General features: G+C 43.7%; 64 protein-coding genes, 4 pseudogenes and 1 riboswitch (1 of these 69 cut by a window edge). Of the genes and pseudogenes, 18 read left to right on the forward strand and 50 right to left on the reverse strand.

Features of this window, described 5'->3' with window-relative positions; translation table 11 throughout:
* From NLX73_RS06115 to NLX73_RS24925, 10 genes are all read right to left on the reverse strand, one after another.
* On the reverse strand, positions 1-2,886 hold the beginning of the coding sequence (locus NLX73_RS06115) for a non-ribosomal peptide synthetase (protein ID WP_254325629.1). The gene continues 6,474 nt to the left of window position 1, outside the view; 2,886 of the gene's 9,360 nt are visible here — the first part of the coding sequence; it begins with the start codon at positions 2,884-2,886; its stop codon lies beyond the left edge, outside the window.
* Positions 2,887-2,910: 24 nt separating this feature from the next.
* Positions 2,911-15,591 (reverse strand): non-ribosomal peptide synthetase/type I polyketide synthase, encoded by a 12,681-nt coding sequence (locus tag NLX73_RS06120; RefSeq protein WP_254325630.1) that lies wholly within the window; start codon positions 15,589-15,591, stop codon positions 2,911-2,913.
* On the reverse strand, positions 15,566-16,789 hold the full coding sequence (fabD, locus tag NLX73_RS06125; RefSeq protein ID WP_254325631.1) for an ACP S-malonyltransferase: 1,224 nt from the start codon (positions 16,787-16,789) through the stop codon (positions 15,566-15,568). Before fabD ends, NLX73_RS06120 begins: the two co-directional genes overlap by 26 nt.
* Before the next feature lie 569 nt (positions 16,790-17,358).
* Positions 17,359-17,481: a hypothetical protein gene (locus NLX73_RS24920; protein ID WP_302055265.1), complete on the reverse strand. Its 123-nt coding sequence runs from the start codon at positions 17,479-17,481 to the stop codon at positions 17,359-17,361.
* A 100-nt stretch (positions 17,482-17,581) separates the two neighbouring features.
* Positions 17,582-17,734, reverse strand: a complete 153-nt coding sequence (locus tag NLX73_RS06130) for a hypothetical protein (protein ID WP_254325632.1) — start codon at positions 17,732-17,734, stop codon at positions 17,582-17,584.
* A gap of 477 nt (positions 17,735-18,211) precedes the next feature.
* A complete protein-coding gene (gene melA, locus NLX73_RS06135) occupies positions 18,212-19,540 on the reverse strand; it encodes an alpha-glucosidase/alpha-galactosidase (RefSeq protein WP_254325633.1) in 1,329 nt (442 codons plus the stop codon).
* A 24-nt stretch (positions 19,541-19,564) separates the two neighbouring features.
* Positions 19,565-20,332, reverse strand: coding sequence for a carbohydrate ABC transporter permease (locus NLX73_RS06140; RefSeq protein WP_254325704.1), 768 nt, complete (start codon positions 20,330-20,332; stop codon positions 19,565-19,567).
* Positions 20,333-20,441: 109 nt separating this feature from the next.
* The gene (locus NLX73_RS06145; RefSeq protein ID WP_254325634.1) at positions 20,442-21,314 is read right to left on the reverse strand and encodes a carbohydrate ABC transporter permease; all 873 of its coding nucleotides are present in this window, start codon (positions 21,312-21,314) and stop codon (positions 20,442-20,444) included.
* Between the two features lie 75 nt (positions 21,315-21,389).
* A complete protein-coding gene (locus tag NLX73_RS06150) occupies positions 21,390-22,721 on the reverse strand; it encodes an ABC transporter substrate-binding protein (protein WP_254325635.1) in 1,332 nt (443 codons plus the stop codon).
* A 342-nt stretch (positions 22,722-23,063) separates the two neighbouring features.
* Positions 23,064-23,552: a tyrosine-type recombinase/integrase gene (locus NLX73_RS24925; RefSeq protein WP_302055319.1), complete on the reverse strand. Its 489-nt coding sequence runs from the start codon at positions 23,550-23,552 to the stop codon at positions 23,064-23,066.
* Here NLX73_RS24925 and NLX73_RS06160 point away from each other — a divergent pair.
* Together NLX73_RS06160 and NLX73_RS06165 are read left to right on the forward strand one after the other, a co-directional pair.
* Positions 23,436-23,765, forward strand: coding sequence for an NAD(P)H-binding protein (locus NLX73_RS06160; protein WP_254325637.1), 330 nt, complete (start codon positions 23,436-23,438; stop codon positions 23,763-23,765). The genes NLX73_RS24925 and NLX73_RS06160 overlap by 117 nt on opposite strands.
* Complete coding sequence (locus NLX73_RS06165) at positions 23,720-23,878, forward strand: hypothetical protein (RefSeq protein ID WP_254325711.1); 159 nt, start codon at positions 23,720-23,722, stop codon at positions 23,876-23,878. The genes NLX73_RS06160 and NLX73_RS06165 overlap by 46 nt, the downstream gene beginning before the upstream one ends.
* Positions 23,879-24,080: 202 nt before the next feature.
* On the opposite strand, the gene NLX73_RS06170 is transcribed toward NLX73_RS06165, so the two are convergent.
* Entirely contained in the window at positions 24,081-25,208 is a 1,128-nt protein-coding gene (locus NLX73_RS06170; protein ID WP_254325638.1) for a LacI family DNA-binding transcriptional regulator, read from the reverse strand.
* Positions 25,209-25,503: 295 nt separating this feature from the next.
* Between NLX73_RS06170 and NLX73_RS06175 the strand changes: the two genes are divergently transcribed.
* From NLX73_RS06175 to NLX73_RS06190, 4 genes are all read left to right on the forward strand, one after another.
* Positions 25,504-26,835, forward strand: a complete 1,332-nt coding sequence (locus NLX73_RS06175) for an ABC transporter substrate-binding protein (RefSeq protein WP_254325639.1) — start codon at positions 25,504-25,506, stop codon at positions 26,833-26,835.
* A gap of 77 nt (positions 26,836-26,912) precedes the next feature.
* Positions 26,913-27,797: a carbohydrate ABC transporter permease gene (locus tag NLX73_RS06180; protein WP_044648987.1), complete on the forward strand. Its 885-nt coding sequence runs from the start codon at positions 26,913-26,915 to the stop codon at positions 27,795-27,797.
* Positions 27,797-28,624: a carbohydrate ABC transporter permease gene (locus tag NLX73_RS06185; RefSeq protein ID WP_152643882.1), complete on the forward strand. Its 828-nt coding sequence runs from the start codon at positions 27,797-27,799 to the stop codon at positions 28,622-28,624. Before NLX73_RS06180 ends, NLX73_RS06185 begins: the two co-directional genes overlap by 1 nt.
* 2 nt (positions 28,625-28,626) lie before the next feature.
* Entirely contained in the window at positions 28,627-30,756 is a 2,130-nt protein-coding gene (locus tag NLX73_RS06190) for a Sip1-related alpha-galactosidase (RefSeq protein ID WP_254325640.1), read from the forward strand.
* Between the two features lie 78 nt (positions 30,757-30,834).
* Here NLX73_RS06190 and NLX73_RS06195 read toward each other — a convergent pair whose 3' ends face one another.
* On the reverse strand, positions 30,835-31,728 hold the full coding sequence (locus NLX73_RS06195; protein WP_044648984.1) for a helix-turn-helix transcriptional regulator: 894 nt from the start codon (positions 31,726-31,728) through the stop codon (positions 30,835-30,837).
* A 147-nt stretch (positions 31,729-31,875) separates the two neighbouring features.
* Between NLX73_RS06195 and NLX73_RS06200 the strand changes: the two genes are divergently transcribed.
* The gene (locus NLX73_RS06200) at positions 31,876-34,071 is read left to right on the forward strand and encodes an alpha-galactosidase (protein ID WP_254325641.1); all 2,196 of its coding nucleotides are present in this window, start codon (positions 31,876-31,878) and stop codon (positions 34,069-34,071) included.
* A gap of 183 nt (positions 34,072-34,254) precedes the next feature.
* Here NLX73_RS06200 and NLX73_RS06205 read toward each other — a convergent pair whose 3' ends face one another.
* The 9 genes and pseudogenes from NLX73_RS06205 to NLX73_RS06245 form a co-directional block, all read right to left on the reverse strand.
* Positions 34,255-34,749, reverse strand: a complete 495-nt coding sequence (locus NLX73_RS06205; protein WP_254325642.1) for a PTS sugar transporter subunit IIA — start codon at positions 34,747-34,749, stop codon at positions 34,255-34,257.
* 8 nt (positions 34,750-34,757) lie between these two features.
* Positions 34,758-36,262, reverse strand: a pseudogene (locus NLX73_RS06210) (sucrose-6-phosphate hydrolase).
* 48 nt (positions 36,263-36,310) lie between these two features.
* A complete protein-coding gene (locus NLX73_RS06215; protein WP_254325643.1) occupies positions 36,311-37,765 on the reverse strand; it encodes a sucrose-specific PTS transporter subunit IIBC in 1,455 nt (484 codons plus the stop codon).
* A 349-nt stretch (positions 37,766-38,114) separates the two neighbouring features.
* On the reverse strand, positions 38,115-38,387 hold the full coding sequence (locus tag NLX73_RS06220; protein ID WP_254325644.1) for a hypothetical protein: 273 nt from the start codon (positions 38,385-38,387) through the stop codon (positions 38,115-38,117).
* 93 nt (positions 38,388-38,480) lie between these two features.
* Entirely contained in the window at positions 38,481-39,122 is a 642-nt protein-coding gene (locus tag NLX73_RS06225) for an AAA family ATPase (RefSeq protein ID WP_254325645.1), read from the reverse strand.
* Between the two features lie 360 nt (positions 39,123-39,482).
* Positions 39,483-40,400, reverse strand: coding sequence for a hypothetical protein (locus tag NLX73_RS06230; RefSeq protein ID WP_254325646.1), 918 nt, complete (start codon positions 40,398-40,400; stop codon positions 39,483-39,485).
* Positions 40,401-40,588: 188 nt separating this feature from the next.
* Complete coding sequence (locus NLX73_RS06235; protein WP_254325647.1) at positions 40,589-41,059, reverse strand: hypothetical protein; 471 nt, start codon at positions 41,057-41,059, stop codon at positions 40,589-40,591.
* A gap of 412 nt (positions 41,060-41,471) precedes the next feature.
* The gene (locus NLX73_RS06240) at positions 41,472-42,293 is read right to left on the reverse strand and encodes a DUF2785 domain-containing protein (protein ID WP_235309809.1); all 822 of its coding nucleotides are present in this window, start codon (positions 42,291-42,293) and stop codon (positions 41,472-41,474) included.
* 121 nt (positions 42,294-42,414) lie between these two features.
* Complete coding sequence (locus NLX73_RS06245) at positions 42,415-42,786, reverse strand: winged helix-turn-helix transcriptional regulator (RefSeq protein ID WP_254325648.1); 372 nt, start codon at positions 42,784-42,786, stop codon at positions 42,415-42,417.
* Positions 42,787-43,021: 235 nt separating this feature from the next.
* On the opposite strand from NLX73_RS06245, the gene NLX73_RS06250 reads away from it, so the two are divergent.
* A complete protein-coding gene (locus NLX73_RS06250) occupies positions 43,022-43,600 on the forward strand; it encodes an NAD(P)H oxidoreductase (protein ID WP_165179886.1) in 579 nt (192 codons plus the stop codon).
* 201 nt (positions 43,601-43,801) lie between these two features.
* Here NLX73_RS06250 and NLX73_RS06255 read toward each other — a convergent pair whose 3' ends face one another.
* The 17 genes and pseudogenes from NLX73_RS06255 to NLX73_RS06335 form a co-directional block, all read right to left on the reverse strand.
* On the reverse strand, positions 43,802-44,218 hold the full coding sequence (locus NLX73_RS06255) for a hypothetical protein (protein ID WP_254325649.1): 417 nt from the start codon (positions 44,216-44,218) through the stop codon (positions 43,802-43,804).
* Positions 44,219-44,437: 219 nt separating this feature from the next.
* On the reverse strand, positions 44,438-47,866 hold the full coding sequence (locus NLX73_RS06260) for a GH32 C-terminal domain-containing protein (protein WP_254325650.1): 3,429 nt from the start codon (positions 47,864-47,866) through the stop codon (positions 44,438-44,440).
* Between the two features lie 107 nt (positions 47,867-47,973).
* The gene (locus NLX73_RS24930; RefSeq protein WP_302055266.1) at positions 47,974-48,294 is read right to left on the reverse strand and encodes a hypothetical protein; all 321 of its coding nucleotides are present in this window, start codon (positions 48,292-48,294) and stop codon (positions 47,974-47,976) included.
* 118 nt (positions 48,295-48,412) lie between these two features.
* A complete protein-coding gene (locus NLX73_RS06275; RefSeq protein ID WP_367997090.1) occupies positions 48,413-48,571 on the reverse strand; it encodes a hypothetical protein in 159 nt (52 codons plus the stop codon).
* Positions 48,564-48,653, reverse strand: a pseudogene (locus tag NLX73_RS06280) (hypothetical protein); the annotation flags it as partial. The pseudogene NLX73_RS06280 and the gene NLX73_RS06275, both read right to left, overlap by 8 nt.
* An 894-nt stretch (positions 48,654-49,547) precedes the next feature.
* Complete coding sequence (locus NLX73_RS06285; RefSeq protein WP_254325651.1) at positions 49,548-51,029, reverse strand: glycoside hydrolase family 32 protein; 1,482 nt, start codon at positions 51,027-51,029, stop codon at positions 49,548-49,550.
* Between the two features lie 11 nt (positions 51,030-51,040).
* Positions 51,041-52,276, reverse strand: a complete 1,236-nt coding sequence (locus NLX73_RS06290) for an MFS transporter (RefSeq protein WP_254325652.1) — start codon at positions 52,274-52,276, stop codon at positions 51,041-51,043.
* Positions 52,277-52,474: 198 nt separating this feature from the next.
* Positions 52,475-53,458, reverse strand: a complete 984-nt coding sequence (locus tag NLX73_RS06295) for a LacI family DNA-binding transcriptional regulator (protein WP_061828412.1) — start codon at positions 53,456-53,458, stop codon at positions 52,475-52,477.
* 312 nt (positions 53,459-53,770) lie between these two features.
* Complete coding sequence (locus NLX73_RS06300; RefSeq protein WP_254325653.1) at positions 53,771-54,430, reverse strand: histidine phosphatase family protein; 660 nt, start codon at positions 54,428-54,430, stop codon at positions 53,771-53,773.
* Positions 54,431-54,594: 164 nt separating this feature from the next.
* Positions 54,595-55,488, reverse strand: coding sequence for a carbohydrate ABC transporter permease (locus NLX73_RS06305; RefSeq protein ID WP_250261334.1), 894 nt, complete (start codon positions 55,486-55,488; stop codon positions 54,595-54,597).
* Between the two features lie 13 nt (positions 55,489-55,501).
* Complete coding sequence (locus NLX73_RS06310; RefSeq protein WP_254325654.1) at positions 55,502-56,416, reverse strand: ABC transporter permease; 915 nt, start codon at positions 56,414-56,416, stop codon at positions 55,502-55,504.
* 62 nt (positions 56,417-56,478) lie between these two features.
* Positions 56,479-58,215 carry a type 2 periplasmic-binding domain-containing protein gene (locus NLX73_RS06315; protein WP_254325707.1) on the reverse strand — a complete coding sequence of 579 codons (1,737 nt, stop codon included), beginning with the start codon at positions 58,213-58,215 and terminating at the stop codon, positions 56,479-56,481.
* 324 nt (positions 58,216-58,539) lie between these two features.
* The gene (locus NLX73_RS06320; RefSeq protein ID WP_254325655.1) at positions 58,540-60,198 is read right to left on the reverse strand and encodes an extracellular solute-binding protein; all 1,659 of its coding nucleotides are present in this window, start codon (positions 60,196-60,198) and stop codon (positions 58,540-58,542) included.
* Between the two features lie 48 nt (positions 60,199-60,246).
* The gene (locus NLX73_RS06325; RefSeq protein WP_254325656.1) at positions 60,247-61,653 is read right to left on the reverse strand and encodes a response regulator transcription factor; all 1,407 of its coding nucleotides are present in this window, start codon (positions 61,651-61,653) and stop codon (positions 60,247-60,249) included.
* A 2-nt stretch (positions 61,654-61,655) separates the two neighbouring features.
* Positions 61,656-63,362 carry a sensor histidine kinase gene (locus tag NLX73_RS06330; RefSeq protein ID WP_254325657.1) on the reverse strand — a complete coding sequence of 569 codons (1,707 nt, stop codon included), beginning with the start codon at positions 63,360-63,362 and terminating at the stop codon, positions 61,656-61,658.
* A gap of 806 nt (positions 63,363-64,168) precedes the next feature.
* Positions 64,169-64,300, reverse strand: coding sequence for a hypothetical protein (locus NLX73_RS24935; protein WP_302055267.1), 132 nt, complete (start codon positions 64,298-64,300; stop codon positions 64,169-64,171).
* A 693-nt stretch (positions 64,301-64,993) separates the two neighbouring features.
* Entirely contained in the window at positions 64,994-65,209 is a 216-nt protein-coding gene (locus NLX73_RS06335; protein ID WP_254325658.1) for a hypothetical protein, read from the reverse strand.
* 670 nt (positions 65,210-65,879) lie between these two features.
* Here NLX73_RS06335 and NLX73_RS06340 point away from each other — a divergent pair.
* Positions 65,880-68,729 (forward strand): alpha-amylase family glycosyl hydrolase, encoded by a 2,850-nt coding sequence (locus NLX73_RS06340; protein ID WP_254325659.1) that lies wholly within the window; start codon positions 65,880-65,882, stop codon positions 68,727-68,729.
* 307 nt (positions 68,730-69,036) lie between these two features.
* Here the strand turns inward: NLX73_RS06340 and NLX73_RS06345 are convergent, their stop codons facing one another.
* Entirely contained in the window at positions 69,037-70,185 is a 1,149-nt protein-coding gene (locus NLX73_RS06345; RefSeq protein ID WP_254325660.1) for an epoxide hydrolase family protein, read from the reverse strand.
* A gap of 137 nt (positions 70,186-70,322) precedes the next feature.
* On the opposite strand from NLX73_RS06345, the gene NLX73_RS06350 reads away from it, so the two are divergent.
* From NLX73_RS06350 to NLX73_RS06365, 3 genes are all read left to right on the forward strand, one after another.
* On the forward strand, positions 70,323-71,228 hold the full coding sequence (locus NLX73_RS06350) for a LysR family transcriptional regulator (RefSeq protein ID WP_254325661.1): 906 nt from the start codon (positions 70,323-70,325) through the stop codon (positions 71,226-71,228).
* Between the two features lie 544 nt (positions 71,229-71,772).
* Complete coding sequence (locus NLX73_RS06360) at positions 71,773-72,321, forward strand: P-loop nucleotide/nucleoside kinase family protein (RefSeq protein WP_254325662.1); 549 nt, start codon at positions 71,773-71,775, stop codon at positions 72,319-72,321.
* A 310-nt stretch (positions 72,322-72,631) separates the two neighbouring features.
* Positions 72,632-73,312, forward strand: a complete 681-nt coding sequence (locus NLX73_RS06365; RefSeq protein ID WP_302055268.1) for a GerAB/ArcD/ProY family transporter — start codon at positions 72,632-72,634, stop codon at positions 73,310-73,312.
* 95 nt (positions 73,313-73,407) lie between these two features.
* Here NLX73_RS06365 and NLX73_RS25075 read toward each other — a convergent pair whose 3' ends face one another.
* The 4 genes from NLX73_RS25075 to NLX73_RS06385 form a co-directional block, all read right to left on the reverse strand.
* Positions 73,408-73,521 (reverse strand): IS3 family transposase, encoded by a 114-nt coding sequence (locus NLX73_RS25075; protein WP_148504410.1) that lies wholly within the window; start codon positions 73,519-73,521, stop codon positions 73,408-73,410.
* Between the two features lie 174 nt (positions 73,522-73,695).
* Positions 73,696-74,163: a PAS domain-containing protein gene (locus NLX73_RS06375; protein ID WP_254325665.1), complete on the reverse strand. Its 468-nt coding sequence runs from the start codon at positions 74,161-74,163 to the stop codon at positions 73,696-73,698.
* A 1-nt stretch (position 74,164) separates the two neighbouring features.
* Complete coding sequence (locus NLX73_RS06380; protein WP_254325666.1) at positions 74,165-75,004, reverse strand: alpha/beta fold hydrolase; 840 nt, start codon at positions 75,002-75,004, stop codon at positions 74,165-74,167.
* Between the two features lie 656 nt (positions 75,005-75,660).
* Positions 75,661-76,755 carry a major royal jelly family protein gene (locus tag NLX73_RS06385; RefSeq protein ID WP_254325708.1) on the reverse strand — a complete coding sequence of 365 codons (1,095 nt, stop codon included), beginning with the start codon at positions 76,753-76,755 and terminating at the stop codon, positions 75,661-75,663.
* A 179-nt stretch (positions 76,756-76,934) separates the two neighbouring features.
* Between NLX73_RS06385 and NLX73_RS06390 the strand changes: the two are divergent.
* The 3 genes and pseudogenes from NLX73_RS06390 to NLX73_RS06400 all read left to right on the forward strand — a co-directional run bounded on the left by NLX73_RS06390 (position 76,935) and on the right by NLX73_RS06400 (position 79,086).
* Positions 76,935-77,815, forward strand: a pseudogene (locus tag NLX73_RS06390) (IS110 family RNA-guided transposase).
* Positions 77,816-77,900: 85 nt separating this feature from the next.
* The gene (locus tag NLX73_RS06395) at positions 77,901-78,224 is read left to right on the forward strand and encodes a hypothetical protein (protein ID WP_254325667.1); all 324 of its coding nucleotides are present in this window, start codon (positions 77,901-77,903) and stop codon (positions 78,222-78,224) included.
* On the forward strand, positions 78,193-79,086 hold the full coding sequence (locus tag NLX73_RS06400) for a PucR family transcriptional regulator (RefSeq protein WP_254325668.1): 894 nt from the start codon (positions 78,193-78,195) through the stop codon (positions 79,084-79,086). Before NLX73_RS06395 ends, NLX73_RS06400 begins: the two co-directional genes overlap by 32 nt.
* Before the next feature lie 101 nt (positions 79,087-79,187).
* Here the strand turns inward: NLX73_RS06400 and NLX73_RS06405 are convergent, their stop codons facing one another.
* The 4 genes from NLX73_RS06405 to NLX73_RS06420 form a co-directional block, all read right to left on the reverse strand.
* Positions 79,188-79,502 (reverse strand): DMT family transporter, encoded by a 315-nt coding sequence (locus tag NLX73_RS06405; protein WP_023988641.1) that lies wholly within the window; start codon positions 79,500-79,502, stop codon positions 79,188-79,190.
* Between the two features lie 3 nt (positions 79,503-79,505).
* Positions 79,506-79,847: a DMT family transporter gene (locus NLX73_RS06410; RefSeq protein WP_053325459.1), complete on the reverse strand. Its 342-nt coding sequence runs from the start codon at positions 79,845-79,847 to the stop codon at positions 79,506-79,508.
* A gap of 93 nt (positions 79,848-79,940) precedes the next feature.
* A riboswitch (guanidine-I (ykkC/yxkD leader) is annotated at positions 79,941-80,039 on the reverse strand.
* Between the two features lie 84 nt (positions 80,040-80,123).
* Complete coding sequence (gene paiA / locus NLX73_RS06415) at positions 80,124-80,642, reverse strand: spermidine/spermine N(1)-acetyltransferase (protein WP_254325669.1); 519 nt, start codon at positions 80,640-80,642, stop codon at positions 80,124-80,126.
* A 25-nt stretch (positions 80,643-80,667) separates the two neighbouring features.
* Entirely contained in the window at positions 80,668-81,120 is a 453-nt protein-coding gene (locus tag NLX73_RS06420) for a MarR family winged helix-turn-helix transcriptional regulator (protein WP_061828430.1), read from the reverse strand.
* A 114-nt stretch (positions 81,121-81,234) separates the two neighbouring features.
* Between NLX73_RS06420 and NLX73_RS06425 the strand changes: the two genes are divergently transcribed.
* Together NLX73_RS06425 and NLX73_RS06430 are read left to right on the forward strand one after the other, a co-directional pair.
* Positions 81,235-81,879, forward strand: a complete 645-nt coding sequence (locus tag NLX73_RS06425) for a YczE/YyaS/YitT family protein (protein WP_254325670.1) — start codon at positions 81,235-81,237, stop codon at positions 81,877-81,879.
* A gap of 218 nt (positions 81,880-82,097) precedes the next feature.
* A pseudogene (locus NLX73_RS06430) lies at positions 82,098-83,010 on the forward strand (dihydrodipicolinate synthase family protein).
* A gap of 350 nt (positions 83,011-83,360) precedes the next feature.
* On the opposite strand, the gene NLX73_RS06435 reads toward NLX73_RS06430, so the two are convergent.
* From NLX73_RS06435 to NLX73_RS06445, 3 genes are all read right to left on the reverse strand, one after another.
* Complete coding sequence (locus NLX73_RS06435) at positions 83,361-85,223, reverse strand: beta-glucoside-specific PTS transporter subunit IIABC (RefSeq protein WP_250268349.1); 1,863 nt, start codon at positions 85,221-85,223, stop codon at positions 83,361-83,363.
* A 105-nt stretch (positions 85,224-85,328) separates the two neighbouring features.
* Positions 85,329-86,774, reverse strand: a complete 1,446-nt coding sequence (locus NLX73_RS06440; RefSeq protein WP_254325671.1) for a glycoside hydrolase family 1 protein — start codon at positions 86,772-86,774, stop codon at positions 85,329-85,331.
* Between the two features lie 21 nt (positions 86,775-86,795).
* Positions 86,796-87,236: a DMT family transporter gene (locus tag NLX73_RS06445; protein WP_023988632.1), complete on the reverse strand. Its 441-nt coding sequence runs from the start codon at positions 87,234-87,236 to the stop codon at positions 86,796-86,798.
* Between the two features lie 346 nt (positions 87,237-87,582).
* Between NLX73_RS06445 and NLX73_RS06450 the strand changes: the two genes are divergently transcribed.
* On the forward strand, positions 87,583-88,476 hold the full coding sequence (locus NLX73_RS06450; protein ID WP_103048528.1) for a LysR family transcriptional regulator: 894 nt from the start codon (positions 87,583-87,585) through the stop codon (positions 88,474-88,476).
* Positions 88,477-89,299: the final 823 nt, after the last annotated feature.

Raw genomic sequence — 89,299 nt, forward strand, 5'->3', positions numbered from 1 at the left:
ATGGGTCAAAGGCAGTTGATCCAGCACGATAATATGTGCGGGCACCATATAGCTCGGCAACTGCTTGGCCAGCTCTGTCCGCAGGAAGGATTTGTTGGCTGCGCCTGCTACGTAGGCGCACAAATACTTTTGTCCGCCCTTATCCGTTCTATCCGTGACCACCGCTTGGCGTACCTCATCCAATTGGAGTAAGGCCGACTCAATTTCCCCAGGTTCGATCCGGTAGCCACGAATTTTCACCTGAAAGTCAACCCGGCCGATGAAATCAATGTTGCCATCCGGCAGCCAGCGTGCCAGATCTCCGGTGCGATACAGACGCTCTCCGTTCACAAAAGGATTCGGTACAAATTTCTCCGCCGTTAAGTCAGGACGGTGCAAATATCCGCGGGCTACTGAGGCACCGCCCAAGCACAGCTCCCCGGCTACGCCGATCGGGAGCGGACGCAAAGCCTCATCCAGGATATATACTTTATGATTGGGCAGTGCCTTTCCAATCGGGACGATACCGGATGAAGGCAGACGTTCAGCAGTTTCTTCATAAAAGCTGGAATCAATTGCCGCTTCGGTTACACCATAGGTATTCATGATGCGCATCGTATCACCGAAGCGATTCAAAAGTGTCCGATAGTTATCAACGCCAAAGCTGTCCGCGCCTGTAGTAAGCAGCTTCATGGCACTGACATCTGTACCGTGTTCATATACATAGTCCATAAGCAGCGTCAACAAGGCTGGCGGAGCTTCAAACGTCGTAATTTCATGCTGCTCGAGGACCTGGGCCAATGCTGGAGGATCGTTGCGAACATCCTGCGGGCAGATGACCATGGTGCCCCCGTTCACAAATGTCTTTGCCAGATCACCTGCAAAGACATCGAACGACATACTGGCAATCTGAAGGAGCTTGACTGGAAACTCTTTTAACTGGTGAGCTTCTCTATAGCCCCACGCCGTATTTACGTAATGGCGATGCTCGATCATCACGCCTTTGGCGTTGCCCGTCGTTCCCGATGTGTAAATGACGTAAGCCAAAGCCTCAGGATCATGGATAGGTGTGTAAGTGGGCCCCTGTTGGTAGGCCTGCTCCGCTTGTAAAACTTGTTGAAGTAATACTGGCAAATCCAGCACTTCACCTGCAAAATCCACATCTGCCAGCAGTTCAGTCAGGGAAGATTGCGTGAGCATAATCGTAGCCCTGCTATCCTGCAGCATGTAAGTAATTCTCTCCTTCGGGTAGGTCGGATCGACAGGTACGTAGGCAGCTCCCGCTTTCATAATGCCTAGCACAGCGATAATCATATCTGCTGAACGCTCAAGCATCACGGCGACGAGATGCTCGCGTTCGACCCCGCGGCTTTGTAGCGCTTGAGCAAGCAGATTGGCCTTCTCATTCAGCTCACGATAGGTCAGTGCGGTATCTTCGTAGATGACAGCGGTCTGTTCCGGGACACGTTCTGCCTGCGCCTCAAATATTCCATGGAACGTTCCAGCAGGATAGGCGGCAACCGGTCCGCTCCATACATTGGTAAGCTCCGCCTTCTCGCTAGCAGTCAGCAGACGAATGTCCTCCAGCGGGAGTTCAGGTGCATGTGCAATCTGAACGAGTACGTGCTCCAAATGTCCGGCTAACCGTGTCATGGCTTCATCGCTGTAGACATAGCTGTTGTAGGACAGCATAAAGCCCAGTGCTTTTCCGTCTTCTACTTCGATATTGAAGTGGTAAGGCGTTTCTTCAGACAGCTGGGCGTCCTCTACGACAAATCCAAGCCGTTCCCGCAAATCAGGCCGACCAACCATATCCTCCAGTGGGTAGTTTTCAAATACAACAAAATGATCCATAAGTTGCTGCTTGAGCGCTGACTGGGCCTGTATTTCAGCGAGTGAACAATAGTCATATGCCCGTGATTGAACCATGTTGCGCTGCACTTCACGAAGCAGACTTGAAAACGGCTGGTCTGCATCCCATTTGATTCGTACCGGTATGGTGTTTATGAAAAGTCCCACCATCTGTTCTACACCTGTAAGCTCCGGCGGCCGACCGGAAACAACGGTGCCGAAAACGACGTCTTCACTTTGGTTGTATCCTCCAAGCACCACTCCCCATGCAGCCAGAAACAGACTGCTAAGGGTTGTTCCGTTGTGTTCTGCCACCGTTCGCAAATGACGGGTTGTTTCATCCGTGAGTGTTATTTTATGCTCATGCAGCAGGTACCCGGTATCTGGCAGAAGTGAATGTGCTACAGGCAGGGTTGGCAGCACGGCTGGCTGATCATAGCCGTTCAGAATGGACTGCCAGTACTCCTTCGCCGCCTCCTTATCCTGCTTATCCAGCCAGCGGGCATAGCCCGTATAAGGCTGCGGTGTCGGCAGTTGTACAGTCTTACCCGCTTTCAGTGCTTCATAAGCCGCGAACAGCTCGTCCATAACGATGCCGAGGCACCAACCGTCCATAATTATATGATGAAAGCTTAAAAGTAGCGTATATACGTGCGTTTGGGTTTGGAGCACCGTCAGACGAATGAGTAAATCCTTGCTCAGATCGTAACGCTGGTTCCGATCTGTGTCTGCATAGCTGCGAATGGCTGCAGCTTGCTCTGCCTCGGGAATATTTATCAAATTCTCGTAACGAAGCACCGCATTTCGCTCCTTAAACACGATAAGCCGCGAACGGGAGGTGCTCTGATGATAAATATTCGAACGAAGCGCCTCATGGCGCTGCACCAGGGCCTGGAAGCTCTTTTGCAGAGCCTCCAGGTTCAGCTCACCCCGGATGGTCATTCGTACTTGCTCATAGTAAGCCTGTGATTCCGGCTCCATCACTGTATGAAAGAGCATCCCCTCCTGCAAAGGCGTTAAATTAGCCACTTTTTCGATTTCAAGGCTTTTACTCATCGGATTTCCCCCTCGGCCCAATATTTATTGGCTTTCATAAAAGTGCTTCATCTCTTCAAACTCTTCCAGGTCTAGATCATCCGCGCCTACGTCTGTTGGTGTCAGTTCCTGACCGGAGTGATCCAGGCAATGACGGATGGCATTTAACAGGTGAGTTTTAAAGCGAGAGAGAAGCTGCTTGATTGTGCACTCTTCGTATGCATTTCGGTCATAGGTTAGTCGGATGTTTAATTTTCCATCTTCCATTCGGCTGCTTATATAAAGAGCATAAAGTGAAGCGCTATTTGCAGCCTGGGAACCTGATGCCACCTCTGCTTCCAGCGGCGATGTTGAAAAATATGCCGTTTCCGGTTCCACGGAGTCTATATAACGGAACCCGATTTCCGGATGACGAGAAATGCTGGAATTCGTTTGATTACTGACTTCGATCAGATATTTTAATACACCGTAGCCCAGCCCCTGGTTGGGAACCTGTCGAATGGTCTCCTTCACACGTTTGAGCAGCATCGAAATATCATCTGCAGATTCAATGTCCAGTACAACTGGATACACGGACGTAAACTGCCCTACCGTTCTGGAGAAATCCAACGAACTCTGTTCCTCCGGCTCTCGGACCTGTTTTTCTACGTAGAGCGCAATCCGTTCTTGTCCTGACCATTCGGATACTGTCTGACCTAGTACGGACAGCAGCACTTCATCTGGCACGGTATTGTAGGCATGATTGACTTGTGTCATCAGTTGCCGGGTTTCGTCTGGTGATAATTGCAGGTGGAGCTGGTGTGTCGGTCTCTCCGATCCAGAATCCTTAATGACTCCATGGTCTTTGGGAAGCGTTCCCCACTCGGAGACCTCTATCTTGTTCCAATAGTCCTGCTCCTTGAGCAGCTCTTTGCTATTCGCATAATGCTCCAGATGCTCTGCCCACGTTTGGTAAGCGTTCGTTTTGTCCGGTAAGACAATCGTTTCCCTGTCCAGCGCTTGCCCGTAGCCTGTTGCCAGATCTTCCAGCAAAATATTCCATGAAATGGCGTCAGCCACTAGGGGGTCTATAGCAAGGAAAAGATGATCTCCGCTACCCATTCGGAAAAGCCCTGCTCGAACTCGTGGTCCTTCAAACAGCCGCAGGCTGCTTTGAATACGTTGACATTCAGCTGCCAATTGGCTACGTGCTTCGCTTTCCGTTCCCGTTAGCGACAGCACCTCCAAAGTGATTAGCTCCTCATTCAACTCTTTGTGAGTCTGCACAACTAATCCGTCAGCCTCTTGTAATAAGCCAAGGCGCAGAGCATCGTGGTGCTCTACGATTTTCTTCAATGCGGCACGCAAGGGCAGCTCCTCAAAGCCCGACTTTGCTAACAGCAGTACTGACGCTGCAGTAGGTAGTGCCTCGGATGCTGAACACCGTTTGAACCAATAGATTAGATGTCGTTGTATCGGTGTCAGTGGCGCCTCCCCATCTACTGGGCTTTGCTCAATCGGACGGGCCAGTGCTTCTGCATAGCCGCTCAGGATTTCAATGGACGGATGCTCCAATACGTGCCGGATATCCAGTGAATATCCGTGAAGACGCATACGCGCGATGACTTGAACGGCTTTAACAGAGTCGCCTCCGAGCAGGAAGAAGTTATCCTGAATGCCTACCTGCTCGCGTCCCAAAACATCTTGCCATACGGCGGCCAAAGCCTCTTCCACATCATTTCGTGGCGCTGCATAGGCCACACCCGGTCGGAATAGCTCTTCAGGCTCCGGCAATGCTTTTCGATCAGTTTTGCCGTTCGGTGTCAACGGCATCTGATCCAGAAACACGAAGTGAGACGGAACCGAGTAATAGGGAAGCAGCTTGGCGGCATGTTCATGAATGGCCGTCAGGCTGGGTGCTTCTTCTGTATTCAGTACGATGTAGGCACATAGTACGGATTCATGATTCTGGCTTTGATTGACAGTGACAACAGCCTCCTGAATTGCAGAATAGCTCATCAAGGCATGTTCAACCTCGCCCAGCTCAATCCGGAATCCGCGTACTTTTACCTGATGATCGATTCGGCCGATAAACTCCAGGTTCCCATCTGCTTTCCAGCGAGCCAGGTCACCCGTTCTGAACATTCGTGTGCCTGTGGAAAATGGATTAACCACAAATTTTCCCGCCGTCAACTCCTCGCGGTTCCAATAGCCACGGGCCAGCCCTTCCCCTGCAATGCATAGCTCGCCCGGTATGCCGATGGGTTGTAATCTATCCTGCGCATCTATGACATACATTTGCGTATTCGCAATAGGGCGCCCAATGTCGATCTGTTTGGCATGGGTAAGTTCCTGCACTGCCGACCAAACCGTTGTTTCCGTAGGTCCATACATGTTATAAATGCGGGGACTGTTCAATTTCTGCAATGCTTCCAGCAGCCTAGACGGAAGCGCTTCTCCCCCGACCATAATTTCCTGCACACCTTGCAGCGCACGGGAAGCTTCCTCATGGCTCAGTAGCATTTGCAGCCGGGATGGTGTCATTTGTAGCATGTCAACGTGGTGTGCAGTAATCAATTCGCCAAGTGTCTGAGGATCGACCTGATGATGGCGGTCGCCCAGTACGACGGTCATGCCGCCCAACAGGGGCAGAATCGTTTCCAAAACGAAAATGTCAAACGATATGGTGGTTAGCGATAAAATCGTTTTATTCGCTGCAAAGTCAATCACTTCACGCATTCCTGTGATAAAATTCAGCACCGAGCGATGCTGGAGCATCACTCCTTTCGGATTTCCTGTTGAGCCAGAGGTGTAGATAACGTAGGCTAAATGCTCCGGCTGAGTCGTAACTTTCAGATTGGTCTTTTCTCCTTGATATAATTCCTCATCTTCAATAAACAGGATGTTGGCGTTATAATGGTATTCTCCTGCCAGATCGTGGCTGGTCAGGAGTACGGCAGCCTCACTGTCACTCAGCATATATTCGATACGAGCTGACGGATATTCAGGGTCTATAGGTACATAAGCGCCACCTGCTTTTAGCACGGCAAGCAAGCCGATCATCATTTCCGCTGAACGCGGCGCCATCAGACCGACTAGCTTATCGGGTCCTACACCATGCGCTTGAAGCACCCGTGCCAGTGAGTTAGCACGTTCATTCAACTCCCGGTAGGTCAGACGCTGATCTCCGAACACCAATGCTGTATGACTCGGCGTCTGTTCAACCTGCTTTTCAAACTGCCCGTGGACGGTCTCATTGTACGGGAAAGGTACGACGGTACGATTAAATCCGGTTAGCTGTAATTCCTTCTCCTCATCGGAAATAATCGTAATATCGGCCAACCGCACCCCAGCATCCTGCGTTACTTTTTCCAAAATTCGTACAAAATGCTCTGCCAGCCGCCGGACGGTCTCCAGTTTAAACAGCTTTGTGCCATATTCTAAAGTGAAGGACAATCGATCTTTTTCCTCGGTCACATGCAATGAAAAATCCACCTTGGATATGCCCGCGTTGAATTCCTCCGGTTTAAAACGAATACCTCCTGCTTCCACAACATCTGTGCCGACATTTTGCAAACTGAACATCGTATCGAATATCGGATTTCGACTTACATCGCGTACCAGTTCCAGCTTGTCTACAAGCTTATCAAACGGGTATTCCTGATGCTCCAGTGCCAGCAGCAAGTTTTGCTTAACCTCGTGCAAAAAGGATTGGAACGTTAAAGAAGATTGCGGCTGGTTGCGAAGCACCAGCGTATTGACGAACATGCCAATCATCGCTTGCGTGTCTACATGCCGTCTGCCGGCAACAGGTGTACCTACGATGATGTCCTCTTGACCCGCATATTTGCCCAGCAGGACATTATAAGCCGCCAAAAGCACCATAAAGATCGTGGACTTTGTATCCTGGGCCAATTTATAGAGTCTGCTCGCTAGTTTGGATTCCAATGTGACGGTCAAGCTGTCACCTTCAAAGCTTTGTACTTGCGGACGTGGAAAGTCCGTTGGCATATTTAGAATAGGAAGCTCCCCATTCAAGGTCTGAAGCCAATATGATTCATGCGCTTGCCATGCCTCATCAGTTATTTGCTGCTTCTGCCAAGCAACAAAGTCTTTATAATGAAGCTGAATGTCCGCAAGCTGTCTGCCCTGGTACCGTTGAATGATTTCATTAAGCAGTACAGCCATGGAAAAACCATCAGACACGATATGATGCATATCCACGAGCAGATTGAAGCCACCTTCGATAAATTCGAGCAGCTCGGCGCGGAATAAAGGAGCTGTTCCCAGATGGAAAGGCTGAACAAACAAGGTTCGGGCCTGTTTTGCTTCTTCCTTGGAAATACGGGTATGCGGGATATCGAATGGAATGGTGTCCCGAACCTTTTGCACCACTTCCCCGTCTTCCAGATCGAAGTATGTCCGAAAAGATTCATGACGAGAAATAACTTCCTTAACGGCTTCAATGAAGCGGGAAACCTCCAGCGCTCCCTCTATGAAAAGTTGGCCAGGGACATGATAGGCCATTCCGGCTCCTAGCTGTTCAAGCACATACATTCTCTTTTGGGCAAAAGATACCGGATAAAAAGCTTGTGCTTTCACAGCTACAATCGGTTCGTAGGCCCTTTTGCTCCCACCCGCAATATATGCAGTCAGTTCAGCAATCGTTTGCAGCTCAAAAATGTGGCTAAGCGGAATGTGTACCCCCAATTCTTTACCGACTCTCGACAGAAGCACCGTTGCTTTTAGCGAATCACCGCCCAGTTGAAAAAAGTTATCGTCATAACTGATATCCGTTACATTCAGGACGTCCTTCCAAATGTCCACGAGTTGATCTTCCATACCTCGGTTCTCTGAAGCGATGTCTGTTTTAGCGAATACGCCTGCTTGTCCCGGTGCTGGCAAAGCCTGTAGATCAGGCTGGCCATTCGGCAGAAGAGGAATATGATCCATCAGAATCCAAAAACGGGGCTGTGTATAATCTGGAAGCATTTCGATTACAGCCTTTTTTAAGGCGTCTGCTTCCCAAGGCTTCGATGCGTTTGCGACCACATAGGCGCTTATATACGAGACGTTTCCAGTTTCGTCCGTTTGCGGTGTAATGACGCAGGACTCCAATTGGAAAACCTGCAGCAGGTGTTTCTCCAACTGCTCCAGATTAAGCTGATGACCGCGAATGTGGATGGCCCGAACTAAATTTCCGATATGCCGAAGCTTGCCATCGTTCTCCACATATACCCATTCCCGGGTCGTTCCCAGCAGACCTGCTGATGATGCTTGATATGCCTCCCCTGCTGTCCCGACAGGCGCCAAATGCTTGTACGCATCAAGGACGCAAAGATAGTTTCCGGTGGCATCGGTATTCGCTGCCCATGCGGCTCGAAGTTGTTCGTTCTCCGACGCACGGAGTAACGTCAGCGCGGAAACGCGAGTCCCTTCTTCCTCTACCATGGAATGCAGCAGATTCAGGAAATATCCCGACCAGGCCTCGATTATGTTTGGCTGAAAAAGATCTGCATTGTAGTCAAAATCAAGACGTAATTGCTTCTGCACCTCTGTCACGTTCAAAAATAACTCGTATTTGCTAAATGATTCCTCATGCTCAACGAGCTCCGTCTCCAGTTCATGGAATTGAAAACGCGGAATCGGTCGATCCATATTGAATACAGCGTTTATGACAGGCGAATGTTTTAGCCCCAGCTGAGCGAGTCCGGCAAAGCTGTACTTTTGATAGCTTTCCAGTTGATTCATGCGCTTTTTGACCGTTTGAGCATACTCCGTAAAAGTAGCATCAAGACGCACTTCGCTGATGACCGGAAGCAAGTTGACACAGTTGCCGATCAAAGAAAAGGCGTCCATATGGGATTGTCCTGCGGTGGGAACCCCCACCGTTATTTCCCGCTGCCCTGTCAGGCGATGCAGAAAAATCTGAAAAGTGGATAGCAGCGTTATAAAAAGACTGCTGCCAAGCTTTATGCTAGCGGACCTCAATTGTTTAACAAGCGGCGCTTCGAGAATTAGAGTATGTCTGCTTCCTCTAGAGGACATAATCTGCATTCCCCTCACTGGAGATGGCAGCTGGAGGACAGGCAACTGTTTTTCTAGCATCGCCGACCAAAAAGCCAGGGCCTCTTCCTTACCTGCTTTCAACTGGTCCTGCTGCCAAACCGCGTAATTACGAAAAGGTATCGGTTCAGGAATATTGTAGTCAGCATGCCGGACAAGCGCAGAATAGATGTGTTCCAGTTCCTGAATGAATACACCGATTGACCAACCATCCGCGATAAAGTGATGGAACGTGAAGACACTCAGATGCTCCTTATCTGATATTTTTAGAAGATGAATCCGGAATAACGGCTCGCCTGGAATCATGTTGAACGGAGTTTCGCTGTTCTTGATCATCCATGCCCGAAGATGCTGCTCCTTTTCATCGGGATGGTGACTGGTAAAATCATGGAGCGGGACTTCCACTTTCATCTCAGGAGCGATCACCTGAGTTTCTCCATCTCCGCTCATATAGATATGTAAGGCTTCATGACGGTTTACAATGGTCTGGACAGCCTCGTTGAACGCCTGCTGCTGAAGCGGACCACGAAACCGCAACAAGGCGGTTTCGTGTAAAGATTGAGAGTCACTTCGATCTGAAACAGAAGCGAACCAAAGCTGCTTTTGCTCTGGAGTTAACGCAATAATAGTTTCTGCTGCTTCAGCCTCTGGAGGTACGGTTACAGGTACAGGTTGCTTTCCCGGTCCCGGGCCGTTTCCATTCGGGGGCGGGTCCGGTAAAAATCCCCCTTTGCGCAGCTCGTTCACGCTATCCTTGACCGCTTGTACGATTCGCGCAATATCTTCCTCGGTATGGGCCGTGGACAAGAAGCAGTTTCGTCCCTCCCAGATATAGATGCCTTTGTCCAGCATGTGATAGAAGAACAACTCCAGATCGCCCTTGAGCACAAAGCGGAATAGGGAGCCAAAGTGAACGACCTTCATAGGTACGCGTTCGTCAGTGAAATAGCTGTTCAGCTCCGCTGCTAACGCCGAGGTGCGGCTGTTCAAGCGATTTTGCAGTTGCTCGCCATGCTTCTCCAAATGATCCAGCACCGCTAAGGATGCAGCCATTGCCAGCGGATGATGGCAGAAGGTTCCTGCTACAAAGGTTCGCTGCTGCTCATGCTGCGGATAGGAATCGTCCCCGAAGCTCCACGTGCCTCCATCGATCCCGTTCATAAAGGCGGCTTTTCCGGCTACGATGCCGATGGGCAGCCCGCCGCCAATGATTTTACCGTAGGTCACGAGGTCGGCTTGTACCCCAAACCACGCTTGGGCTCCTCCGGGCTGAATCCGGAAGCCTGTGATGACTTCATCAAAAATGAAGGCAGTACCCGACTGCTCCGTTATCTGGCGAATTTCCTGCAAAAAGGCTTTAGGCTGAAAATCGGGTCGGCGGCTTTGTACCGGCTCCACTATAACCGCGGCCAGTTCATGCGCATGGGTGCGGATATAATCCAGAGAATCGTCCGCCCCATAATGAAGCACGGCGACATCGTCCACCATATGCTGCAAGATACCTGGAGCTAGAGGTGTCGAATGCTCCTTGTCATCACCCGCGCTCCCCAGTGCCAGCACCCCGTCGAATGTACCGTGATACGAGCCAGCAAAAATGACGACTTTAGCTCGTCCAGTGGCAGCACGTGCCAAACGGAGCGCGACCATGACGGCTTCCGTGCCGGAATTATACAGGGCAATCCGTTCCACACCGGTCATCTTGCATATTCGCTCGGCGACTTGCCCAGCCATGTTGGACATGGGGCCAATACACATGCCGTTCTTCAGTTCTTTCTCAATTTTTTCACGAATAAAGGCTGGATTATGTCCAAACAGATTTACACCAAAGCCCATCGTCAAGTCGACATATTCATTGCCATCCAGATCCCAAATTTTTGAACCGTCTGCACGCTGGGATACAATTTGATACACCATTTCCTTCAAAACAGGCCGGAAACCAGCCACATTGCGGTTATTGGCGTATACGGAGCGATACTGCTGGGTGTACTGTTTGGTGCTACGCGTACGGGCCGTGTAGCGTTCAATCAGTTCTTGCAGGTGTTGTTCCTGACGGAGCGAAAGCAATTCACGTGCTTTAACATCCAGCTTTTTATAAGGCTTATACGGCTTGGCTTCATTGCCTGTCTGCTTGAAAACAGCCTTTACGGATGGTGCTGGTGCTAATGCAGCCGCGACTTTCTGCTTGGATTCGGTACGGATGATCTGCGCACTTTCACTACTTGCCGATAGCAAAACGCCCGTTTCCGGGTTAAATGGCTCGGAAGCTATTACGGATGCAGATGGCTGATGCCGGAGAACATCGAGCTGCTGTGACATCAGATGTAGCTGTTGCTCCAAAATTCGCTCTACAGCCGCAGGAGCTGTAGCGATTGGAAAGCTTTGAGCCCGTGTTTGCCCAGCCGTGTCTATGGCATAAACGGATGCCGCAGCCGGAACAGCGGATTCATGAGACGGTTGGGTTAACGGGAAAGCTGCATGATCAACCTGATTCAGAGTTGTTTCTGGACGATTTTCCACAGATTGAACCGGGGTTTCAGCAGAAGTGAAAGTGCTCACCCGTTCGGCTACGTAGCTGGCCAACAGCTCCAGCGTGGTCAACGATTCGAAAAATTCATTCATTGGAATATCCAGTCCGAAGGTATCCTTGATACTGTGGCGAACCTGGGACAAATTAATGGAATCTAGCCCAAGTTCGAGAAAATGTGTCTGCGGTTCCAGTTCCTCCAGGCTGAGCTGGGACACGTTACCGATCATTTTCGCTAACTTTTGCAGGATAGATGATTTATGCTGATCGGCAGCAGGTGCCGGCGCTGAATACTCGTTCCCCATCATTCCAGACTCCTTTACTGTTGAGTTTTCATGAACTGGCGCCTTCTGTTCCGCTCGAACCTGTTCAGGCACGTTAATCCAGCATCTTTTCCGTTCGAATGGATACGTAGGCAGAGAAACCTTTTTATAACGCTTACCTGCATAGAGGGCGTTCCAATCGATCTGCGCTCCTTGCACGTACTTGGCAGCAAGCTGCTCGAGGGATTGGAGCGTGTTCAAGCTTCCATTGACCGTCTCTACGCTGCCTATGCTATCCGCTATTCCAGTGTATACACCTTCGGCAACTCTGCCTTGTTCATGCAACTGAAGCACCTTCGCTTTTAACGCATCCGCTCCTGCGGCAGTCACAGCAATCCGATGATTCAGATGGCTTCTGCCTGTGTTAGCCGTATAGCACACATCCTGCATCACGAGCTCTTCTGCGCGTCCGAACCGTTCTGCGTACCGTCCGACCAACTGGCGCAAAGCGGATTCACTTCGCGCCGACAGGGCCAACAGCAGCGGTGATGATTTATTGTTGCTGCCCGTTGAGCTTGGATCTGATTCCGTCTTCGCTATATATTCCTCCAGCACCACATGGCAGTTCGTCCCGCTGAATCCAAAGGAACTCACCCCGCTTCTTCTCGGGAAACCGTCCGTCTTCCATTCCCTCAGCTTCGTATTGGCATATACCGGGGACTCCTCAAAATGGATCTTCTGGTTTGGTGTGCGAAAATGAACAAGCGGCGCAATTTGCTGGTGCTTCATGGACAGCACGGATTTGATCAAACCCGCAATCCCGGCGGCTTCGTATAAATGACCGATATTCGTTTTGACCGTGCTGATGGCCGCAAACTGCTTACGCTGTGTATGCTTGCGGAAAGCCTTGGTAATGCCGTCAATCTCAACCGGATCGCCCAGTTTGGTTCCGGTTCCATGCGCTTCGATAGAGCTGATCGTTTCAGGATCAACCCGTGCATCGCGCCACGCCTGCAATATGACTTCTGCCTGAGCCAGCGCATTAGGCGCGGAAATACCAATCGTGCTGCCGTCCTGATTTATGGCGCTACCCTTGATCACGGCTAAAATGTGGTCGCCGTCTTGTTCCGCTTTGCGCAGCGGTTTCAGGAAAACAGCACCAACTCCTTCACCCCAGCCCGTTCCGTCCGACTGGTCGTCGAAGGCGCGTGCCCGATCATCGGAGGATTCCATGCCAATGCCCGCTTTCAGCGGCAGCAAAATCGTTTTCACTCCACCTGCCATGGCCATGTCGCAGTCTCCATTAAGGATAGACTTGCAGGCCAAATGCACTGCCACGAGCGAGGAAGAGCATGCTGTATCAATTGTTACCGCAGGACCTTTCAGATCGAGCAGATATGCAATCCGGCTGGAAATAATGGACGGTAAATTACCAATGGCAAAGTTCGGCAGCGCGCCCGGTTCTACCTCGGACAACAAACGCTCATATTCGAAGCTGGTCTTGGAGAAGCCGACATACACGCCGACCTTTTGGCCTGCCAGTTGCTTTCCACCATACCCTGCATCCTCAATCGTGCTCCAGGCTGTTTCTAGAAATAACCGTTGGTTCGGGTCCATGAGCGAGGCTTCCCTTGGAGTCAATTTAAAGAAGGAGTAATCGAACTTGTCTACTTCATCCAGGTAACCGCCTTCTGCAATTTGCATATTCCGTCCTTCCGTATTCAGACGCGAAAGGAAAGCTTCGGCATCTTTTCTTCTTTCGTCGCTGTACGGGCCGATATTGTCAGCGCCTGATGACACATTCGCCCAAAACTGCTCCAATGTTTCCGCTTGAGGAAACCTACCTGACATGCCGATGATGGCGATATCCCGGACATTCGCTTCCTCCTTGCCTTCGGACTGTGCTATTGCAGCAGCGCCTTCGCCTAGATTCTGACTGGAGATATACGCAGCCAGCTTGACAATAGTCGGATAGGAAAAGAAGTCTGTAACCTCAATATGAATCCCTAATTGATCCTCCAGCTGGTCCATAATTTGAACGAGCTGCAAGGAAGTTACTCCGATATCAAAAAAGCTGTCGTCCGTCCCGATCGACTTTATATTTAAAATATCCTGGCATATTCCAATCAGCTTCTTCTCTACTTCTCCTTGAGGCAAGACCGCACGCTCAGCAGCTTGCGCGACCCGAGCAGCCTCGGCCAGTGCTGTCAATATTTCATCAAATTCACCCTGCTCATAGCTCTGGGCTAATTTGAAACGCTGAACCTTTCCACTGGTTGTTTTAGGTATACGCCGGATCGGAACCACCGCATGAATATGCCAGCCTCCCCGGTAATTCAGATGGCTTTTCAGCTTTTGGGCAAGCAGCACAAAATGCTCTATCTTTTTTGTGTGCATCACAAAGGCAATAATACGATCCTGCCTCGTTTGCGTATCATGAACACCGCACACAGCTACTTTTCCGAGTTCCACACCATCCAGTTCCTCGGCAATCCTCTCAATATCATGCGGGTAGACATTCTGTCCGTTCACAAAAATGATATCCTTGGCTCTACCGGTAATAGTCAGGCGTCCGTTCCGCATAAACCCTAAATCTCCAGTGATAAGCCAGCCATCCTCCGTTATAACCTTTGCGGTAGCTTCTGGATTGTTATAATATCCGGATGATACATTTTTGCCGCGGATCTGCGTGTATCCAATCACCCCATCATCAAGCACCTGGTTTTGTTCATCACAAATGCGGACAGAGGTATTAGCCAATGGATAACCCAAATCCAAAAAAGTAAGACACCGCTTGTCAGACTTGTCTACTTCTTCTACAGGCTCACCAACGTGTAACTGCTGCCGGTTCAAATGAATGGGAATAAAAGTGTTTCTGTCCAGAGGCGGAGAGGAAACACCCACACTCGCTTCTGCCAGCCCGTAGACGGGTAACATGGCATTTTTATTCAAACCATAAACACTCATTGCATCCATAAACACATGACAAAGCTCTACAGATATTGGCTCAGCTCCATTTAAGATCATACGAACACTTGACAAATCCCAGTTAGCTGCTGTTTCAGGTTTATACTGATCGAGAAAAAATTTATATCCAAAATTGGGAGAGCATATTTGAGTGACCTTATGCTCCGATACTTTTTTCAGCCACAAAGATGGACGCCTAATAAAAAGTGCCGTCGGCATAATCAGCTGTTTGGCATTAGCGATCACACAGGTTAAATGAAATGCGATCAATCCCAGGTCATGCGTAAGCGGCATCCAGCCCAAATAAGCATCCTTGGAGCTCATGTCTGTTTGATTTGAAATATCCCGGATATTGTAAACTAGATTTTCATGCGTCAGCATGACTCCTTTGGGATCGCCTGTAGAACCTGAGGAGAATTGGATAAAAGCTAGCTCCTCCGGTTTGGATATATGAACTAAACCTTTATTCTGAGTGGAATAATCGAAAGCATAGCTTGAAAAAGTCGCTTTTTTAACCGGCTCAAAGGAATCCAGCAGTTCGTGCTGGTGCGCGTATTTTTCAAGCTGCTCTAATACCTTGTCATCTGCAACCATATATGGGCGGGAGAGTGTGTTCCAGATTTTAAACAATTTCATTTTATGCTCATCATTATTCCCTATGCTTACAGGCACAGGAACGATTCCACCAAGCAGGCAACCCCAAAATACATTCAAAAAGGTATGGTTGTCGTCGATCTGTATGATCAGCTCACCGCCGGGTTTTACCCCTTGTTCCTGTAATTCATAAAGTACCTGTAATGCTTGCTCCAGAAGTTTCCTGTAGGATACGTATTCCTCTTGTTTATCACCGGAAATAAAAATGATTCCGTTCTCATCCCGGCTTGCACGGTCCTGAATGATTTCAACTAAGGTTTGAAACTGCTCCATCCTGATACCTCCTCAATTGCTCTAGCATTGCTTTCTGCTCTCCTTCGGAGACCTGTTTGGTTTGCAACACAAGGCGAATACACTCCAGTATTTCCTGTCTTTGCTCAGAAGCAGGAGGCGAACTGCTGTCTGATTCCAAGTTTCGCAGTAATTTTTCCAGTCTGCGCACAGGTAAAATAACACCCTTTCGATACTCATCTTCATTCCAATTGGCGTTGGGGGTAGACACTGCTAGTGACAGGGAGCAGGCAATCCAATCACGGATCGAGAAACGGCGGTGCAGTTCAAGGCGATCCAAGTCTCTGTCCAAGGACAGCACTTCGATATTAGGGCTTATTTCCCTCGCTAAATTTTTCAGCACCGTTCGTGGACCTAACTCAATACCTTGTTTAACGCCATGATTCATCATATATTGCACAGTTTGAATCCATCGAACCGGATGAGTCATTTGCAAAATCAATCCTTGGCGAATGCTGTCAAGATCGCGGTATGGCTGAGCGGTCACATTGGAGATCACGGGCCACTTCGCCTCATTTAAAGTGTACTTTTGCAGCTCTGCGGCCAGTCTGTCCGCAGCAGGCTGCATAAGCGTACTATGAAAAGGGCCGCTGACCTGCAATCGCGTAATTTGGGCCCCCCGCTGTTCTAACTCGCCAGCTGCCAGAGCGACAGAGGTATGATGACCTGAAACGACGTATTGGCTAGATGAATTGTAACAGGCAATGGCAGAAGGCTGATCGACTGTGGAGTACAGACGACAGCATTCTTCCACTTCGCCCAGCTCAGCTCCGCGAATGGCAATCATGCTGCCCAGCTTTGCCACTGCGGCTTCCTCCATAAAGCGTCCCCGCTCTTGGACTAATCGTAAAGCGTCTCCAAAGGACAGAACACCGCTGCTTACCAAAGCTGAATATTCACCCAGGCTATGACCAGCTGAAAATTCAGGGATCATTCCGATTTCATGCATATAACGCCGGAATGCAATGACACTGATCGTGAGAAGTGCGGGCTGAGTATAGAATGTTCTGGATAGCTGGGTCATCGGACCTGCCATGCATAAAGCTTTCAGATCATATCCCAAAATATCAGCAGCCTCTTCGAACAAGCGATTCGCTTCTGCAAAGCCGCTATGCCACGTAGCCCCCATTCCTACATACTGAGATCCTTGCCCAGGAAAAACCAAAGCCAAGCGATTCATATCAAACCCCTTCCCACAAAAATTATGGAAAAAAAAGTATTTTTACATTTCATGTATGGATACATATGTATGGTGACATTAAGATGTAGAGAAAAATGCGGTAAAAAGCAACGAAGTCGATTGCTAAAAAAAGTAATCGACATATGGCAGTGAATTGATAATAGGGTTCCGTTCGTGGTGTGGTTGTGATCAAAAGTCAGGTGTGTAAGTAGACTTGGAAGTGTAAAAACCTTGGAGTATACTGAAATTTCAGGCTTGGAAGCTAAAATTCAGCATCATAAGTGAATGGTGTGAAATTACTGGAGTCATACAGGATGTTTTTCTATAAGTAAGCGTTAAATATGGAATATTTTATTTATATATTAAATATGGACTCGAAAAATGTCAATATCCACCCAAGTTCCTTTAATAAGAGAAAATTATGAGATATGAATGTTTTTGTTACATAAAGCATAAAAGTAAATTAAAGTATGGCAATATAATGTATAAGTATATTATACACACAAACCATGCCTTTTTTGTCTAAAAAAACAGGCATGGTTTGTAACAACAGATCATGGCGCGGAAGATTAAGCCCCTTCTGTTAAATGAATTAGCTTCGTCCGTTCCCGGTAATCGGAACTACTTCGGTTAGACGTCTCGACTTCCCTTTTTTCACCAAGGTAGGCAGCAAATAATTCAGAATTTACCACTTTTCGCAGTTCTCCCGTACCCTTGCCCCTGTGCAGCCAGATTTACAGCGAACCCCATCACAAATGGCAAAGTCGGTTATAAAATCAAGGGCCTTATTTTTCAAATGGCTGACAGTAGCCTGATGACCCCATCAATTTCCAGAAATACAGCAATCATTGTGTTTAATGTTCTGCCGAATGAGAGCAACATCTGCCTAGCGGCAGGCCACTGGAGTTCCAACTGCCGGATCGTTTCGTACGCTTCGTAGGTCACATACTGTTCGTCTGCACTAAGTTATCTGAATGTTCAGGTAAATATTTATAGAATCAATTTTAACAATAGTCATTCCTTAATAAGGGGGTTTACCCTCCAAAAAAGTAACAGGAACGTAAAAGTCCGAATTATCTTCTTTCTTTATACCCAAATGAATGTATCTGCCACTAAAAATGTTATACAACATAAACTCAGCATCAATCATGCTTTAGGCTAACTGAGGATTAAAAATAATAAGCTAGGTTAATATAGTAATTTATGAAGAAATGGGAAACGTAATATACGATAAATGGTTCTCTCATATCCGCCTAAGTTGGCTTTTATCAGGATTTCTAAAGTCAGTGTTCCTTGTCTTAATTCTGGAGTCTTCGTTCAATGATGTCGGTTGGGTATGGTCCTAAGCCTGTTATTTTCGGAACGAATCGTGCTTCGATTCGGTTCCGTGACACACATTATTCATTTTTTATTAATCACTCATTAACAAGTGGAAGTAAAATAATTCCGATCTTCAAAGGTGGGCAGCCATTCTCCGTGTGCTTCGATTAAGTCATCACATAAGGAAATGATATCATCCAGAGATAATTCTGCAGCTGTATGCGGGTCCAGCATGGCTGCCTGGTATACATACTCTTTTTTCTTGGTGACGGCCGCCTCAATGGTTAGTAGTTGGGTATTAATGTTGGTTCGATTCAATGCAGCAAGCTGCTCAGGCAATTCCCCTATATAACAAGGAGTAATTCCGCTGCGATCAGCGATACACGGTACCTCTACAATAGCTTTACGGGGTAAATTACTAATGAGCCCGCCTGAATTCAAAACATTGCCCGCAAACTTAAAGGAGTTATTGGTTTCCATAGCTTCGATAATTCTGGAGCCATATTCTTTTGAACGTTCGTGAACAAGATTCGTGTTTGTTGTAAGAGTTTCTCTCATTTGTTCCCAATCGCGTATTTGATTTTCACAGCGACGCGGATATTCATCTAGTGGTATGTTGAATTTTTCAATCAGTTCAGGATAGCTGCGCTTTATAAAGTAAGGATGATATTCTGCATTATGTTCGGAGGATTCTGTAACATAATATCCGAATTTATCCATAAGCTCGAAACGAATCATATCATGATGTTTGGACATCTGCTTCTGCAAAGCCCGCCGTTTAATCTCAGGATATAAATCTTTACCATCCTTTTTCACTTCGAGCAGCCAAGCCATATGGTTAATTCCTGCGATTTTTTCTTCTAAGCCATCAGGATCCATGTCTAATGCCTTAAAGAGTTCCTTGGTGCAAACTTGAACGCTGTGGCATAATCCAACGGTTTTGACATTCGTATACCTCAGCATCGCACCCGTTAAGGAGGCCATGGGATTCGTATAATTTAAAAACCAGGCGTCAGGGCATACATCTTCAATATCCCTTGAAATCTCAAATAATACAGGTATGGTTCTCAATCCTCTAAATATGCCGCCAATCCCGATGGTGTCAGCAATCGTCTGACGAAGGCCATATTTTTTGGGAATTTCGAAATCAATCACGGTGCTTGGTTTATACCCGCCCACTTGAATAGCATTAATCACGTATTTAGCTCCTTCTAACGCTTCTCGCCTATTCATATAGGCTTTAATTGTGATTGTCTGATTGTAACGATCTCTTAGGTTGGTTAGCATGGTTTCCGATTCTTTTAAGCGTTTTTCGTCGATGTCGTACAGAGCAAACTCAAATCCATCAAGGGCGGATACCATCATACAATCACCTAATACATTTTTCGTAAAAATGGTACTACCCGCTCCGATAAAAGTAATTTTTCGCATTTGTTAATCCTCCCAAAACATAATTTATTTAATGCCTGTAAGCGTGACTCCTTCAATAATTTGCTTTTGGGCTACAATATAAATAATCAATACTGGGATAACAGAGATCGTCGTTCCGGCCATCATTAATGACCAGTCTGCTATATACAGGCCTTTAAACGTATTGAGTAACAATGGTACTGTAAATTTCTCTGGTGTATTTAAGAAAATTAAGGCATCGAGGAAGTTATTCCAAGAACCTAAAAAGACGAAAATTCCAACAGCTGCTAGGGCCGGACGAATCAACGGCATAATGATCCTCCAGTAGATCTTAAAGCTGCCTGCCCCATCGATGATCGCTGCCTCTTCCAATTCTTTCGGAATACCCATCATAAATTGCCGTAATAAGAATACAGCAAATGCATTAAATAAGGCGCCTGGAACAATCAAGGATAAGTGAGAGTCAAGCCACCCAATTTTCGTCATAATGATATACAAGGGAATCATCGTTACTTGTTTTGGAATCATCATGGTCGACAAGAAAAGAATAAATATAAGATTGGCACCAGGGAAACGGATTTTGGCAAATGCATAGGCTGCCATTGAGGCCGTAAGCAATGTAGCCGACACAGACACGGTCGTAATGTAGAAACTGTTCCAATAAGCCCTTCCGAACGGCATCGCGGTCAAGGAATCTATATAATTTGACCATTTAATGGGGTGAGGGATCCATGCCGGAGGCACAAGAAAAATTTGTGACATATCTTTCAGTGAACTGCTTACAGTCCACAGAAAGGGAAAAATCATTATCATTGCTCCAAGAGTTAATACAGCGTGAAGAATAATTTGAGACAGCTTAATATTTTTCTTTACCTTTTTCTGTATGACTGGAATAACATTCTTATCAACATTTCTCATAACGTCATTCGCCATAGTGAACCCACCTTTTTGACATTTTAAATTGGATAAGAGTGAAGATCAGAATAATGACAAACAAAATCATTGCTGAAGCAGCGCTCTGTCCCATTTTAAAGTCAATAAAGCCTTGTTGATAAATATGGTACACGAGAGTATAACTTGCTTTAGCCGGCCCGCCATTCGTCATTACGAAGGCCTGGTCAAATACTTGAAAGGAGCCGATAAGAGACATAATGGCAATGAAAAAAGTTGTTGGTGAAAGCAATGGCAAAGTAATGTTCAAAAACTGTTTAAAACGTGAAGCCCCATCAATTTCAGCAGCTTCATAATAGCTTCTTGAAATCCCCTGTAATCCGGCAAGGAAGATAACCATGTTGTTGCCCAGTCCCCACCAAATACTTAGCATTGCGATAGAAGGAATAACCCAATGCGTATCGGTCAGCCAATCAGGCCCGTTAATTCCGATATGCGAAAGAAGAAGATTCAAGACCCCAAAATCACCATTTAATATCCACATCCAAATAACCCCGATAGAAACAGAGCTTGTTACTACAGGCATGAAGTAAAATACCCGATAAAGTTCCTTCCCCCTCACTTTATTCAGGCCAACTGCCAGGAACAGGGATAGAAAAATGCTTGACGGAATTACGAATATCATATAATAGACTGTATTTTTCATTGCAATCCAAAAATCAGGATTGTTAAACTGGTTCGCAAAATTTTCGAAACCAACAAAGGTTCTTGCGCCAAACCCATCCCAGTTCATGAAACTTAACACAAGAGCATAAACAACCGGGAGCAAAGAGAAGACAAGCAGACCGATTAATTGCGGGGAAACAAAAAGATATCCCGCTAACGTCCTTTGACGATTTCGCATGACTCACCCTCCATTTAAAATCGAAATAGAGAAAGGGATCGGCTTCTCACTATCCCTCTCCTTAATTTTGTGTAATTATTTGTTCGTTTCGTGCTCCTTTGTTAGTTTATTCGTTTCTACTGTAATATTATTGATTGTTGTGTCCACATCTTGTTTTCCCAATAGCAACAAATCGTATTGTTCGTTTACTCTTTCGCTTAAACCGGGAATACGCCCTTTGAAATACTTAAGGGAACCGTTGGCATAACCTTTTTCACGCGCATCAAGTAAATATTGAGAATGCTCTATCGTTTTGTCGCTTGTTACGATATCGTCAATACCGCTAACCGACGGAACCGCACTGCTGTTTCCGGCAAGCCGTGCCTTTTGGCCTTCTTTTGATCCATAGAAAGTCACAAACTTCATTGCTTCTTCCTGTTCTTTAGACTTTTTGTTTACGGCAAAGAAGGCTATGGGAACTTGTACTGGCTCCATTTTGTTGTTTGTGTTGGATGGCCAATAAATGTAATCAAATTCCATATTTTTCGCCTGGCTGAACATTGGGGTTAACCATCGCCCTGCTGCTACAATTCCCACTTGATTGGACATAAACATGGCATCTAATCCTTGCCCCTTTGGAAGAGAGCCTGCGTATTTAATTTGTCCTTTTTCCCTTAAGTCGTTTACAAATTGGATGGCTTCACGAGCCTTTTGATTTTGATCCATTACGTAGTTTCCTTGGTCATCATAGGAGAGCCCTCCGTTTGACCAAATCCAGGTTTCCATTGTCCAGGTTTCACCAATAAATCCTTGTTTGCCGGCGTCTTTTAACTTCTTTGTTACTTCATCAAAAGCCGCCCAGTTCCACTTGCCTTCATCAAAATATTCTTGAGGCGTCTTAATTCCCAAATCTTTAAACATCTTTTTGTTGTAGTACATTACCAATGGACTACAGTCCATTGTAATACCATATATTTTGTCGCCATCTTTTGCAGCTCCCCATAAGCCGTCTGCATACTCATCCGGTTTGACGTAGCTATTGTCCGTTTTCATAAATCCCCCCAAGTCAGCAAGGGTACCGTTTTGTACTAACTTGACCATCGTAGCATCCCCGACATAGAATACGTCCGGCGCATTACCTCCTTGCAGCTGTGTCAATAGTTTCTGCTCATACCCGTCGCTTGCCACCGGTATCAGTTTTATTTTTACGTTTGGATGTTCTTTGGTGTAGGCATCGATTCCTTTTTGATAAATCTTTAGTTCAGCCGGGTTTCCCCAAGCGGACATCGTAAGGTTTACTGTTTTTCCAGTTACGCTTTCACCTGATTCAGAAGATGTTGATGTATTGCCACTGCAACCGGTAAGGGCAATCACGCCTGCAAGAATAGCTGGAACAATTCTCAGTATCGCGTTTGATTTCATTTTCATTTCTATACCTCCCGATTTAAAAAAATTTGAAAACAGTGAAATGATATTCTTTATTAGCCCTCTACGATTGTAACCGCTTTCTTTTTTGTTCTAAAAAAACTATCTCATTTGCCTATCTCACAAGAGGGATATGGCCCCCGCAGTCACCACTTCCCGCCCCCCCTTCAATAAGAAAAAGCTCCCCAGTGACCTCTCATAACGGATTGAACCTTTCATCAGGATAAAAAATTGCTCAATCAGAATACTTATTTTGTAAGGAGCTGTTGTTGTAATGATAATAAAGCACGACCCTCATCATCCTCAATGGTAAGTTCATGCGATAAAAGGGTAAAAAATTGCTCTTCATGGGTTAGTACCAGTGAAGCTGACACCAGATGATTGGAACAGATAAACCTCCTGTTTCTTGTTCATTGAATTGGCGTCCATGGCCAGCATTCCCTTAAACGATTGAAGGAATAGGACAATGCGATTCTTACTACCCTCGCCCTTATTAATCCGGATTTGGTAGTAGTGGAAATCAACATCGGTCAACTTGATATTGATCAGCTCGCTTACCCGCCCCCCGGTATATAGCAGCGTCTTGGCGATCTTCAAGTCTTGGAAGTTCTTTGCTTGCCAAACCGCATCGTAGCGTTTAAGCTCCTCTTCTGTAGGTGCATAGGGGAGCTTCTTCGATGTTTTTGGCCTAGGGGGGATGTATTCTACGCGTCGAGTATGGCCAAAGCCATTGCTGATACAGATGTGGTTATCAGTTGCATAGGTCCAACCAGTAACTTCTCGCCGGGTACCGTCATGTCGGAGGGAATCCCGAATATTCTTGCGGCCAGCCAGCGTGCTGGAGTTAAGCGCCTAGTCATGCAGAGCGGCATTGGTCTGAGCAACGGGAAAGAACTTTCCGCAGTCAATCGGTGGGCAATACGCATTCACCGGCGCATCTTCTCGAAGACCATCAAGGACAAGGCCATTGCCGGGCGTACGGTGCAACGGAGCGACCTTGATTGGGTTATTGTACGACCGGACTTCGTGACGTGGCTGTCACTTTGAAATATACGGCAGACCCCTCAGCCCGCATCGCTCCGTTCCTGCCGCTTCCCTTCTCAGACTGTGCTGACCTGACTGCCTCGTACGGGCAGCGACGAGTGAGCCAACCTGGCTAAGGAAAATCATCTTTGGACATTTGCCTGAAGCTACGTTGACCGATGTATTTCTCGACAAAAGGATACCCGTTATCTTTTTCATTACATATTTTCACATACATTTGCGGGTAGTATCAGCAACGCTGGTACTACCCCTCCATTAACAAAAAAAACCACCGCACAAATGCACAGTGGATTTTTGTTCTCTTGTTAAATTAGACTCTTAAAGTTGACCATTTCTAGAGTCACTATGATACCTAGTGGCGCCGCAGCTTTCACGCACCATAAGCTTAGTGGAAACGGTAACTGTTAAGGGGATATCACGGCCTTTAATTCGTTCGCACAGCAGATTTACCGCAGTTCTCCCCATTTGTTCGGTATAGATTCTAACAGAGGTCAATGAAGGCTGAACGAAACCGGCTAAATCAATATCATCGAAACCTACAACAGCCACTTCGTCAGGTACTTTAATACCTTCATCGTACAGGGCGCGCATCGCACCTATGGCCATCGGGTCGTTGGCAATAAAAAAAGCACTAGGCAAATTCCCCTTCTGAATGGCTTCTCGCATAAGTTCGTAACCGCTGGTGGTTGTCCATTCTCCTAAATATACATCCGACCTAGAAAACATCCCTCTTTCTCTCATCATCTTTTCGTAAACAGAGTAGCGGATTTCTGGAATTTCCCTTCCTTTCCGCTCTCCTTTAACAGGCGAATAATCTCTCCCCCCAATAAAACCGATCCGCTTATGGCCTAATTGAAGCAAGTGTTCTAGTACATCCTTTGTGGCTTGCTCTAAATTGGAAACAACGCAGTCATATTTTTGACGGTCCTGAGCAAAATTATTGACGAATACAATTCGGTCATTATTACCGTATAAAGAATCCAAGTCTCTACTGTCAATCTTCCCAATTACGATTAAACCATCCATACCGTTCAAGGATGCTCCATCCTCTATGCCGTTCATACGGATAACCTCACCAAGAACAATTCCTTCTTCCTGGCATCTTTTCTCTACGCCTTGGCGGATGGAAAGGAAATACGGATCGTCTGTTTCGTCTTCCGGAGAACACCACAAGACCATTCCGATCTTGAAAAGCTTTTTTGATGGTTTCGATCGCTTCCTTGCCCCTTTAAAACCCAACTCCGAAGCAACAGTATAGATTCGTTCTTTCGTATCCTCACTAATGGATAAGGTTGGATCTTGGTTGAACAATCGGGAAACGGCAGCAATAGAAACCTGGGCTTTTGTGGCAACATCGGATAACGTAGCCAAATAAACACCCCCGAAGTTAAAAAAAAGTAAAAAGAAAGTTAAATAAATCTTAACAAAAACAACACCATTCGTCAAAAGCATTCCTTCAGAGCGGTAGGATCAATCGAACAAATATTATGTTATGGATTGACAAAATAAAACGGTTACAATATCATGATGTTGTGCTTTTAACTTGTTTTTAACCGATATTTTAACTCATTTTTTTAACTACTTTTTAACTGTGATTATCCTTTGATGCTAATGACAGTTTATAAGGAGGTGTTGGTGATTTACCCGCGAGAGAACTGAAAAAATAGAGCAAATACATGAAGAGTGCTATCCCTTCAGAATCGGTTAAAAAGGTAAAACTAAGAAATAGGGGGATTCAACAATGAAAAAACTACTTACTACAGTTGGAATCTTAGCACTTCTTGCTTCCGGTTTGGCCGCTTGCAGCGGATCAGAGAACTCCTCTTCTTCCGCCAATCAAAGAGGTGAACCTGCTAAAGCAGGAAGTCCTACAGAGATATCTGTACTTATCGGGAAGTCCGAGATCATCAGCCAGTTCGAAGAAATGGTGGAACACTACAATACATCACAAGATCAAGTCAAGGTTTCTATTATTTCTCTCGGTAATCAAAACGCTTTCGACAAAATGACAACTCTTTATGCATCGAACAATGCGCCTACCATTAGTATGATGGGTGCGGAATATGAATCTATGCATGATAAACTTTTGGACCTGTCCGATCAACCCTGGGTTTCGCATACCATGAAAGGCAGTTTGGATTATATAAGGGACGGCAGCCAAATCAAAGGCATGCCAGTTTCGGTTGAGGCCTTCGGTTTGATTTATAACAAAAAGGTGTTGGACCAAGCAAGTGGCGGAAATTTTGATTCCGCAACAGTAAAAACACAGGATGAGCTCAAATCGCTGATGGATAAAATCACGTCATCAGGTGCGGCGGAAGGAGCAATCCACGTTTCTCCCATAGACTGGTCGCTAGGCGCCCATTATTCCAATATTTTATTTGCAGACCAATCTTCAGATAGAGATCAACGTCATAAATTTATTAAAGATCTTAAAAATGGTACCGTCAAGCTCTCCGAGAATGAAATATTCTCCGGTTGGGTGAATACTTTTGATCTTATGAAAGCGTACAACATTAACAAAAGCGCTCCTCTCTCCCCTGTTTATGACGATGGCCCCATAGCTTTGGCTTCCGGACAAGTCGGACTGTGGTTTATGGGGAACTGGGCGTACCCTCAGATTCTAGAACTTGATCCAGAGGGCCAATATGGATTTCTACCTGTGCCGATAAGCAATAACGCAGAAGACTATGGCAATTCCCAGATCTCTGTCGGCGTTCCGTCTTATTGGGTCGTCGATGCAGAGCAATCCACAACCGACCAGCAAAAAGCGGCGAAGGAATTTTTAAATTGGATGGTCTCTTCTAAAGAAGGTCAAGATTATTATGTCAACAAACTCAATTTCTTACCAGTCTTCGATAATTTTACTGCGGAACCTGCAGATTCTCTTTCCCAATCCGTACTCAGTTATATGAAATCAGAGAATACGTTGGAATGGATGAATACGTACTACCCTGCAGACGCTTATCCTGCGATGGGAACTTCCATGCAAAAATATTTGGCCGATAAGATTAACAAATCTGATTTAGCTAAAGAATTCGAGGCGTATTGGACTAAGAAAAAATCCAACTAAAACTTTGAGACAGTGGGATATGCGGACTCGCTTATCCCACTCACATTCTCCAGTACGGAGGGTATGGAGGGATAACCTTGTATAAAGAAACGACTTTGAGAGAAAAGATTACGGTATTTTCCATCTTCGCGTTGATCCCGCTATTTGTTTTTACAGCAGTGGTGATCGTCCCATTTGTCGTTGGTTTTATAATGACCTTAACCGATTGGAATGGAACCTCTTCCGTTTTTCGGTTTATAGGTTTTGATAATTATAGAGCCGCGTTTTCGGACAATGAGTTTTGGACATCCCTGTGGTTCACCGTCCGTTATGTATTTTTCACGCTGATCTTAACCAATGTTGTTGCCTTCTTCCTCGCCTTGCTTGTAACGATAGGAAGAAAGGGGCAGAATTTTTATCGCGCGGGCTTTTTTACTCCCAATCTAGTAGGCGGGATCATTCTAGGATTTGTATGGCAATTCATATTTTCTCGTGTGCTTGTTTATTTTGGAAAAGCATGGGGCCTTGATTTTCTGTCCTACTCCTGGTTAGGAGATACAACGAAAGCGTTTTGGGCGCTTGTTACTGTCGGGGTCTGGCAAAACGCAGGCTATATGATGCTGATTTTTATTGCCGGCTTAATGAGCATTCCTTCTTCACTTTCTGAAGCGGCCAATTTGGATGGAGCCGGCCCGATCCAGCAGCTCTTACGGATCAAGATTCCAATGATGATTCCCTCCTTTACCATTTGTCTATTTTTGACACTGCAACGAAGTTTTATGGTATATGATACCAATCTTTCGTTAACGAAAGGCGGACCCTATCGAGCCACCGAAATCATCGCCATGCATGTATATAACGATGCATTTATTTACCGAAACTTTGGACAGGGCCAGGCAAAAGCCATCATGATGTTCCTGATCATATCGTTAATCGTCATTTTGCAAGTCCGAATCATGAAGAAATTGGAGGTAGACGCCTGATGCGAAATAAACGTTTATTTACCGCTGCAAGCTGGTATGCAGGCATGTCTATTCTTTTCTTTCTTTTTATATTTCCCTTTTTGTTGATCCTTTTAAACTCCTTCAAGTCGAGAGTGGAGATTATCCGAAACCCTCTAACCTTGCCCAAAACGTTTGATTTTTCAAACTATACGGACGCGTTCACCCGAATGAATTTTTCGTATGGATTATATAACTCCGCAATTATTACTTGTGTATCCGTTTTGGCTATTTTGGTGTTCTCTTCCATGTTAGCATATTACCTGGTTCGTTGGTCGAATAAAATGTCCTCTATTATATTGCTTATGTTGGTTTCGTCGATGATTATTCCGTTTCAGGCCTTAATGATTCCATTTGTCTCCTTGTATGGAAATCTCCATATGCTCAACAGCAAATGGGCGCTTATTTTCTTTTACCTGGGCTTTGGCATCAGTCTGGCCACGTTTATGTATCACGGCTTTATTAAAACCGTTCCCAAAGACCTAGAGGAAGCCGCATTAATGGATGGAGCCGGGCGCATTCAAGTGTTCTACCAAATTGTCCTTCCTATTTTAAAACCAATCTCAACAACAATTGCTATTATAGATGTTTTATGGATATGGAATGATTTCTTGCTTCCCTCTCTGGTTTTGCTTTCGAAAGAACAGCAAACATTGCCGTTATCGACCTATTATTTCTTTGGGAAATATACATCGAACTATGGAGTTGCCATGGCCGCGCTAGTTATGGCGATCATTCCCGTCATTGTCTTTTACCTCATTATGCAAAAGCAAGTTATTAAAGGTGTCGTCGAAGGAGCTGTTAAATAAGCATGGAAAATATGATTAATTTAGAAGACGCTACATTTTTAACGAATTTGAAAGTGTGTGTTTCGACAGATGAAGGGTCCTCTTTACAAAGCCTGGATTTAAAAGAAATGAGCCAAACTTCAGGGCTCGATGAACACGGTAATTTCACTAAAAAGACAAGCCTGTACACGGACAAAGACAATTCTATTTCGGTTTACCTCCATCTCATGGATTATGGCTCGACAGTCGTCTGCTTTGTGGAAGCAAGCATGGATGCTCAGGAGGTATTCTGGCGTCGGTTTTCTTTCAATGCTAGACGATCCATCGTTATTTCGGTTCCTCAGCCCCAAAAAACGGATAAGTTTTTGGGCTTTTACCACTTTAATGATTGGTGGACGCGTCCTTTTTTTACTTCCTGTATGAGTGAACTGCCTGAACGTACCCAATCGGTTCTCTGGCAGTCCGGCTCCCGCTATGCCTATTGTTTGCCTGTTGTAACTTTGACTGAAAAAACGGAGATACGAGGCTGTAATAACGGCTTTGATCTTTGTCTTTCGACCAACGTAGGCGGCCGCGACGACATTTCCGCGCCACTGTTCGTCCTTTCATATGGAGAGAACCCTTATAGCTTAATCAAGGAAACGTTGAAGTTTACACTTGATTTAATTGGTAACCCGACATCACTGAGAGAACATAAACGTTATCCGAATGCTTTGAAATACTTGGGGTGGTGCTCCTGGGACGCGTTCCGTAACGAGGTTAACGATACGGGTCTAATTGAAAAACTCAAAGAATTAAACGAGAAAAACCTCCCTGTGCGTTGGGTCATGATTGATGATGGCTGGTTAGATGTGAAAGAAAAGGGTCTGATGTCATTTGAGGCCGATCAAAAGAAATTCCCCAATGGCCTTGCTTCTTTAATTGAAGTATTAAAATCGAACTACGGGGTCCGCTGGGTCGGTGTATGGCATACCCTTTTTGGCTATTGGGCAGGGATCCATCCAGACAGCGCCATCGTCCAGGAATTTGGTGAGTTTGTGTATAAAACCGCAAAAGGCCGGTTCATCCCCTACCCTCGTGCGGATAAAGGATTCGGTTTCTGGAATGCTTTTCATCGCAGTCTTCGCCACTCGGGCGTGGATTTTGTGAAGGTCGACAGCCAGGGATCGATAAATAGTTTTTTGTTTCACCACATTCCGGATGGCCGTTCGGCGTATGAAATGCACACCGCTTTAGAAGCGTCTGCCGGGTTGCATTTTGATCAGCAATTGATCAATTGCATGGGGATGGAGTCGGAAAATATATGGTTTAGGCCTTCCTCATCGGTATCTCGCAACAGTGACGATTTTGTCCCTGGCAAAGAAATCAGCTTTAAAGAACACGCGTTCCAAAACGCCTATAACTCCTTGTATCATCATGTACTTTACTGGGGAGATTGGGATATGTTTTGGACCAACCATGAAGAGGCGCTGCAAAATGCGGTGCTTCGTGCCGTTAGCGGCGGTCCGGTTTATTTTAGCGACAAGCCTGGCACTACGGAACCGAAAGATCTGCTCCCGCTCGTATTTCGTGACGGCAAAGTACTGAGAGCCGATCAACCCGGATTGCCGACTTCCGACATCTTGATGGTTAATCCTCAAAAGGATAGCGTGCCACTGAAGGTATGGGCTCCTGTCGGAGGGTCCATTTCGGTTGGTGTATTCAACATTGACCAGGAAGACCGGATTCTATGCGGGTCTATTAGCCCTTCCCAGATTCCAGTTCTGTGTAATGTAGATCAAGAATTCTATCTGTACGAGCATTTTAGCCGAAAACTGATGAAGTGTTCATACCGTCAGAGCATCCCCTTTACAATCAAGGAAAACGGAGTGGCTTTATACTTGATGGTTCCCATCCTGAACCCTCGGTTCACACTGATCGGCCTTCTTAATAAGTATCTGTCCACAGCGGCGGTTACGATTTTATTTACCGATGACAACTCTACCTTGCTGCAACTAAGAGAAGGCGGGACATTGGGTTTTGGCGCCTGCCAAGAGCCTGCGTTAGTCACGGTCAATGGAGTACCAACTCCATTCCGACGGGACGGGGATCTTTTTGTCATCGATACTATCGAGTCCATCGACCCCCTAATCATTAACGTAGTGTTTGCGTGACCCTTCTTTTTTTTAAGCCGCTTTAAAACAGGCTGCCGAAAATTTCGGCAGCCTGTTACTATCTTCAAGAACCTATTTTCATTGATCGCTCCGGATCAACCGCCGAATTTGATACAAATCGCCCTCCATGCGGAATTCGCCTGGAGCCATTCCTGTATACTTTCGGAACACTTTGCCGAAATAATTCGCATTCGAGAAACCGGACTGTTCCGCCACCTGCTCCAATGTCAGATTTGCGGGCTCCAGCAGAAGAGCAGCCGCTCTTTCCAATCTCATACGAGTTAAATAGCGGCCGGGAGAGAGGCCAAGCTTGCGCTCAAACTCACGGGTGAGATGAAATTTAGAACATCCGGAGACCTCCGCCATGTCCTGAAGGCCAATGCTCCGATGCAGATTACTGTCAATGAAGGTCTTACAGCGTTCCACAACCGGAGGCAATGGGACGCTGCTGGCAAGAGTGACAAGATGACTCGCCAGTGACATGGCCAGTGTATAAGCGGCCCGTGAGCACTGATACATATCGCGGTAGCTGTTCTCAATAGCTTCCCGATAAGTGGCCCACAGGAGATGCTCCAAATCGGACCCCGGCTCAATCCGGAAAATGTAGCCGCTTATGTCCAGCCATTCCTGGAGGAGATGCAGCGCCAAGTGTGACAGTTCGAAGTAGAGCACTTCCCATCTGGGAGAATCAGAGGGGAGACGGTAGATATGGTCGCCCGGAACATCAGCCAGAAAAGCATCCCCCGGCTCAAGGGAATGTCTCCTCCCCCCCGTTTCAATCTCACCGCGACCATTTAATGTATATTGAAGCACACAATGGTCTCCGGTACGGTTCCGTCCATCCCAGATATAATCATGCGAAGTAATCAGCTCATATCCGGCACCTTTTAATAAGATATAGGGCATTGGCGTTATAAAGTGAAAAGATATCGAGGACTGCTTCCCTTTCCCGTTTCCCTCCTCATGATTCACAGCAATATTTCACCCTCCTCAGTTTATAAAGTTACTCTTGTTTCGGTTCTTCTGCACCTTTACGCTAATGATGAAGACAAGTTTTCTATAATCAGTTATTTCACACTCTTACTAAATTATAACACTAAAAGGAGCACGATTTCACTTATGGGCATTCATTACGATGAGAAACGCATGGTGTTTCACCTGCAAACCCCCGGTTCCAGCTACTGCATTCAGATGGTTCGCGACGGCTACCTTGGGCATTTATACTGGGGACGACGAATCGCCGTCTATCAGGATTCTGTACCTTTTGATTTTATCGATCGGGGCTTTTCTCCGAATCCTGACCCTACCGACCGAAAGTTCTCCTTGGACAACCTTCCGCAGGAGTATCCGGGTTACGGGAACGGCGATTTTGGCATACCCGCCTATCAGGTCGGCCAGTCTAATGGATCTGAAATCTGTGATTTCCGTTACCAGACTCATCGGATATTCGCCGGCAAGCCAAAGCTTCCAGGTCTTCCTGCCACTTACATCGAGCGGGAGGACGAAGCGGATACGCTGGAGCTTGTGCTTGAAGATGCACTGACCGGTCTGCGTGCTACCTTAATTTATACTGTCTTTAACGAATATGACGCTATCGCGCGGTCGGTTCGTTTTGACCATACCGGCTCTGATAATCTGGTCCTTCTTCGCGCGCTCAGCGCCAGTATCGATTTCAGAGATGACGAGTATGACATGTTGACCTTCTACGGTACGCATACCAATGAACGAAATATTGCGCGGAGACCCCTAATGCCCGGCATCCAGAATGCGGAAAGCCGGCGAGGTGCTAGCAGTCCCCAGCAGAATCCGTTTCTGGCCCTACTTCGTCCTGGCGCTGATGAAGACAATGGCGAGGTATACGCGCTCAATCTCGTTTACAGCGGAAACTTCATCGCCCAGGCCGAGGTTCAGCAGTACCGGACGACTCGGGTGTCGATCGGCATCAATCCGTTTGGCTTCTCCTGGCAGCTGACTCCCGGCGAAAGCTTTCAGACGCCCGAGACTATCATGGTATACTCTGCACAAGGCTTGGGCGGGATGTCCCGCGTCTTTAATAGGCTGTACCGCACGCGGCTCAGTCGCGGCAATTTTCGTGACGCCGAACGTCCGATTCTAATTAATAACTGGGAGGCCACCTACTTTGACTTTAACGCCGACAAGATCGAAGCGATCGCCCGCGAAGGGAAAGAACTTGGTATGGAGCTCTTTGTCCTGGACGATGGTTGGTTCGGTAAGCGGGACAATGATTTGAGTTCCCTGGGCGACTGGACCGTTGACCGCCGCAAGCTTCCGGAGGGGCTGGACAATCTAGCCCGGCGGATAACCGGAATGGGCATGCAGTTCGGTCTGTGGTTCGAACCGGAGATGGTCTCACCGAACAGCGAACTCTATCGGCGTCATCCCGACTGGTGTCTTCATGTGGCGGATCGTCCCTGCACGGTGGGGCGGAATCAGCTTGTTCTTGATCTGTCGCGGCGGGATGTATGCGACTATATTGTTGGAGCGCTGTCCGATATTCTGTCTTCCGCGCCGATTACGTATGTCAAATGGGACATGAACCGCCATTTGACGGAGATCGGCTCTGCCCTTCTTCCGGCGGAGCGCCAGCGCGAAACGGGACACCGGTATATCCTCGGTCTGTACAGGATATTGGACGAGCTCACTTCCGCCTTCCCGGATGTACTGTTCGAGAGCTGTTCCAGCGGAGGAGGGCGCTATGATCCCGGCATGCTTTATTACATGCCGCAAACGTGGACAAGCGACAATACCGACGCGATCAGCCGGCTAAAAATTCAGTACGGCAACAGTATGGTCTATCCGGCTGTGTCCATGGGCGCTCATGTTTCGGGTGTACCGAATCATCAAGTCAACCGGGTTACTCCTCTTGACACCCGAGGACATGTCGCGATGTCGGGAAACCTTGGCTACGAGCTCGATCTTACCAAGATGTCGCCGCAGGAAAAGATAACGATCAAGTCCCAAGTTGCGCTGTATAAAGCAATTCGCCCCCTTATCCAATTCGGAGAATTTTATCGCATTTTAAGTCCGTTCGAGGGCAACGAGGCGGCCTGGTCCTTTGTTTCTGATGACCAGAGCGAAGCTGTACTTGCTTTCTTCCGAGTGCTGAGCCAGCCGGGTGAAAGGGTGCCTATTCTGAAATGCAAAGGATTGAATTCGCGTTACCTGTACCGCCATCACGAAACTGGAAAGATATACGGAGGTGACGAGCTGATGTACGCCGGTTTGACACTTCCAAGAATAAAAGGGGATTTTATCAGCCTGTTCTGGCGGTTTAGTAAGATCGACGAGCAATGAATGTATCAAAGCAAAAAAATTAGAAGTCCAACAGAAAGCAGGGCCTCAAATCATGAGATTTCAGGCCCTGCTGGCTATGCCCCTTCGCCGTTTTGACGTGGTTACACTATTTTTGAGAAGCAAAAATCAACTGGCAAATGTGCTGTAACAGCTTGGCGGTTCTCCGAAATCCAAGCTACACCATCATTTTAAGTGAACGTGAAGCAGTGGGACACCGTCTACCACCCCAGCGCCTTCCATCGTCTCCACCGATTTCACCATTTCCTGGTCGTCCGGGACCAACACCGGTGTGATCACCGGAAAGCCCGCCTGCTCGATTTCGGAAATATCAAATTCTAGCAGTAGCTGTCCTTTCTTGATTTTTTCACCGGTCTGAACTCGTAGGGTAAACCCTCTTCCCTTCAACGACACCGTATTAATGCCAACGTGAATCAGCAGTTGAATACCGGTAGCATGCTCCAGCAGCAGCGCGTGATTACTACGGCCGAACGCATGCGCTACTGTTCCGTCAAACGGCGCGTAGACTTTACCTTCCCGGGGCTTAATGGCTATTCCTTTGCCCATAAAGCCGCCGGCGAATGCCGGATTGGGTACTTCCGAAAGCTCAACGACACTACCTGCAAGCGGAACTCCAACTTCGATAACCTCCAGCTTTTCCTTCTTCTTAAACCATCCCATCTCTTTCCTCACCCTCCAGTTCCTAAAACATTCAGTTGGCTGCCCTCTACTTCAATTGCCCACATGTTGGCACGGTATAGAACATCACCGCCTTTGGCGAAAATGGAGAATCCCCGGCTCTCCTCATGGGGGAATATTCGGGCGGTAAAGACCTCGCGGCCGTCATCTACGAACACTTCTACAGATGATGTATCCATAAACAAATGCAGCTTGACAGCCAAAGGATTCACCTTGCAGCTTCGGACCGTACCAAATTCTTCTGCAATCGGCCTTCCGGACAGCGTTCGATCCAGCATAAGTCTGGATTCCCTGGTGTTGCATACCAGATTCGTCCCTTCTTCTTCTCCTGTTCTCAGTCTAATACCAAATTCGACGGCGTCTACATTATTGAATTCTATTATCAGCTCGTAACGGGAGCCGGCAAAACCGGCCGGACTAAGCGTATCGTTTGAAATTTTCCCGTCCGCGAACCTTCCTCTTCCTCTGATAGCCTGAAGTTCACGAACGGGAACCTGGTACAATCGGCCGCCCTCCACGCGCAATTCACGCGGCAGCGTCAGGCAGTGGGCCCAACCGTGATCGTCAGTGGGATAGACAATATCCGGCAGACCCATCCAGCCGACCAGAATTCGTCTGCCATCCGGCGTTAATGTTGTCTGGGGAGCATAGAAATCAAAACCACGATCCAGCAAGCGAAAATTCCCATGTCGAAACTCTCCCGTCTCGACATTCAGTGGATCACCGATTACATAACCCGACGGATAAATATTACCAGGGTCGTTCAGCTTCGCTCCCTGCGGACAGAAGCAGAGAACCCCCTGACCGTCAAATTCAAAATAATCCGGACATTCCCACATATAGCCGAAATCGGACAAACGGGTATGCAGTTCGCCAACCTCTTCCCATTTGTAAAGATCAATGGAGCATAGAGCATGGCACAGCCGGTAAGATTGGAACGTTGCGCTCCAATTACGGCATAAAAGCAATTTTTCTGTTTCCATACTTTGGGGTCGCGATAATGATCGGTATATCCGGACGGAGGTCCGCTTATAACCGGGGAGGAGAACTTGTGTATACGTCCCTCTCTCTCCATTTGAGCCATACACTGATAAGGCATTCGCTCCCAACTCTTATCACGTGTATTGCCAGTGTACATGAGGTACAATCGCCCATTGTGTTCGATTGCACTGCCCGAATATACTCCATGACTGTCAAAATCCCGGTCCGGTTTTAACGCCATCCCACGGTTCGTCCAGTGAACGAGATCCGGGGAGCTGGTATGATACCAATATTTGAGACCATGCACAGGGCCGAGAGGAAACCATTGATAGAACAAATGATACTCTTCATGAAAAAAAGCAGATCCATTCGGGTCGTTCAGCAACCCTGTCTCAGGCTGGATATGATACCCCTGGCGCCAGGGGCACCTTGCCACTCTGGCGGCCAGACCGGAGATTTCCTCCGGATCGGTATCTTCTAATCTTCTGTATCTCTCTTCTTTTGTCCACTCCACTTCCACAGCAACCCCCTTACTGCAAAATAGTTCCAAGCATGCTTAAACTTACGGTCGATCCGCTGCTTCGTTTGAAGTCTCCCCTGAGGCTGACGCATTTTTTCGCTTGCCCCAGAGCAGGGTGATGAGAAACGTAACTAGAAAGCTGATGCCCATGCCGATACAGAAATCAGCGATGGACTGTGGACGGATTGCGATAATACCGGGTAGCGCCGCCGGTCCCATCGAAATGGACAGCACATGTGCGTAAGCAATATAGGCGGAAGCCAGGCCGGAACCGATCATCGCAGCAATGAACGGATAGCGAAGCTTCAGGTTGATTCCGAACATTGCAGGTTCGGTAATACCGAGCAGCGCGGATATGCCAGCAGCTGAGGCGATACTCTTCGTCTTGCTGTTGCGTGTGATGAGAAAGACGGCCAGCGTAGCCGCGCCCTGAGCGATATTCGCCATCGAGGCAATCGGAAGCAAGAAGGATCCGCCCGTCTTAGCAACGTCCGACAATAGTTGGGTATCCACAGCGAGGAAACTGTGATGCATTCCCGTTATGGCAATCGAAGAATAGAAAAAACCGAAAATACCTCCTCCAATGAAACCCGTCGTATCATAGAGCCAGAAGAGACCATCTGTCAGTCCGTTGCCCGCGGCGCGAAGGACCGGTCCAACAACAGCAAAGGTCAAGAGGCCGGTAATGAGGACAGACAGCAAGGGAGTCAACAGATTATCAAGATAAGATGGAATTACCTTTCGCAAATTTTTCTCGATTACCGATAAAATGTAGGATACGACCAGTACTGGCAGAACCGTTCCCTGATAGCCAACCTTTTCGATTGAGAAACCGAACAGTTGCCAGGTGGGTACTGTCCCATCTACAAGTGTCTGGCCGTAGCTGTAACCATTAAGCAGATCGGGATGGACCATAATCATGGCCAGCGCCGCACCCAAATAAGGATTTCCACCAAACTTGCGAGTGGCCGAGAAGCCGATCAGGATGGGAAGGAAAACAAAAGGAGCGTTGGCGAATAAATTAATAATGCTTGCCCAATCGGCAATACCAGGGTACATCTCGACCAGAGACCTGGGACCAAACAGATTGCTGGCAGTCAGAACATTGTTGATCCCCATTAATAGACCCCCGGCAACAATCGCCGGAATGATCGGAACAAAAATGTCGGAAAGTGCTTTCACAAGCCGTTGAAGCGGATTCATTTTAGCTGCTCCTGCCGTCTTTAAATCGCCGGTGGACATTTCTCCAAGACCCGTAAGTTTGGCGAACTCGCCATACACGTTATTTACAATCCCGGCTCCAAGGATAATTTGATATTGCCCTCCTGTGGAAAAAGTCCCTTTAACAACATCCATTTGATCAAGTGCTTTTTGATCAAGCAAAGATTCATCTTCAAGAACGAGCCGCAATCGCGTCGCACAATGCGCAGCTGCCGTTATATTTTCCTTACCTCCCAGAGCATTCAGGATGTCAGTTGCTACTTGCTTGTAATCCATATTTCTCTCCTCCTAACATTATGAAACCGGTTCCAATTCAATTAAAAAAATGCTCGTTACCGACATTGGCCGGTAATTTTTGTTCGAAAACAACTGCCCTCCTATTACTTTCTCCGAAGAAGGTTATTGCCCCACTTCACCACTTCTTGCTCCATTCAATAAGCCCCTTTTGACCTCCCGTAAGATTGGATGGACATACAACCCTTGCCATAGGATAAAAAATTGCTCAATTCAAAATGTTTGTTTTGTATTAAATTTTGTAAGGGGGCTGTTATTTGATAATAAAATACTATCCATGTCATCCTCAATGGTAAGTTAATGCGATGGCAGGGTAAAAAATTGCCCTTCATTAACACAAAAATCCACCGCACAAATGCACGGTGGATTTTTGTTCAAATTGAACCTGTTCAAACGGCCTAGAAATATAAGCATTATTATGAATACCAGCACCAGTTGTCCTAATAAGCTGAGATGCCTCTTCTCCATTTCTAGAAGCTGCATGGCTTATGTTGTGCTCTGCTAATTTATTGATATAGTTGTATAAACTTCTTCTTGCTAATTCTCGAGTATTAAATGGATAATCATGAGGGGGCTTTAATCCAATCTTCCGGCAGGCTTGCACAAACTATTGTTTCCCGTTAGTTCAACAGGCTGCCAACCAAGGGCAGCCTGTATTATGTTACCTACAAATGAAATCAACAATTGTTTTTTTATCTCATAATCCAAAATGCTCACGAACTAATTTAAACTGTTCTTCAACACTCAATTCGGGTGTTCTTTCAAGTGTTTTGATGCCATTTCGAATGCAGGCACTTCTTACATCATGAGAAAATCTAATCATGTTTTTATTGCCATATGCGATTGTTGCCGCTGGATTTGATGTAAGATTAATAACATCCAAAATCATTTTATGGTCTTCTCTAAAGAAATATAGCCTTTCTATTTCTTCGTCAGAAGTATAAAGGCAAATCATTCTTTCTTTTGGAATAAAGGGTAATATACGCTCGGGCATAATTCCTAAGTCTATAATAATTGGTTTATCAGTAGGCATTTTTAACAAATCCGTAACAAAAAATCCCATCATCTCTTCGACAATTTGAAAAAGCCAATGAACATGTTCATCATTGGGTTTATTGAACCATTTATCCCAATCTAAACCCGAATGAGGATACTGTAGGGCAGGGTATTCAACTGGATTGGTGAATGGTCTGTACTTCATCACGTTATCTTCCAGTGTTTGAAATCCTAACTCTTTAACAAATTTCTTTGTCATTGTGGACTTCCCTGCACAACAACCACCATTTAACCAATATACATGCTTTAATTGTTCCTTCAAATATTCATCATTTATTTTCATTGTAATCCTCCTCAATTTTTTTAATATTGAGGGAGGTGACGGATTCTTATTGGTTTTCTGTAACTGTAAAACCACATAGTAAATCCCCCTTTCATTATCTTAATCAATCGTATTCGACATATTTTAGTTAATTCCTTCCTGCCCGTTAGCGTAACAAGGCTGCCATTCAATCCACGGCAGCTCATGGTTTAGTTTATTGAGTTGCCTCAACAAAGACCTCTTCTTTTACTTCCCGTTTTACGGCTTCAATCAGTGTTTAGACAATCTTTTACATATGTGAAATTTGCAACTTTCCCCTCTAAGTCTTCCTCATCCTGGTCACTTCCTCTTCCACCATGAGCTCCCTTCTAAAGGAAGTCTTTATGCATAGGTATACTCTGGTCCCAATCGTTCGATAACTCGATCCAACTGTTTGGTTAGATAAGGCGAAACGTCACCAATGCCAGCCACTGCTTCTAACAAGGGAAAGGGTTGCCCACTCCACGGGCCTCGTGGATCAAAGACTTGTCTACCGATTCGCAATCCTCCTGTTTCCTTGAAGATGTTCAATCGTTCCAATCCTTCAATAAGCAGCCCGACCGGCAGCGTTTTGTTCCTACGTCGGGACCATTCTGCCAAGAAGGACATGCCGCGTAATATATCATATTCAAAAAACCTCGGAAAGCAAGGCTTCAGCCATTCCATATCGATGACGCTTCTATTTTGTTTAGAACATACAAGATGATGCTCAATTAAATAACGTGCGCCTTCATCTAAGAAAACGACTTCCTGTTCAGTAAATTCACGGTCTGTATGCCATAAGATAGCTTCAAGCGGAGGAAGTGTTGAAACAATAGAGCTCTTTTTAGAATAAGTATAAGCTTCAGGGTCGCAGTTCAGCCCGCCATCAGGTAACTGATGCTTTAAGAGCCATTCGCGAATCCAAGGCAGTTCCTTGTCCAAATCACAGCCATACGCCATTAGAATCATATAGTATACGGCAAGTTCACAATGGCAGCAATCCATCTTCATCTTATCACTTTCACTTGTTGGATGGTCATCGGCGGATATGATGAAGGTCGGCCAGACCTGAGTTTCGAGTAAATATTTTGCTCCGACAATAGCAGACTCGGGAATTAGTTTCACCTCTCCCATTTCATAAAGAGCAGCCATATGCCACCAAGCTCCATCCCATTTTCGACGGCTGCACTCGCCGTGAGTCATCCCCAAATGGGGAGTAGATTCAAGGTACTGTATAGATTCTTCGATTGCTAAACGAATATTTTGATTTATTTCCATCTGGGTATCTCCTTTTTGATTACCTCTACTTCATGCTTCAGTTAAGCAACGCTCATCTCGTATACCCTTCCACTCTTAAAAAATTCGATATGTTATTAACCCATCCTGCCCGTTAGCTTAACAGGCAGCCGATATTACGGCAACCTATTCTTATGATACCATTCGTGTTGCGTTAATTATCTTAATCTCTAGGTGACCTTTAAGGCAAAATGATAAAACGCATCGCCACGAGATTGGTTCTCTACATCTTCATCCATCCACCATACCCCGTATGAATAAAAATATGTCCCTTTTTCTGTAGGAACTTGAAAACTATTTTCTTTCAATAAAACTTCTGTAAGTCTTCCTTCATAGAATTGCTCGACATGAAATTTATTCGGTTGGGGCTCATAATTCATAAGGAATTTTACAACATCACCAGGCTTTACTGGAATCGGTTCTTTTCCTTTTAAAAGTTCAACTGGACCAGCTGAATCCACACATGATGTTGTCCAGCAATATGTGCCGAGTTTTGTTTTGTACATTCGTTTATCAATCTGAATTTGAACCTTTGGTGGTTTATCTCCCTCAAGGTCCTTGTTTTTTGGCTGAACACCCATGCAACCAACTATACATATAAGAGTTAGTGCCATAACGAATAACAAGACTGTATTCTTCATATAAACCCTCCTATCTATATTCGACCCTAATTATTCAACGATAGAAGGAGTAAATTTGTTACAAATCAAATTCATGAGATTAGTAAAATACTGTTTAATATGTTTTTTCGGAATTAAGATTACTTGTTGAACTAAACTGCCCGTTAGCTTAATGTAAAACGGAGCAGCTGCTGACAGCAAACTGCTCCGTTTAAATTTAAAAATAATGCGTCCCAATCGTCTAATAATTGCTGCATATAAAAAATGAGTTCTTCGATGACAGAATAACTTCACGTCTTGAACAATGGAGATTTATCTGAACCACCAATCAAATCAACTGTGAAAAATATGGAGATGAAGTGTCCTCTGGGGGCTACTGTTTTTACTGCACTTGAAGTGAGACGAACAAGTGAGGGGGCATTCCCCACTTTAACTAGGAATAGTATACTTGTTCTACTTTATATAATGTATGCTCGATAGTTGGACAAAGTTCGGCATCTACTTTGTGAAATTTAACTCGAAAGTATAAACTTTTCAAGAAGTTCTTTATATTATTTTTTTGCTTAAAGGCATGAAGAAATTCTGGATTTTTCTCCACGTCACCAAAACTTTGGATCCATTTCTCTACATAGGTCTGACTAAGTATTTTTCTATTTAAAACACTAATTACGGATTTCACCATTCTTTCATCTTCCCCATCGGAGTAAACTCGATCTGATATGGTCATCTTTTCATAAACCAAATCGAGTATGGTTAATAGGTCTTTTTTGTCCAGTTCGGAACATTGGGCCAGATCGTCCAAAGCATCTGCTGCATGAGCTATGGCATGAGCCCATCCTTTTTCTTCATCATACCCACGATAATCTCGCTCCTTATGTATATTACAAAATACTTTCTCTTTGATCTGATGAATATGCTCACTTGAGAGAAATGGTGACTCCCTATGCCTCATAAGGAGAAGCGGTATAACTAGCATAGAGAAAGATCTAGTGAAGACAGAGTCTGTATTTATTTCATCAAGCCTGAAAAGCAAATGGTTTTTATCCAAAACAACGGGTAGGAGTTGTTCCAGTTCGTTTACAGTTAGAGCATTACCAGGAATCCAATTGGATAAGGTTGTATAAATTAGCTCATCACGTAATTGGGCATCTAAAGAACCGATGTTATTCATCATCTCTTGTATCAATTGGAATGTATCGGAAGGTGCTTGGTAGTCATTTGCTTTTATCAATATCAACTTTTCTTTTAGATTCATTTTACACACTCCTACTATATTGCTATTCATTTTAATCATCTCTATTTTAGTAACAATCCAAGCTAGTTCATGTATAACTGAACATCATACTTTTGAGCACCTTTGTTTACTTTGTACAGACCTAAAACTCATCCAAAACCTTGGATTTGTCGCCATGAACCTTTTCTAGGTGATCCTCTCCCCAATAGCATAAATGGTCTAGCGCGGGCTTTAATCCCCAGCCGTAGGAAGTTAACTCATACTGCACTTTGGGTGGGATCTCTTTATAAACCTTTCGTGCAACAATCTCATTCTTTTCCAGGCCTCTTAGTTGAGTGGTCAGCACTTTTTGCGTAATGCCGGGGATTAACCGGCGAAGCTCAGACGTCCGTTTCTGTCCTGTCATCAAATGATAGATGATTAAAGGCTTCCATTTCCCCCCCATTACTTCTAATGCCGCCTCCACTCCAACTTTATACTTCTTTTGAACGCTATTTTCCCTCTTTTCAGTCATCTCTTTATTCCTCCGTTAAAAGGCTGTGTTTTTCCTACATAACATTCATTCACTTCAGTCCATTATTCAGGTAAGTTTCTAGGGCATCTATCTAGGGCACTTCCATGTTCCATGTATCATCCTATAGAACTTGAAAGTACGTACTTCCAGATTATTTTAGTACTGTTTATAATAGCATCAGCCATTGATCATGGCTACAAGTTAGCTGTTGAGAAAGGTAGTGAAGAATACAAGTATGAGAGTATTAAGCGTTGTTTCGCACCCGAGAAAAAATTCCCTGACCTTTAAGGTTGCCGATCGTTTCGTACAAGGTCTTGCCGAGGCTGGCCACGATTACGAGATATTGGATTTACATGGGATTGGCTTTGACCCTGTTTTAAAGGGAGTAGATGAACCTGACTGGTCAGCTGCGGAACAGTCCTTTACCCCTGAAGTAGAAATGGAAACAAGGAGAATGAAGGAGCATGATGCCTTGGCGTTTATTTTTCCAATTTGGTGGTGGCATTTGCCTGCCATGCTAAAAGGTTATATTGACCGTGTATGGAACAATGGGTTTGCGTACGGTTCGAACCGGCTTCATCATCAGCATGTCTTGTGGATTGGTTTGGCGGGTGTTTCCAAAGAACAGATGAAAAAGCGCAACTATGATGAAATGATTACTCATCTGCTCAATGTGGGAATTGCAGATTATTGCGGTGTTTTAAATTCCAAGGTTGAATTTTTATACGAGACTTTAGACTCCAATCCCAAGCACTATGAGATGCTGCTTAACCAAGCTCATCATTTAGGGTTGAATTATGCCAAGGAACAGTAGCCTTAAGTTAAGTCTGAACTCTATGGAGTCTGTCCAAGGAAATGCGGTAAAATAATAATACGAAATTGCACCTTATTTGAGCAGAGAATTTCAAATTTATTTTGAGCTTATTTTGTCAGAACGCCCGGAGCGCCCGCAACGTTCTGGGCGTCCTTCTTCTTTTTCATTGACATTTGTTCGAACGGAAATGTAGGTATTGCGCTAATCCTCATCCGGATGTTCGAGCAGCGTCAGCTTGGGCATATGCATCTCTGGAATATACTTCAGGGATTCCTGACGAATGATATCCACGTCACCGGAGTCTACCAAGCTCCCCGTCAGGGCAATAGTCTCCGGGTTCATTATTGCAATCAAGCTGGTTACGGCACGACCAGACAAAGAATGAAAAGTTGTCCGATCATGCAACTGGCGGTACAGCTCATCATGAGACATGCCAAATGGTAAAAAGGCAATCTCTCCCGTAAAGCAAGTAATATCTCTGTGGATATGTCCGCCCACCATCATGCCTGCTCCTGAGAAACAAACTTCAATAAATGTCGCAACCGCAACTGACTTTTCTTCATCATATCCCTGCTTCTGATAGAACCCATACACGGTCAGATTCATGTTGTTATCCACAATGACTTCCACCTCATGCTTTTCACGGCGGAATATTAGATTGTCTCTCCTGCCAGGATGGCAACCGTATAAGTCAGAGAATGACTCTTCACTTCAGCCTTGATGATGATGCAGGCAACATAAGAAAAGTTCTCATTGAAGCTGCACTTGCATCCTGCAGGGCAACGGGCTCCCCATTGACAACGTTCACTGTATAAATCGATTTCTTGGCTGCGGCATTTACAAGGCTGACATGATGATGTTTGCAGGTTCATCGTTGCTCACATTGACGTTTTGATAAGATGCGTAGCCGCCAAATACATGAAGTCCAAAGTGGCCTTCTGCAAAAGTACCATCCATTACATCTATGACTTTTTGTCTATCCACATAAACTACAATATGCGGTCCATTCGCTTCTATTTTCACCTTATAAGTTTGACCTGGCTGAATGAAAGTCGGTACTTTCGCAAGAACCTGCCGTTCTTCAAATCCTCCATTAATTTTATAGAACAGACGGATCGCCTTCATGTTAGGGTCTAGATTCAGATAGTAACCACTGCGCCCATCTTCGCTAGCCCTGAACAAAATAGAACCTGCCCCTCCTGTTTCACCAAGCATCATGTCTGCTTCATACGTAAAATTCCCAGCCTTCTCTTTAGCGATATAATTCGCATCGCTGAAATAATTACCACGAATCCCATTCTCGCGAACTAACCATGAAGCAGCAGACAGATCTTTGGTCCATCCACTCAGGTTTGTCCGGAACTCACCACCTGTGACTTTAACGAGCACACTAGCGGATGCTTTACCATCCGGAGTAGATACGGTGATCGTGGACACCCCTTCTTTTTTCGCCTCAATAACCGCCTGTGAATTGTCTATTACGTCTATGGCTATTACTTCTTTATTGCTGGACTCCCACTTAAGCGGTTGAACGCCAAAACCTGGTCTGTACTCGACCATTGCCTGCAGTGTGTCCGACTCCCCTATACCCAGTTCCCGAACCCTCGTATCCATCTTTATCTGAGCTTTTGAATTAATGTCCTCATTCCAGACGGATTGAAGTTGATGCACTTTCAAGGAAACAACGTTCACATTCCCGCCTTTCACGTAAAAACTCATCGCTCTACTGGCTGGATTCGGAAATATAACATCTGAAAAGACGACTTTGCCGCCGTTACCAAAGGCTTCAACGGAAGACTCATCCACAAGAATACGCATCTTGACCCGATTATTCTCCATTTGCATCGGCGCTTCATGCTTTTTATTGAAAAGGCTGGAAAAGTCCGTTACTCCAGATGCAGTTCGGTCCACAAACATTTTACTCTCGCTTGCGGTATAACCCACAACCGTCTTCTGATTTGTACCCTCACGAAGGTTAAAGCCGAACTCGGTCACTGTGCTGGCTTCAGGGATTTCAATTTCAGCTTCAATTTCGTAAGCACCTGAAATAATGCCTCTTAGCAGGTTCCCGGAAGAAGGACTCACCCCTTTGTTAGAAGCAGAGTACAACGGTTTACGCAATGATTCCAATTCTTTAATTGGACTTTGTGCCATCCGAATTCCATCTTCGGTCGTTACCAATGATACTTCTCTCGGAATGGTTAGTTCACCTTTCCAATTCGTCGTTGGGAAAGCGAACGGATAGTCCCAATTCGTCATCCACGCCATCATCACTCTGCGATGATCAGGCATGTTAGCAAAAGACATCGAAGCGTAAAATTCTTTACCAAAATCTGTTCTTAGCACCTTACCCGCCGGATTATCATTCACGAATTTACCATCAGCTGTTAAATGACCGATAAAATACTCGGCATCTGATCCACCAGTTTTTGGATTCGCTCCCGTACTGATCATCATAACCCACTTCTTCTGCGACGTTCCGTCTACCGGAAGCTGGAACAAATCAGGGCATTCCCATACACCTCCGCGGACGTAATCCCCGTATCCCCAATTATCTGTCAATGTCCAGTCAAGTAAATTCGTTGACGTATAGAAACGAATATGATCTCCTCCGGACACAACCATAACCCATCGGTTATTCTCGTCATCATAGATCACTTTCGGATCGCGGAAATCCCAACCCCCAGGGTCTTCTCCGCTCTTACCTGGGTTCTCGATCACGATCGGGCGGTCCTTCGAATATTCCCAAGTGCGACCTTGGTCCTTGCTGTATGCCAGACCTATACGCTGGTTCCCATTCGGGCCATCCGGATTAAAGGAAGTATAATATGCAATAAGGCCCTTGCCTCCTGAATCCCCGAATAAACCGGATGCATTCGTCATATCCGCAACAGCCGATCCAGACCAGACATGTCCGTGATCATTCCACGGAAGTGCAATCGGAAGCCGCTTCCAGTTCAGCAAATCTTTACTGACAGCATGCGCCCATGTGCCTCCATCCTGATGGAAGAGATGATATTCCCCTTCGAAGTAGACAAGTCCATTCGGATCACTTGCTGAACCACGTATTGGCGTGTAGTGATACTGAGGACGATATATTTCGTTATAATATTGGCTCGATTCCGTCACATAAGTATCCTGGAAGTAAGCCGTCCCCTGTTTGACGACGATTCCGGTATTTCCATTCGTGTAGGTTGAATCTTTCACGTCAATCGCGGCCGTAGTGTATCCGTCCAGGAAGACCTGAATTCGATTTCCCTTTGCCTTGATCTCCACATGATGTTTGGCTCCCATCTGACTCGGATAAGTACGCAGTGAACTTGCAATTACTGTTCCTTTCGTATTCGTCAAACTTACACGGACCTGATCTCCTTCCTTCGTAAGAGTAGCTTCATATCCATCAGCTCCATCGGCGGAGGAACGAAATGCGAGAGCCGCAACAGAATCAGGAAGAAGGGTAATATTCCCTTCATACACAATATCAGCCGCCTGTTTGTTATAGATTTGCTGTGCCTTGCTCTCATGTGCTATCGTCCCTCTTTTGCCGCTGATATCAGGCTGCCATTTTCCCTTACTTGCAACCACTGTACCCAAATTACCTTTCAGATCGCTCACCACGATGTTCGAAAACAAGGCGGATCCATCCCATACATGAAGTCCCAGCTTTCCGCTTCGATACGTAATGTCCTGAACATCAATCAAAGGTTTATATTGATTGCCCCAATATACTTTTAGCGAGGAACCCACTGCCTTCACTTTGAGATGATAGATCTGCCCCGCTTCAACAGAAACTTTACGCTCCTCCTTTAATTTCCCATCTCCATTCCTTGCATCTCTTAACCGAATCAGACCTGTATCCGGAATGATTTGGAGTATGTACGAGCTAAAGCCATCCTCATTAGAACGGAACAACAACGTTGAGATTGCCTTCGTATCCCTGATCATGACATCAGCTTCATAGATAAAATCATCGGACACCGTCTCGGAGATGGCCGTTACATTTTCTTTAGGCTGCGAAGTCAGCAAGATTCCTTCTGAAGTATACTCTAATACCCCTTTCCCTTTCACTTGCCAGCCTGTCAAATTGGTGTTTGATTTGGTTGCGTTTTCAAAAATAGAAAGCTCCTCCTTTGCCTGTTTACTTGCTTCCTGATCAGCGAACACAGCCCAACCCGTAGCCGGATTAGATGTAAAAACGCCCATTGAAGTCAGAGCTAACCCCGTTGCCATCAGAAGACATATTGCAAATTTAGATTTATCTTTCATTCCTTACCCTCTTTTCTAATGGAATTGAAAGTAGCGGTCAGCAACTCGAGCTTAACTGGCCGAGTCCTGGCGGCACAATATAATCAACAATGTGATCCAGTATGACACTAGAGCTGACATAGCCGTTCAGGTTCTGTAGCACAGCCTTTCGAATCAACGGGAACAGCTCTTAGCTGACTTAATTCACTTATGGGTGTTTGGATTAAGCAAATTCCCTCCGAATACGTCCTAAGCTGTATCTCTCGGGGGATTGACATGTGACCACGCCATTCTTCTGAAGGAAGAGTGGAAGCATAACGCCAATTGTTCATCCAGCCGACCCAAATCTTTCGTACGTCCTCGTTCGGAGTGCCATCCCAGGTCACGGCCGCATCCGGTGGTTCTGAATCGTTTGGATTTTCACCATTTCTATCCCCGACACTTAGCATCAGAATCTACTTAGTGATATTGGGATATTTATCCACTTGGATTTTAATTGCCTCAGGACATTCAAAAATATCCTCGATGAATACCCATAATATCGGAATTGAAACCGCTTGCAAAAGATCATTCCTTAAGATTCGAAGACGTGTAAAATTCTACACGGTCTCTTACGGCAAGAACCATTACCCACATTGACGATTCGTCATACCAAAACACCTTCGGATCACGAAAGTCTAGCATTTTCATTGGGAACAAAACAGGGTTACCTTGGCTGTGTATCATAAGGGGTATGTTGGTAGAACAGATGGTACTCTCCTTCACGGTAAACCATGCCGTTGGGATCATTCATCCAATTTTCCTTAGGCTAATAGTGTAATGGGGCTGTATTTATTTTTATAAAAAATATTCACTGGTCCTTTTCTGCTACTCATCTCACCAGATAAATGTATTTCTTTAATGTTACTCACCCTCCTTTTAGGTTATTTAGGATCTTAATAGAAATGATTCAACTAGCTTGGCAACTAAATTGGAATGCGTGCAAATAACTGCTTAGTGTACCTGAAAAATGCATCTCTTATGAACCAAAATAATCCAATAGCGTGCATTTGTCAATTTTTTTTACTTCATTTCACATATTTTTAGATAAATGAGCTTGTTGATTTTACATTTGCACAAAAATATATTAAATAACTCGAAAATGGAAACTTTTATTTAATTTTATCTAATCGTCCTTCTTTATTTTGTAAACTAAATGTATCTACAAATGTTTACAAGTTCTTGTTCTTTCCGGCAAAGGAACCAAGCTCTTGGTCTGGCCGCGGCAGCTGCAACACGTCCGATCCTCCTGCAGACGGTCCGATTTCTTCCCTATCTGGAATCCTCCCTTAATCCAAGCTTGGTTTAAGCCAAGCCTAGAGTGCAACCAGGAACGAAACAAGGACGCTCATTAATCCATGAACGCCCTTGCTTCAGAACTCACAACTTTATTTGACACCTTAGTCACCTTATTTTGATAAAGGGTGACTAAGATGCTCATATTTATTTTATTATTCACCTCTGATTTTTACAATTTTATGCTCCTTCATTCAAGACTAAATATCCACTCATTTGCCTTTAAAAAATATTAATTCTATCGCCTTTAAAAAACGACACTACATATTTTCTGCAGTGTCGCTTTAATCCGATTATCTTAAGTAATTTAGCGATATAAAATCTTACTTTTCTTTTACATAATATGAACTGCAATCTTTTCATTGAGTTATTCAGCTTGCCATATATCTTTCAATTTCCAATATGTCAGCCCATTTACTAGTGCCTCTCCACCCTCCGTTATGATTTCTATGCCTAGCAATTTCTCACTCGGATAGATGCGACTTGTCATCGTAGCTTGCCCTTCATTCGCAAACATTTCAATGGATGAGCGATCCAGATATACATGCAATGTCAGCTGCCCCTCAGCATTGAAGGCTGTTTGACGTACTCCATCTGTCTTCTTACCTGATTTAGAACAATTAAGCATAAGTTTCTGCTCCGGAATAGAATATGTGATAACCGTTTCTTCTCGACCTGTTCCACGAAACTTCAAGCCTACCATGTCTGCACTTGACTTCGTGAGGTCGAACACTACCTTAAGTTCAAGCAGGTCGGCTTCAACTTCCTTGAAGTAACTTCCAGAAATAGCGCCATATTGACACAAAATATGTTCACTTTGACGAAGCAACTTCATTTCTTCTACTGGATTCATCAGTACTTTATTATCGTCACCCAACGTAACTAAACGCGGGATCGTCATTGCTCCACACCAGCCGTCTGCTTTCGTCGGCATATCCGATTCCCACATATCCATCCAACCAATCGCAATGCGGCGACCTTGATCATCTAGAAAAGTTTGAACCGCATAGAAGTCATGACCATTATCCAACTCGATGAACTCTCCATGCTTATATTCATTACTATCATAATTATAATCGCCAACATAATATCCCGTCTGGAACAAGTTATTGTACTTATCTCCCTGCGCATCAATACCTTGTGGGGAGAACATAAATATATGCTTACCGTTCAGTTCAAAGAAATCAGGGCATTCCCACATGAAGCCCATATTCTTATCTCCCTGCAGAAGCACACCATGATAGGTCCAAGTTCTAAGATCAGGAGATGTATATAGAATAACACGCGGCAGATTTTCTTTCGTGCTATTACCTAGGATCATGTACCATGTATCCTCATGCTTCCATACCTTCGGATCACGGAAATGCTGGGAGCTATCTATCGGAGGTTCAGCGATTACGGGATTCTGCCTTAGTTTTGTAAAATGAATACCATCTGTGCTTACTGCCACATTTTGATTTTGGAAAAAGATATTGTTTGGTTGATCAATATAGTGATGGCCAGTATAAATCAATGTCAGTTCGCCGTTATTATCTACTGCGCTTCCTGAGAAGCAGCCATCAAGATCACACGCATCTCCAGGTACTAATGCAATCGGACAATGCTCCCAATGTACAAGGTCTTTACTCTTCACGTGACCCCAATGCATTGGACCCCAGTTCTCATCATAAGGATGATGCTGATAGAAGGCGTGATATTCACCTTTAAATTGAATTAATCCATTTGGGTCGTTAATCCAGTTTGCTGGTGCCATAATATGATAACCTAATCGGTACCGCTTGTTCATTTTCGCTTCTGCCTGTTTCAATGCTTCCTCAGCTTGCTTCGTATTGTTATTATATGTGTTCATCTGTCTTCCTCCTATGCTGTTTCAATAAGCTTGTTAGGCTTGGGGTTCAGCTTTTTCGGTTCTTTCTTTAAGGTAAAGATTGAGATTGTTGTAAAGGCAAATACGAAAACACCCATAATCACGTACGTATTTGCAAAGCCTCTAATGTCATAAGACATACCGGCGATTGGCGAGAAGATCGAAGCTCCTACCTGACTCGTAAACTGGTATCCCACCAGATATAGGATCGAAGACAGACGCGTATCGAAATTAGCAGCCAAGTACTTAAATACGGAGATCAGCATGATTGGCAGTTCCAATGCGTGAATCAATTTCATAGCTGAGATACCATAAGGTCCAATAACTAAGCCTGAACCCATGATCCGGAACGCCATCAAGAACCCTGCCAATATCAGACCCTTTTTTGCTCCAATTTTGTTGACAATGAAAGGCGCTAAGAACATCATGCCTGCTTCCAAGAATACTTGTAGGGAATTTAAGTAACCGTAAACTTGATTGCCTAAAGCAACCGTTGAGAACGTCGATGAAAAGTAATTCGGGAACTGCTGGTCATACACATTGTAAACACAGGTAACACCAAGAACATATAAAATGAAGAACCATAAATGCTTATTTGCAAACAAATAGCCGATGTGCTTAAAGTTAACAGATTCTGCTCGCTCCATCTCGGAATCTGTCATTTCAACTTTAATTGTCATCATAATGATAAACAGAATGACAGCAGATACGGATGCAATCCAGAAGTTAATGTTAGGGTTGATATTGAAGAGCTGACCAGCGAAAAATGTTGCTGCTGCCCAACCTAGCGAGCCCCACATACGAGATTTTCCGTATTCAAAGCCATATTTTCGGCTGACTTTCTCGACATAAGATTCGATGGCTCCGATTCCTGCCAAAAAAGAAATACCCAAGTATAATCCACCTACAATGGCGCCGAGAAATACATTGTATTGAAGTAACGGCCCATAGATATAGATATAGAAAGGACCAACAAATAAGAGTAAAGAACTGATTAGAAATAAAATATGCTTCTTCAATCCAATTTTATCAGATATATAGCCATAAAGCGGTTGCATACATAGCGCAAAGATAGCGTTTACAGTAAAGATAACACCTGTTTCAGCACCATTCAGACTGATTTCTTGCCCTAGCCAGATGGAGAACAATGAGTAACTTGCTGACCAAGTAAAGAAGAAAAAGAAGAAATAGGCACTTAGTTTCCAGTACAAGCTCTTTGACTTTCTCATATCGAACGCTCCTCTAAGTTAAACATTTAATGTAAATGAAAGCACTTCCGTATTTACAGATCGATTATATGTCAACCGCTTTCATATGTCAACCGCTTGACATATTTCTAAAAGGAAAAGAGCTTCCTCTTTGATTTCAATTACTCTAATAAGGATAGCTCCACCTTATATCACAATGCTGAAACTATGGAAATTGTATTAAGCTGTACTAGCTTCAATAAGTTTCACTGGTAGATAGGTTTCTCGCGGGACATCACTGAATCCACCTTCAATTTCTTTAATAAGTAACTCTATAGAAGATCTCGCGATCTCCTGTATTGGTTGCTGAATTGTCGTTAATTCAGGGAGAAGATTGCGGGTTGTTTCTGTTCCGTCATATCCAATTACGCGAATATCTTCAGGAACACGTTTTCCTCTACTTCTTGCTTTAGCAATAAAAGACGCAGCCACCAAGTCATTACTCGCAAACAATCCATCTACTTCAGGATGTTCATCGAGCAAGCGTTTAATCGGTTCATCGTGATTCTGTTGGTGGAAGGGATCATGTACTTCATAGGTAATTGCCTTTCGACCATACTGCTCCATCACATCTTCATATGCTTTTCTTCTTAAGCTTGCCGGTGTTTCCAATTCAACAGGGCCATTGATGTGTAAGATATGCTTGCATCCCTTTTCAATAAGCAGTTCTGACGCCAGTTTTCCACCCAAATAATTATCCGATCCTACAACTGGGATTGAATCGGATAGAAAGTGATCGATCGCAATGACGGCAATATTCTTCTGTTCATAATTTACGATACCTCGGTTGTGTGTACCAACGATAATACCGTCAACTTGATTTCGCATAAGCATATCCACATAAGATTCTTCTTTATCCAGCTGATTCAAACTGTTACAAAGCAACAGCTTATAGCCTAATGACGCAGAAATATTCTCTATATGAAAAGTCAGCTCTCCGAAAAATGGGTTGCTTGTAGTTGGAATGATTAATCCAATTAGATTTGTTCGTTTACTAAATAATGACCGAGCCACATCATTTGGTAAATAATTCAGTTCCTGCATCGCTTTATGAACTTGATCCTTCGTTTCTTGACTGATATAGCCACGATTATTAAGTACGCGAGAAACCGTAGTCGGTGAAACTCCAGCTAATTGTGCAACATCGTTAAGTTTTGGTTTCATTGATTCAACCTGCCTTCTCTCCATGCCAAGTCTCCAATTATTCTATTATTTTAACATGGTTAAACGTGAAAAACATGTCTCCAGCATTCTGTGCTGTATATGCGATGACATAGTCAATCCCGCATACGAATTTCAAGCAAGGCATAAAAAGTCGAGCATAGGAAATAAATTACTCCCTGCTCGACTTTTTTGTTATTAGATTAATTCACTTCTACTTCAACCACGGCTCTTCAGCAGTTTAAATAATTACCCATAAACTGCCCTGCCAATCGCTTACACCCTTAATGTGGTGAAAACCGGCTATTTTTATCTCTAGAAGTTCTTAATATTTAACTCCTCTAAAGATACTTGTGTAACCACTTCATAGCCTTTTCCTACTCCATAAGGCTTTACAACGATAGTTCCCATGTCTGGAATTTCGCCTAAACCAATTTCCTTTGGGAAACTATGGGCGATAATGACCGTATTACTCCCAGGGGACGGTTGGATTTCCAAAATTGATTTGAGGGAACTTAATATCCATTCCTGTTCTATCGGGTTCAAATCGCCGCTCAATCGATAAATTTGATACCAAAAAGGATTTACTTGAACATTCTCCCATCCGAAAGCTAAAGCAGCCGTTTCCTGGGTTCTGCAAAAAGGGCCAGCGCTAATTGGAAGTTCAAGGGGAATGCGTAAGCTGCGTAATAATTCCCCGTAGATTATAGCCTGTCTTCTACCTTCTTCGGAAAGATTCCTTTGGGTAGAACAATTCTGGAAGTTAAGGTATGGCTGATCTATTCCCTCCGTTGCTTCTGCATGCCTCGCATAGAGAATATATCCGCCTTGTCGAAGTGAATTTACCAACGAAAAGTTGGATAGTACTGCCTCTCGAATGAGAAGGATTCGATTTAATACACCGTGTTCATGCATCAAGTCTTCAGTAAGTGAAATCGTTTCCGGTTCTGTTGCATTTTCATCGGATAATGGCATCAAATCACTTCCCCATTTAGGCTCTTTTACAGATCTTTTGGCGTCTATACAGCCTATTCGAGAAGTGGCAAGTAAGTACGATAATGCTAAAAATCAAGAACTGCCTTGAGTATAGGAAGTCAACATTACTATCTTGAATGCTCCGTGGATATAACAGCATACAATTACTCTTTTACCGATCCTACAACAATTCCAGTCACAAAATATTTTTGAAGCAGCGGATAAATCAGCAGCAGCGGGATGACAGCGACTACGATTTTAGCCGCATTTAGATTTTTGTTTGAAATTTCAGTCAGGTTGCTGAGTTGTGCTGAGTTGGTGCCGGATTGAAGAAGTTCCGCAATATCCACGTTAAGAGACTGAATATAAGTCATTAGCGGATAATTGCTGACTTGGGTCATATAGATCAAACCGCTGAAGAAATCATTCCACGTTCCCACGATACTGAATAGTGCTACCGTCGCCAGCGCAGGGATGGACACGGGAACATACACTTTGAACAGGACCTGGAGCGGATTCGCCCCATCGATGAATGCTGCTTCTTCTAGCGCCTTAGGTACAGCAGAGAAGAAGTTCATGACAAGGATGACACTAAATATAGGGACAGCTCCCGGTAGAACAAGCGACCAAATTGTATTAAGCATATCGAGGTTTTTAATCAGTAGATAACTCGGGATCATCCCGCCGCTGAACAGCATGGCAAAAATCATGACATTCATATAAACGTTTCTGCCCCTAAATTCCCTTTTCGACTTGGAGAGCGGGTATGCCATTAAAATAATAAGAATCATGTTGAGAAGAAGTGTGAGCACAACACGTAGAACAGAAATGCCAAAGGAACGCCAGAACTGAGCATCATCAATAATTTTCGTATACGCTGCTGTTGTAAAATTGACCGGTACGAGACCTACAGCATTAGCTGACACGGCCTCGCTGCTGCTAAATGAAATCGCAACGATATTCCATAACGGAAGAAGGCAGATCAATGCCAGCAATATGACGATGGCATTGATGACAAACCGGCTAATTCGATCTTTTAGGCTTACAGAATATGACATAGGCAGTGCCTCCTTAGAATATTTTTCGGTCGGTGTATTTTTTGGCCAAATGGTTGGCGGACAATAGCAAAACAATACCGATCACTGACTTGAACAGGCCAACAGCCGTACCGAAGCTATACTGTCGCCCAACGAGCCCAATCCGATATACATAAGTATCCAGAATATCTCCCGACTCATAGACAACCGGATTATACAGATTATAAATTTGATCGAAGCCGGCACTCAAAATATTGGTCAGACTCATCACTCCCATGAGCAGGATAATAGGCAGCATACCTGGCAACGTAATATGCCATACTTTTCTCCACCAGCTGGCTCCATCCATTCCTGCCGCTTCGTACAGACCCGGATCAATCGAAGTAATTGCAGCCAAATAGACGATGGAACTGTAACCGAACTCCTTCCACACGTCTGTCCCAATAATCAGCGGCTGGAACCAGGTGTTGCTGCCGAGAAAATTAATATTCTCCAGACCGAAGAAAGCCAAAATTTGATTCACAATTCCATCCAAACTGAACATGTTAACAACCACGGACGCTAGAACTACCCAGGATAGAAAGTGTGGCAGATAAACAATTGTCTGAACGGATTTTTTAACGAATTTGATGCGGATCTCATTTAACAAAATGGAAAAAATGATAGCCATCATGGTTCCCAATAGAATCTTGGCAATGGCAATCACCAACGTATTACTAAAAACCTGTGCGATGTCTGGCAGCTTAAACATATAAATAAAATGCTTCAGCCCTACAAATTCGGAGCCAAACATCCCCTTGGCTGGTATATAATCCTGAAACGCCGTAATGACACCGACCATCGGAACATAGCTGAATACCAGCAAAAATAAAATTCCCGGAAGCATCATCAGATGATACATGGCACCCGTGTCCAACCGACCTTTTGCTTTATCATTTCCCTGTTTCATGGATGGACCCCTTTCCTAAAGAAAGGCTGCGTATCGCAGCCCTTCTAGCAGTTCATGATTATTTATTTATCGGATGCGGCCTCGTCTTTAATTTCCTGAATTACCTGGTCACCGCCTTGTTTCTTCCAATTGCTAACGAAAGTATCGAAGTAATCCAGAGATTCTGCACCAGTCACGATTTTGATGAAAGATTCCTGCTCCATCTTGGTCAGATTAGCCCATGTCTGTTTCATGCTTGGTGTAGTTCCAGAGAAAGCGGGTGTCATCCAAACGAATTTGTTTTCCTGTGTCAGTTTGTCGATGAGTCCCACTCCGTTGATACGCGAGTGATATTTCGACCAGGCTGTTACGTTATCCGTATCCATATCGCTCAAGTAGGTTTGGATACTTTCAATATTGTTCTTTGATTCTGTTGTCCGGACCTGATCCAGACTAATCTCCCCTTTAATCCCGCGAACAACGTCAGAGTAATCATCCAGCAGCGAGGTAGCCGAGTTGACTTCAATATTAAAAGGTCTGGTAGAACCGTCTACGCCGTTCTCTTGATACTTGGCGGCTTCTGGCATAGATGTTTCCACATTTTTATCATTTGCCAGTTTATCGTAGAAAAGGTTTACTATTTTAACGGCGAGTTCCGGGTGTTCATATCCTTTTCTCACAACGATAAACTGATTGGCTGGATTGGCGTGTGCCACGTGTACCTTTCCGTCTGCATCCTCCAAAGTGTAAGCCGTGAATTTCGCATTCTTATCCATCTGCTTCACGCTGCTCAAACCCCAGTCGGGAATATGCCATGGTCCAAAAGCAATACCGCTTTGGCCGTTGGTGTATAGTGCCGTAATATCATCAAATGTGCGTGTTCCAAATTGCGGGTCGATGATGCCTCTCTTGAACCAATCTGCCATGACGCCTAACATCTGCTTGGTTTCCTTTGTTGTCGAGCCATAAACAATGCTGCCATCCTTTCCCTTCATCCAGTATTGAGGGAATGCACCCTTGGTGGAGGCAACTCCCAGCATGGTATAGGCGGAACCATTATAGTCACTTGTATTCAGGGTGTTCACAAAGGGAATACCTACCGGTTTCCCGGATTGGCCAGGATCTCTTTTTAGGAATTCCTCGGCCGTTTTCTCCACATCATCCAGCTTGATGGCCCCGTCTCCGTCTGCGTCAAGTTGGATACCCAGTAAATCCAGCCAATCCTGACGAACCCAGACCATGGTTGGCGCGGAATCTAGGGAAGTAGCCGGAAGTCCCATTAAACGTCCATCTATCGTCGCATTATCTAATGCACGGCCCTCATAAGATTCGTAAATGTTCTTGATGTTATCTGTGGCATACTGTTTGTAAATTTCCGTCATATCTTCAATCAGATCATTATCAACCAGTTCTTTGAGTTCATCCTTGGAATCGACACGCATCATGTCAGGCAGTTCCCCAGAGGCGATGGCGAGAGAAACCTGACGGCTGTAATCTTCTCCGTTGGCTTCAAATTGGTCTTTAATCTGAGCGTTAAACGTTTCTTTGACCAGCCGAGTATACGCGTTGTTCTCATACGTATCTCCAGCCGGCAGTTTCGGGTTGGCTGTAGTCACACGACCCATCGTTACGGTTATTTCGTCTTTATAGGCACTGAATGAGTCTCCCGGTGTTGTCTCATACTTGCCCGCTTCCTCCGCAGTGGGAGGTTTGGAGGAACCCCCACAGGCTGCAAGGGTTGAAATCATCAGGGCAGACATCGACAGCACGGCCAGACGTCTAGTCAACATGTTTCTTTTTATGAACCATTTAGTTCTCATCACATTCGATTCCCCTTCGTTCTGAATATTTCTCTATCGTTGTTGTTTGCGCTTTCATTATAAGACTCGGAGAAGACAAATCGAGATAGGGATTGAACGTCTGTTTGGATAGAGAAATGTATACGGTTTCATTCGGGATCATGAAGCCATAGTTGGCTTGTAAGCATTTATCCTACCTACCGACATACATTTGTCTATCCTTACTTACTAATCAAAGTGAAGAACAAAAAAACCGGCAGCTCCTGAAACAGGAATCTGTCGGCTTGATTAATGGATTTATAAAAGTGTCGTGTAGAATTTATCGTATCACATTCATGATGGTCTTCAGCGATGATTATGGGCTGCGGTCACCTCCACAGTCACTTGATCGCCCCCTTGTTCCTTCCATTCCTCGACAAATTGATCAAATGAATCGATTGGTTCAGCGCCTAAAATAATTTTCAAAAATGTATCATGTTCCAGTTTCGATAGTTCACCCCAAGCCTTCTCCATCGTTGGAGTTCGTATATAGGTAAGGCTTCGAACTTTATGGATGTTTTGATCGAAGAAATTTCTCCCACCTACAAGAAGCGAATAACTCCGCATAAAGCTGTCGCTGTGTTTATTCCAATAGGAAATACCATGTTGATCATAAGGCTTCAATTTGGTTTGTTTTATCGTCGAAACCAAGTTTTCCAGTAATTTGTATTCAGACTTGCCCTTGAAATCGGCGGGTGTTTTGGTTCCCATCAGAATATCCTGCGCGGCCTTCGATTCATATCTTGCCTCATCTGCCGGAGCAAAGAAATTGCGGCTCAGCATAAAACGCGTACCGTACTTGAACTCATCACGAAGGTACAGATTGTTAATTTTAATGATCGCTTCGGGATGAGCATATCCTTTTCGCACCACCAAGAATGAACTTGACGGATTATCCACCTTCACATGGTATGCTCCGTTTGCATCCAGCGGGAGTGCGTATGCTTGCCAGTTCGCCTTCGGCTCGTTCTGCCAAGCGCTCGGAAGGGGCCAGTACCCAGCATAGAAACCTTGAAAGAACATCCCCGCCTGACCGTTAATGACCGTTTCCTCCGCTTCTTTGCGGATGCCCATTTCTGGATCGAGAAGGCCTTTGGCGTACATTTCACGCAGCTTGACCAAGGCGTCCTTCGTTTCCGGTAGAACCGAACCGTATACAGGTTTTCCATCTTTGCTCAGCCAATATCCCGGGAAAGATCCATATGCTGCGAAGATCGGCGTTAGATCAAAAGCAAAAGCACTGTTGTTGAAATCGTTATACAGTCCAGTGCTTGAAGCAAGGCCAATCGTATCCCGCTTACTGTTTCCATCCGGGTCATTCTCCACAAAGGCCTTGGCGATAGCTTCCAGGTCATCGACCGTTTTCGGCGGCTTCAGTCCAAGACGATCCAGCCAATCCTGTCGAATCCAGAGCATGCTGAAGTCTTCCGCTGTCACAGAAGGAACAGCCATCATCTTGCCATCGAAGGTCACTTGTTCCATAGCCAATCCGTTTGTGCTATCGATAATTTTTTTTATTTCCGGTGATACGCTGCTATTGTATGCCTCGGTTAGATCTTCAATTTCTCCAGCCTTGATCATCTCGTTCAGCTGCACCTGATTTACAATCATGGCATCCGGCAGATCATTGCTGGCGATAGCCAGATCGATTTTCTGACCCAGATTTTCCTTCGACACCTGCCATAATACCTGGACATCAATGTTAAGGTTTTGTTTAATCATCGTTTTCCACATATTCTTCTCAAGTGTTTCTCCTCCGGATAGATCCGCGCCTGTTGGGTCTACCACATATCCCAGCCGGATGGAAACGGGATGTTCATATTTCCCCAATGGATCGGCAGTAGCAGTGTCCGAGATTGTTTTCGTTGATCCCGTTGGTGATTCCCGGAAGTATGGGCTGCTGAAATATACTGTCCCTGTAATTAAGCTGACGACAAGAACACACGCAGCCATCTTCTTAATCATCGCTTTCCCTTCTTTCGCCCGGATTATTGACTCATCTGGGAGAATACGCTATTTATCCCCTCTGCCGAGCTGTCGATATTCGCTTGGCAGCAAACCTGTCAATTCGCGAAAAATTCGGCTGAAATATTTTTCATCCGTATAACCCACTCGCTCCGCAATCCAGAAAATCGTGTTGGTTGTATTCAATAAATACTCTTTAGACTTCTCTATTCGTATAAATCGGGAGTACTCATTAAAGGTTTTCCCCATCAAATCCTTGAAGCATTGACTGAAATAGCTTCGGCTGATGTTCAGTTGTTGGGACAGACCTGAAGCTGTAAAAGCTTGGTCCAAATCATTTTGCATGATCATAATCGCTTTTTTCACGGCGTCTACAATTTCTTGTGAATACGAAGTCTGTTCATCTGCCTTACGAATGCCCACAGAGGTCTGCTTGATCCAATCTTCTACCTCGTACCAGGATTGAAAAGAATGGATCATTGAGATTCTACCCAGCGTGGTCTGAGCAAAAAGGTGATTCCATTCCATAACTATAGAGTATAGCAAACCCATCAGCTGGCCTTTATGCAGTCTTAGTGATTTGAACTGTTCAATCAGTTGGTTGTAGTAACTGTCATTGTGGGTCCATGGTGATAGGAACCAACTTTGCTTAATACGATCCATGTCTTCATCCTGCGGTTCTATTGGAAATGAGTCCTCCACATTCATCGAAACGGAAATGACAGGATCATAAGGATTGTATGCATAGAATAAGGACGTTTCTGTATAGTTCATAATCCAGTTTTGGATTTGCAACCATGTTCGCTCTTGTACATCGGACAGAACCAGCAAGGCGCCTTGGGGAACTTGATCCAGGTATTCCTTCAGTTTATGGAACAGCTGATCCTCTACGTCCATGGGTGCCGTCCACATCCAGCTGTTCCGTTCAACCTCCCAACGGATCTCATCTGCATTGGATGTCAGTTCAATCGGCCAGTTCTGTCCTGACTTGCGATCCAGTGAAATAAGTGCATACACATGGCGATAAAGGACATTGGTCTCACTTAGCAGCGGCAGCTTTCGTCTTGTATTCGCCAGCTCGTCAATCCGGGTATGTATTCGATGCAGCACGTGTTCGAATTGCTCCTTCTCGAGCTGAACTTTGGCTATATAATCGATGGCTCCCAGCCTGAGCGCTTCCTGGATATAATCGAAATCTTGATGCAGTGTTAATACGACAATATGTAGTTCTGGATAGAGCTGCCTGGCAGCTCGCATCAATTCAATACCTGACATTACCGGCATCGCGAGATCCGTCAACATCAGATCGACCGGTTGGGATTTCAGAAAATCCAGTGCTTTCAACCCGTTACTTGCTTCTCCTACAACCTCCATATTGAACTCGTTCCACGGCATCGCGGAGCTTATTCCTTTTCGTACCAATTTATCGTCATCCACAATCAACACCTTAATCATCCTCAGACATCTTCTCCTTTGATAGGAAGTATGAGCAGTATACTTGTCCCTGTACCCAATTCACTTTCGATCACCAGTTGTGCTTGATCTCCGTACTGTGCCCTCAACATGCGGTGGACATAATTGAGTCCGATGCCCATCCCTACTTTTTTATGTTCAGCTATACGATTGTTCAGAAGTCTTTGAATCGCTTCCTCGGTCATACCTGCACCATTATCCTGTATTAAAATATTCAGCGTTTTGGCGAGTGTAACCTCAATTTGAATAAAACCTTCGTCACTCAGTCCATGATAAAGTGAATTTTCAACCAACGGTTGCAGAATAAAACGAGGCACAGGTATTTGTAGCACTTGATCTTCCGCTGAAATACGCACGTCAAATTCAAAGTCATATCGAATTTGTTGCAGGATTAGGTACTGTCTTAGCGCATCAATTTCCTCTTCCATCGTGGATACTTGCCCTAATTTACCCAAATTGTAATACAACAACTTGTTCAAGGATTGCACCAACTTGTCAATCTCCCCTTGTCCGTGCATAACGGCCAACCAGTGCACAGTATCCAGCGTATTCATCAGAAAGTGAGGATTGATCTGATATAACAATTTTTCCACTTCCAAATCTGCACGGATCTTCTCTTTCTGCTGCACTTCCTTGAACAGGTCGCCGATTTGATGCTGCATATTTGCGAATTCCCCCAGCAGAAAGTCAAACTCGGGAATTTGAGTGCGGATCTGGCTGCCTGCCTTTTGTGGATTCTGAGACATTCCGTTAATTTCCGAATGGAATAGACCGAGTGGTTTGTAGACGGTCTTCCACAGAAGCCAAGCAAGAAATACAGTAAATCCGAAAAAAAATAAAGCGACTAGTAATATTTGAAGCAGCCACTGGTTTTTCTCCTGTTGATACTTAGCCTGCGAAATTACCGATATAACGCTCCAATTCTGAGAGGCGTCCTCCTTAAACCAATGGTAATCACGGGATATTCCATCTTTTGTAGTACCTTTCGATAAGCTGGAGAAATTCTCCCCGACCTTCATCGCTTCTGGAATTTCACTGTAAACAATGTTGCCCTCACCATTCAGGATCAAATGCGATAAAGCTCCTTTGTATTGATTGTAATCCAGTATATCCTGTGTAAGACGAAAGCCGGATTCGACGTAAATATATACATCGTCCCTTTGAGGCAGTTGTACCTTTCGCATAGCAGATAAAACGAGCTGATCATCAAATCGGTTCATACTGATATGGGGACCATAGTATGCAATGCCATATGATTTGAATAGCACAGGCAAAGACTCGGGGGAAAAACGATCTTTGATGGGAAAGTTAGCGAACTGTGTAGTGCCTTCTTTCTGGAAATAGTATAAGGTCAGACCTATATTCGGATTAGTAAACGTTACGACATTTAACTCATTCTTTAATTCATCTCTAGCCTCAATCAATTCAAATATATTGGAGGAAGGCTTCAAGACTTCATCCAGTTTCTTACCTAATGTACCTCTATATGACAATTGCTGAGTAACATGATTCAGGTTGTTAATTGAATTCTCCAGTGATGAAGTTACCTGCTGTAGATTGCTCCGAATTCCATCATTGATTTTATTCGCAAAAATGGAATCAATGGTATAGTAAGAAATTACAAATATACTAATAAAGGGGATAAATGCACTGAGAAAAAACAATAGAAAGATTCTTTTTTTAAGTGTCATTCCGACCCATTCTCCTTAGGTAAATGAAACAGCAAGCCCCTGGTTATGGAGCTTGCTGTTTATGAACAACAGCTCTATCAATTATCGTGTTCCTCATAGGCAGCGACCTATTTGAAAATTGGTGACATCTCAATCCCTTTCATATTGAAAAAATCAGGATACTTCCATCTCTGTGAGGTCCAATTCTGTTCATAATTATAGATTGATATTCAAATATGTCAAACGCTTTCATGGAATTCATAGAGCTTATTCTCTCTTCATCTTTGCAGACATCGATTTGTCGTGTTTAATTGCTTATTGTAGTCCTTCCGTTCATCACGAACCAAAAAAAGAAGCGACATCATTCCAAGGTTTTTCTTGTCTTTATGTGTTTTCTTCTGTTTTCGGCTCTACCTGTTCTTGTCTTTCCAGTGTCTGTCATTCTACTTAGATTTTCTGTATACAAAAAAAGGCTCCCTCCGTTGTTCTTCAAATATATATACTTGCTGAACTCCTTTGTCGGCACTTAATATCGATTTCAATAAAAGTGTTCTCCGGCCAGATTGGGAGCAAACACCAGTAACGCGGCCTGACGATTCATATTTTTCCTTCTTTCTGAGGTTTAGCTGTACCTCTTGTCCCAGCACCCGATTTACAGCCTTGATAAAGGCAAGATATCCACCATCGGTATCGTTCCGATGAGGAAGTGCCAAAAGCATTGTCTCTTCAACCTGGTTTTCGTCTAACTCATAGCTGTTTGTCAGGATTTCTCTGATCTCATCGACGGGTGTACCGAGAGCAAACTTCTGAACTGCTTTATAGACATCTTAGTTCTCATAGATATCGATATCCTTCCGTGTCACCTTCTGCAAATCGGTAAAATCATATATTTTTTTTACGGAATACAGCACCGGCAGCACAATTGAGATCAGACCCGCAATTGTTAAAATTTCATTCATTCCCCATGCCTCTTTCCCTATCACTCAGTTGACAGCTTAGCCGATGAAACAGACAAACAAGGTAGTGCCCATCTCACATACTAAACCTCCTTATCCTCTTGCTTCTGAGTTCAGCGTAACATTTTCACCATTAGTTTAGGATTAGGGTTTTCATATAGGTATAAAGATCATCTTAAGATTTAGATGGCAGATGAAAAATAAAGAGACCATGCTCCATAAGAGCATGATCTCTAATTACATAATGGTATTGTTACCTAGCCATCATTTCCAACCTGAAGCATACGGTAACCAACTCCGATATGTGTTTGAATAAACTTTGTTTGAGATGATGTTTTTCTATTTTTTTCTCAGCGTTGCCATAATGTCATCCTGTGCCCACCCGCTGTTATATTCTCTCTCAATCCTTAGTATATCATGAGCAAAATCAGTACCGTATTACGAATTTGCCTACAGCATTAAGGTTGCATTAAGATCCGATCTTATGTAATAACATCCTTAAAGAAGCCTCAAAATCCTGATTCTGTCCTAGCTTTCTCAGTGGAAGGATAGCAGCACAAAATAATATAAAAAACTTTCTCAGGCTGGTTAAGCACGAATTTTAAATGATTTTCGGTTTTTTTGAAAATACAGTGAATTTTTCCTGTTTGTAAAAAAATTCAAGATTGCACGTTGTTGCAATCTAGCTACAGCGTATTAAAGGTTCCACGCATGAAAAATAAGACCATCCTTCGTCCTTTCCGGGAGTCCGTAGTTTGCGACAGCCGATAGCTTCGCATCCGAACCGTCTAACTGCCGAACATCGGCATTCGCCTGTGCTTCGGGATTAAAGCCAATCGTTTGCAACAACAATGCGACAAAGAGAATGATACTCCAGATACGTCTCAAGATGGGGCTTGCCTTCCTCCTCATACTAAACTCTCCTTTTTAATTTTATTATACAACCAACCTCTCTTGAGAGATGAGGAGTAAATAAAAGAGGGTAAAAAAACAAGATGTATACGTTTTCAAAGGGGCAATCGTTTGCACATAATTGTACTCAGAGACATGGTTTTATTCATTTAACAATTTGTCAATGCTTATATTAAAGATAAATTTCTAACGGCTTCCCCATCTGCTCCTTGATCCGTTCACTCCACATTCTTCGTTTAAACATACGCTTTTCTCTGAAAATCCATCTTTTCACTGTTTTTAGCCATTCACTGACTAGCTTCTTGCAAAAACTCTTCGAATATGTGGATTAAGTTCTCGCTATGCTATTACATTGAAGGAATCATCCCCTTTTTAGTACTAAAATATAAACCCTTAAAACCTTGAAAATATGTCCCTAGCAATGCATTGACCAGTAAAAGTATGGATGATATAATCATAAAAGGAAAAAATCATTGATATAGAGCCCTGTGTTAATGGGCTTTTCTCATAGTTTCTTTTGTAAGCGCGTACAATGATTATTTTCCATATATACCGTGGAGGAGGCGATCAATGAATCCATTTTATCAAAATAAATGTCTTTCTTTTTTTTACTTTTAATGCAACCGTTTGCATTATCTTCCCTACTAAATATTATCAGGAGGTTGTTAACTTGCTAAGGAAAAAAACTAGGAGTTTTATTTCTTGGTTGATTATTTTATCACTTTGCTTCAACTTCTTCGGTTTACCCGGCGTAGCTTCGGCCAGTAACACCGATTATACATCCACCTACACGAATTCCACAGCAACTGCCTTTCCATCGACAACCGCTTCTATCACGTCTACCGTAACCGCAACGTATGCACCTACCACAACACCTAAATCAACTCAAACTGGGTTAACGGTTCACTTTAAGAAACCTTCAAGCTGGAATTCAGCGATTCGAATCCATTACTGGAATCTGAATCCGACAACCGTTCCGATAAGCGGGGCGTGGCCGGGAATCCTGATGAAGCCGGATGGAAACAACTGGTACAGTTACACCATTGCCGAGGCGACAGGCTCAAGTCTCATCTTCAATGACAGTAGCGGCAAACAGACGGCCGACTTGTCCCGCAGTGTGAAAGAGGGCTGGTATTACACAGATAACACATGGTATGATGCCAGCCCGGAAATGCCTGAAATTCCGGCGATTTCCGCCTCTCCTGTACCCAAAACTTATGATTCGTCCCAAACGGTGACGCTTTCCAGCACCAACAGTGACGATAAGATTTACTATACGATAGACGGTTCGACACCTACGACATCCTCGACCTTGTATACCTCTCCAATCCAAGTTGCTTCCTCTTTGACCATTAAGGCCTTCGGTGTCAACTCAATCGGTCAAACTGGAAATCCGTCCTCTTTCGCTTATGTGATTGACCTAAATGCAGATCTGCAAGCTCCGACAATCACAGCGAATTTGCCTGCAGGGCATTCCGATTCCTCAGTGACTGTATCCTTTAACCTGAAAGATAACAAGGCGGCAACGACCAAGGCATACTATACGGAGGATGGTACAGAACCAACCACAAGCTCAAAAGTCTATATCCTCGGCAACGCGCTGGCCGGATTGACTGGACCGTCTATTCTTATCTCTAAGACCACGACATTAAAATTTCTCGTTATAGACGGTGCTGGTAATCAAACTAAACAGAGCTTTGTTTATAATATTGGAACTAAGGGGGATTTTCGGGAAGATACTATTTACTTCGTGATTACTTCCCGGTTCTATGACGGTGATTCGAGCAATAACGTGCACGCATGGGATGATGGAAAGGCGCGCAATCCAGAGTCGGACCCAGCTTGGAGAGGGGACTTTAAGGGGTTGATTCAAAAGCTCGATTATATCAAAGCCCTCGGATTCAGCGCCATCTGGATTACACCTGTTGTGCAAAATGCCAGCGGTTATGATTACCATGGTTACCATGCTTTAAATTTTGCCAAAGTAGACCCACGGTATGAATCGGCGGGAGCTTCTTATCAGGATTTGATCAATGCGGCCCATGCCAAAGGGCTGAAGGTTATTCAGGACATCGTCGTCAATCATACGGGTAATTTCGGTGAAGAGAATCTGTATCCCATGTTCAAGAAAGATCCAGCTAAACCCGATACCGCTAACAACTTGGTGAAGACTACGGATAAGTTGCCGCCAAACTATGATTCCATGACACCCGATCAGCAGTATCAGGCAAGGCTCGCCTTAATGAAGTCAGAGGGGACGAACAATAACATTTACCATACAGAGAAAAGTCTCTCCTGGGAATCCTATACTGTTCAAACCGGTCAGATAGCGGGCGATTGCGTGGATTTGAACACGGAAAACCCTGCAGTTAACAAATATTTAATTGATACCTACAATCACTACATAGACATGGGTGTTGACGCTTTCCGTGTCGATACGGTGAAGCATGTGAGCCGGTATATTTTCAATAAATACTATATTCCTGCCTGGAAGACAAGAGGCGGCTCGGATTTCTATATTTTTGGAGAAGTAGCCACTCGTTACAGAGATGTCTGGAACAGTGGAATTCCAGCGATCTCGACGCCATTCTATACTTGGAAAAGCTCAAAATCGTATCCGGGCGATGGAAAGAATGACTACGCCTCCAATAAAGCGTCAGTTGAACAAGAGTGGGCGGACAACTCTACTACAGCAGGACAGCCAACCTCGAACAATGCTTTCTTAAACGGAAATACCTATCATACGCCTGACTATTCGATGAAATCGGGCATGGATGTGATTGATTTTCCAATGCATTGGGCATTCAAGACTGCACAGGAAGCATTCAGTATGAAAGGTGGCGATCAATACTATAATGATGCTACCTGGAATGTAACCTATGTCGACTCGCATGACTATGCGCCCGACCAGGCTCCAGAAAATCAAAGATTTGCGGGCACACAGGACACTTGGGCCGAGAATCTCGATCTGATGTTCACCTTCCGCGGAATACCCGCTATCTTCTATGGCTCCGAAATCGAGTTTCAAAAAGGGGCAACCATTGATACAGGTCCAAACGCACCGCTAAGCAAAACAGGACGGGCATATTTCGGCGATCACATGGAAGGCAATGTTACGGTACAAGATTACGGCAAATACACAAATGCTACCGGCACACTTGCGGAATCGCTCAACCATCCTCTGGCGAAACATATCAGACAGCTTAATTTAATCAGAAGAGCTGTACCCGCCTTGCAAAAAGGCCAGTATTCCACAGAGAATGTATCGGGCAATCTGGCGTTTAAGAGAAGATATACCGACAGTGCCAAAGGCATTGACAGCTTTGCATTGGTCACGATTTCAGGAAACGCCACGTTTACCGGAATTCCGAACGGAACCTATGTGGATGCGGTGACCGGTGATTCCAAAACCGTTACTGATGGCAAGATTACCCTGACATGCTCCGGCAAAGGAAATGCAAGAGTATATGTATTGAATGGCAGAGGTGGAATTGGAGAAACGGGAGCCTATCTGAAGTAAACGGCAGTATGTCTTAGTTAACTGAAGCAACCTCAGTTCGGTATTGCACCGTGCTAAGGTTGCTTCATTAAAGAGTAGATCCAAGAGAGAGTCGGATATTGCTCTAGACTAAATTTCTAAACAACAAGATGCACCAACGATAGCTTCTATGTGCGTACATTCCTCCGTATATTTAATGACCAACAACCATCAAGTATTAACGGGTTATCGCTTCTACCCTGCACTCTGGAAGCACCTGAAGAGTTGCATTCTGAAGACGGTAACCAGTTGTACTGGTGGTTCATAGCCCTCTCAAGGATAGAGACTATCAGATGCTTAATGAATGAAAAAAATGATTTAGATGTTCGGCAAACAATTTAGGATTTTCCATAGCGGCGAAATGACCGCCTTTATTCGCTTTCTCCCAGTACGTAATATTATAGGCGCGTTCTACCCAGCTTCGAGGAGGCGTGGGTAGCTCCTTAGGAAATAAGGAAACCCCTGTTGGAACAGTAACACGCTGGCCTTCGGTGAAATGCAGTGGCATTTGGGTGCCTTCAGTATATATTCGTATGGAAGAGGCAATCGAATTGGTAAACCAGTAAATCGATATGTTGGTTAGGATATGATCAAGTGAAAAAGACCTTTCCATATCTCCGTCACAGTCACTCCAACCTTGAAATTTTTCTACCATCCAGCTGGCAAGACCGGCTGGAGAATCACTTAGTGAAAAAGCCAGTGTTTCCGGCTTCGTTCTATGAAGGACGCTATAAGCACCTTCTCGCTCCAACCACTCAGCTACGATGTCAAAGTAAGCTTGCTCTTCTTCGCTAACAGATGGTGTATTTTGAGTGAGGGGTGGCTTGTAGCTTCCAGGAATATAATTGAGATGAAGTCCCCTCACCCGTTCAGGGTACATGAATGCTAACCATGTTGAGACCCCTTCTCCAATATCCCCTCCCTGAACCAAATAACTTTCATAACCCAAACGATCCATAAGTTTTGCCCACAGCGTGGCTACGTATTTGGACCCCACTCCCGGTCGTGTGGGTTTACTCGAAAATGCAAAGCCTGGCAAAGAGGGAATAATCACGTCAAATGCCTCTTCAGCATGTCCACCATATAGCGATGGGGTTGTTAGATAAGGTATTAGTTCTAACATCTCTACAAATGATCCTGGCCACCCATGAGTCAGCAACAGTGGTCGTTCGGATGTCCCTTCACCCCGAACATGCACAAAGTGTATATCGAAGCCGTCCACATGTTCCATAAACTGCGGGAAACGGTTTAACCAAGCTTCCTGTTCACGCCAGTTGTATTCCGAGCCCCAATAATCAACTAATCTATTCAAAAAGGAATAGTCTGTCCCCAGAGCCCATGGTTCTATAGAGAAACTTGAAGGCCATCGAACCTGTTTTAGTCTGATAGATAGATCGTGCAATTGTTGCTCTGGAATTGAAATTTTGAACGGTTCCATTCATTGTTTCCTCCCTTGTAGATTAATTTACGATCAGAAGGATTCTATTGTATGATGGATCTGTTCATTAATAAAATTGAAATATTCAAAATCATTATCATTTTTATCGATAGAAATTAAACCTAAGGAGAACACCGATGGAAATTAGACACCTTATTACATTTCAGACGATTATCGAAATCGGAAGTTATACAGGGGCTGCATCGCAATTGGGATACACTCAGTCCACGATCACTGCCCATATACAGTCGCTTGAAGAAGAGATTGGCGGGGAGCTTTTCACTTACGAAAGAAGGCATTTGAAACTTACTCCATTAGGGAGAGAATTAATACCTCTGGCAGAAGATCTACTGGCTACTCATGACCAGATTAGAAATATACGAAGCAACCAGGAAGTTAAAGGTGTTGTTAAGGTGGCTGCACCAGAGTCTTTAACGATTTCTAGATTAAGTCCGATTATAAGGGAATTCTCTTTGAAATATCCTCATGTCAAATTCATTCTTACCAACGGTACATGTGAACAAAACCAGGTTGACTTAATCAGTGGACGTGTAGATGTGGCTTTGATGGTCTACCCGGAAATACATCCGGAAAAATGCATTCATTATTCTTTGGCCCAGGAGGACATTGTCCTGGTGTGCAGCAATGACGGCCCAGACCATTTCGATGAATATAAGAGAGAGAACACCAACCATTTTTTTATTACGAATGAAGAAGGCTGTATTTATCGGACCATGTTTGAAAGATATCTTGTAAAGCATGATATTCAACCATTTCAAACCATGGAGTTATGGAGTATAGAGGCGATTAAACAAACCGTTATGAGTGGGCTTGGATTTTCTTTTTTGCCTTATATTACAGTTAAAGAAGACGTGGATAGTGGAAAACTTAAAATTGTAAGTCATTCCGAAAAGTTCGATCCGATATACTCCCATATGCTGATTAAAAAGAAAAAGTGGCTATCTCCAACAGTGAAAGCTTTCTCTGAACTTGTTATAAAGTCGATACGTGAAACGGATAACGAGATCGAAAGATCAAGATGAGCACCATTGTTGGATAATTGGTATTATCGTATTATCTACTCGAATCATAATAATCTTTTTGCCTCTAGCTGCATGAGATGTCGTATCAGGTAATGAAATGACATCTGAGTAATGGTATTCGGAGGACAATAAAAAGACGACCTTCATGTTGGACCATTCAAAAGAGGCCGTTTTTTTCGCGTTAACATCGCTGATCCCTTTTCGCCAAACTCCGTTTGTCATGATTGACCATTACAAATCTCTCCTGGTTTTATGATTTGGAAGATGCACATCAGCAAATCGCTTCTAAAGACAGAAGCTACATTTAGTTTACTTATTCAAGGTATGTAAAACCGTCTCAGGTGAAACCATTGGGAATATTTGTGTCGTCTACGTATGGAAAGAGTCGCTTATCTTTTGCTCTATACCGATTCAAGTCCGAAGGAAAACAACGTGGCAAAGGCGTGTACCATATCCTAAACGTAAACAGCGCTTGAAGAAATGTGGCAGGTTAGTTGATTGAAGGGTGTTGTTTTAAGCCTACATTTAATTAAGGAGAATATTTATGAAACAAGGCAGAATTTTTATAATTACTGGTTCACCAGGAACTGGTAAAAGTACAACGGCATCAATTGTTGCTAAAGAGTCTAATTTATCAAAGTCGGTACATATGCACACTGATGATTTCTATCACTACATTCATAAGGGGGCAATCCCTCCATTTTTACCGGAATCACAAGAACAAAACTTAATTGTTATTGAAGCCTTTTTGGAAGCTGCAAAACGTTTTGCACGTGGTGGGTTCGATGTGATTATAGATGGAATTGTTGGTCCTTGGTTCTTAGATCCGTGGTTAAAAGCCGTACAAGATAATTATGAAGTACATTACATTATCTTAAGAGCGACTAAAGAAGTAACAATGAAACGAGCAATCAATCGTTCCAAATTGGACGAAGATGCCAACATTGAGTTGGTAGAGAAAATGTGGGAGCAATTTAACAATTTGGATCACTATGAATCCAATATTATCGACACAACAAATCAATCAATCGAACAAAGTGTTTCAACAATAAAAGCTGTGATTGAAAAAAAATCTTCTTTACTCACTATTTGATGCGATACAAAAGTTAAACAAACGGATACGATAGCTCAATAAACCGCCTTTTCATCAAGGCGGTTTTCTTATATTCAAAAATCAACATTAGAATTTAACATAGCCTTAGAAAGAGAAAAATATACAGGTATTCGTAAAATCGGCCTCTCTATAAAAGAAATGGTTTCTATGTGTAACGAGAGAATTAGCGACTTTAACCTTTATCCCGTTTGGTATTGTGCAACAATCATCTTATTTACAGTAATGTTCGACATACGGAATCACATTTCGTTAGAATTTTATCAATTAAAACTTTTGACGTTAACGGTCTATGCCAGTGCTTCATGAAATCTCAGTTCTGGCATTCCCCCTATTCGCCTCGAAAGAGATGAATATAGACATGGCCGTTGCATTGGTTACAGCTGGGCAACCAGCTGGAATATGGAATGGTACAATGATCGTCGTTGCCCTGTTCAGCGAAATGGCTTTTATCGTGTACCTATTTCCGTATTTTGTAGGGACTGATAAGTTAATGAAATCCCTAATGGGGGCTACGGCTACAGCTGTTGTGGTTATACTTGCTGTCCTGCTAGGATGCTTATTGTTATTTGGTTCAGAACTAACAGCAAATCTAACCTATCCGACATTAGAATTGATTCGTTATATTCATGCGGGGGTTTTCTTGGAAAATTTGGATCCGCTGCTGATTATCTTTTGGCTGTTTAGTATATTTATAAAGATATCTCTCTTCCTGCTTATATCCGTAAAGGGATTTGCTCACTTAGTTGGAATGAATGATCATAAATCGTTTTCTTACATTATGTCTGTTGCCATGGTGGTCATGTCGATTAATATGTTCAAATATACGGCCCACTTGGAGGATGTCACGAATCGGAGTGAGGTGGCATTTCTTCTTTTTACAGGAGTGACTCCAGTCTTATATTATCTGGTGGACCGGATTCGTTTCGGTAAGCTGAAGAAGAACACTAATCAACCAGAGACCGACAGTTAAAGAATACCTGTTAAAGAAGTACTTCGATATTGTAATGATAAAAGCCTGAAAATTGGTCATCCCCCTGTCAAGTAGACAGGACTAAAAAGACATGTTTAAGCAGCAACCGCTTCTCGGTATTCAGCCGGGGAACGGTTGTTTAATTTTTTCTGAAATCTACTTTGGTTATAAAATGAAATATACTCGCGTACCTGTTGTTCTGCCTCCATCTTTAACTCCAAGGAGACTGCCGAAAGGGTTGTCCCTTTTTGGCCATGAAAAAATCCCCTCCGTTCAACAAGATTAAATCCATCTTACCAGATGTCTTTTTTCTCTTGTCTACTAAAAGGGGATAATACCACGATTCGGGCTTTTAGAGTATAACTACTCAAAGAAGCATTGAACTATATCTTGGGATTAGGTAAAGATGAAAGTTCTTCCTTTTTTTTATCAAGCTCCTGCTCAATCTTTAGTAGCTCCTCTCCCGCCTTCCGACAGGCTTTCTCAGCTTTTTCAATCTGATGCTCGTATTCCTTCCTACGCAGCATGGGAATTAAGACACAATCGTACACCAATTCGTCTCCCTGCTCTCGAATCACAGCATTTAAAAGAACGGGAAGTGTTCCGCCGCTACCCGTTTTCATCATTAAATATATCTCATCTACGTGATGATTAAGCCGAATCAACGGTAAAAAATAAACCTGAAAGAAAATTTGGCTGGACCGATTTAGCAGGGATTCAAAACTGATACCGTTTACCCCTTGTTTTTCATATTCTAACAAGCGGCACAGCGTTGCATTGACGATGCGTATTGTCAGATTTTGATCCATCGACAAATAACCGCAGGGGGCATGATCCAACCGTTCGTCCATATTATGTGTGCAACTCGCTTTCCTGTATTGAATCGATTGAGGCAAGATATTCGCTGATGAGTGTAATGGTTTCATCCGGATGGCTTACGTGTGGACAATGACCGGTTGCATCCATCAGTCGGAACTCGCTCTCCTTCATCTGCTGGTGGATATAGGCTCCAGCTTCCATCGGAACGATTACATCATCGGAGCATTGCAAAATCAACGAAGGCACCACTACCTTGCCGAGTTCCTTACGGTAATCAGAGAGAAACGTTGCTTCCGCAAAACGACGGGCTACCTTAGGATCGGTTGCGCAAAAACTCAACTCAAGATCTTGAGATAATTCCGGCCGGTCTGTATTCCCCATAATGACAGGAGCTAGATAGCTCGCCCAACCTTGAAAGTTTTGATCCATCAAGTCCAATAAATCCATCAGATCTTCCCGTTCAAACCCGCCGATGTAATCAGGTAAATCGTTCAAATATCGTGCAGAAGGACCAATCAGAACAAGCCGATCAAAGTATTCCGATCTTTGAATAGAGGCCAACATACCGATAGTAGCACCGACGGAATGACCCACTAGAATGGCATTCTTCAATTCGAGCGCTGAACAAATGTCTAAGATATCCTGGGCATACCCGTTCAGATCATGATAAATACAAGGATTATAGGCCTGCATATCGGACTTTCCCGAACCTACAAAGTCAAACAATACCAGCTTGTACTTCTCTTCGAAAGCTGGTGCGACAAAGCGCCACATGTTCTGGTCACAGCCAAAGCCATGGGCGAATATAAGAGTCTTGGAACCAAAGCCCCTTACTTTGACGTTGTTTCGGATGAGAATTTGTTGGCTATCCATCGACTTTTCCTCCTGGTTACGATAAATTCTGTTCAATAAATCACTATACCACTATATCAAGATTTTTAAATTTTTTCTGACGTACGTAATCATCTGCTTGACTCTTATCTGCGGTTCCACAAGAAGCTACGCATATCATTGGCTTAAAGGCTAGCCACCAATTCACCGATTTGATTTATAGTTTTACAATCGAAGAACCTAAGCTGGATTAAAGAGACTAACACCAGTTGAGTTACCGTCGCCAGTTTTCAGCTCCATTATCCATAATGTTTTTTTCGGAATTAGGATTACTCGTTGGACTAAACTGCCTGTTAGCTCTTAACAGAGTACCGATAGTCTACAATGTAGTGTAGTGCTTAAGATCAAAAATAACAGCAGCTAGCATACCGATTAAAACTATTTGATTTCCAATTTCTCAAAAAACGTAAACGTTCTAATTTAAGTATACATAAGAATATGTAGAGCTTCCCTGGAATTGCTCAAATTAATAATACATGCCGATACTAATTGTGTGGCAGCATGCATTGGTTATAAAACTAAAGTTCCCAGTTAGTTGAACAGGCTGTCGAGCGGCAGCCTTCAAATTCTTAATAACCATAAAGTCATGAAATGCATTTTCTATGCAAATAAAGTCAACTTTGTAAAGTGAATATTTATTAAAAGGTGGGAGCAGGTAATTCATCAATTTTTATACGAAGTAAACTATAAGGTTTTTGTCGCAGGTCTTTTCCATAATGAAATCTTGCCTGCCGATGTAATTGGTTCACAATAACATATAAGTATTGATCTGGACCAATAGAAAAAGTATCCGGCCATAAAATTCTCGGATCATGTACGATGGTTTCCATTATTCCATTCGGAAATATCTTTCGAATACTATCGTTTTCATAGTCACCAGCGTAAACGTTTCCTTTTGCATCGGTTATCAATCCATCAGACGCACCTTTTTCTCCCCAATACTGCACATGATAACGTAAATTGAAATCCGGTATCGTTCTGTCTCTTAGGGCTTCTGTTGAGATCGAGTATAGATGACGACTGGTTAATGGACAAAAAAATATAATTTTTCCATCAGGGGAAATCGCTATACCATCAGAGGCCAATCGAAAGGGAGATGTCGAACCATCTGTGTTTCGATTCATCAAAATTTCACCTTCCACTTTCGGTAAAAAATACGAATCGGGTGAAGTTGAATTTGCTCCATTTAACCGTCTAAACGCATTTCCATTTTCTAAATCTACGACTATAATAGCACCTGGACCTTTGGAAGAAGAATCCGTTATATATGCGTAACCTGATTTACCAACACGAAAATCAAATCGGACATCATTCAGATACGTCGTCGGCAAGATTGCATCTTCTGCAAACGTGTATACTTTTCTTATTGTATTTGTTTTTAAATCTACAGCGACTAATTTTGCCCCTCCTTTAATAGGCTCAGAAAAATTTGGTGCAGCTGTATCCAGTACCCATAGGGTTCCCCTTCCATCAGCAATTACACTTTGGACACTGATGAAGGACATAGTGATATTCAAAGGATTTACCAAATTCGTTTCTAAATTAGGATAAGGCTGCAACCGACCCTCAACAATTTCCGCTACCGTAAATCTAACGTCATCTCCCCATTTCGGAAAGCAAATGAAGATACGCCCGGTTTCTGATACACTAACACCTGTAGGCATAGCCCCATAAAATGAATAAACGAGTTCTAACTTACCGAAATATTCTTCCATAGGTAACATAGGTTTTATGATATCCTCCCCAACATATTTGAACGGATATTACCTATAATATGTTTAAAAACTTTTTCTAATGCCTGCCTCTTAATGATTCTTTTCTAACCATAACATAGAAGCACGCTGGGTAGAGTAACCCTTTGCTGGTTGTTGCGCCAGTTCTCAATTTTAATTGCCGTAGAAAGGTGAATGTTATGGATGTGCTGATCGAGCGAGCTTGCGGTTTGGATGTTCACAAGAAGTCCATTACCGCATGTGTCGTAACTCCCGAAGGAAAGCGATTAAGACGTTTCATACCTACACGGTTTTCCTGCTTGATTTGATCGACTGGATCAAGCAACATTGCTGCACTCATGTGGCCATGGAAAGTACCGGCGTGTTCTGGAAACCAATCGTGAATTTGCTTGAAGCTGAAGAAATTCAGTTCCTCGTCGTTAACGCCCAGCACATCAAAGCCATTCCCGGCAGGAAAACGGACGTAAAAGATGCAGAATGGATTTGTAATCTGCTCCGCCACGGTCTGCTGAAACCCAGTTACATCCCAGACCGGAACCTAAGAGAACTGCGCGAATTAGTTCGTTACCGTTGCAGCCTGATTCAGAGACGGTCCCGCGAACACAACCGGGCCAAAAAGTGCTGGAAGGAGCCAACATTAAACTAGCTGCCGTTGTCTCCGACATCATGGGGTGAGCAGCAGCGACATGCACGAAGTCGGGACCGACATTGGTGCGCGTTTCCCCTCCGACACTCATCTCTGTTAGTGGATAGGTCTAGTTCCAAGGCAGAACGAAAGTGGTAAACGAATATCCTCCAAGACTCTCGCAAAGGCAACAAATACCTTTGTTCGGCACTCATTGAAGTTGCCCATTCCGTATGCAGATCCGACAATTACTCGGGTGTTCAGTACCGACGCTGAAAAGGCAGAAACCGAGCGGCTGTGGCGGTCGCCCACTCCATCATGACTATTGTTTACCATCTCCTCACGCGCAGCAAGGATTACAAAGATTTAGGCGGTAATTATTTCGAAAAACGACAGCAAGAAGCAATTGTTAAACAAGAAGTTCGAAAGCTTTAGAATCTTGTTCAGGTAACTCTCACCGCTTCGTCAATCACGTGCAGCGATACAAGGAACCATTCTGCAGCCATAAGGGTGGCCGAACTTGACAAACGAGGCCTCCCGCATCTTTGGTAATCCGGTAATCATTGTCGACGCAGGCCATAAGTTACTCGCTATGTGTCAAGCCCCTATCCCCAGCCGACCTGATATCGAACAGCAGCGAAATTTGAGCTATATTCTTGACAGTAATATTGAGAGCATGAAGAAATCCAATCTGTACGAACTGACCCGTATGGCTCTTATTCCTTATTATTCACGTGATCCCGAGACCAACGACTATTTGGATAACAGCTTTTGTGTACGTACATGGTATAGAATTCGCGCAGGTCAGTGTTATGGAGCTGGATCGCAAATTTACAGATATTGATTTTGAACTCGTACAATTTCTTTTTGAGCTGGTTTCGGTAGAATTGCAAAAGAACGACTTTTATAATTGCAATCCAGGAATGATGCATAGTTTTTTGCTTTCCGAACTGCTTACAGGCGAGCTTAATGATGCTAATATTATCGCAATGCGACTGACTCATCTGGAATGGACGCTTACACCTTACCTGAGAGTGATGACCTTGACAGACTTGAAGAACGGCTTTTTTGACGGGAAAGTTCAGCTGGTTGCACAGCATATGATCCAATTACTGCCGGATAGCCGTTGGATCGTGTATCAGGGACGTATTGTAGTTCTCATTTCCCTTGTTGATTCATCCTGTAAAATCATTGCTGAAGACAAACGAATTCTGGAATTTCTCCAAGTAAACGGACTAACTGCTTCGCTGAGTGACTGCTTTAGTCATTTAACTTTTTTGCGAAAATATTATAAGCAATGCCTAACTGCCATCGAGATTGGTTTCCAACTTAATTCTAACAAGCCAGTGTATATGTATGAGGACTATCTCTGCGAGCATATTGGAAAGATCATATCGGAACAGAACGATCTCGCTGACTTCTGCCATCCGGTTATCCAAAAGTTAATTGTTTATGACAATGCCCACAAAACAAGTTTGCTGCCTACCCTTGAAGCCTATCTTCAATATGTGGACACTCCAAATATTGCTGCTAAAACACTTTTTATTCATAGAAATACTTTGTTCTATCGAATCAACAGGATACGTGAGCTTTTTGAGATTGATCTAAGCGATGGTGATATTCGCCTGAAACTTCAATTGACTCTTCATTTTCTAAAACTGAAGACACAACGCGACGATCCTAAAGATCAGAGTATAGAAGGGTAAGAAAATGCAAAAAACATGCAGACAAAATTTCTTATCGCTACTTTATCTGCATACTGGTCTTTTCTATCTATTTTCTTTAATTTTTCCAATTCCATCATTATTCAGCTTACCAGCTTTAGGCCAACTGCTGAACCGAGTACCATCGCGATGAACAGAATTCTCGCGGTATTACGCGGTTCACTGTAAAAGATCATGCCCAATATGGCACCGCCAGAAGCTCCAATACCGGTCCAGACAGCGTAGGCCGTTCCCATTGGTAGTGTTTCCATGGCCAGGGATAGAAACAAGAAGCTCAATCCAAAGCCTGCAAGCAGGTAAAAAGCAGACAGGAAATTCCGATCTTTATGGAGCTTATTAATCATGAGAACTCCCATCATCTCAAATACGCCTGCCAAAATTAGAAATACCCAGTTCATACGTCAGTCCACCTCTTTTCCTTGTTTCTTCTCTTTGCTCTGTATTTTGAGCCCTACAACTCCGAGCAGAAGCACCCCAATTAGCAGCAATTTAGATCCCTGTACCTCAGCACCAAACAACAAAATTTCTGCTAATACAGTGCCGGCCGTTCCCAACCCGACAAATACTGCATACACCGTACCTACCGGAAGCGTACGGGAAGCCATAATCATGAGTATGAAACTTACTAAAATGGCAACTAAAGTGCCCCCCCACTCTAACCAGCCGCTGGCATGTTTCAGGCCGATGACCCATCCAACTTCGAATAATGCCGCAACTACAACAGATAACCATGTCTTGTTCATTTTGTGCTTCCTCCTTTTTGATAATGCTGCAAATGTAGTATGGATTTATAACAGCAATAAAAAAACCTGAGAGAATACTGCATACAGCAGTTTTTCTCCCAGGCTTTTATCCCTCCGTGGCACAGTACAACGACTGTGAGTTTTCTCTCGGACCAGCCGATATTACATCGCGGAACCCTAGAAAACATTTTCGAATGCAATTATAGTTAACATTATACACATTAGTGAATAAATTACAATATAAAAAATAATAAGAATTCTTATATCATCCTAAACTTATATCATTGTTTTGGTCATTATGAAATCAATTTGTTCTTCATCACCCATATAAAAAGAGTGTGCGCCAGTTTGAACAAACCCCATTTTCTTATAAAAAGCAATGGCGTTTTCATTTTTTTCCCATACGCCGAGCCAGATTTTCTTTTTATTATGCTCCATCGCAATTTCCATAGCTTTATTTAGCAGATTTTTACCAAGCCCATGTTTTTGAGATTTATTTTTTATATAAATCCTCTCAATTTCGAGCGACTCATCACCCATTTTTTCAGATTGGGCGTCATTCATATTTACCTTTAAATATCCAGCAAGTTCTTCATTGAAATAGATGAAAAAGATTTCTGAAGAGACGTTGGACAATTCATCCTCCAACTGTTCAAAATTAAATGCTCTTTCCAGATAGGCTTTCATATTTTCAGGTGAATTCTGATCTTTAAAAGTATCGTTAAATGTTTCAATACTTATTTCCTGGAGTACTTGTAAATCTTCACGTTTGCACTTTATTATTTTTGCAGTCACTTAATGTATCGCTCCTTCATGTAAATCAATAATTTCTCTTGTTCCCCTTTTTTACAAATTCCCAGTCTTCCCCTATATTTTCTCTCACTCTTTGAAGAAGATTGAAAATGGTTTCTACTTCTCTTTCCGAAAATCCCTCTAATGCAACGTTATTGGAATAATCATTTTCTCTTTTTATAAAAGGATAAACATTGTTCCCTTTATCTGTTGGAAAGAGTTTTTTAATTTTTTGGTTATGGTTATCTTCTTTCTTTTCAATAAAGCCATTAATTACAAGTTTTTTTATAGCACGAGATGCAGTTGTTCGATCTACTTTTATCATCTCAGCTAACTTTTCTTGAATGATTCCTGGGTTTTCACATATTCGCACAAGGTACAAATACTGCCCTTTTGTAAGGTCATATTCTTTAAATTCTATATTACTTATAGAATCTAATGCCCTTGCGATCATTCCAATTTCACGAAGTACTTCCTTCATAGTTAACTCCTTCGCACCTATTTTATTGCAAATGCAATAAAAATGATATATATTGAATTTACCTTATTTTTATTGCATTTGCAACATAAAATTATGTTAAAGAGGTCGAGTAAAGTGAGATATGTTTTTTTCGTATTAGGAATTTTTATATTATCCCTTGGAATTTCGTTCACTATACAATCAGACCTTGGGACTTCACCTTTTGATGCACTTTTGGTAGGACTGTCCATAAATGTGGGGCTTACTGTGGGAAGTTGGGAAATCATAATAGCTATAATATTGATATGTTGTAATTCGCTTTTAAAAAGACAAAGACCAGAAGTTTTGGGGTTGTTAACGGCATTTATAACGGGTATTGGAATTGATATGTGGCTTTTTTTATTACACAATTTGATAACACCTGAACTATGGTACAGCAAAGTTGTTTGTTTTGGAATTGGTTTAGTTGTTGTAGGATTAGGAACTGCAACATATTTACAGACAAATTTTGCACCAATTCCAGTTGACCGATTAACATTAATCATACAAGAATTAACTAAAACAAATCTATTTTTTTCGAGAACATTCATCTACCTTATATTCTTGATCATAGCAGTCATTTTAAATGGACCCATTGGCATTGGAACTTTGTTAACCGTTTGTTTAGGGGGGCTAATACTCAATTACTTTATGCCACTTACTGAAAAAGTACTTGACCGCATATTAACACACTCTGATACATCACCAAATCATGAGAAAGATAAAAAGCATTCTATATAGAATGCTTTTTATGTTGTTCAACTAACTTGATCTGTTAAAAGATGTAATATCCAAGTTGAGACTGAAGCTTGATGCTCATATCTCTTTGTTTCGATATTAGGTTTCTCTAGAAGAATTGGTACTGTTATTTGTCTCTCCATTGGTACTTTAATTGTGTCTAATTCATTTTTATAATGTGTTTGTATTTTGAAGGTCAATTATTAAAGGAGTGTAGCTTTATGTTCTGTGGATTATCTGCTTTTCCACTCACCCCAGTTAACGAGACAGGTATTAACGAAAAAGCATTTGTGACACTAATTCAACGATTAGTTGCAGCTGGTGTAGACTCAATTGGTGCATTGGGTTCAACTGGAAATTATGCATATCTTAATCGTGAAGAACGTTTACGTGTGCTTCGACTTGCTGTATTCATCTGAGGGGATTCCCGTGATGACAAGTATAAGTGCGATTCGTACTTCTGAAGTACTTCGATTAGCGGAAGATGCACAAAGAGCAGGAGCAAGCGCAGTGCTGTTGGCTCCTGTTTCTTACCAGGCATTAACAAATGAAGAGGTATATTCGTTGTATGAACAGGTGACAAGCTCGCTCTCTATTCCGCTTTGCGTATATGATAATCCGGGGACTACACATTTTCATTTCAGTGATGAGTTGCACGGTCGGATTGCTGAGCTGTCTAACGTTCGTTCTATCAAGATTCCTGGAGTGCCTTCTGATCCTGAAGCAGCCAAGGCACGCATTAGAAAACTGCGAACGGCCATTCCTCCCCATGTAACTATAGGAGTAAGTGGAGACTCATCCGCAGTCACTGGCTTGGATGCAGGCTGTGAAGCATGGTACTCGGTTCTCGGTGGTTTGTTTCCAAAGGCGTGCCTAAAAATGACCCGTTTGGCCCAGGACGGTTTTGCTGATGAAGCAGAGCGACTCTCGGCGCTACTTGAACCTATTTGGACGTTATTTCATCAATATGGTAGCCTTCGTGTTGTTTCAGCAGCAGCAGAAATAAGTGGCTTGATCTCAAGTCCCAGTCTTCCTTTGCCCTTACAACCATTGAATCAATCAGCTAGAGAACACTTGGAATTCATACTAAAGGATCTTCAGTCCACAGAAACATTCTATTCACCATTCGGCTAATACCTTTTCGAAGGGGAGACTACTAAGCACGTTTGCAGTAAAATTTTTCGTTATGAGTGTTGGAGGAACAACAGATGTGGTTCACATTTGCAATTGGTGCTGAACGTGTTCCAGAGGCTTTGAATTACATTGTCCTAGAAGAGACTCATTACCTCTCGAAGTCGATAAGGCTATTTCGAGACCTTATTGTCCAATACTTTGCTGAACTATCCAAACATTCGTAATATCTTAATCCTTTTCTTCGTTAACAACAAAACTATCTACTAAAAAAAGCCAGCTATAATAGCTATAGCTGGCTGTTATACGTTTTTTTCAATTTACTTCCATGATCAAATTCATGCTGTCCTGTGTTAAACCAAATTTGAAGATGAAACGCTAGGTTTTGCAGGAATCACATGTAATAACTGTTTTGAATTTGGATCCTCCAGATTCACATGCACTTGATCATAATTAAATGAATTCGTAACAATAACCATTACCGTAGGATCATAACCCGCAGCCTTAATTTGCTCCAAGTCAAACTCAACTAATTTGTCATCAATGCCAATTCTATCATTTTCCTTAACCAATGGTTTAAAGTGTTGTCCCTTTAATTTCACAGTATTAATACCGATATGAATCAAAAGTTCTATACCGGAATCAGATACAATGCCAATCGCATGCCCGGTTTTGTACACGCTGCTTACCGTTCCGTTTACCGGAGCTGTAACAATTCCGCTAATTGGAACAATCCCTGCTCCTTTACCCATCGCTTCAGAAGCAAACACCTCATCGCTTACACTGCTTAAAGGAACAATTTGGCCATTCACAGGTACCACAACCTCGTTTGGATTTGCTTGATCACTCAAATTCGTCACACTCTTATTCGAAACACCGAAGAAATAAGTTAAAATGACGGCTCCAAAGAATGCAATAATTAATCCGATGACTTCTCCAATGAAACCTTGGCCTAAATAAGTTGGAATAGCCAACAAGCTAGGAAATGTAAATGTGGATGCATGTACTTCAAACGATCCAATAACAGCGCCTCCAATACCAGCAGCGATCATTGCACAGTAGAATGGACGCTTTAATTTAAGGGTTACGCCGTAAATTGCCGGTTCAGTGATACCAAAAATGGCTGTGATTGCTGCAGAACCCGATAGGCCTTTGATTTTAACATCCTTGGTTTTCAAAAATACGCCTAGAGCAGCACCTGCTTGAGAAAGTACGGCTGCACATACAATTGGCAACCACTGGTCGTATCCTTGATTAGCGACATTGTTTATCATCAGCGTAATCAGCGCCCAATGGACTCCAAAAATAACAATCGACTGATGGAACGCTCCTAAAACCAACCCAGCAAGTAATGGGGAGAAACCAAAGATTGCTAACAATACCATGGCGAACAGGTCACTGATCTTTGTGCCTAGAGGGCCGATAACAGCCAAAGTTAGAGGCAACATAATCACTAGAGAAACCAGAGGGGTTAGCATATTACGAATTGATTCCGGAAAGAATTTGTTCAACAAAGGTTCCAAGTAAGAGAGGCCCCAAATCGACAACAGAATGGGAAACACAGACGCCGTATACGTAATTGGTATGATCGGTATGCCAAAGAAATCAATCGTTTGTGAATTGGATACGATCTCTACTAAAGACGGATGAATGAGTGCACCAGCTAACGAAACGGCTACGAATGGGTTGACTTTCAGCTTCTTGGCCGCAGTAAATGCCAAGAAAATCGGCAAAAAATAGAAAATGGCATCACTTGCTGCATTCCATATTTTATACGCACCACTGTCGGTCGATATCCAGTTCATTGTTGTAAATAAAGCTAGAATGCCTTTCAAAATTCCGGATCCAGCCAAGGCTCCCAGAAATGGCGTAAATACGGCCGAAACAAAATCCATCAACTGACTGACAGGATTAAATTTCCCAGTTATTTTTTCTGAAGCGCTTTCATTGTTGCTAGAAACATGTAATGCCATTCCAGGTAATGATGTTAGTGCATCATAGACTTGAGCAACGGAATTACCAACAACCACCTGATACTGTCCGGCACTATTGACGACGGTAATAACCCCATCTGTGTTTTCAATCTTTTTGGTATCTGCAGCACTCACATCATTTAATTTAAATCTCAACCTAGTGGCACAATGCCACACCGCATTTACATTCTCTTTTCCTCCTACTCCATCCAGAATATCCTTTGCCAATTTTTGATAACTCATAGTTGTCCCCCCTATTATAAATGCCCGGACCATTTTCCACATACCGTATAACTGACACGATACAAAATGATCCGGGGGTGCCTTAATCATTCAGTCATTCTCATCCTAATCGTTGGTGGTTCTATGAAGATCCTCGCCGTTTGAATCAATAACTTGCTTATACCAGTAAAAACTATCTTTAAAATGGAATTGTCCACTTCCGTTTCCTTCATCATCATAGTCCACATAAATAAAGCCATATCTTTTGCTCATTTCAGCAGTACCTGCACTGATGATGTCGAAAGGGGCCCAGGTACAATAGGCAAAAACATCTGCCCCTTCATGTATTGCCTCTTTCAGTGCTGCAATATGCTCCTGGTGGTATTCGATGCGATAATCGTCATGAACTTTATTGTCCGCTGTTATAACATCTTTAAATCCAAGACCATTTTCAGCCACCATCATGGGAACATGATACCTGTCCCAATATTTAGACATGCAGAGATATAATCCTGAAGCATTTATAGACCAGCCCCAGCGATTCGCTTTCAAATGGGGATTTTTGACGGTAGAATTAGGGTCCATCGTATTCTCACTAGCTTTAACAGTATTTGACCAGTAATAAGAGACTGCAAGGAAATCGGCTGTATTGTTCCGAAGCAACTCTTTCTCCGATTCCGTAATTTCCAGCTGGATGTCATGGTCTTCGAAATACGTCGATGCATATTCTGGATATTCGCCTCGAATCAAAACATCGCTGTAGAAATATTGCATTCGATTCCGTCTGAAATTCAGTTCGACATCTGCAGGTTCACATGAATAAGGGGCGGTTAATGTATCGGCCAACATCATTCCCATTTGAAGGGATGGATTTAGCTTGTGGCCAAACTCAGTAATCTTTGCAGAAGCAACGAATTGGTGATGAACCGCTTGAAACTTAGACTGCTCGTAATGATCAACTTTATCTTTCAGTATGCCAAGGGAGGCAAATGCCTCTTTGTGGACAAGGTTAATTTGATTGATAATGATCCAATATTTAACGATTTGGTGATATCTTTGCAGGACGGTTTGCCCATACTTCACGAAGAAATCAATCAGTTTCGGGTTTGTCCAACCGCCATATTGCTCAACCAAATTTAAAGGCATTTCATAATGGAAAATCGTGACGATTGGCTCAATATTTTTTTCTTTCATGTACTCAAATAATCGATCATAGAAGGCCAAACCCTGCTCGTTTGGAACGGTATCATCTCCATTCGGAAAAATCCTGCTCCAAGAAATAGACAACCGCAATGTTTTTACATGCATGTCTGCTAACGCATCGATATACTCACGGTATCGTTCGTAGAAATGTACTCCTTGGCGCTTAGGGAAATAGTATGTCCCATGTTTGTATTTTTCGTATGTTTCTGAATCCATGTCATTAAAATGTAGATCAATAGGATCAGCTCCTGGAATAAACGGCTGAATATCAGCGGTACTTAGCCCTCTTCCATCCCTGCGATGTGCACCTTCTACTTGATTAGCAGCAATAGCTCCTCCCCAGAGAAAGCCTTTTCTTATTTTGCTCATGTACGTTTCCCCCAAATGTATTTAAAATTTTTGTACGATAAAGACTCCTGCAATAACCAAAAGAGCTCCCAATAATCGAGGAATATTCAAAGTGTGCATACTAGCACCAATTAATCCAAAATGATCAATGATCACCGACACGATTATTTGTCCAGCTAAAACGTATCCAACCGTAGCTGCTACTCCTATTCTGGGCATGAGAATGGTTGTCGCCAATACATAGAAAGCACCCAGTAGTCCTCCTGTCCACATCCACCAGGGAGCTTCAAACCATTCTTTTTTGAACAACGATCCTTTTACAAAAAAAGATATGATTATTAATGAGATGGCACCTACTGTAAAAGAAATGGCCGAAGCAACAATAGGTGATCCCACCACCGTCCTTAGCTGCGCATTAACACTAAATTGTGTAGGCAAGGCCATTCCTGCCAATAATGCGAAAATTATGAATATGATAGCCATGTATTTTCCCCTTTCTCTTACTTTGATCAATTAGCCAATCTAAAATTGAACGAAGTGCTTCAATAAATCGTTTATCCGATTTTAGAACCACGAGAAAAGAAAATATCAAAAGAACGGTTTCAAGTGTGTCCATTGCAAAAGTAATCCCGCCTCACAGTATTATCCCCTCTCAAATTCTGAAGATTGAATATCCCCTACAGATGAGTCAATAATATAACTTAAATATGGGAATACTAGATTGGTCACCTTCTCAATTTATCGATTAATCATTGACAACCCGAGTATAATTCACGCAGTATAATAAGTAAAATTAATAATAAATATAGGAGGTATACTAAATACTTATATGGATATTAATTATGAACTCTATAAGATCTTCTATATCACAGTAAAAGCTGGAAGTATGTCTAATGCGGCAAAGGAACTGTTTACATCACAATCGGCAGTTAGTCAGTCCATAAAACTACTTGAAAATAAGCTAGGTGGACAATTGTTCCATAGAAGAGCACAAGGAGTGTCCCTTACTACGGAAGGAGAGATATTATTTCAATATGTAGAACAAAGCTATGAGTTATTACAGGCGGCTGAAAGAAAATTTTTGGAATTAAGGAATTTAGATGCTGGCCAACTAAGAATAGCCGTAAGCACAACAGCTTGTAGTAACTTCTTGATGCAATACCTAGAGACATTCTCCTTGGCTTACCCTAATATCGAGATTTATATCAAAGATCAATCTACTCATTCTACAATTAAGCAGCTAGAGTCAGGCGAAGTTGACATAGGAATCATCAATCTGAACGGAAGCAGAGATTCGCTGACGGTGATTGGAAAAATAGAAATACAAGATTGTTTTGTAGTAGGTGAGAGATTTAAAGAAATATGTGATAAACCAATATTCTTAAAAGAACTAGTAGTAAATTACCCGATCATTCTCATGCAGAAAGGACTTAATACAAGAAAATATATTGACAACTTTTTCACTTCATATGGCTTAAAAGTAATACCTAAAGTAGAATTGAGTACCATGGAACTGTTAATTGAATTTGCTAAAAAAGGTTTGGGCATATCGTGTGTAATCGAGGATTTTGTTCGCAGCGATTTGGATCAACAACAGCTATTCATAGTGCCCATCCAAGAAATCATACCTAAAAGATTTTTAAGTATTGCTATCAAAAAAGACTTGCCCCTTTCTTCAGCAGCTCAGAAGTTTATTGAGCTTTTTCAAAGCTGCACAGTATAAATTTATAAATTGGGTTATTTATTAAAGAATTGTCTAAAAAAAGCTCACTAAGGGCTTCTTATTTGACAGTCAACGAACCTCGCTTCAACCGCTCCAGAATGAGGTCGTCTGCTCCTGCGACAACTGGATGGTTGGTATAGTGAGCATTAAATAGGTAGATATCTAATCGGCAATGGAATAATCAAGTTCTTGTCCTTGGCTTGGAGCAAGAACTTGATTTCTTAAAACAAAAAAGCCGTCATTTAGACGGCTTCTAATGCAACATCCTCTTGTCCTCCGACATTTTTTATTAACTCAAAGCTCAAGTTTACCACCCATTTTTTTGAATCAATCTCCTCGTTCCGACATGACGTACCAACCGCAGTGCCCTTCGGCTGTTAACTATTGGCATATGGAAAGCACCACCCGTATCCCGATGGGTGACTGAATATTGCATTGGAGTATCCATTTTGTCGGGATGTTTACTTTAGGTAACCATGTATCCCTGGACACATGGTTGGTGTATGGTAGGCAGATGATATGATCCTCAGATTCCAATTTATGACTCCAGTAATTTTTTTCCTTCTCAAATAAGGCTTTCAATGGCATCCCTCCTGCTTCATGGGGTCTGTTACCCCAGTTGGAATGGTGCGTTGTTACGTACATGAGCGTTGTGTCGGAAAAAGAATACTTTGCAGGCAAGGGCAGGCGGACAAGCCGCCGCCCTCTGCACACGCAAAGTGAAATCATTGCATTTTAGAAAACGGATTTAGAAAACAAAGTCGATGGAATCCGGCGAGAAGCCTTCCGGTTGCTCGTCCGAGTTCACCTGAATATCGCTTAA

This window comes from Paenibacillus sp. CH40 (assembly GCF_024213605.1).
Lineage (GTDB): Bacteria > Bacillota > Bacilli > Paenibacillales > Paenibacillaceae > Paenibacillus > Paenibacillus polymyxa_B.

What these genes read in the sequence shown, in the direction of transcription:
- NLX73_RS06120 (WP_254325630.1), bottom strand. Translation starts at nt 15,591, where the DNA reads ATGGAGCAGTTTCAAACCTTAGTTGAAATCATTCAGGACCGTGCAAGC.
- fabD (WP_254325631.1), bottom strand. Translation starts at nt 16,789, where the DNA reads ATGAATCGCTTGGCTTTGGTTTTTCCTGGGCAAGGATCTCAGTATGTA.
- melA (WP_254325633.1), bottom strand. Translation starts at nt 19,540, where the DNA reads ATGCGAAAAATTACTTTTATCGGAGCGGGTAGTACCATTTTTACGAAA.
- NLX73_RS06140 (WP_254325704.1), bottom strand. Translation starts at nt 20,332, where the DNA reads ATGATAATGATTTTTCCCTTTCTGTGGACTGTAAGCAGTTCACTGAAA.
- NLX73_RS06145 (WP_254325634.1), bottom strand. Translation starts at nt 21,314, where the DNA reads ATGCGAAATCGTCAAAGGACGTTAGCGGGATATCTTTTTGTTTCCCCG.
- NLX73_RS06150 (WP_254325635.1), bottom strand. Translation starts at nt 22,721, where the DNA reads ATGAAAATGAAATCAAACGCGATACTGAGAATTGTTCCAGCTATTCTT.
- NLX73_RS06160 (WP_254325637.1), top strand. Translation starts at nt 23,436, where the DNA reads ATGGCCAAAGCCATTGCTGATACAGATGTGGTTATCAGTTGCATAGGT.
- NLX73_RS06175 (WP_254325639.1), top strand. Translation starts at nt 25,504, where the DNA reads ATGAAAAAACTACTTACTACAGTTGGAATCTTAGCACTTCTTGCTTCC.
- NLX73_RS06185 (WP_152643882.1), top strand. Translation starts at nt 27,797, where the DNA reads ATGCGAAATAAACGTTTATTTACCGCTGCAAGCTGGTATGCAGGCATG.
- NLX73_RS06190 (WP_254325640.1), top strand. Translation starts at nt 28,627, where the DNA reads ATGGAAAATATGATTAATTTAGAAGACGCTACATTTTTAACGAATTTG.
- NLX73_RS06200 (WP_254325641.1), top strand. Translation starts at nt 31,876, where the DNA reads ATGGGCATTCATTACGATGAGAAACGCATGGTGTTTCACCTGCAAACC.
- NLX73_RS06205 (WP_254325642.1), bottom strand. Translation starts at nt 34,749, where the DNA reads ATGGGATGGTTTAAGAAGAAGGAAAAGCTGGAGGTTATCGAAGTTGGA.
- NLX73_RS06215 (WP_254325643.1), bottom strand. Translation starts at nt 37,765, where the DNA reads ATGGATTACAAGCAAGTAGCAACTGACATCCTGAATGCTCTGGGAGGT.
- NLX73_RS06225 (WP_254325645.1), bottom strand. Translation starts at nt 39,122, where the DNA reads ATGAAAATAAATGATGAATATTTGAAGGAACAATTAAAGCATGTATAT.
- NLX73_RS06230 (WP_254325646.1), bottom strand. Translation starts at nt 40,400, where the DNA reads ATGGAAATAAATCAAAATATTCGTTTAGCAATCGAAGAATCTATACAG.
- NLX73_RS06235 (WP_254325647.1), bottom strand. Translation starts at nt 41,059, where the DNA reads ATGAAGAATACAGTCTTGTTATTCGTTATGGCACTAACTCTTATATGT.
- NLX73_RS06240 (WP_235309809.1), bottom strand. Translation starts at nt 42,293, where the DNA reads ATGAATCTAAAAGAAAAGTTGATATTGATAAAAGCAAATGACTACCAA.
- NLX73_RS06245 (WP_254325648.1), bottom strand. Translation starts at nt 42,786, where the DNA reads ATGACTGAAAAGAGGGAAAATAGCGTTCAAAAGAAGTATAAAGTTGGA.
- NLX73_RS06250 (WP_165179886.1), top strand. Translation starts at nt 43,022, where the DNA reads ATGAGAGTATTAAGCGTTGTTTCGCACCCGAGAAAAAATTCCCTGACC.
- NLX73_RS06260 (WP_254325650.1), bottom strand. Translation starts at nt 47,866, where the DNA reads ATGAAAGATAAATCTAAATTTGCAATATGTCTTCTGATGGCAACGGGG.
- NLX73_RS24930 (WP_302055266.1), bottom strand. Translation starts at nt 48,294, where the DNA reads ATGCTAAGTGTCGGGGATAGAAATGGTGAAAATCCAAACGATTCAGAA.
- NLX73_RS06275 (WP_367997090.1), bottom strand. Translation starts at nt 48,571, where the DNA reads ATGATACACAGCCAAGGTAACCCTGTTTTGTTCCCAATGAAAATGCTA.
- NLX73_RS06285 (WP_254325651.1), bottom strand. Translation starts at nt 51,029, where the DNA reads ATGAACACATATAATAACAATACGAAGCAAGCTGAGGAAGCATTGAAA.
- NLX73_RS06290 (WP_254325652.1), bottom strand. Translation starts at nt 52,276, where the DNA reads ATGAGAAAGTCAAAGAGCTTGTACTGGAAACTAAGTGCCTATTTCTTC.
- NLX73_RS06295 (WP_061828412.1), bottom strand. Translation starts at nt 53,458, where the DNA reads ATGAAACCAAAACTTAACGATGTTGCACAATTAGCTGGAGTTTCACCG.
- NLX73_RS06300 (WP_254325653.1), bottom strand. Translation starts at nt 54,430, where the DNA reads ATGCCATTATCCGATGAAAATGCAACAGAACCGGAAACGATTTCACTT.
- NLX73_RS06305 (WP_250261334.1), bottom strand. Translation starts at nt 55,488, where the DNA reads ATGTCATATTCTGTAAGCCTAAAAGATCGAATTAGCCGGTTTGTCATC.
- NLX73_RS06310 (WP_254325654.1), bottom strand. Translation starts at nt 56,416, where the DNA reads ATGAAACAGGGAAATGATAAAGCAAAAGGTCGGTTGGACACGGGTGCC.
- NLX73_RS06315 (WP_254325707.1), bottom strand. Translation starts at nt 58,215, where the DNA reads ATGAGAACTAAATGGTTCATAAAAAGAAACATGTTGACTAGACGTCTG.
- NLX73_RS06320 (WP_254325655.1), bottom strand. Translation starts at nt 60,198, where the DNA reads ATGATTAAGAAGATGGCTGCGTGTGTTCTTGTCGTCAGCTTAATTACA.
- NLX73_RS06325 (WP_254325656.1), bottom strand. Translation starts at nt 61,653, where the DNA reads ATGATTAAGGTGTTGATTGTGGATGACGATAAATTGGTACGAAAAGGA.
- NLX73_RS06330 (WP_254325657.1), bottom strand. Translation starts at nt 63,362, where the DNA reads ATGACACTTAAAAAAAGAATCTTTCTATTGTTTTTTCTCAGTGCATTT.
- NLX73_RS24935 (WP_302055267.1), bottom strand. Translation starts at nt 64,300, where the DNA reads ATGAATGAAATTTTAACAATTGCGGGTCTGATCTCAATTGTGCTGCCG.
- NLX73_RS06335 (WP_254325658.1), bottom strand. Translation starts at nt 65,209, where the DNA reads ATGAGGAGGAAGGCAAGCCCCATCTTGAGACGTATCTGGAGTATCATT.
- NLX73_RS06345 (WP_254325660.1), bottom strand. Translation starts at nt 70,185, where the DNA reads ATGGAACCGTTCAAAATTTCAATTCCAGAGCAACAATTGCACGATCTA.
- NLX73_RS06350 (WP_254325661.1), top strand. Translation starts at nt 70,323, where the DNA reads ATGGAAATTAGACACCTTATTACATTTCAGACGATTATCGAAATCGGA.
- NLX73_RS06360 (WP_254325662.1), top strand. Translation starts at nt 71,773, where the DNA reads ATGAAACAAGGCAGAATTTTTATAATTACTGGTTCACCAGGAACTGGT.
- NLX73_RS06365 (WP_302055268.1), top strand. Translation starts at nt 72,632, where the DNA reads ATGCCAGTGCTTCATGAAATCTCAGTTCTGGCATTCCCCCTATTCGCC.
- NLX73_RS25075 (WP_148504410.1), bottom strand. Translation starts at nt 73,521, where the DNA reads ATGGAGGCAGAACAACAGGTACGCGAGTATATTTCATTTTATAACCAA.
- NLX73_RS06375 (WP_254325665.1), bottom strand. Translation starts at nt 74,163, where the DNA reads ATGGACGAACGGTTGGATCATGCCCCCTGCGGTTATTTGTCGATGGAT.
- NLX73_RS06380 (WP_254325666.1), bottom strand. Translation starts at nt 75,004, where the DNA reads ATGGATAGCCAACAAATTCTCATCCGAAACAACGTCAAAGTAAGGGGC.
- NLX73_RS06400 (WP_254325668.1), top strand. Translation starts at nt 78,193, where the DNA reads ATGGAGCTGGATCGCAAATTTACAGATATTGATTTTGAACTCGTACAA.
- NLX73_RS06405 (WP_023988641.1), bottom strand. Translation starts at nt 79,502, where the DNA reads ATGAACTGGGTATTTCTAATTTTGGCAGGCGTATTTGAGATGATGGGA.
- NLX73_RS06410 (WP_053325459.1), bottom strand. Translation starts at nt 79,847, where the DNA reads ATGAACAAGACATGGTTATCTGTTGTAGTTGCGGCATTATTCGAAGTT.
- NLX73_RS06420 (WP_061828430.1), bottom strand. Translation starts at nt 81,120, where the DNA reads ATGAAGGAAGTACTTCGTGAAATTGGAATGATCGCAAGGGCATTAGAT.
- NLX73_RS06435 (WP_250268349.1), bottom strand. Translation starts at nt 85,223, where the DNA reads ATGAGTTATCAAAAATTGGCAAAGGATATTCTGGATGGAGTAGGAGGA.
- NLX73_RS06440 (WP_254325671.1), bottom strand. Translation starts at nt 86,774, where the DNA reads ATGAGCAAAATAAGAAAAGGCTTTCTCTGGGGAGGAGCTATTGCTGCT.
- NLX73_RS06445 (WP_023988632.1), bottom strand. Translation starts at nt 87,236, where the DNA reads ATGGCTATCATATTCATAATTTTCGCATTATTGGCAGGAATGGCCTTG.
- NLX73_RS06450 (WP_103048528.1), top strand. Translation starts at nt 87,583, where the DNA reads ATGGATATTAATTATGAACTCTATAAGATCTTCTATATCACAGTAAAA.